A 113,735-nucleotide genomic window follows, 5' to 3' on the forward strand; every position below is an offset into this window, starting at 1 on the left:
GGCCGCGACCGCCACCAGCAGGGCGAAGAACAGCACGCGCACTTCGCTGGCGCGAATGTCGCGCAGCAACTGGCGCAGGGCCAGGCCGCACAGGCGGGACAGCGGCATGTGGTTCATCAGGCCTCCACCGGGGCCACCAGGCGGCCCGCATCCAGGCGGATCTGGCGGCGGCAGCGCCGGGCCAGGCGTTCGTCATGGGTAACCAGCACCAGGGTGGTGCCGCGTTCCTTGTTCAGTTCGAACAGCAGGTCGCTGATGCGCTCGCCGGTGTGGCTGTCGAGGTTGCCGGTGGGTTCGTCGGCGAACAGCACTGCCGGTTGCGCGGCGAAGGCACGGGCAATGGCCACCCGTTGCTGTTCGCCGCCCGAAAGCTGGCGCGGGGTGTGGCTCAGGCGCTTGCCCAGGCCGACCCGTTCGAGCAGAGTGCGCGCGTGTTCGCGGGCATCGCGGCGGCCGTCCAGCTCCAGCGGCAGCATGACGTTTTCCAGGGCGTTGAGGCTGTCGAGCAGCTGGAACGACTGGAACACGAAGCCCACATGTTCGGCGCGCACCCGCGCGCGCTGGTCTTCATCCAGCGGCCCCAGGTCGTGGCCAGCGAGGATGACCTTGCCGGCGCTGGGCTGGTCGAGGCCGGCGAGCAGGCCGAGCAGGGTCGACTTGCCCGAGCCCGAGGCGCCGACGATGGCCAGGCTGTCGCCCTGGGCCAGGTCGAGGGACAGCGCGTGCAGGATGGTCAGGTCACCTTCCGCGCTGGGGACCACTTTGCTAAGGTTCTGCGCAACGAGAATGCTGGGGCCCATGGAGAATCCGATGCGAGTGTGGTGGTTGAGTGCCGGTCTGGCCCTGTATTGCCTGGCCCAGAGCGCGGCGGCGGGAACACTGCTGGTTGTCGGCGATAGTATCAGCGCCGGTTTTGGCCTGGATACCCGCCAGGGCTGGGTCTCCCTGTTGCAGACCCGCCTGCGGGACGAAGGTTTCGACGACAAAGTGGTCAATGCATCGATCAGCGGCGACACCAGTGCAGGTGGCCAGGCGCGGCTGCCGGCGCTGCTTGCAGCGCACAAGCCGAGCCTGGTGGTGCTGGAGCTGGGCGGCAACGATGGCCTGCGCGGGCAGTCGCCAGCGCAATTGCAACAAAATCTTGCCTCGATGATCGAAAGTTCGCGCAAGGCCGGTGCCAAGGTGGTGCTGCTGGGCATGCGCCTGCCACCCAATTATGGCGTGCGCTACACCACCGCGTTCGCCCAGGTGTATGAACAGCTGGCGGCAGAAAAACAGGTGCCGCTGGTGCCGTTTTTCCTCGAGGGGGTAGGGGGCGTGCCTGAGTTGATGCAGGCGGATGGCATTCACCCGGCCCAGGCTGCCCAGCAGCGCCTGCTGGAAAATGCCTGGCCGGCGATAAAACCCTTGCTGTGACGCTTTAAACGGCGCCGGCTTTCGGCTAATGTTGCGCCCCCCGTTTCGAGTGCCACCGATGCCGCGCCCTGCCTGGTCCCTGTATGCCTACCAACTGATCGAGCCTGATGAGCAGCTCGACCTGTTCGCCTGCCAGGAAATCCGCGTTCACCTCGTGGCCCGCCAGCTCGAGCTGGGCGTACCGGCCGACCGCACTCTGTGCGGTGGCCTGCTGCCGGCGCAACCGCGCTGGTCGGGGGTGGCGCGCTCGATCTACCGCGACGGCCGCCTGTGCGACCTGTGCCGCGCCATCCTCGATGCCCAGCGGCGCGGCATGCGCCCGGTGTGGCCGGAGCTGCAGGGCGCCTGAACACCGCACCTTTCATCATCTGGAACGCTTGCATGGCGCCAATGCCTCCCGCTTGCATCGGCGCAGGTGTACAATCGATTCTCTTGACCCACCTTTCGAAGGATTTACCGGATGTTGCCGCGCTTTCCTGCCGTCACCCGTAGCCTGTCCCTGGCCGCCCTGCTGGTAGCAGGCCCCGCTGCTGCGCTGGAGCTGCCACTGCCACCACCCGGTGAAGACATCATCGGCCAGGTGCATGTGATCAAGGCAAAGTACGAGGACACGTTCGCCGATATCGGCACTGCCAACGACCTCGGCTACCTGGAAATGATCGCCGCCAACCCGGGCGTGGACCCATGGCTGCCAGGTGCCGGCACCGAGATCATCCTGCCGACCCGCTACATCCTGCCGCCGGGCCCGCGCGAGGGCATCGTCATCAACCTGGCCGAATACCGCATGTACTACTTCCCGAAAGGGCAGAACGTGGTGCATACCTTCCCGCTGGGCATTGGCCGTGAAGGCTGGGGCTCGCCGATCGCCAATACCAAGATCACCGCCAAGACGCCGAACCCGACCTGGACCCCGCCAGCGTCGATCCGTGCCGAACACGCGGCTGACGGCGACATCCTGCCGAGCGTGGTGCCGGCCGGCCCGGACAACCCGCTGGGGCCGTTCAAGTTCACCCTCGGCGTGCCGGGCTACCTGATCCATGGTTCGAACAAGAAGTTCGGCATTGGCATGCGTACCAGCCACGGTTGCTTCCGCATGCTCAACAACAACGTGCTGGAACTGTCGAAGATGGTGCCGGTGGGTACGCCGGTGCGCATCATCAACGAGCCCTACAAGTTTGGTATCAGTGGCGGCAAGGTTTACCTGGAGGCGCACACGCCGCTGGACGACCAGGGTAATCCGTCGGTGGTCGATAAACACACTGCTGTTATCAACGCCTTGCTCAAGCGTGAAGACCTGGCCAATAACCTACGCATGAACTGGGACATGGTCCGTGACGTGGTGGCCGCGGAAGATGGCATGCCGGTGGAAATTGCCGTGCCGACCGAAAACCAGGGTGGCGCACCGATGGTTTCGAGCATTCCGCCCGAACTGCAGTAAGGTAATTGCGACACACCCGGGCCTGCCTTAGTGCAGGCCTTTTCGTTTCTGCCTGGCGCGTTTGCCTTGTGCGCAGGCAATAAAAAAGCCGACCCACAAGTGGGTCGGCTCCATAACAATCCGTGAGGATTATTACTTGCGGCTGGCTTTGTCCAGCATACGCAGAGCGCGCTCGTTGGCTTCGTCAGCGGTCTGCTGAGCCTTCTGAGCGGCTGCCAGTGCGTCGTCAGCCTTACGGTAGGCTTCGTCGGCACGAGCTTGAGCGCGAGCTGCTGCGTCTTCAGTCGCAGTCAGACGAGCTTCGGTTTCTTTGGATACGCTGCTGCAACCGGTAGCCAGAACTGCGGCCAGAGCCAGAGCAGAGAATTTCAGAACGTTGTTCATCGTGTTCCCCTTCAAGGACTTTCTATTAAATAGCCATCTCTCGGAAAAGAGAAACTGGCCGGCGTACATAGTACCCATTACTTGTAGTAAGTAAACTGACTAAGCGCAAGAACTGCAAAAAAAATGTTGCTTGACGCCTTTCCGACAAGATTTGCGACACGCCTGTGAAAAAAACGTACAGGGTTCGCAAGCGACTGTAGTACAGGAACTTTTTTGTTGAACTAAGGGTGACTTTAACTGTCCTTCGGCGTCTTAAGCCCTAGTACATCCGGTGGCTGCCTGGCGCGTTGCCAAGAATGGCATCTGGCTGCATTTTCGCCATTTTTAACCGCCACCACCTTGAGCAATCCCGCCTGCGGCGCCTACTATCTTGTGAGTGCCAGAGGATCCGAACGATTGCAATCGTCCAGTGGTCGAAGGGGGCAACAGGTGGCGTAGAGGATTCTGTGCCGGATAAACCACCATCGGTTAAGGTATGGGTCTGCCGAGAAGACCTGCGAGGAGTAGTGATGAGCGAAGCGCTGACCATCCACCATGACCAGGCCGGTCATCAGTTCGAGACCAACGTGGACGGTCATCGTGCCTATCTGACGTACATGGACCTGGGCAAGCAGACGCTGGACATCTATCGCACCTTCGTACCCAACGCCCTGCGTGGCCGCGGGATTGCTGCCGCCCTGACCGAACGGGCCCTGGAGTACGCTGAACAGATGGGCTACACGGTGATTCCGTCCTGCTCGTACGTGGAGCGCTACATGGAGCGCCAGCAGCGGCATTCGAGCAAGGTCTGATTCTGTAAAAAAAAGCGGGGCCGCTTCGCAGCCCATCGCGACACAAGGCCGCTCCTACAGGAAATCGCATAACCCTGTAGGAGCGGCCTTGTGTCGCGATGGGGCGCGAAGCGGCCCCGCTCTTTATCGCATCAGCCGCGCTTGCGCTGCGGCAGCACATCCTTCAGCTTGGTACGCATGCTGCGCAGGGTCTTCTCGGTAGCCGACCAGTCGATGCAGGCATCGGTGATCGACACGCCGTATTGCAGCTCGTCCAGGTTCTTCGGAATCGACTGGCAGCCCCAGTTCAGGTGGCTCTCGACCATCAGGCCGATGATCGACTGGTTGCCTTCGAGGATCTGGTTGGCGACGTTCTCCATCACCAGCGGTTGCAGGGCCGGGTCCTTGTTGGAGTTGGCGTGGCTGCAATCGACCATGATGTTGGCCTTGATCTTGGCCTTGGCCAGGTCCTGCTCGCAGAGGGCGACGCTGACCGAGTCATAGTTCGGCTTGCCGTTGCCGCCGCGCAGTACCACGTGGCCGTACGGGTTGCCCTTGGTGGTGACGATCGACACGCCGCCTTCCTGGTTGATGCCGAGGAAGCGGTGCGGCTTGGACACCGACTGCAGGGCGTTGATGGCAACGGTCAGGCCGCCGTCGGTGCCGTTCTTGAAGCCGACTGCCGAGGACAGGCCCGAAGCCATCTCGCGGTGGGTCTGCGATTCGGTGGTGCGGGCGCCGATGGCCGACCAGCTGATCAGGTCCTGCAGGTACTGCGGGGAAATCGGGTCGAGCGCTTCGGTGGCGGTCGGCAGGCCCATTTCGGCCAGGTCCAGCAGCAGCTTGCGGCCGATGTGCAGGCCATCCTGGATCTTGAACGAGTCATCCAGGTACGGGTCGTTGATCAGGCCTTTCCAGCCGACGGTGGTGCGCGGTTTTTCGAAATACACGCGCATGACCAGGTACAGCGTGTCGGACACTTCCTCGGCCAGCACTTTCAGGCGCTCGGCGTACTCGTGGGCGGCCTTGATGTCGTGGATCGAGCAAGGGCCGACCACGACGAACAGGCGATGGTCCTTGCCGTCGAGAATATTGCGCACCACTTCACGGCCGGCAGTCACGGTCTGCAGGGCCTTGGCGCTGAGGGGGATTTCCTTCTTGAGCTGATCGGGGGTGATCAGGGTCTCGTTGGAGGCAACGTTCAAGTCATCGATCGGTAAATCAGCCATCGTGTTACTCGTCAGGTCACGGGTGCCGGCCGCCAACTATCCCCGTGCGGCCCAGCAGCAAGAATAATCGCAGCGGGGAGCCGAACCTTAGCGCGTTACAGGTGGCGCGACAATGGGCTGGGCCCAGTCCGTGTGGGGTTTTTCCGAGATGGCAGGTGTTTGCCGTGCATGGGCTGCCCAGCGCTGCGCAACCTGTGTAAAAAGAGGGCTGACTTTTACCTGGAGATCGGCATGCATCCGCACACACCACGTATCGGCATCATCGGCAGTGGCGCCATCGGCGGCTTCTATGGGTTGATGCTGGCCCGGGCCGGCTTCGATGTGCATTTTCTGTTGCGCAGCGAGTACGAGGTTGTCCGCGAGCAGGGGTTGACCCTGGACAGTGCCGTGCATGGCAACTTGCAGATGAAGGTGCAGGCCTATGCCAGTGCCGCCGACATGCCGCCCTGCGACTGGCTGCTGGTGGGGGCCAAGGCCACCAGCAATGACCAGTTGGCGCCGCTGATCGTGCAGGCGGCCGCACCGGGCGCCAAGGTGGTGCTGCTGCAGAACGGCCTGGGCGTGGAGGAGCAGTTGCGCCCGGCCTTGCGCAGCGACATGCACCTGCTCGGCGGCCTGTGTTTCATCTGCGTCAACCGCCAGGCGCCCGGCGTGATCCGCCACCAGGCCTTGGGCGCGGTCAACCTCGGCTACCACAGCGGACCGGCCAACGATGGCGGTGCCGCGCTGGTCAATGAGGGCTCGGGGCTGTTCCGGGCTGCGGGCATCGACTCGCAGGCCATGCCCGACCTGGCCCAGGCACGCTGGCAGAAGCTGGTGTGGAACGTGCCCTACAACGGCCTGTCGGTGCTGCTCGGCGCCAGCACCACGCCGCTGATGGCCGACAGTCATGGTCGCGCCCTGATCCAGGCCTTGATGGCCGAGGTGGTGCAGGGCGCGGCGGCGTGTGGCCATGTGTTGCCCGAGGGGTATGCCGAGCACCTGTTCCAGGTGACCGAGCGCATGCCCGACTACTGGCCCAGCATGTACCACGACCATGTCAACAAGCGCCCGCTGGAGCTGCAGGCCATCTATGCCGAGCCGTTGGCACAGGCGCATGCGGCAGGCTGCCACTTGCCGCGCATGGAGATGCTGTACCAGGCGCTGGCTTTCATCGACCGGGGCGAACAGCCCCGCTGAGGGTGGCTCTGGCCCCGCCGGGGCCCTCCAGCCCGCATCAGCAGCGCGCCGGACGGCAAAGCGTGCGTCCGGCGCGCTGCTAAGCTGAAGCTTGCTCTGCCGCAGCGGCAGTCGAGGAGGTCGAATGATCCACTCCATGCTGTACGCCACCGACCTCGGTGTCTACGCCCCTTTTGTCATGCAACACGCGCTGGCGCTGGCGCGCACGTTCGGCGCCGAGTTGTATGTGATCCATGCGGTAGAGCCCATGGGCCAGTTCGCTGAATCTCTTCTGCAAAGCTACCTCGATGAGCAGACGCTCGACCAGCTGCACAGCCAGGGGGTGAACACGGTGATGGCCAATATCGAGCAGCGAGTGCTGGAAAACTTTCGCGACGAACTGGGCGAGGAGGCCGACCTGGCGGTGATCAAGGCGGTGCGGGTACGCCAGGGCGACCCGGCGCAGGTGATCCTCGACCAGGCACAGCGGCTGAGCGTCGACCTGCTGATTTTCGGTAGCCACAGTGCTGGCGCCGGCGTGGATGTGCCATTGGGGCGCACGGCGGTACGGCTGCTGCAGCTGTCGCCGGTACCGGTGTACATGGTGCCGCTGGCGCAGCATTTGGGGCGTAGGAAAGCATGAAGATGGCCGTAGGCCATTTCCGGGGGTATGTAACAAAATAGTTCTAGATTTATTTCCAGAACCACTAATATAGTTATATATCGTCGCTGCCTGCTGCCGCGGACTCATCGCTGAACCGAGGGGAACCTATGAAGCTTCAACAACTGCGCTACATCTGGGAAGTGGCGCACCATGACCTCAACGTCTCCGCGACGGCGCAGAGCCTGTATACCTCCCAGCCAGGTATCAGCAAGCAGATCCGCCTGCTCGAGGATGAGCTGGGTGTTGAAGTCTTTGCCCGCAGCGGCAAGCACCTGACCCGCGTTACCCCGGCGGGTGAGCGCATCATCAATACCGCCGGCGAAATCCTGCGCAAGGTCGAAAGCATCAAGCAGATTGCCCAGGAATTCTCCAACGAGAAGAAGGGCACGCTGTCCATCGCCACCACCCACACCCAGGCGCGTTATGCCTTGCCGCCGGTGATCAGCAACTTCATCAAGCAGTACCCGGAAGTGTCCTTGCACATGCACCAGGGTTCGCCCATGCAGATTGCCGAGATGGCCGCGGACGGTACGGTCGACTTCGCCATCGCCACCGAGGCGCTGGAGCTGTTCGGCGACCTGATCATGATGCCGTGCTACAAGTGGAACCGCTGCGTGGTGGTGCCGCAGGGCCATCCGTTGACCAAGCTGCCGAAGCTGACCCTGGAAGCGGTCGCCGAATACCCGATCGTTACCTACGTGTTCGGTTTCACCGGCCGTTCGAAGCTGGACGAAGCGTTCAACCACCGCGGCCTTACGCCGAAAGTGGTGTTTACCGCCGCTGACGCCGACGTGATCAAGACCTATGTGCGCCTGGGGCTGGGCGTGGGGATCGTCGCCAAGATGGCGGTGGACACCAAGCTCGACAGCGACCTGGTGGCCTTGGATGCCAGCGAACTGTTCGAAGCCAGCATCACCAAGATCGGCTTCCGCCGCGGCACCTTCCTGCGTGGTTTCATGTGCGACTTCATCGAGAAGTTCGCCCCGCACCTGACCCGTGAAGTGATGGCCAAGGCCATCCAGTGCCACAACAAGCAGGAGCTGGAAGACCTGTTCGAAGGCGTCGAGCTGCCGGTGCACTGATCCGGAATTGCAGGGGGCCGCTTTGCGGCCCATCGCGACACAAGGCCGCTCCTACAGGAGATCACATTCCCCTGTAGGAGCGGCCTTGTGTCGCGATGGGCTGTGAAACAGCCCCGGCTATTTCAAGCCTTGCTGATCAGGTTGCCCGCGTGCAACCCGCATTCCTTCTGCGTCGACTCTTCCCACCACCAACGTCCTTCGCGCTCATGCTGGTTTGGCAGCACCGGGCGGGTGCAGGGCTCGCAGCCGATGCTGATGAAGCCGCGCTCGTGCAGGCTGTTGTACGGCAGCTCCAGCATGCGGATATAACCCCACACTTCCTCGCTGGTCATCTGTGCCAGTGGGTTGAACTTGTACAGGGTGCGCTCGGGGGTGGAGAAGGCGCTGTCGATTTCCACTGCCGCCACCTGGCTGCGGGTACCCGGGCTCTGGTCGCGGCGCTGGCCGGTGGCCCAGGCGCTCACGGTGGCCAGCTTGCGACGCAGCGGCTCGATCTTGCGGATACCGCAGCACTCGCCGTGGCCGTCCTTGTAGAAGCTGAACAGGCCCTTTTCCTTGACGAACGGGTCGAGCTTGGCGCGGTCGGGGCTGAGGATCTCGATCGGCAGGTTGTACTGCTCGCGGACCTGGTCGATGAACCGGTAGGTCTCCGGGTGCAGGCGGCCGGTGTCGAGGCTGAACACCTTGACCTGCTTGTTCAGCTTCCAGGCCATGTCCACCAGCACCACATCCTCGGCGCCGCTGAAGGAGATCCACAGGTCATCACCGAAGTGCTCGAAGGCAAGCTTGAGGATGTCCTGCGGGGACTTGTTGGCATAGGTCGCGGCCAGTGCGGCGACGTCGAAGGGTTGGCTCATCAGGCGGTTTCCATCGTGGCTGTGGCGCTGTGCGCTCGTAGTGAGGTGATGGTAACAAAAAATGGCGGTGTAGGCGGGCTTGGAGTCGGTGGCGCCTGCTTCGCGGGCACGCCCGCTCCCACAGGTACAGCGCACATCTGCCAGTTGTGGGAGCGGGCGAGCCCGCGAAGCAGGCGCCGCCGATCACAAGCCCTGCAAGGTCTCCATCAACACCCGCACCTTGGCAATCGACTCTTCATATTCGGCCTGCCACTCGGAGTCGGCCACCACCGCGCCGCCGCCCCAGCAGCTGACCTGTCCACCCTTGACCAGCAGGCTGCGAATGGCAATCGAGCTGTCCATCTCGCCGCGCACATCCACGTAGAGCAGTGAGCCGCAGTACAGCGCCCGGCGTGCCGGCTCCAGTTCGTCGATGATCTGCATGGCGCGGATCTTCGGCGCGCCGGTGATCGAGCCGCCCGGGAAGCTGTCGCCGATCAGGTCCAGGGCGTCCTTGTCGCTGGCCAGCTGGCCGGTGATGCTGCTGACCAGGTGGTGCACATTGGGGTAGCTCTCCAGGCTGAACAGCTCGGGCACCTTCACCGAGCCGATCTCGCAGGTACGCCCCAGGTCGTTGCGCAGCAGGTCGACGATCATCAGGTTTTCCGAGCGATCCTTGGGGCTGTGCAGCAGCTCCTCGGCATTGCGCATGTCTTCTGCCGGGTTGCTGGCGCGCGGGCGGGTGCCCTTGATCGGCCGGGTTTCCACCTGGCGCTGGCTGACGCGGATGAAGCGCTCGGGCGAAAAGCTCAGCAGGGCGCTGCCGTCGGCCAGTTGCTGGTAGCCGGAGAAGGGGGTGGGGCAGGCTTTGCGCAGGGCCTGGTAAGCGTGCCACGGATCGCCCTGGCAGGGCGCGCGGAAGCGCTGGGTAAGGTTGATCTGGTAGCAGTCGCCGGCCTGGATGTAGTGCTGCACCTGGTCGAAGGCGGCCTTGTACTGCTCGGGCTGCAGGTCGCCGGCCATCGGCGCGAGTAGCTGGAAGCTGCCGCTTTCCGCGTTGTCGACACCTTCGAACAGGGCGATCAGCCGTTCCCGTTCGCTGCCGGGCAGGCTCGGGTGGAACACCAGTTGGCTGGTCGCGCACTGGTGGTCGGTCACCAGCGCCCAGGCATACAGCCCCAGTTGCGCGTCCGGCAGGCCAAGGTCGTCCACGGCCAGGCTGGGCAGGTGTTCCAGGCGGCGGCCGAAGTCATAGCTCAGGTAGCCGATCAGGCCGCCAGCGAACGGCAGCTCGCTGCCTGCGGGCAACTGCGCATGGCCCAGTCGTGCCAGACCGGCGCGCAGGCGCTGGAGGAAGGTGCGGCCATCTTCGTCGGGCTGCGCCTGCAGGTGTTGCAGCGGCCAGGCGCTGAGCAGGTCGAAGCGCCCGCGTTCGGCGCCGGGGCGGGCGCTGTCCAGCAGGATCGCACCGGGGGCCTGGCGCAGGCGGGCGAAATAGGCGGCAGGGTCGGGCTGGTAGGGCAGGGGGTGGAGCGTACAGGTCGGCATCAGTGTGGACGGCGATGTAAAAGCGAGGAGGGCGATTGTAGACCTGTGCAGGAAATGCGCCTAGCTTTGTGGCGACATTCAAGCACTGGGTTTCGCCCTTGCGGCCCATTCGCAGCACAAGGCTGCTCCTACAGGATCACGCGATATCCTGTAGGAGCAGCCTTGTGCTGCGAATGGGCCGCAAGGCGGCCCTTGGCGATTTCAGCGCGGGTGCACGTGCCCGAACAAGCCTTGCGATACCCGCACGCGCTGTTCGGCATCTTCGCTGATGCCATCCTTGGCCAGCGCTTCCAGGTGCGCCTCGATGGCGTGGGTGCGCTGGGTCAGGCCGCAGTCGTTGGCGATCTGGATGTTCAGGCCGGGGCGGGCGTTGAGCTCGAGAATCAGCGGCCCCTTGTCCTGGTCCAGCACCATGTCGACACCGATGTAGCCCAGGCCACACAGCTCGTAGCAGCCGGCGGCCAGCTTCATGAAGCCGTCCCAGTTCGGCAGTTGCACGCCATCCACCGCGTTGGTGGTGTCCGGGTGCTTGCTGATGATGTTGTTCAGCCAGGTGCCGCGCAAGGTCACGCCGGTAGCCAGGTCGACACCCACGCCGATGGCGCCCTGGTGCAGGTTGGCCTTGCCGCCGGACTGGCGGGTCGGCAGGCGCAGCATGGCCATCACCGGGTAGCCCATCAGCACGATGATGCGGATGTCCGGCACACCTTCGTAGCTGATGCTCTTGAAGATCTGGTCGGGGGTGACCCGGTACTCGATCAGCGCACGGTCGCGGTGCCCGCCCAGCGAGTACAGGCCGGTGAGGATGCTCGAGATCTGGTGCTCGATTTCCTCGTGGCTGATGATCTTGCCCGACACCGTGCGGTAGCGGTCCTCGAAGCGGTCGGCGATCACCAGGATGCCGTCACCACCGGCGCCCTGCGCCGGCTTGATGACGAAATCGCTGCGCCCACCAATGATCTGGTGGAGCTTCTCGATCTCTTTTTCGGTCTCGATGATGCCGTACATTTCCGGCACATGGATGCCGGCCGCCAGGGCGCGCTCCTTGGTGATGATCTTGTCGTCGACGATCGGGTACAGGTGGCGCTTGTTGTACTTCAACACGTAGTCCGCGTTGCGCCGGTTGATACCCATGATGCCCCGGGCCTCCAGGGCTTTCCACGTCTTGATCAGGCCAAACATCAGGCGTCAGCCTTCTTCAGGAATGCCTTGAAGCGCACGAGCTCGGTCAGGCGGTAGCCGCGGTAGCGACCCATCGCCAGCATGAAGCCCACCAGGATCAGCAGCACGGCCGGGAAGGTGAACACGAAGTACACCAGCTCCGGCACCATCATCAACAGGTGCGCCAGGGAAGCGGCGAACAGGGTGCCGATGGCCACTTTCATGGCATGGCCGCCGCCACGCTCTTCCCAGGTGATGGACAGGCGCTCGATGGTCATGGTCAGGATCACCATCGGGAACAGCGCTACCGACAGCCCGCGCTCCAGGCCCAGCTTGTGGCTGAACAGGCTGATGGCGGCAATCAGTACCACGACGAAGGTCAGTACCACCGACAGGCGTGGCAGCATCTGCAACTTCAGGTGTTCCAGGTACGAGCGCAGCGACAGGCCCAGGGCGGTGATTACCGTGAACAGCACGATACCGAAGCCAAGCTGGGTCTCGCGGAAGGCCAGGGCGATCAGTACCGGGGTGAAGGTACCCAGGGTCTGCAGGCCGACCAGGTTGCGCAGCACCAGGATCACCAGCACACCGATCGGGATCATCACCATGATCATGAAGGTTTGCTGGGTCTGCAGCGGCAGGCCGTACAGCGAGTATTCGAGGAAGTCGGCGTCGGTATTCTCGTCGGTCAGCTTGGCCAGGCGGATGGCGTTCATCTCGCTGTTGTTCATGCTGAAGGTAACGTTGGCCTTCTTGCCGCCATCGACAGTGATCAGGTTGTCGTCACCGGTCCACCACAGCAGGCGATCGCTTGGCAGGCCCTGCTCGCCGGTGTCCGGGTTGAAGTACAGCCAGTCGGTGCCGTTGAAGCTGCGCAGCCACAGTTCCGGGGTTTGCGGGGTGTCGGCCACCAGGCGGATGGTGTGCACCTTCTCCATTGGTACGTGGGCGATCGACAGCAGCAGGTCGATGACCTGGGCCTTCTTCATGGCCGTGGTGTCGCCGGCCAGCAGCAGCTTGACGTTATCGTCGTTGAGGTTGTTGACCCGCTTGATGGTCTCGCTGACGAAGGTCTCGACGTCGGCCGAGTGCTGGCGGATCGGCGCCATCAGGGCCTCGGCGGCGATCTTCTCGGGGCCTTCCACTGCCAGGCTGTCACGGAAGGTCGGGCCTTTGACCGTGGTCTTCTCGTTGCTGTAGCGCTTGGTCAGCACCAGGCGGTAGTAGAGGGTCTGGTTGCCGCTGGCGCGGCGGGCCGACCAGGTGACCTTGCGGTTGCCGTCGGCACGGTTGACGCTCACCCCGTAGTTGTTGGAGATGAAGCTCTCGTTGAGGCTGACGTAGTCGCGGTTCAGCGGTGGCACGAACATCTGCACCTTGACCGGGTCCTTGGTGCTGGCCACGAACTCGACCTTGGCGTCGATGTTCCACAGGTCGTCGGTTTCATCCTCGGTTACCGGGATGCCGAGTACGAAGATCTGATAAGCCGTGACCGCCACGCCCAACAGCACCAGCACGGTGATCAGGACTTTCAGATGGAGGGTAAGAGAGCGCATCGGGATTACTCTGCTTTGGGAGCGTCGGTGGCACAGGCAGGTTTGCCGGCCGCGTATTTAAGGCTTGGGTCGACCAGCGCGTCGAAGTGCTTGAGCGCCTCGGAGCCGATCAGCAGCGGGAACTGGAAGGCGCTGCGGTCGGTGAGGTTGACTTCGATGGTGCGCATGGCCTGGCCCATGCAGATTTCAAGTTCGATGACCGGGCGCGCGGTGTAGGCCTTGCCCGATTCAGCATCATAGTCGCCGGCCCGGCGCTTGATCTTGCTTACGCGTGCCAGCGGGCGTTCGATGGGGTGCGAATGGGCGGCGTCGATGGCTAGGTAGAAGCGCACCCAGCTTTCGCCGTTGCGCTTGAAACGCTTGATGTCGCGGGCGCTGAGCGACGCGGTCTTGGCGCCGGTGTCGAGCTTGGCGGCCACTTCCAGGTCCAGGTCGCCCAGGCGTGCATATTCGTTGAGACCGTACACGGTCTTGCCTGCGGCCTGGCCAAGGGCCGGCAGCAGGGTGAGGCAGAGCAGCAATAATGCGGGTGTAAGTCTCATATTCCTGGCGCGGTGCAGTGCAAGGTTCGGGGCTGTTTTCAAAGCCATTTTCAGAGCCGTGTTCAGGGCAAGGCGACTGGCAGCGACTGCGCAAGCTTCCTCGTTCATCTGTCAACAGCATGAATGGATGACAGACAGGCTATCCATACTCCATCGGAGGCGCGGCATTCTATCACGCCGGCGCCTTGACGCCAGCGGTGCGCGTTCTGACAGCACCGGGCTGGCATTAGTTCGTTCTTAGACGATTGTCGACAATATTCATTTTGTCTTTGACTGCCGCGATCGAATTAGCTAATTTCCGGCAAAGAGATTTACAAGGTGTCGACAATATGCAGGACCTATCCACCCCCAGCCCGGTGCTGGCAGACGAAACGGAAACCTTGTCCGAAAACGTCTTCCGGCGCATCCAGGCGGCCATCGTCAAGGGCGATATCGCCCCCGGCAGCAAGATTTCCGAGCCGGAGCTGGCGCGTACCTACGGCATCAGCCGCGGGCCGCTGCGCGAGGCCATCCACCGCCTCGAAGGCCAGCGCCTGCTGGTGCGCGTGCCGCATGTGGGGGCGCGGGTGGTGTCGCTCAACCACGCCGAACTGATCGAGCTGTACGAAATTCGCGAATCGCTGGAAGGCATGGCCTGCCGCCTGGCCGCCGAACGCATGAGCCAGGCCGACATCGACGAACTGCGCCGGGTGCTCGACACCCACGAGCGCGATGCCGCCTTCCAGGCCGGCCTGGGCTATTACCAGCAGGAAGGCGACTACGACTTCCATTACCGGATCATCCAGGGCAGCGGTAACCAGACCCTGGTCAAGATGCTCTGCGGCGAGCTGTACCAGCTGGTGCGCATGTACCGCATCCAGTTTTCCGCCACGCCCAACCGGCCACGCCAGGCCTTTGCCGAACACCACCGCATTCTCGATGCCATCGCCGACCGTGACGGCGAGCTGGCCGAACTCCTGATGCGCCGCCACATCGGCGCGTCCAAGCGCAATATCGAGCGTCACTACCTGGACGCCCACAACAACAGCCCACGAGGTGAGAAATGACTGTGAAGAGCACCCCCGGTCAGCGTTTCCGCGACGCCGTTGCCGCTGAACATCCGCTGCAGGTGGTTGGCGCCATCAACGCCAACCATGCCCTGCTGGCCAAGCGCGCCGGCTTCAGGGCCATCTACCTGTCCGGTGGCGGCGTCGCCGCCGGTTCGCTGGGCCTGCCGGACCTGGGCATCAGCGGCCTGGACGATGTACTCACCGACGTGCGCCGCATCACCGACGTGTGCGACCTGCCGCTGCTGGTGGATGTCGACACCGGCTTCGGCGCCTCTGCCTTCAACGTTGCCCGTACCGTGCGCTCGATGAGCAAGTTCGGCGCTGCCGCCATCCATATCGAGGACCAGGTCGGCGCCAAGCGCTGCGGCCACCGCCCGAACAAGGAAATCGTCAGCCAGCAGGAAATGGTCGACCGCATCAAGGCCGCAGTCGATGCCCGTACCGATGACAGCTTCGTGATCATGGCGCGTACCGATGCCCTGGCCGTCGAGGGCCTGAACGCCGCTCTGGACCGCGCCGCCGCCTGCGTCGAGGCCGGTGCCGACATGATCTTCCCGGAAGCCATCACCGAACTGCAGATGTACAAGACCTTCGCCGACCGGGTGAAGGCACCGATCCTGGCCAACATCACCGAATTCGGCGCCACGCCGCTGTACACCACCGAAGAGCTGGCCTCGGTCGACGTGTCGCTGGTGCTGTACCCGCTGTCGGCGTTCCGCGCCATGAACAAGGCGGCCGAGAACGTGTACACCGCGCTGCGCCGCGACGGCACGCAGAAGAACGTGATCGACACCATGCAGACCCGCATGGAGCTCTACGATGCCATTGGTTACCACGCCTTCGAGCAGAGCCTCGATGCGCTGTTTGCCCAGAAGAAGGGCTGAAGGCTTTTATTGGAGCGGCAGGCCTCTTCGCGGGCGCGCCCGCTCCCACAGGGACCCCACAGGCCTGGAGTGCCACGCAGTCCCTGTAGGAGCGGGCGTGCCCGCGAAGAGGCCGGCACAGGCAAAACTGATTAGCCAGCTAGATTTCCATAACAAGTTCAAGAAAGGAGAAACACCATGGCCGAAGCAAAAGTACTCAGTGGCGCAGGCCTGCGCGGCCAGGTGGCCGGCCAGACCGCGCTGTCGACCGTGGGCCAGGCCGGTGCCGGGCTGACCTACCGTGGTTACGACGTGCGTGACCTGGCCGCGGGTGCCGAGTTCGAAGAAGTCGCCTACCTGCTGCTGTACGGCGAGCTGCCGAGCAAAGCCGAACTGGCCGACTACAAGCGCAAGCTCAAGGGCCTGCGCGACCTGCCGCAAGCCCTGAAGGAAGTGCTCGAGCGCATCCCGCGTGATGCCCACCCGATGGACGTGATGCGCACAGGTTGCTCGGTGCTGGGTACCCTGGAGCCCGAACTGACCTTCGAGGCCCAGCGTGACAAGACCGACCGCCTGCTGGCGCTGTTCCCGGCGGTGATGTGCTACTGGTACCGCTTCACCCACGACGGTGTGCGTATCGACTGCACCAGCGACGAAGACACCCTCGGTGGCCACTTCCTGCACCTGCTACACGGCAAGAAGCCGAGCGAGCTGCACGTCAAGGTCATGAACGTGTCGCTGATCCTCTACGCCGAGCACGAGTTCAACGCCTCGACCTTCACCGCCCGCGTCTGTGCCTCGACCCTGTCCGACCTGTACTCCTGCGTAACCGCTGCCATCGGTTCGCTGCGCGGCCCGCTGCATGGCGGTGCCAACGAGGCGGCGATGGAGCTGATCGAGCGCTTCCAGAGCCCGCAGGAAGCCACTGCCGAGCTGCTGCGCATGCTCGAGCGCAAGGACAAGATCATGGGCTTTGGCCATGCCATCTACAAAGAGTCCGACCCGCGCAACGAGGTGATCAAGGGCTGGTCGAAACAGCTCGCCGACGAAGTGGGTGACAAGGTGCTGTACCCGGTTTCCGAAGCCATCGACAAGACCATGTGGGAGCAGAAGCGCCTGTTCCCCAACGCCGACTTCTACCATGCCTCGGCGTACCACTTCATGGGCATCCCGACCAAGCTGTTCACCCCGATCTTCGTCTGCTCGCGCCTGACCGGCTGGGCGGCGCACGTCTTCGAACAGCGCGCCAACAACCGCATCATCCGCCCGAGCGCCGAGTACGTCGGCGTCGAGCAGCGCCAGTTCGTGCCGATCGAGCAGCGCTGAGTCATAGATCGCTGGGGCTGCTGCGCAGCCCTTTCGCGACACAAGGCCGCTCCCACAGGGACGGCGCAGTACCTGTGGGAGCGGCCTTGCGTCGCGAAAGGGGCGCGTAGCGCCCCCAAGGCCTGAGCCGCACCTGCCCCCGAATACCGTGACCGAGCCTGATAACGATATGAACACTGCATTCCGCAAGCACCTGCCAGGCACCGACCTGGACTACTTCGATGCCCGCGCGGCGGTCGAGGCCATCAAGCCCGGCGCCTACGATGGCCTGCCTTACACCTCTCGCGTACTCGCCGAAAACCTGGTGCGCCGCTGCGACCCGGCTACCCTCGACGCCTCGCTGGGCCAGCTGATCGAGCGCAAGCGCGACCTCGACTTCCCGTGGTTCCCGGCCCGCGTGGTGTGCCACGACATTCTCGGCCAGACCGCACTGGTCGACCTCGCCGGCCTGCGTGACGCCATTGCCGACAAAGGCGGCGACCCGGCCCAGGTCAACCCTGTGGTGCCGGTGCAACTGATCGTCGACCACTCCCTGGCCGTCGAGTGCGGCGGTTTCGACCCGCAGGCCTTCGAAAAGAACCGCGCCATCGAAGACCGCCGCAACGAAGACCGCTTCCACTTCATCAACTGGACCAAGAAGGCGTTCAAGAACGTCGACGTGATCCAGCCGGGCAACGGCATCATGCACCAGATCAACCTGGAGAAGATGTCGCCGGTGATCCACAACGACCGTGGCGTGGCCTACCCGGACACCTGCGTCGGCACCGACAGCCACACCCCGCATGTCGACGCCCTGGGCGTGATCGCCATCGGCGTGGGTGGCCTGGAAGCCGAGAACGTGATGCTGGGCCGTGCCTCGTGGATGCGCCTGCCGGAAATCGTCGGCGTCGAGCTGACCGGCAAGCTGGCGCCGAACATCACCGCCACCGACCTGGTGCTGGCCCTGACCGAATTCCTGCGCAAGCAGAAAGTCGTCGGCGCCTACCTGGAGTTCCACGGCGAGGGTGCCCGTGCCCTGACCCTGGGCGACCGCGCCACCATCTCCAACATGGCCCCGGAATATGGCGCCACTGCGGCGATGTTCGCCATCGACCAGCAGACCATCGACTACCTGCGCCTGACTGGCCGCGAAGAGCAGCAGGTCAAGCTGGTGGAAACCTATGCCAAGGCCACCGGCCTGTGGGCCGACAGCCTGAGCGGCGCAGTCTACGAGCGCACCCTGAGCTTCGACCTGTCGAGCGTGGTGCGCAACATGGCCGGCCCGTCCAACCCGCATGCCCGCGTCGCCACCAGCGACCTGGCGGCCAAAGGCATCGCCGGCAGCTGGGAAGAAGTGCCAGGGCAGATGCCTGATGGCGCGGTGATCATTGCCGCCATCACCAGCTGCACCAACACCAGCAACCCGCGCAACGTGATTGCCGCAGGCCTGCTGGCGCGCAATGCCAACAAGCTGGGCCTGGCCCGCAAGCCGTGGGTCAAGTCGTCGCTGGCGCCTGGCTCCAAGGCCGTGCAGCTGTACCTGGAGGAGGCCGGGCTGGAGAAGGAGCTGGAACAGCTCGGCTTTGGCATCGTCGCCTTCGCCTGCACCACCTGCAACGGCATGTCCGGCGCCCTGGACCCGGTGATCCAGCAAGAAATCATCGACCGTGACCTGTACGCCACTGCCGTGCTGTCGGGCAACCGCAACTTCGACGGGCGTATCCACCCGTATGCCAAGCAGGCCTTCCTCGCTTCGCCGCCACTGGTAGTGGCCTACGCCATCGCCGGTACCATCCGCTTCGACATCGAGAAGGATGTGCTGGGCGTGGTCGACGGCAAGGAAATCCGCCTCAAGGACATCTGGCCCAGCGATGAAGAAATCGACGCCGTGGTGCGTGCCGCGGTCAAGCCGGAGCAGTTCCGCAAGGTGTACATCCCGATGTTCGCCATCGAGGAAGACCGTGGGCCGAAGGTGGCGCCGCTGTACGACTGGCGCCCGATGAGCACCTACATCCGCCGCCCGCCGTACTGGGAAGGTGCCTTGGCCGGTGAACGTACCCTGCGCGGCATGCGCCCGCTGGCAGTGCTGCCGGACAACATCACAACCGACCACCTGTCGCCGTCCAACGCCATCATGCTCGACAGCGCTGCCGGCGAGTACCTGGCGAAGATGGGCCTGCCGGAGGAGGACTTCAACTCCTACGCTACCCACCGTGGCGACCACCTGACTGCCCAGCGCGCTACCTTTGCCAACCCCAAGCTGTTCAACGAAATGGTGCGCAAGGAAGATGGCAGCGTGAAGCAGGGCTCGCTGGCGCGTATCGAGCCGGAAGGCAAGGTCACCCGCATGTGGGAGGCGATCGAGACCTACATGGATCGCAAGCAGCCGCTGATCATCATCGCCGGTGCCGACTACGGCCAGGGTTCGTCCCGTGACTGGGCGGCCAAGGGTGTGCGCCTGGCCGGTGTCGAGGCGATCGTCGCCGAAGGTTTCGAGCGTATTCACCGTACCAACCTGGTGGGCATGGGCGTGCTGCCGCTGGAGTTCAAGCCGGGCACCGACCGCAAGACCCTCGGCCTGGATGGCAGCGAGACCTATGACGTACTGGGCGCGCGTACGCCGCGGGCGACGCTGACCCTGGTGGTTACCCGCGCCAACGGCGAGCGCCTGGAGGTACCGGTGACCTGCCGCCTGGACACCGCCGAGGAGGTGTCGATCTACGAGGCTGGCGGGGTGCTGCAACGCTTCGCCCAGGACTTCCTCGAAGCGACCGCCTAATTGTAGGGGGGCCGCTTTGCGGCCCATCGCGACACAAGGCCGCTCCTACAAGCGTTACCAGATCCCTGTAGGAGCGGCCTTGTGTCGCGATGGGCTGCAAAGCAGCCCCAGAGGCCATATGCATCTCAGACAGGACAGCACATCCATGGCTCACGTACCGCAAGTAAAAATCCCCGCCACCTACATCCGTGGCGGCACCAGCAAAGGCGTGTTCTTCCGCCTGCAAGACCTGCCCGAGCAAGCGCAGATCCCCGGCCCGGCCCGCGACGCACTGCTGCTGCGGGTGATCGGCAGCCCCGACCCCTACGGCAAGCAGATCGACGGCATGGGCGGTGCCACTTCGAGCACCAGCAAGACCGTGATCCTGTCGCAAAGCATCAAGCCTGAACACGATGTCGACTACCTGTTCGGCCAGGTCAGCATCGACAAGGCCTTTGTCGACTGGAGCGGCAATTGCGGCAACCTTTCCGCCGCGGTCGGTTCGTTCGCCATCAGCAGCGGCCTGGTCGACCCCGCGCGCATTCCGCGCAACGGCATCGCCACCGTGCGCATCTGGCAGGCCAACATCGGCAAGACCATCATCGCCCATGTGCCGATCACCGAAGGTGAAGTGCAGGAAACCGGCGACTTCGAGCTGGACGGGGTGACCTTCTCGGCCGCCGAGGTGCAGCTGGAGTTCCTCGACCCGGCGGCCGACGAAGATGGCGACGGCGGGGCGATGTTCCCCACCGGCAACCTGGTCGATGACCTCGAGGTGCCGGGCGTCGGTACGTTCAAGGCGACCCTGATCAATGCCGGCATCCCGACGATCTTCGTCAATGCGGCGGATATCGGCTACACCGGCACCGAACTGCAGGACGCCATCAACGGCGACCCGCAGGCGCTGCTGCGCTTCGAGACGATTCGCGCCTATGGCGCCGTGCGCATGGGTCTGATCGACAACGTCGACCAGGCTGCCGGGCGTCAGCACACGCCGAAAGTGGCTTTCGTCGCGCCGCCGAGCACCTACACTGCGTCCAGTGGCAAAGCGGTGCAGGCGGGTGATATCGACCTGCTGGTACGGGCCTTGTCGATGGGCAAGCTGCACCATGCAATGATGGGAACGGCCGCGGTGGCCATCGGCACCGCGGCGGCCATTCCGGGCACGCTGGTCAACCTCGCCGCAGGCGGGGGCGAGCGCAGCGCCGTGCGTTTCGGCCACCCCTCGGGCACCCTGCGGGTGGGGGCCGAGGCGCGCCAGGTGAATGGTGAATGGACAGTGACCAAGGCAATCATGAGCCGCAGTGCTCGCGTGCTGATGGAGGGCTGGGTTCGCGTGCCTGGCGATAGCTTCTAACGCACCACTGGCGCTCGGCTTTAGTTCGTTGGGGCCGCTTTGCGCCCCTTCGCGGGCAAGCCCGCTCCTACACGGTTTGCGCGGTACCTGTAGGAGCGGCCTTGTGTCGCGAAGGGCTGCAAAGCAGCCCCGGCAATTCTGAAGGGAGCTGGATATGAGCGCCAACGTAGACCTCAACGCCCGCCCGGACTACGACCGGGTGCTGCAAACCCTCGCCGATTACGCCCTCACGTACCGGGTCGAATCCGCCGAAGCCCTGGACACCGCGCGCAACTGCCTGATGGATACCCTCGGCTGCGGCCTGCTGGCCCTGCGCTTCCCCGAATGCACCAAGCTGCTAGGCCCCCAGGTGGAAGGTACGGTGGTGCCCAATGGTGCCCGCGTGCCCGGCACCGCCTACCGCCTCGACCCGGTCAAGGCCGCCTGGGACATCGGCTGCACGGTACGTTGGCTGGACTACAACGATACCTGGCTGGCCGCCGAATGGGCCCACCCCTCGGACAACCTCGGCGGCATCCTGGCGGTTGCCGATCATCTGTCGCAGAAGCGCGTGGCCGCAGGTGAAACGCCACTGTTGATGCGCGATGTGCTCGAAGCCATGGTCATGGCTCACGAGATCCAGGGCGTGCTGGCGCTGGAAAATGCCTTCAACCGCGTTGGCCTCGACCACGTGATACTGGTCAAGGTGGCCTCCACCGCCGTGTGCGCCAGGCTGATGGGGGCCAACCGTGAGCAGATGCTGAGCGCCTTGTCCCACGCCTTCGTCGACGGCCAGGCGCTGCGTACCTACCGCCATGCGCCCAACGCCGGTTCGCGCAAGTCGTGGGCCGCCGGTGATGCTTCCAGCCGTGGCGTGCGCCTGGCCGATATTGCCCTGCGTGGCGAGATGGGCGTGCCGGGCGTGCTCACCGCGCCGCAGTGGGGCTTCTATGATGTGCTGTTCAGCCACACCAACAAGGACCTCGCGCTCAAGCCGTCCGAGCAGCAAGAGCTGCGCGTGCCGCAGGCCCTGGGTAGCTACGTGATGGAAAACGTGCTGTTCAAGGTCAGTTTCCCGGCCGAGTTCCACGCCCAGACCGCCTGCGAGGCAGCGGTAACCCTGCATCCACTGGTGCGTAACCGCCTGCACGAAATCGACCGTATCGTCATTACCACCCAGGAGTCGGCGATCCGCATCATTTCCAAGAGCGGCCCGCTGGCCAATGCCGCCGACCGCGATCACTGCCTGCAGTACATGGTGGCGGTGCCGCTGATTTTCGGTCATCTGGTGGCCGAGCATTACGAAGACACCTTCCGTGCCAACCACCCCAGTATCGACCGCCTGCGCGAGAAGATGGAGGTGGTGGAAGACCCACGCTTCAGCCGTGAATATCTGGAGCCGGACAAGCGCTCGATCGCCAACGCGCTGCAGGTGTTCTTCAAGGATGGCAGCAGTACCGAGCAGGTGGTGGTGGAATACCCGATCGGGCATCGCCGGCGGCGAGGGGAGGGCATACCGTTGCTGGAGGCCAAGTTCAGGGACAACCTGACCACGCGCTTTGCGCGGCAGCAGTGTGGGGAGATTCTTGAGGTGTGCAAGGACCAGCAAAAGCTGGAACAGATGGCGGTGCACAGGTTTGTCGACCTGTTCGTGATCTGAGTTGCCTGTGCTGGCCTCTTCGCGGCTAAAGCCGCTCCCACAAGGTCCTGCGCAGCCCTCGACAACTGTGGGGTCCCTGTGGGAGCGGCTTTAGCCGCGAAGAGGCCGGTACAGGTTGAAACAAGAAAGCCCCGGCATTTCTGCCGGGGCTTTCCTTTACATCTTACAACTCAGCTTACGCCTGAACCACCGGGATCTTGGCGTTGGCTGCCGCTTCGCGGAACTCGGCGATCTGGTCGAAGCTCAGGTAGCGGTAAACGTCGGCAGCCATGCTGTCGATGTCCTTCGCGTACTGCATGTACTCTTCAACGGTCGGCAGCTTGCCGATGATCGAAGCGACAGCAGCCAGCTCGGCCGATGCCAGGTACACGTTGGTGGCGTCGCCCAGACGGTTCGGGAAGTTACGGGTCGAGGTGGAGACCACGGTCGAACCGGTCTGCACACGTGCCTGGTTACCCATGCACAGCGAGCAGCCTGGCATTTCCATGCGCGCGCCAGCCTTGCCGTAGATGCCGTAGTAGCCTTCTTCGGTCAGCTGGTGAGCGTCCATCTTGGTTGGCGGAGCCAGCCACAGACGGGTCGGGATACCGCCCTTGACCTTGTCCAGCAGCTTGCCGGCAGCGCGGAAGTGGCCGATGTTGGTCATGCACGAACCGATGAACACTTCGTCGATCTTCTCGCCCTGTACCGAAGACAGCAGGCGGGCATCGTCCGGGTCGTTCGGCGCGCAGAGCACAGGCTCTTTCACGTCGGCCAGGTCGATTTCGATGATTTCGGCGTATTCGGCATCGGCGTCGGCCGACAGCAGCTCAGGCTTGGCCAGCCAGGCTTCCATGGCCTGGGCGCGGCGCTCCAGGGTGCGGGCATCGCCGTAGCCTTCGCCGATCATCCAGCGCAGCAGGGTGATGTTGGACTGCAGGTACTCGGCGATGGCCTTTTCTGGCAGCTTGATGGTGCAACCGGCAGCGGAACGCTCGGCCGAGGCGTCGGACAGCTCGAAGGCTTGCTCGACGGTCAGATCGTTCAGGCCTTCGATCTCGAGGATGCGGCCGGAGAAGGCGTTTTTCTTGCCTTTCTTCTCGACGGTCAGCAGGCCCTTCTGGATGGCGTAGTAAGGGATGGCATGAACCAGGTCACGCAGGGTGATGCCTGGCTGCAGTTTGCCCTTGAAGCGCACCAGGATCGACTCTGGCATGTCCAGCGGCATGACGCCGGTGGCGGCGGCGAAGGCCACCAGGCCGGAACCTGCCGGGAACGAGATGCCGATCGGGAAGCGGGTGTGCGAGTCGCCACCGGTACCCACGGTGTCAGGCATCAGCATGCGGTTCAGCCAGCTGTGGATGATGCCGTCGCCCGGGCGCAGCGACACGCCGCCACGGGTGCGGATGAAGTCTGGCAGGGTGTGGTGGGTGGTGACGTCGATCGGCTTCGGATAGGCCGCGGTGTGGCAGAACGACTGCATCACCAGGTCAGCGGAGAAGCCCAGGCACGCCAGGTCTTTCAGCTCGTCGCGGGTCATCGGGCCAGTGGTGTCCTGGGAACCGACGGTGGTCATCTTCGGCTCGCAGTAGGCACCTGGGCGCACGCCCTGGCCTTCTGGCAGGCCGCAGGCACGGCCGACCATTTTCTGTGCCAGGGTGAAGCCCTTGCCCGAATCGGCAGGCTGCTCCGGCTTCTTGAACAGGTCGGAAGCACCCAGGCCCAGTTCGGCACGGGCTTTTTCGGTCAGGCCACGGCCGACGATCAGCGGGATACGGCCGCCAGCGCGGACTTCATCCAGCAGCACTTCGGTTTTCAGCTCGAAGTTGGTGACCAGTTCGTCGCTGCCGTGACGGCGCACTTCGCCCTTGAACGGGTAAACGTCGATGACGTCGCCCATGGCCAGGTTGGTGCAGTCGAATTCGATCGGCAGGGCGCCGGCGTCTTCCATGGTGTTGTAGAAGATCGGGGCGATCTTGGTGCCGAAGCAGAAGCCACCGGCGCGCTTGTTCGGCACGTACGGGATGTCGTCGCCGAAGAACCACAGCACCGAGTTGGTGGCGGATTTACGCGAGGAACCGGTACCGACCACGTCACCGACGTAGGCAACCGGGAAGCCCTTGGCCTTGACGGCTTCGATCTGGGCCAGCGGGCCGACCGAACCAGGCTGCTGCGGCTCGATGCCGTCGCGGGCCATTTTCAGCATGGCCAGGGCGTGCAGCGGGATGTCAGGGCGCGACCAGGCGTCCGGGGCAGGGGACAGGTCGTCGGTGTTGGTTTCGCCAGGCACCTTGAACACGGTCAGGGTGTACTTGTCGGCGATGGCCGGGCGCGAGGTGAACCACTCGCCGGCAGCCCAGGATTCCAGCACGGCCTTGGCGTGAACGTTGCCGGCCTTGGCTTTTTCGGCCACGTCGTGGAAGGCATCGAACATCAGCAGGGTGTGCTTGAGCTGTTCGGCCGCGACGGCGCCCAGTTCGGCGTCATCCAGCAGTGCGACCAGCGTTTCGATGTTGTAGCCGCCCTGCATGGTGCCCAGCAGTTCGGTGGCGTGCTTGCGGTCGATCAGAGGCGACTTGGCTTCGCCCTTGGCGACGGCGGAGAGGAAAGCGGCCTTGACGTAGGCAGCTTCGTCGACCCCTGGCGGTACGCGGTTGGTGATCAGGTCTACGAGGAAGGCTTCTTCGCCGGCCGGCGGGTTTTTCAGCAGCTCGACCAGGCCTGCAGTTTGTTCGGCGTTCAGCGGCTGGGGCACGATACCCAGGGCGGCACGCTCTTCGATGTGTTTGCGGTAGGCTTCAAGCACAGTTATTTCCCTCATCAGTGGTCCCTAAAGGGGGTCCGGGACGCTCATCCAGCATTCAATGCACCCATGCGCTGCCACGGCTTTGTGGGCCGCCCAGCCAGAGTCGCAAAGAATCCTTACAGAAGCTGCTTTCAAAGTTTTACGCCTGCAGAACGGGGAGCTGATGAGGGCTGGCACGGGCATGCGAGGGATGCATGGCCCGGGCCAACGCCGTTCTACCGGATGAACTGTGCTCGTGACGCTTTGAAAACAGCTTCCAACGGACATTGTTGCCTTTGAAAAGGCGGGATGATTCTACGGCAAAAAAAGCTCGAAGGTAAGGCGGCGAAGATGACTTTAACGAGTGACCCTGGTTAGACAAAGGGCTAACATGAGCCCGTGTTCCACCGCCAAGCTGTTGTTTTTCATGTCCAACAAGTCCATCAAGACCCCTTGCGTCGGCCTGTGCTCCACGGTTTACGGAGACACGGTTTGCCGTGGCTGCAAGCGGTTCCACCACGAAGTGATCAACTGGAACGGCTACGACGATGCGCAGAAGCGCGCCGTGTGGCTGCGCCTGGAGCAGCTGCTGGTGCAGGTGATGATGGCCAAGCTGGAGGTGTTCGACAAAGGCCTGCTGCGCCAGCAACTGGAGCAGCGTTCCATCCGCTTTGTCGAGCAGCAGTCGGAATATTGCTGGGCGTACCAGCTGATTGCCCGCGGGGCGCGGATGATCCGTGATCTGGAGGCCTATGGCATGGTGCTGTTGCCGGAATTCCGCGACTGGGAGCTGCCGCAGTTGCGCGACGCCATCGACCGCGAGTTCTTCCTGCTGTCCGAGGCGCATTACCAGCGCTACATCGCCCCGGCGTTCCTGCAACAGGCTTTGGAGTAGGCTGTTTCCCGCTGATTTCGGGCGGCATCGCTCGCGTAGTGTCCGGCGTTTTCCATGCACAGGAAGCGCCCATGAGCGAATATGTCTACCACCCGGAATTTTCCTTTTTGGCTCGCTGCTGGTGGCAGCTGGGCGATGAGCTCCTGCATCCCGATCAGTGGGACGCTTCGACCGCCAGGCTTGCCCCCATGTGGCTGCATTATGGCGGGGCCGGGTTTCACAACGACCACTGGTACCGGTATCTGCGGGCCGAGCCCGAAGGCACCGGGCCATTGCGACTGGAGTCATGGAGCTACACCTTGCCCAGTCATGTGTATGGCGAGCTGTTCTGGTTCGGAGCCTATGTCAGCGGTACGGAACGGACCGGGGCGACGCTGCGCTATGAAATGCGGCCTTATGACCGGAACTGGAAACCGCTGAACCGGATTGTCTACAGTAAGCCGGGGGTGCTGTCAGGCTTTGCAGGCTATGCGGGCGTGAAGGACCAGACCGAGGCGGCGGCCGGGCGTCAGCATCTGACCGATCCGCAGCACCTGTGGAACCTTTCGGGTATCAACCACAACGATATCAAGCGCGGGGCGCGGTTATGCAATGTCGTTCTGGTCGACGCCGCCGGGCAACGGGCCAGGCGCATCGCCAACCGGGAGGCGTGGCTGATAAACACGCTGACTGGCGAGCCAGGACTGATGGCCCTAGAAGTGCTGGACTACGCCCATGAAGCGCGCGATGTCGCCTGGGGCACGGGCCTGCAGCGGGCGGGCAGCAGTCATGTGTTCAAGGCAGAGCACAGTTTCATCGCCAGTTTGTGCTGGCGGCCCGACGAGGCGCCAGCCGGCCCTGCCGGCTCCGCGGACGGCGTGCAAGGCTTGGTGGCAGCTCGCTTTGACGAAGGCTGGGAGTGGAACCCACGGGCAAGGTTGAGTGTGGAGCAGACCGATTCGTTGGGCACGCGCTGGCGCGACGATGAAACCCGACCGGCATGCGAGCGTTTCTGGTTTGCCGCTTACCTCGATAACGGGGTGTATGCGTATGAGATCTGGCCGCTTGACGAGCGTGGTCGGCGCCTGAACTTCACCTTGCGCAAACAGACAGGCTGGACCATGAGCCTGGCGCAGCGCTGGCAATCGGTTCGTGCGGAGGCGGATTTTCTCTGGCATCTGGACGGGTTGGACCCGGCTACCTTGCAGGTGGGGGCAACTGTGGCCAACGTGAAACTCAGGCACAGCAGTGGCCGAGTCGTGAAGCTGGCTGATCGCAGCGAACGCAGGCTGGGTACGCAGGCGCTGGGTGAGGAAGGATCCCTGACTGTGCAGGTGCTGGAAACCTCGGCCAGGTTCTAGGGGGCGCAAGGGCGCTGCTACAGCGCCCTTGCCGGGGTTCAGTCGCCGCTGTACTCGCAGCCGCTGGTGCAGGTCTCGTGGATGCGGACCTTCGACAGTTCCGGCAGCAGCGGCTTGACCTGGTCCCAGATCCACTTGGCGATCACTTCGCTGGTGGGGTTTTCCAGGCCCGGGATGTCGTTCAGGTAGTTATGGTCCAGTTGCTCGTAGATCGGCTTGAAGATCGCCTTGATCTCGGCGAAATCGCGGATCCAGCCGGTGTGCGGGTCGAGCGGGCCGGTCAGGTGCAGGCCGACCTTGAACGAGTGGCCGTGCAGGCGACCGCATTTGTGCCCGGCAGGGACGTGCGGCAGGCGGTGGGCCGATTCGAATGTGAATTCCTTGAAGATTTCCACGCTGTCATAACTCTATGTGAATCAAGAATGCGCGCAGTCTACCAGCATGGCCGCTACAAGGCTTGCAGGCGTTCATGCAACCGCCCGGTGGCAATCAGCTCCAGCAGCTCGTCGCCCAGCCGCTGGCTCTCGGCAATGGCCTTGTACCAGTAGCGCTTGCGGCCAGGCGCATCGCCCATGAAACGCTTGAAGTCGTTGCGGTCGGGCAGCTTGCCGTAGGGCAGAGCCGCCAGGTACTGCGGCGAGGGTGTCATCAGCAGCACGTTCTGCAGGCGGGTGGCATCGCCCTTGCGCCAGGGCAGGGCCTTGTCGAACCAGCCGGGTACGACCTTGTCGGTGAAGTGCGGGTACAGCACCAGGTCGTCGCCGCGGTAGGGCAGGTCGAGGTGGTAGTCGAGCAGGCCGCCGTCGCGGTAGGTGCCTGCACCTGCGCCTGGGATGTCTTTCACACCTTCCATGACCATGGGGATGGACCCTGAGGCGAGCAAGGCATGGCGCAGGTTGGCCAGGTCCAGCGGCAGGCAGCGCGAGGGGAAGTCGGTCAGTGCGTCGAGCGGCGGCGTGGCGCGGCCGTCGTGCAGGATGATGCGCTCGAAGTGCCGGGCCAGGCGCGAACGGCCGAGCAGGTTGCTGGCGATCACCGAACCCAGGCCGAGGCCCAGGCGGCCGCGATGGTCGTGGGCGAGCTGGCCATTGCTCTTCACTACCAGGATGTTCAGGCGATAGTGCGGGTTGGCCAGCAGTTGGCCGTCGCGGCCTTGCAGCAGGTTGTCGAGCATGTGTTGGCAGCTGCGGCTGATTTCGGCCGGGGTGACGCCCTTGGCGAAATCCTGCTCGGTGTACAGTTCGCCCAGGCGACGGATGCCTGCGACCGGGTCGTCGAGGCAGGCACTGGCGAAGCGCCAGGCGCCGATCGAGGCGCCGATCAGCGCACGTTGGCGTGGTGCCGACGGCAGCCACTCACCGAACAGCGCCAGGTCCAGACCCTGGATGCCCAGCGGCTTCGGCCCGCCAGCCGCACCCGGCAGCACACCGACATCGGCCGCCTGCAGGCCGCGCTCGCGGACCTGCCGCAGGGCACATTGGCCGGCCTTGAAGGTGAGGGCGGGGTATTTGATGTGAATGGCGCTCATGGCGGATCTCTTGGGCTGCAGGCGAGTCATTGTAAAGGGTTCAAGGCATGCACAGGGCCTGTAGGAGCAGCCTTGTGCTGCGAAGAGGCCATTGTTGGCGAAGAAAATCTGTTGCCCTAGTGGCCCATTCGCAGCACAAGGCTGCTCCTACAGGTATTTGCCCCATGCCGCGGCCTGTGATGAACCGGTGAGAGCTGCGCTATCATGGCGCCAGTTGTTTTCAGGTTGAATTAAGGACCGGTGGTTAATCTTAACCCCGTAGACAACTTGCACAGTTCTCAGGAGAGAAGAACGATGAAACACATGACTGCCCTGTTCACCGTAGCCGCCGCCCTTGCCCTGGGCGCCCATTCCGCCATCGCCAAGGATGTGCAGCCCGACGAAGTGGTCAAACTGGTCAATGCCAAGACCGTCAAGTCGCTGGACGAACTCAAAGCCGCCGCCGTGGCCAAGCACCCAGGTGCCACCGTCACCGACTCGGAGCTTGAAGACGAGTACGGCCGCTACATCTACAAGGTCGAGCTGCGCGACACGCAGAATGTCGAATGGGACGTGGCGCTGGACGCCAAGACCGGTGAAGTGCTGAAGGACGAGCGGGACAACTGATGACCCACCTACTGCGGCCGGCGCGCTACCTCGCGCTGGCCCTGCTGGCCGTGTGTTCCCTGGCCGTTGCCCGCGACCTGGACCAGGACGAAGCCCTGGAACTGCGCCAGAAGGGCATCATCCTGCCGCTCGAGCATCTGCTGGAAACCGCCCTGGGGCGTCACCCCGGGGCGCGCCTGCTGGAGGCCGAGCTGGAAGAAGACGACAATCGCTACGAATACGAAGTCGAGTTGCTGACGGCTGAAGGCGTGGTGCGCGAGATCAAGCTCGACGCCAGCAGCGGTGCCCTGCTCAAAGACGAGGAAGACGACTGAATGCGCCTGTTGCTTGTCGAGGACAATGTACCGCTGGCCGATGAACTGACTGCCGGCCTGCAGCGCCAGGGCTACGCCGTGGACTGGCTGGCCGATGGCCGCGACGCGGTGTACCAGGGCCAGAGCGAACCCTACGATTTGATCATCCTGGACCTTGGCCTGCCGGGCCTGCCGGGCCTGGAAGTGCTGGCCCAGTGGCGTGCCGCCGGCCTGGCCACGCCGGTGTTGATCCTTACTGCCCGTGGCTCGTGGGCCGAGCGTATCGAAGGGCTGAAGGCCGGGGCCGATGACTACCTGAGCAAACCCTTCCACCCCGAAGAACTGCAGCTACGCATCCAGGCGCTGTTGCGCCGTGCCCGTGGCCTGGCCAACCAGCCGACGCTGGAAGCGGCCGGCCTGCACCTGGACGAAAGCCGGCAGTGCGTGAACCGTGACGGCGTGGATATCCAGCTGACCGCCGCCGAGTTCCGCCTGCTGCGCTACTTCATGCTGCATCCGCAGCAGATCCTGTCCAAGAGCCACCTGGCCGAGCACCTCTACGACGGTGAAACCGAGCGCGACTCCAACGTGCTGGAAGTGCACGTCAACCACTTGCGGCGCAAGCTGGGCCGCAGCGTCATCGAGACCCGCCGCGGGCAGGGCTACATCTACGCCGGGAGCGCCGCGTGAAGTCGATCCAGGCGCGCCTGAGCCTGGGCCTGGTGGCGGTGCTGGTGGTGGTCGGCCTGGTGCTGGCGCAGCTGACCCTGTGGCTGTTCGAGGTCGGCCTGCAGCGCTACCTGGAGAACGGCCTGCGCAAGGAAAGCGAAAACCTGCTGGTGGCCCTGGTGCGCGGGCCTTCGGGCCTGCAGCTGGATGAGCGGCGTATCTCGGCCGCCTACCAGCGGCCGTTTTCCGGCTATTACTTCCGCATCGATTTCGATAAAGGCACCTGGCGCTCCCGTTCGCTGTGGGATCTGGACATGCCCAAGCCCGCCGCGCCGGGCCTTTCCGACAGCCACGAACTCGGCCCGGAAGGCCAGCAACTGCTTGCCCTGCGTGCCGACTACCGGCGCCTGGGCCAGGACATCTCGATCAGCGTGGCACAGGATTATTCACCGGTACGCGAAGGTTTCCGGCGCCTGCAACAGATCGGCCTGGGCATGGGCCTGGTGGCGCTGATCCTGGTGCTGGTGTTGCAGCGCATCACCGTGACCCGCTCGCTGCGGCCACTGGAGCGGGCCCGCCAGCAGATCGCCCAGTTGCAGCAGGGCCAGCGCTCGCAGCTGGATGCCGAGGTGCCCAGCGAACTGGCGCCGCTGGTGGGGCAGATCAACCACCTGCTGAGCCATACCGAAGACAGCCTGCGCCGCTCGCGCAATGCCCTGGGCAACCTGGGCCATGCGCTGAAGACGCCACTGGCGGTGCTGCTGAGCCTGGCCTCCAGCGAGCGCCTGAAGGACCTGCCGGATGTTCGCGCGCAGATGCGTGAGCAGCTGGAGCAGATTCAGCAGCGCCTGGCGCGTGAGCTGAACCGTGCGCGCCTGGCCGGGGATGCGCTGCCTGGCGCGCAGTTCGACTGCGACGTCGAGCTGCCGGGGTTGCTGGGGACGCTGGGCATGATCCATGGCGAGGGCCTGCTGCTGGCCAGGGATGTGCCGCCCGGGCTGCTGCTGCCTTGGGACCGCGAGGACTTCCTGGAGCTGCTCGGCAACCTGCTGGACAACGCCTGCAAGTGGGCCGACAGCGAGGTGCGGCTGGGTATCGCGCCGAGTGCCGAGGGCTACCAGGTGTGGGTCGATGATGATGGCCCCGGTATCCCCGAGGGCCAGCGGCAGCAGGTACTGGAGCGCGGTTCGCGGCTGGACGAGCAGGTAGACGGGCACGGGCTGGGGTTGGGCATCGTGCGCGATATCGTCGAGGCCTGGGGCGGGCGCCTGGCGCTGCTGGATAGCCCGTTGGGCGGCTTGCGGGTAAGCATCGACTTGCCGCGCAAGGCTCGGTAATGCCGGGGCCCTGTGGGAGCGGGTTTACCCGCGAACACCGGCGAAGCCGGTGCCATGCACCGTGTCGCATTCTTCGCGGGTGAACCCGCTCCCACAAGTTGCGCGGCGCGCTTGAGGAATTTGCTGGCCATATCACCACTGCAAAAAAATTGCAGTACAGCCGCATTTTTTTGAATTAGCCCAATCTCACCCCACCCGGCAAAATTCCCCCACGAAACCCTGCGGTTTCCATCTCTCCACGGACGGAGCCCCTTGTGCTATTGCAACCGCAATACGAGGCCCAGGCCACCTCGGCTGGGCTTTCTTTTTAACCAGAAAAACTACAGATTCCGATTACCTACATGTCTGCCTCGCGTTCCGAAAGTCGTCTGCAGCGGCTGTTGCCAGCGCCCCTGAATATTCCCCCCAAAGAATGGTTGCGTGCCGGTATCGGCGCGTTGCTCGGCCTGTTCCTCGCCGGCTGGCTGACCAGCATGGCCTATGGCCCCAGCATTGCCTTGCACCTGCTCGGCCCGCTGGCGGCTTCGGCCGTGCTGGTGTTCGCCGTGCACTCGGGCCCGTTGGCCCAGCCCTGGCCGGTGTTGGGCAGCTACGCCCTGGCCGGCGCGGTCGGCCTGGCCATGCGCCAGGGCTTCGGCCCGGAGCTGTGGGTGGCCGCTGCCGCCCTGGGTATCTCGATCCTGGTGATGTGCCTGCTGCGCTGCCTGCACCCGCCAGGTGGTGGGGTGGCGGTGAGCGCGGTGCTGGCCGACCCGGGGCTGACCGCCATGGGCGACCACCTGCTGGAGCCGGTGCTGCTCAACGCGTTGATCCTGGTAGCGGTGGCGATCCTCTACAACCGCCTTACCGGCGTGCGCTACCCGAAAGGCGCGGTGCCGCGCAAGGACCTGCACCACACCCATGACCCGCTGCCCAGCGAGCGGGTCGGCATCCGTGGAGAGGATCTGGACCAGGCCCTGGAAGAACTGGGCGAGTTCGTCGACGTCACCCGTGACGAACTGGAACGCATCATCCTGGCCACCGAGCAACACGCCCTGCAGCGCAGCCTTGGCGGTATCACCGCGGCCTCGGTGATGTCCCGCGACGTGCAGTTCGCCACGCCCGACACCACTCTGGAGCAGGCCTGGAAAATGCTGGCCAGCCACCACCTGAAAACCCTGCCGGTGCTGCAGCAGGGCAAGCTGGTGGGAATCGTCAGCCTCAGCGACCTGGTCGGCCCGGCCATGCAGCGTGGCCGCTTCAGTTGGCGCGGGTTGTTCGGCCGCAAGGCGGTGCGCATGGAGCAGGTGATGAGCCGCCGGGTAATCAGCGTCAGCAGCCAGCACCCGCTGGAGCGCTTGCTGCCATTGCTGTGCGAACAGGGCCTGCATTGCCTGCCGGTGCTCGATGCCGACCAGTTGGTGGGGGTGATCACCCAGACCGACCTGATCGCCGGCCTCAAGCGCCAGCTGCTCAGCAAGGCCGAGGCTTCAGATAACCGGGTCCCAGCGTTGTGACCAGTCGCTGGCGCCGGCGGCTACCAGCCGGCGCAGGATGGCGAAGGCCTGTTGCAGGGCTTCGCTGTCGCGCTTGCGCGGGTACACCAGGAAGGTCGGGTAGGTGAATTCCGGCGCCTGCGGTACCCGCTCGAACACCCCGCTGTCCAGGTAGGCCTGCACCACCCGCGTGCGGAAGTAGCCACTGCCGCCCTGGTCGAGTATGAACTGCAAGGCCAGCGGGCCCAGGTTGAAGCTCAGCGCCGGGCGCGCGCAGTCGGGCAGGGCGGCATCGTGCTGGCGACGGAAGGCTTCGCCCCAGTCGATATAGATGTACGGGTCCGGTTGGGCGACCCGGCGCACACGGATCAGCTTTTCCTCCATCAGCTGCTCCACCTGCAGGCCCGGGCCGTAGGTCGGCTGGTAGACCAGCGCGGCATCCAGCAGGCCCATCTCGACCTTGCGCAGCAGCGATTCGCCGTCGCTCACCTCGCTGCGGATGGCATGGCTGGGCAGCTCGCGGTGCAGGGCACTGACCCAGTCGAGCAGCATCGGGTTGCCCAGGCTCACCTCTCCGCCCACGTGCAGCACTTGCTGGCAGCCTTCGGGCAGCGGCAGGTCGCGGCGCGCCGCTTCCCAGGTTTGCACCATCTGGTTGGCATAACTGACGAATGCCTCGCCGTCGCTGGTCAGGCTGGCGCCGTTGCGGCTGCGCACGAACAGCTGGCAGCCCAGTTGCTGCTCCAGGCGCTGCACCCGCGCGGTGATCGCCGTCTGTGACACGAACAGGCGTTCGGCGGCGGCGACCAGGCTGCCGCAACGCACGATTTCCAGAAAGGTACGGGCCTGATCGATGTCCATGAGCTGCTCGGTGGCTGAAGGGTGGCCTATTCTAGAGGCTTTGCACCGTTATGGGGCGTTTTTGCGTTGTCTGCAAATTTGCAGGTCGGTTGTGACTTTAGTCCCATGGCGGCGCGGGTGTAGCGGTCCATACTCAAGTTTCGCCCTTCAATAACAACAAGTACCGGGTTTCTTTCGATATGAGCTACCAGCACAGCTACGCCCATTCCATTTCCGACCCTGCCGCTTTCTGGGCGGAACAGGCCGCGCACCTGGCCTGGCACCGCAAGCCTGCCCTCACGCTGCAAGACAATGCCGACGGTACCCACCGCTGGTTTGCCGATGGCCGCCTGAACAGCTGCTACCTGGCCCTCGATCACCAGATCGAGCAGGGCCGTGGCGAGCAGCTGGCGCTGATCTACGACTCGCCGGTGACCGGCGTGCAGCAGGCCTACACCTACCACCAATTGCGCGACGAGGTGGCGAGCCTGGCCGGGTTGTTGCGCCAGCTGGGGGTGAACAAGGGCGATGGCGTGATCATCTACATGCCCATGGTGCCGCAGGCGGCCATGGCCATGCTGGCCTGCGCGCGGATTGGCGCAGTGCACTCGGTGGTGTTCGGTGGCTTTGCCGCCAACGAGCTGGCCTTGCGCATCGACGATGCCCGGCCGACGCTACTGCTGACGGCCTCCTGCGGGCTGGAGTTCGACCGGGTAATCGAATACAAGCCGCTGGTCGATCGCGCCCTGCAACTGGCCCGCCACCAGCCGCGCAACGTGCTGGTGCTGCAGCGCCCGCAGGCGCGTGCCCAGCTGCAGCCGGGCCGCGACCTGGACTGGCAGGCGGCATTGGCCAAAGCCGAGCCGGTGGCACCGGTGGAGCTGGATGCCGGCGACCCGCTTTACATCATGTATACCTCTGGCACCACCGGCAAACCCAAGGGCATCGTGCGGGAAAACGGCGGCAATGCCGTGGCGCTGTGCTACGCCATGCGCCATATCTACGGCATGCAGGCCGGCGATGTGTGGTGGGGCATATCCGACGTGGGCTGGGTGGTCGGCCATTCGCTGATCGTCTATGGGCCGCTGATGAGCGGCTGCACCACGGTGTTCTACGAAGGCAAGCCAATCCGTACCCCGGACGCCTCGGCCTACTGGCGGGTGGTGGAGCAATACAAGGTCAATGCATTGTTCTGCGCGCCCACGGCCATGCGCGCCATCCGCAAGGAAGACCCCGAGGGGGAGCTGATCAGCAGGCACGACCTGAGCTCGCTGCGCCAGTTGTTCCTGGCTGGCGAGAAACTGGATTCCAGCACCCACGAATGGCTGGAGCGGGTCAGTGGCAAGCCGGTGCACGACCATTGGTGGCAGACCGAGACCGGCTGGCCGGTCACCGCGCCCTGCGTAGGGCTGGAAGGCAGCGCGGCGAAGCCGGGGTCGAGCAACCGGGCGGTGCCGGGCTATCACGTGCGCGTGCTGGATGACGAGGGCCACCTGCTGGGGCCCAACCACCAGGGCTCGATCGTCATCGCCCTGCCATTGCCGCCCGGGTGCAGCCAGACGCTGTGGGGCGACCATGAGCGTTACCTGCAGGCCTACCTGCGGACCTACCCGGGGTATTACCACACCGGCGATGGTGGCTACCTGGACGATGACGGCTTCGTCTACATCATGGGGCGCACCGATGACGTGATCAACGTGTCCGGGCACCGGCTGTCCACCGGCGAGATGGAAGACCTGGTGGCACGCCACCCGGCAGTGGCCGAGTGTGCGGTGATTGGCGTGCATGACGAGATCAAGGGGCAGGTGCCGTTGGCCCTGGTGGTGCTCAAGGACGGCGAGGGCATTGCCGAGGCGCAGTTGCTGGTGGACCTGGTGGGCAGCGTGCGCGAGGAGATTGGCGCGTTGGCGTGTTTCAACCGGGTGCGGTTGGTGAAGCGGCTGCCCAAGACCCGCTCCGGGAAGATTCTGCGGGCGGTGCTGCGCAAGATTGCCGACGGGCAGGACTATGTGCCGCCTTCGACCCTGGATGACCCGGCGGTGCTGGGGGAGATCGAGGCGGTGCTGGCGGATTTGCCCAGGGCGGGTTGATGTTTGGACTTTGCTGGCCTCTTCGCGGGCATGCCCGCTCCCACAGGTATTGCACAGTTCTCAAGGCCTGTGACATCCCTGTGGGAGCGGGCGTGCCCGCGAAGAGGCCGGCCCAGGCAATGCAGTTCTAGGGCCCTACCTGATGCAGCTGCCCCAACCGGCTGCGCGTACGCATCAGGTCGGCAAGCGGCCCGCCCAGGCTTTCTTCCAGCGGCCGTTTGCCGATCACCAGCACCTGCCGGTCCTGGTCATACAGCACATCCACCAGGTTGACGAAGCGCTGCTGCGCTGCCAGTGAACATTCAGACAGATCATCCAGCCCATCGATGATCCACTCATCGTACTGCCCGGCCAGCACCAGGTAGTCGATCACTGCCGTGGCCTTTTCGCACAGGTCGTCAAAGCCAAGCACCACCCGCCGGCCATCGACGGCCAGCGCGCGCAGGGGGCGCTTGTTCACTTCCAGCATCACCGGCTGCGGCTCGGGCACCTTCAGCGCCTGGCGCTGCGCTGCATTGCCCGGCCAGACATAGTGGCCCCGGGTAAAGCGCTGATGTTCGCGGTTGGCCGGCAGGCTGCGGAAATCGGTATCGCCCCCCACTTCCAGCACTTCCATCGCGCTGTTGATCAGGCGGATCACCGGCAGGAAACGTTCGTGGTACAGCGGGTTGGGCAGCAGCCCTTCGGGTGCATAGTTGGACGTCACCAGCAGGAACACGCCGCGGCTGAACAACGCATTGAACAGCCGGGTGAGCAGCATGGCATCGCCAATGTCGTGCACATGGAATTCGTCGAAGCACAGCACCTGGCAATCGCCTACCAGCTCGTCGAGGGTCGCGCCCAATGCATCGTCCAGCGCCCGGTGGCGGTGCATGCCCTGGTGCAGGCGGGCGAAGAAGTCATGGAAGTGCAGGCGCAGCTTGGCCTGCACCGGCACCGCCTGGAAAAAACCATCGAGCAGCCAGCTCTTGCCCCGGCCTACCGAACCGTACAGGTACAGGCTGCGCGGCTGGCCTTGTTCGAGCTGCGCCAGTTGTTCGGCCATGCAGTGGATCACCCGGCGTTGGCCGTCGCTGAGCTGGTAACCGCGGCTGTGCGCCTTGTCCTCGAACCAGCCGAGCAGTTCGCTCTGGTTGGCGGCGGCGCCGCGCAGGCGTTGGCCAAGCTGGCGTAGCGGGGTAGGGATCCAGGCAGGCAAAAGCAAAGCTCCTTGGGCGATGGCGGGGCAGCGTGCAGCTTGCCCGAGGGCGGCCATTTTGACCAATACAGAAAGTGCGCGGCAATCATCGCCTGATGAGATAGGTTTGCCATGGCAGGCGTACAGTAGAGGCTGGAGCCGATGCGAGGAGGGGCGAGCATGCACGCCGACCATGATCTGCAGCGTTTCGTCGAGGCGCAGAACCCTGTGTATGACCAGGTGATGCAGGAGCTGCAGGCCGGGCGCAAGCGCAGCCACTGGATGTGGTACGTGTTCCCGCAGCTCGATGGCCTGGGCCACAGCGCCATGGCCGAACGCTATGCGCTGGCCGGTATCGACGAGGCCCGTGCCTACCTGGCTCATCCGCTGCTTGGCCCACGCCTGGAGGCCTGCGTGACTGCACTGTTGCAGCACAGCGACAAGAGCGCCCGTGAAATGCTCGGCAGCCCCGACCACCTCAAGCTGCGCTCGTGCCTGACCCTGTTCACCCGGGCGGCGCCCGACAACCCGCTGTTCCAGCTGGCGCTGGTGCAATTTTACGGCGGTGATCAGGACGCCCTGACCCTGGCCATGTTGCAGGGTTAGCTCAGGCCTTGTGCTCCAGTTGGCGCTCGATCATGTACTTCACTGCCAGCCGACGTTCTTTCAGGCGGCGCAGGTCTTCATCCTCGAAGTTGCCCGCCGAGATCGACTCGGCGGCCAGCACCTGGTTGTCGATGTCCATGTACTCGTCCAGCAGCCGGTCCAGTGCCTTGTCCTGCTGACGGCGTTGCTGGACGATTTCGCGCGGGTAGTGCAAGTCCTGGTAAAGGTCGTGGGAGACAGGCATGGGGTCCTCCTTGGTCAATGCAGATGGCTCATCTGATTGGAAGGGAGGAAAGCGATTGTGTTGAAGCCAAGCGGGCGGAAAACGACGGATGGTCGCCGCGCCAACCCCGAAAATGACTAACTCGCTGTTTTTTGGTAATTTTTTTTCATCAGGGGGTTCACAGACCGAAAGTTTGTTGTTAAAGTGCCGCGCATTCCAAGACAACAACCCAGTTGTCACTCAGTTGGAATTGTCAGAGCAGCAAACGCTGCATCCGATACAGGGGCGTCGCCAAGCGGTAAGGCAGCAGGTTTTGATCCTGCCATGCGTTGGTTCGAATCCAGCCGCCCCTGCCATTTTCTTGCTTCAAACGTATCTCGGTCCGGTGCTTGGAAAGACAAGCGCTGGGCTTTGTCGTTTCCGCAGGTTTTGTCGCGGGTTGTTCGGTCACCTGGCAGTTCCAAGCATCTCGTTCAGCAAGCGGGCCAGTTCATCGGCCTGTACCGGCTTCTGGATCACCAGGCTGCCCGGCAACTCCAGCCCCTGCAATTCTGCATAACCGGTAAGCAGTACCACCGGCAGTTGCGGGTACCGCTCGCGTGCCGCCAGTGCCAGTTGCGCACCGTTGAACTCGGGCATGGCGAAATCGCTCAGTAGCAGGTCGATCTGCTCATCCAGCAAGGCCAAGGCCTGTTCGCCACTGTGCGCCTGGCGCACCTGGTAGCCGTACTGGCGCAACACATCACCGAGCATGTCGCGTACCAGATGGTCGTCATCCACCAGCAGCACGGTGCGATTGCGGCCGCTTTCGCTTATCGAGTGGCTGAACAGCGACGGCACCGGTTCGTTGACGGCTTCACCCTTGACTGCCGGCAGATACACGGCCACCTGCGTACCACGCCCAGGTGTGGTGTCGATGCGCACGCCACCCCCGGACTGTTTGGCGAAGCCGAATACCTGGGCCAGGCCCAGGCCAGAGCCCTTGCCGATATCCTTGGTGGTGAAGAACGGCTCGAACACCTTGGCCAGCACCTCTTCACTCATGCCGCAGCCGGTATCGCGGATGCTCAGCATCACGTACTCGCCAGGGTCCGGGTCTTCCGGGCGCTGCGGGCGGGCGTCGATCCGGGTGTTGCGGGTCGACAGCGTCAGTTGGCCGCCGTCGGGCATGGCATCGCGGGCATTGATCGCCAGGTTGAGAATGATCATTTCGGTCTGGGTCGGGTCGGTCAGCGCCTGCCACAGGGTTGGTTCCAGGTCCAGGCGCACCGAGACATTGCCGCCCAACGTGCGGCGCAGCAACTCTTCCAGGCCGGCCAGGGTGCGGTTGAGGTTCAGCGCCACCGGTTCCAGGCGCTGGCGGCGGGAGAAAGCCAGCAACTGCGAGGTCAGCTTGGCACCGCGCTCGCCGGCTTCGCGGATGTGCGTGAGCCGCGCACGGGCTTTTTCAACGTCGGCTTTGGCCAGGTCGCGCTCGAGGAAGCTGGCACCGGTGAGGATTACCGTCAGCAGGTTGTTGAAGTCGTGAGCCACACCGGCGGTCAGCTGGCCGACCGCTTCAAGCCGCTGCATCTGCTGCAGCGCGGCCTCGATACGTTCGCGTTCGGCGATCTGCTCGCGCAGGCGGGCGTTGGCTTCGGCCAGGCCCAGGGCGGCTTCGCGCTCGCTGGTGATGTCGCGCGCCACCACGTACAGCAGGGTGTCTTCCGGCACCACCACCCACGACAACCAGCGTTGCTGGCCACCGGCATCCAGGATACGCCCGACAAAACGGGCGCTGGTGCGGCCATGGGCGAGGGCGGCCAGTTCGGTGAGCAGCAGCTCCTGGTCGGGCTCGGGCAACAGGTGCAGCAAGGACGACTGGCTCAGGCGTTCGCGGGACAAGCCCAGGCTGGCTTCCCAGGCGGGGTTCAGCGCGACTGGGGTCAGGTCCTTGTTGAGCACGGCCAGCAAGTCCTGCGACAGCTCCCAGGCACGGTCGCGTTCGCGGGTGCGGCGCTCGACCCTTTCACCCAGCATCTCGTTGAGCTGGCGCAGTGCCTGGTTGGCCAGGCGCTGGGCATGGATGTCCTGCAGCACCCCGGAAAAACGCATGCACTTTCCGTCGACGAACTGGCTCTGGCCACTGCTGAGCAGCCAGCGCGGTTCCAGGCCAGCGGGTTGGGCGATGCGGAATTCGACCCGATACAGGCCGCCACTTTCCGGGCACATGGCGTGCTCCACCGCCTCGCGCACCTGCGGCAGGTCGTCGGGGTAGATGCCGGCGTAAAACACTTCGAGGCTCATTTCGGTATCGGCGGGCAGGCCGAACAGGGTCTTGCAGCGGTCATCCCACAACAACAGGCCTTCTTGCGGGCGCATGTCCCAGGTGCCCATGCCGGCAGCGTCGATGGCAATGCGTGCACGTGCCTCGACGTCGGCCAGGGCTTCTTCGGCGCGGCGCCGGCGCTGGCGCTCCTGCACTTCGGTCAGGGCCCGGCGTACGGCCTTGGGCAGCAGCGGCAGGTTCTTCTTGAGTACATAGTCGGTGGCGCCCAGGCGGATCATTTCCACCGCATGTTCTTCGCCATAGATGCCAGACAGGAAGATGAACGGAATGTCCGGTGCCAGGCGCTGGGCGATGGCCAGCACTTCGGTGCCGGACGAGCCCGGCAGCACGCAGTCGCACAGGATCAGGTCGTAGCGGGCCTCGCTCAGGGCTTGCTCGACACCGGCATGGTCGAACACCAGTTGCGCCTGCACCTGCAGCCCGCTGCGCTCCAGGCGCATCAGGGTCAGTTCGGCGTCCATCGAGTTGTCTTCGACTATCAGCAGTTTCAGCGGCGTTGGCTGCATCGTCGCGGGCACCTCAGATGCTGCCACGCCGGTTCAGGCGCAGCGAGCCGGGTGGCGGTTCGTTGAGTACCGCCCAGAACACCCCCAGGTCGGAAATGGCGGCGACGAATTCCTTGAACTCCACCGGCTTGACCACGTACGCGTTCACCCCCAGCTCGTAGGCGCGCAGCAGGTCGGGCTCCTCGCGCGAGGACGTCAGCATCACCGTCGGGATGCTGCGCAGTTCGGCGGTGGCGCGTACTTCCTTCAGCACCTCCAGGCCGTCGACCTTTGGCAGTTTCAGGTCCAGCAGTAACACGGCGGGGTTGCCATCGTCACGTTGGGCATAGGCATTGCGCCGTAGCAGGTAGTCGAGTGCTTCGGCACCGTCACGCAGCACGATGACCTCGTTGGCCAACTGGCTGCGCTCCAGCGCCAGGAGCGTCAGCTCCAGGTCCCGTGGGTTGTCTTCGACCAGCAGGATGGGTTTGAGCATGATGGTAGCGGTGCCTCAGGTAGTCGCGGGGTAGCGCGGGAGGGTGAAGTGGAAGGTTGCACCCTGGCCAACCTTGCCATGGGCCCAGACCCGGCCGTCGTGGCGTTCGATGATGCGACGCACGCTGGCCAGGCCGATCCCGGTGCCTTCGAAGTCTTCCATGCGGTGCAGGCGCTGGAACACGCCGAACAGTTTGTTGGCGTAGGCCATGTCGAAGCCCACGCCGTTGTCGCGAATGCAGATCTCGGTTTCGCCCGGGTGTTGCACGGCACTGATGCCGATGCGCGCCGGGGTGCGCCCACGTGTGTATTTGATGGCGTTGGCCAGCAGGTTGTGCAAGGCCATGTTGATGAACGCCGGGTCACCGACCACCTTGGGCAACTGGGCAATGTCCCAGACAATTTCGCGGTTTTGGTAGTCGGGCGCCAGTTCGCTGCGAATGGCCTCGACCAGGGCGTTGAGGTCGACCTCGGACAGGCGCAGGGCAGAGCGGCCCATTTGCGAGAAGTTGAGCAGGTTGTCGACCAGGCTTCCGGCAAAATGCGCGGCTTCCTCGATGTGTTGCAGAAAGCGCCTGCCGCGCTCGCTGAGGCCCTGGCCCTCGATTTCGCCGAGCAGTTCGGAGTAGCCGGCAATATGGCGCAGGGGCGCGCGCAGGTCATGGGACACGCTGTAGGAAAACGCTTCGAGCTCCTTGTTCGATCGGCGCAGCTCCCCAGCCAGCTGCGCCAGTTCCTCGGCCTTGCGCAGGACAATGCCGAGCACTGCCGTGCGCAGCTCCTGCACGCCTTCGATGACCAGTGGGTGCCAGGGTTCGCAGTAGCCGCGCAGTTTTTCCTGCCAGCTTTCGAAACTGTGCCGCGGGTCGAGGTTGCCCTGCGGCCCGACCTGTTTGTTCGGCTGCCCGGCCCAGTTCACCGTGCGCACCTGCTCGGGGCGGAACCACAGCAGGTAGTGCGAGTGGATCTGCGAAATGGCCACTGCCAGCACACCGCCTGCATGGGCCGCGAGCTCGGGCAGTTCATCGATGTCGCGGCGCAGGTTGTCGCTGTGGAACACGCTCTCTTCGCCACGCTGGGAGAGCCAGTGCACCAGGGCGTTTACCTGCGCGGCCGGAGGGGTCTTGCCGATCAGGTCGCAACGTTCGGCGGATATGACCGCGGCACCTTGGGCGCCGGCGAAGGTCAGCAGTACTTCCGGCAAGTCGCGCAGGCCGTCGCCGACACTGTCATGGTCGGCCATGGACGAGATCATGCGCACGATGTGTTGGCGCAGCTCCAGCAACTGGCGAGTGTTGGCGTGGGACTCGCGCGACTCGATCTGCAGCGACAGCACACTGGCCAGCAGTTCGCAGGCGGTACGGGTGCGCAGGTCCACCGGGCGCGGCTGTTCGTGATGACAGGACACCAGCCCCCAGAGTTGCCCGTCGACCACGATCGATAGCGACATCGATGCCAGGGTACCCATGTTGCGCATGTACTGCAGGTGCACTGGCGACACGCTGCGCAGCGCGGCAAAGCTCAGGTCCAGCGGCTTGCCGGTGCGCGGGTTGGCAGCGGGCAGCAACGGCGAGGCCTGGTAGTTGGCGTCCTCGATCACGCGGATGCGGTTGATTCGGTACAGCTCGCGCGCCTGGCGCGGTATGTCCGAAGCGGGGAAACACAGGCCCAGGTAGCTCGGGTACCCCGGGTCGGCAACCTCGGCCAGCACCTGGCCGTTGCCTTCGGCATCGAAGCGATAGGCCTTGACCCTGCCAAAGCCGGTGATGCGCTTGAGCTGCAGCACGGTTTGCTGCAGCAGTTCCTCGAGGCTGCCGGCCTGGTGCAGGCGGCCTACGAAGCTGCGCACCAGCGGGTAGTAGTCGCCTTGCCCGGCAAGGTCCGCCGGCAGACGAGGGGGTTCGAATTCGGCGATCAGCACCTGGTCGTGACGATGGACCAGCAGGTGCAGGTTGCCGCGGCAAGGCGCGTCCTGGCGCAGGTGCACATCGCTGATGTGGAACGGAAAGACCTCGTCCTGCGGCAGGCGCGCCAGGTGCAGGCGCAGGTCGAAGGCACCGCTGACCAGTTCGGCGAACTCGCGACCTATCAGTTCACTGGCCGGTATGCCCAGCCAGTGTTCGACATTTTCACTGGCCTGGAGTACCCGCATGTCGGTTTCGTCCAGCACCAGCAGGAAACCGTGGGGCTGGATGCTGCCAGGCAGCTGGATCGGCTCCTGGGCGCAGCGCTCGAGGGCTTGGGTGAGCGTGCTGTCTGCAATCATCTATGAAAACGCTCCTGTCGTGTCCTTCCATGCATGCCGCATGAGTCTAGGCAGGATGAAGGGGATACACCCTAACAGAATATCGGCCCAGATAACGGCCTTTGGCCATTTGAGGAGAATGTCGGCGATGCGTTCTGTGTCGTGCGGCTTTTTTTTCAGGTGGTAGCGCTTTTTGGCTAATACAAAAAAATGGCTCGATGCCAGCAGCGTGATGCCACTCCGCTGCTACGCTCAGGTCAGCAGACATCGACAAGGATAATTAGGTGACGGAGCGCTACCTGGCCGCCCTGTTGGGCCTTATGTTGAGCAGCAGCGCCATGGCGGCGGACTTCCTGGTGGAGGTGCGGGTGCTGGTGCAGCGCGGCTGCATGCTGGTCAACCAGCCCCGCGATGCCGGGGCTCAGGCGCTGGGGCGCATCGACCTGGGCGCTGCTGCACGGCTGGATGGCCCTGGCGCGCCGCTCACCGGCGCGCTGTTGAGCCAGCGCCCGCCACGCCTGGAATGCAATCCCCACACCCCCTATCAGGTCCGCGTCGACGGTGGTCAGCATGGCGGCGTCGGCGATTTGCGCTTCCTGGCCAGTGACGATGCCACGGCCCGGCCCATCCCGTATCGCCTTTACCGCGACGCTGCCTGGCGCGAACCGCTGGCGGTGAATGTGGCGCTTTCGGCGCGGGTGCCGGACAGCGGTTCGGTCGAGCTGCCGTTGTTTGCTCGGATCGACAAGCTGGCCTGGGTACCGCCTGCAGGCTTGTACGCCGACCTGCTCAAAGTCACCGTCAGCTGGTAGGGATGCCGCCATGCACAAGGACGCGATGCCATGAACCGTACCTCGATCCTGCTGCTTTCCCTGGGCCCGCTGCTGGTGCCCGGTGGTGCCGCGCATGGCACCAGCACCGGTTTCATCCAGGCGCGGCTGGTGATCAGCACCGCTTGCCAGATCAGCAGCAACGAGACGCAACCGGCAACGGTGGGTAACCCCGGCCTGATGGACTTCGGCGAGCGCGGACCGAACTGGGACCAGCCGCTGCGCAGCCGGGTTGATGATGTGAGCGGCGAAGGCAGCCTGCAGATCAGTTGCACGCCCGAGGTGCGGGCGTTCAACGTGCGCATCAACGGCGGCCTGAATGGCAGCGACGGCATACGGCGCCTGAGCAACGGCCGCGAGCTGATCCCCTATCAACTGGCGATCGACCCAGGCGGTAACAGCCGCTACGGCATCGGCCAGGCGCGTGCCTTCACCATCAGCAGTACCCGGCAGATACCGATCCCCATCTACGGTGTGGTAGTGGCGCAACCGCGCGCGCTGCCGGCCGGGCTTTACCGTGACACCCTGAGGGTGACCCTGGACTGGTAACGACACAAGGAGACTTCGATGCGAACGAACCTTTCACGCTGCATCCTTGCCGGCCTGGGGCTGATGCTGGCTTCCCAGGCGCAGGCCGCCACGACCGGGACCATCGACTCGAAGCTGACCTTGACCGCGGCGTGCCAGGTCAATGGCAGCTCGGGCACTTCGGGGGTGAACTTCGGTGCCCTGGACTTCGGTACTCGCGATGCCCTGTTCACCAGCGCAGACGCCCAGGTGATCGGCGGCGGAGGAGGGGCGATCAGCATTCTCTGTTCGGCCGGCACGGTACCCGTGATCCGCGTGGGTGCAGGTTCCCACGATGGCCAGTCGACCGGGGGCAGCCGTGCGCTGGCGGATGGCGCCGGCAACTTCGTGCCGTACGACTTCTACACCGATTCCGGCCGCACGCAGGTGTTGGCCATCAACGGCACCATCACCTTGCCGATCAGCAGCGGTACGGCCCAGACCGTCAACCTGTATGGCCAGGCACTCGGCAAGGCCGGCCTGCCGGCGGGGGTGTACACCGACACAGTGTCCGTCGAGCTGTCGTTCTGAACCATGCGCAGCTGGCTGGCTGGCGGCCTGAGCGGCCTCGGCGTGCTGCTGGCCGCGCCTCTGGATGCGGCGACCACCAGCAGCTTCCAGGTGACGGCGCAGATCGTTGCCGGGTGCCTGGTGGTGGGCGGTGTGAGCAGCTTCGGGACGCTCGACTACGGTTCGCAATCGGCGCTGGCCAGCGGAGTCATCGGCACCTCGTTGGGCGGCAGCACGGTGACCTTCCAGTGCACCCCGGGGGTGGCCTTGAGCATGAGCGTGGATGGCGGGCAGAACAGTGCCAGTGGCACACGCAACCTCAAGCGTACGGGCGGCACGCAGGTACTGGCCTACCAGTTGTACCGGGACGCGGCCTACAGCCAGAGCCTGGGGATCGGCCAGAGCGTGGCCGTGAGCTACACCGACCCGACGGCGATCAAGCTGCCGGTGTACGGGCGGGTTCAGCTGACCGGCACGCAGCCGGCGGGGACCTACACCGATGTGGTGCAAGTGACGGTGACCTGGTGAGTTCACCGGCACCAACGACCGGTATTCAAGGAGAGCTTCATGGGGGCAGGCGCGAAGTGGGCGCGTGGATTGATCGGAGCATTGTGGCTGGCGAGCCTGCCGGCCGGGGCGGCCACCTCGGTGCTGATCTGGCCGATCGACCCGGTGCTGGAGGCTGACCAGAAGGCCGGCGCACTGTGGCTGGAAAACCGCGGCACGGCACCGGCCAACCTGCAGGTGCGGGTGTTCGCCTGGCGCCAGGGTGACTACCAGGAACAGTACCAGGCGCAGCGCGAGATCATTGGCAGCCCGCCGGTGGCCAACATCGCCCCCGGGCAGAAGCAACTGATCCGCCTGACCCGCACCGGCCCCTCGCCAGTCGGCCAGGAGCAGGCCTACCGCATCATCATCGACGAAATTCCGCCCGCCATCCCCGTCGACAAGGCCGAGCCCGGCACCACCGCGGCGATCCGCCTGCAGATGCGCTACTCGGTACCCCTGTTCGTCTACGGCGAAGGCCTGTGGGGCAAGGCCGATCCCGCTGGCAAGCGCAATGCCGAGGGCGTCGGCAAGCCGCAACTCAGCTGGCGTGCGGTGACCGTGCAGGGCAAGCCGTACGTGGAGCTGCGCAACACCGGCGCGGTGCATGCGCGGCTGACCGATGTGGTGGTGCAGCAGGGCAGCCAGAGCATGCCACTGGCCGATGGCCTGCTGGGTTATGTGCTGCCGGGGGCCAGCATGCGCTGGCCGGCACCGCTGGCACCAAGTGCCGGCAGTGTGCTGAAGGGGAGGGTAAACGGCCAGAGCAGCGCGGACGCCATCCGCCAAAGCCAATGAACCTGCGCCTGAATGCCGCGCAGGGGCCAGGGAGGACCCGGCAATGGTTGGAAACCGTGTGTGAGGTGGCTGACAGCGAGGACGCACCGCTGGTGCCTGGGGCTGGCCCTGGTCGGCCCTGGCCTGGTGCTGGCCGACGACCTGCCGCCACCACCCACGGAGCTGTCCGCGATCGCCGATGCCACGTTGTACCTCGAGCTGCTGGTGAACCAGATGCCCAGGGCTGAACTGGTGCCGGTGCAGCAGCGCGCCGGGCAGTTGTACCTGGACAGCGAGGTGTTGCGGGCGGCCGGCGTCTCCCTGCCAGGCAACCCGCAGGGCGAGGTGGCCCTGGAGGCCATCGCCGGGCTGCACGCCGACTACGACAGCCAGAACCAGCGCCTGCTGCTGCAAGTGCCGCCGGCCTGGCTGCCCGACCAGCAGCTGGGCGACCGCAACCTGTACCCGGCCAGCGATGCGCGCAGCAGTTTCGGCGCCTTGTTCAACTACGACCTGTACCTGAACGACACCGATGACGGCGGCAGCTACCTGGCGGCCTGGAACGAACTGCGTCTGTTCGACAGCTGGGGTACGTTCTCCAGCACCGGGCAATGGCGCCAGTCGTTCAATGGTGCGCCGACCGACGACACGCGCCAGGGCTTCTTGCGCTACGACACCACCTGGCGCTTCACCGACGAGCAGCGCCTGCTGACCTACGAAGCCGGTGACCTGATAACCGGGGCCTTGCCCTGGACCAGCTCGGTGCGGGTCGGTGGCCTGCAGTTGTCGCGCGATTTCGCTGCGCGCCCCGACCTGGTCACCTATCCGCTGCCGGCGTTCTCCGGTGAAGCGGTGGTACCGACCTCGCTGGACCTGTTCATCAATGGCTACAAGTCCAGCACCAGCGAATTGCAGCCGGGCCCCTACACGTTGACCAACGTGCCGTTCATCAACGGCGCCGGGGAGGCGGTAGTGGTTACCACCGATGCCCTTGGCCGGCAGGTGTCGACCACCTTGCCGTTCTACGTCACCAGCAGCCTGCTGCAGCAGGGCCTGAGCGACTATTCGGTGGCAGCCGGCAGCCTGCGCCGTGACTACGGGGTGCGCGATTTTGCCTACGGGCCCGGGGTTGCTTCGGCCAGCCTGCGCTACGGGGTCAGCGACATCTTCACCCTGGAGACCCATGCCGAAAGCGCCGAATCGCTGATGCTGGGGGGCCTGGGCAGCAACATGCGGCTGGGCAACCTCGGCGTGCTCAACGCGGCCCTGGCGCAGAGCCGGTTCGACGGCGACAAGGGCCACCAGGTCGCCCTCGGTTACCAGTACAACAGCCAGCGCATCGGCTTCAGCTACCAGCGCCTGCAACGCCATGGCGACTATGCCGACCTGACCCGGGTCGACAGCCGGGACATACAGCTGAGCCAGCGCAGCGAACAGGTCACGTTGAGCCTGAACCTGAACGAATACGGCAACATCGGCGCCGGCTATTTCGATGTGCGCGCTGGCGACGGCACACGTACCCGGTTGATCAACCTGAGCTACAGCAGGCCGCTGTGGGGCAACAGCAGCGTGTATCTGTCGGCCAACCGTGAAGTGGGGGACAGCCAGTGGGCGGTGCAGGCGCAACTGGTGATCCCGTTCGACCTGCGTGGCACCCTGGCCCTGGGCATGGAGCGCAGCCAGCAAGGCGAAAGCCTGCAGCGGGTCAACTACAGCCGCGCGACGCCGGTGGGTGGTGGTGTCGGTTACAACCTGGGCTACGCCGCCGGTAGCGAGCGCGATGCCTACCGCCAGGCCGATGTCACCTGGCGCCTGCAGTCGGTGCAGTTGCAGGCCGGTGTGTATGGCAGCAGTGGCGAGATGACCCGCTGGGCCGACGCCAGTGGCTCGCTCGTGTGGATGGATGCCGGGCTGTTCGCTGCCAACCGCATCGACGATGCCTTCGTGGTGGTCAGCACCGGTGGTTACGCCGATGTGCCGGTGCGCTATGAAAACCAGGAAGTCGGCCGCACCGATGCCGATGGCCACCTGCTGGTGCCGTACAGCAGCGGTTACTACCGCGGCAAGTACGAGATCGACCCCATGGACTTGCCACCAGACATCCTCGCGCCGGAAGTGGAGCAGCGGGTGGCGGTGCGCCGGGGCAGTGGCTACCTGCTGGAGTTCCCGCTCAGGCGCGTGCTGGCGGCCAGTGTCGAACTGGTGGACGCCGACCAGCAGGTGCTCAAGCTGGGCAGCCGTGTCACCCATGCAGAAAGTGGCAGCCAGGCGGTGGTCGGTTGGGACGGCCTGGTGTATCTGGAGAACCTGGCGCCGCATAACCGCCTGCAGGTGGAGCTGGAAGGGGGCGGGCAGTGCCAGGTGGCGTTCGACCTGCCTGAAGCACAAGGCTCGATCCCCTTGATCGGCCCGTTGGTGTGCAAGTGAAGGCCTGCTGGCGTGGTGTGTGGGCATGCGCCTTGTTGTTGTGGGCGGGCTCGGCCTGGGCCAAGTGCACGTCAGTGCTGACTGCGCCGGCGGCGTTTGGTTCGCTCAACTCGACCCAGGTACGTGGCGCGGTACAGACAGCTTCCAGCACCAACTCGGGCCTGCAATGCAACGGTTCGGTGATCAGCGTGCTCAGTAGCACCGACTCCTTCAAGATCAAGGTCACCTCTACCACCAGCGGGCTGGTAGGGCCTACCGGGGATGTAATCCCCTACACGCTGTATGCCGACGCCACGACCACCTATCCGATTACCCGTGGCACCGCCTTCGAATTCAGGACCACCGGCATCCTCGACTTGCTCGGGTTGCTCAACGGTACACCGAAGAACGTGCCCATCTACATGCGCACGCAGGTAGGCAGCAACGTATCGGCCGGGTTGTATCAGGAAACCCTCACTGTCGAGTGGACCTGGGACTATTGCGACGGGATTGGTGTTGGCGGGCTTTGCATAGGGCGAGACCAGGGCACTGGTACCAAGACCCTGCTGGTGAGCATGACGGTGACCAACGACTGCCAGATCACCACACCCAGCATCAATTTCGCCAGCGCGCCGGTGGTGGCGGGGTTCGGCACGGTGAGCCAGAGCCTGAGTGTGTCGTGCACCAAGGGCAGCAACTACACCGTGGGCCTGGATGACGGGCAGAACGTGGCCAATGGGCGGCGGCGGATGAAGTCGGCGGCCAACAACTACCTGGCCTATGACATTTTCAAGGGCGCCGGTGCGGTGCGCTGGGGTTCGACAGGGGCTGCGCGACGGGCCAGTACCGATGCCGATGTGAACCCCGGCACGGGGACCGGCACCGGTAGCCAGGTGTTCAACTACAACGCCAAGGTTTACACCGACCAGGCTACACCCCCGGCTGCGACCTATACCGACAGCGTGCTTCTGGATGTGCAGTTCTGACATGGCTCCCGGCTGACGCGATCGTTGTAGGAGCGGCCTTGTGTCGCGAAAGGGGCGCGCAGCGGCCCCACATTTTCAGCTTCGCCGCAGATATCGCCGGGGCCGCTTTGCGGCCCTTTCGCGACACAAGGCCGCTCCTACAGGGGGCGCGTCGGCCAGGGGCCTCAGCGCAAATCGCCAACTATCTTCGCCAATGTCTCCAGCACCGCCCCGGCCAAATCCTTCGAGCGCGCCCCCGACCACCCGGTGACGGCATTCGGCGCGTCGTCATGGTCCTTGAACGGCATTTCCAGGGTCAGCGACAGGCAGTCATGCGCCATCCCCACCGCATTGCAGGCCAGCGTCGTGTTGGCTTGCCCCGGTTCGTCGCGGGTGTAGCCATGCACGGTCTGGAAGTCGCGGGTCAGGCTGCACAGGGTGCTGCGGAACTGCTCTTCCAGCTTGGCCAGACGCGGCGTGTAGCCGGGGTTGCCCTCGCAGGCTGCGGTGAACACATGGGGAATCTCCTCGTCGCCATGCACGTCGATGAACGCATCCACGCCGTATTGCTTCATCTGCGCCTGGGCGAAGAACACCTCGGGGCTGAGCTCGACGCTGGCGTCCTGCCAGGCACGGTTGAGGTCCTTGCCCTTGAAGTTGGTGCGCAGGTGGCCGAGGAAGGCGCCGTCGGGGTTCATGTTGGGGATCAGGTACAGGTCGGCCTTGGCCAGCAACTGCCGGATCACCGCGTCGTTGGCCTGCAGGCGGTCGATCACGCCCTCCATGAACCATTCGGCCATGTGTTCGCCCGGGTGTTGCTGGGCAATCAGCCACAGCTTGCGCTTGCCTGCGGCGCCATCACCGGCGCGCAGCAGGGGAATGTCGCGGCCCTGTACGCTGCGGCCACTGGCGAGCAATTCGACCCCCGGCAGTTGCCGTGCGCGTTCGATCAGTTGGTTGTGGCGCGCGCGCGGGTAGGGCTCGAAGTAGGCGAACCAGATGTGTGGCTGTTCGGCCTTTACCTCGAACGACAGCGCCGTGCCGTCGAACTGGCTGGGGACGCGAAACCAGGTTTGCTGGTCGTAGGAGGCCACGGCGTTGTAGCCGCTCCAGGCGTTCTTGTAGGAGGAACCGGAGGCGTTGTCGAGGCTGAAGCGATGGATCTGGCCCGGCGTCAACCCGCTGACCTTGAAGTGGAACCACTGGTAGTGGCCGCTGTGGGTGTCCGGGCGGATGGCCAGGTGCACCTGGGCCGGGTTGCTGGCATCCAGCACCTGGATGTTGCCGGAGTCGAAATCGCAGTCGATCTGCAGGGGGGACAGCGTCACGGTCATGTACCGGGCTCCTTCTGGGGCTTTGTTGTGAGGGTACTGTACACGGCTTGACAGGGTTGCTGTGCGAGATCAGCAACGCGTGGGCGATATCATACGTTTCCTACAGGCTATTTGAAGAACTGACTCGGCGTGATACCGAACTGGCGCTTGAACATGCTGGCGAAGGCACTTGGGCTGTCATACCCCAGCGTCCCCGCCACATCGATGATCCGCTCGCCCAGGGCGATCCGCTCCAGTGCCTGCATCAGCCGCGCCTGCTGGCGCCACTGGCCGAAGGTCATGCCGGTTTCCTTGCGGAACAGGCGCTGGATGGTCTTTTCGTCCACCCCCAGCTGCTGGCCCCAGTCGGCCACGGTGGCGTTGTCGTCAGGCCGCTCGTGCAGCGCGGCGCAGATTGCCTGCAGGCGCTTGTCGCCGGGCTGCGACAGCTTCAGCGGCAAGGTCGGCAGCACGCAGATCTCGTCGAGGATCAGGCGCATCACCCGGGCTTCACGCGAGTCTTCGGCAAACGGCGCGGTAAAGCCGACGGAGGCCTTGATCAGTTCGCTGAGCAACGGCGAGATGCTGATAGCCTTGCTCTGCAAGGGCAACTGCACTGCCGCGTCGGTGCGCACGAACACACTGCGCATCTTCACATCGCCCACGCAGCGGATCGCGTGCACCTGGCCGCAGGGCATCCATACGCCGCGGCTGGGTGGCACGGTCCAGCGTTCGTTACCGGACTCGACGATCATCAGGCCTTTGATGGCATAGATCAGTTGGTGCTTGGCATGGCTGTGGGGCTCGATGAACCAGTCGGTCGGGTAGTCCGTCGCACGGCTGCCCACCTCCCAGCTCCACTCATCCACCTCCACCAGCAATTCGTGCTGCGGCTTCAGCATTTCGACCTCTTGTACGGGCAGTCTGGCGCGCCCACTTTAACAGCAGCGGCTGGGGCGGGCTTGCGAGCGGGTTGCCGGCAGCAGCGCGGTGGCCAACCCCAGCAGCGGCAGGAACGAGATGACCTGGTACACCCACTCGATGCCATGCCGGTCGGCCAGTTCGCCGAGCCCGGCGGCGCCGATGCCGCTGATACCGAACATCAACCCGAACATCACCCCCGACACCATGCCGACCCGGCCCGGCACGGCCTCCTGGGCGTACACCACAAGGGCGGCGAAGGCCGAGGACATCACCAGGCCGATGGCCACCGCCAGTACCGCCGTCCAGGCCAGGTTGGCGTAGGGCAGGGCGAGGGCGAAGGGCGCCACGCCGAGGAACGAGACCCAGATCACCGCCTTGCGCCCGATACGGTCACCCACCGGGCCACCGGCGAAGGTACCCAGGGCCACAGCCGCGAGGAACACGAACAGGTACAGCTGGCTGTGCTGCACGCTCAGGCCGAAATGCTCGATCAGGTAGAAAGTGAAGTAGTTGGTGAACGAGGCGATGTAGACGAACTTGGCGAACATCAGCACGGCGATAACCGCCACCGCACGCCACATGGCACCACGCGACAGGCCGGGGGCCTGCTGGCCGGCGAAGGACTTGAGCCGGGTCTGGCCGTGGCGCACGGTCCAGCCGGTCACCCGCAGCAGCACGAATACCGCCAGCGCGGCCGCCAGCATGAACCAGGCAATGGCCGGCTGGCCGTGCGGAATGACGATGGCAGCGGTCAGCAACGGGCCGAGGGCCGAGCCGGTGTTGCCACCGACCTGGAAGGTCGATTGCGCGGTGCCGAAGCGCCCACCGGAGGCCATCCTGGCCACTCGCGAGGCTTCGGGGTGGAAGGTCGCCGAACCCACGCCGACCACCGCGGCGGCCACCAGCAGCATTTCATAGCTGCTGGCGAAGGCGAGCAGGGCGATGCCCACCAGCGTCACCAGCATGCCAGCCGGCAGCAGGTAGGGTTGCGGGTGCTTGTCGGTGTACAGGCCGACCCAGGGTTGCAGCAGGGACGCGGTCACCTGGTAGATCAGGGCGATCCAGCCGATCTGGGCAAAGCTCAGCGCGAAATCGCTCTTGAGCATCGGGTAGATGGATGGCAGCACGGCCTGGATCAGGTCGTTGAGCAGGTGGGCGAATGCGGCAGCGCCGACGATGCGGACCAGAAAGCCCTGGGGTTGGTCGGCAGGCGTGGTGGCGGCCATGGAGGCGGTGGAGGTCGTCATGGGCGATCTTCTTCTGGCGAAAGGGAACAAGGCATTTGCCGAAGAAGGGTAGCCAGTGCCCGGTTTGCCTGTCTCACGCCGAACAGGCAGCCACTGTCGCGTTTCGGACATCCGTCAGAGGAACATGCACGATCCCTTGTAGGAGCGGCCTTGTGTCGCGAAAGGGCTGCGAAGCAGCCCCAGAGTTTCAGCGCAGATGCACAAATTGCTGGGGCTGCTTCGCAGCCCTTTCGCGACACAAGGCCGCTCCTACAAGGGCCCGCGCTGGGTGCAAGAAGCCGGTCCCTTTCAAAACGATTGACCCTGCCGCGCCACCCAGCGCAGCAATGCTGCAATCGGTACGCTGCGGTGAGCCTCGTGCCGGTAGGGCTTGCCTTCGGCGGTAAAGCGTTCGCGATAGCGGCTCAGCACCAGGCTCCGGCCATCGGCAGAAACCCGGGCCTCCAGTTCATGCAGCAACAGCGGTTGCCGGGCAGCGCCTTCCAGGCGCCTGAACAGCAGCATGGCGGCTTGGGCATCATTCTTCACGGGCACCCCCTGCACAATCCACTGGCCACGCCCCCGGCTCGCCGGCCTTGCCTTCTGCCACCCGGTTGCTGCGCCGCTGCGCGGTGTAGTCACGCAGCGCAAGGTAGTAGTCAGGCCAGGTGCGCAGCAGGTCGGTCAATGGCAGTGCTTCGGCCCGTGCATCGACGATGCCGCCGGCCGTGGCTACGTTGCTCATGGTTTCTACGGTATCGCTGTTGCCGCCAAACGGGTCCAGTGCCAGGCCCAGCACCGTGCCGCTGGCATCGCGCAGGTTGTGGGTGCCCAGCAGCGGCAGCTCGACGATGGGGCCAGCGGCGATGTTCCACACCCCGAAGGTCTGGCCAAAGTCCGAGCGATGCTGGCTCAGCCCCATCTTGCCAGACACGTCGACCAGCCCCGCCACACCCAGGGTGGTGTTGAAGATGAAGCGGCTGAGGCTGGTCATCGCCCGTTCGCCATTGCCCTGCAGCAGGTCGTTGACGAACACCTTGGGCTCACCGAAGTTGCTGGCAAAGTTGTGCATGCCCTGTTGGGCAAAACCGGGCAGCGCGGTGTAGCCCCGGGCGACGGGGGCCAGCAGATAGTCATCGACCGTGCGGTTGAAGGCGAAAACGGCGCGGTTGGCGGGCTCGGCCGGGTCACTGACCTGATAGGCGACATTGCCGCAGGCAGCCGTGGCCGGTGCACGTTGGCTGCAGCCTCCCGCCGCAAGCAGCGACAAGGCCAGCGCGGCTGAGCGCGCTGAGCGGGAGGCGGATGATGAACGGGACATAGATACATTCCTGGCAAGAACTGGCGGCGATGCTGCGCAGTTTTCTTTGCCCGGGGATGTCCGGATTGTCTCGGCGTCGACACTTTGTTTCCGGGTTGAAATATATGACGGCTGCGTGGGGATGGCCTTAAAGTACGGCTTGGTAACCTTGTTTTGCGGTGCTTTTTTGTGAGCCATTTGCTGATAGTCGACGATGATGTCGAGGTGCTCGACCTGCTGCAGAAGTTTCTCTGCCAGCATGGCTACGAGGTTGATGTGGCCAGGGATGGCAAGGCGCTGTGGCAGGCCGTTGAGCGGCGGGTGCCGGACCTGGTCATTCTGGATGTGATGCTGCCTGGCGACAGTGGCCTGGTGTTGTGCCAGCGCTTGCTGGCCGAGCACAAGGTGGCAGTGATCATGCTCACCGCCATGGGCGAGCTGAGTGACCGGGTGGTTGGCCTGGAGCTGGGGGCAGACGACTACCTGACCAAACCGTTCGCCGCCCGTGAACTGCTGGCCCGGGTGAGGGCAGTGCTGCGCCGTGCCGGTGAAGCGGCCGGTGGCACGGCGGGCCATGCCTGCGCGGCCCTGGAGTTTGCCGGCTGGCGGCTGGATGTGGTGCGGCGCGAGCTGCGTTCGCCGGACAACGTCATGATCCCCTTGTCCAACGGTGAGTTCGAGTTGCTGCTGGTGTTCGCCGAGCATCCGCGGCGGGTGCTCAGCCGCCAGCAGTTGCTGGACATGGCCCGTGGCGATGCCTACGACGCCTATGACCGCAGCATCGACGTCCAGGTGAGCCGGCTGCGCCGCAAGCTTGAAACCGACAACGGCAACGAGCCCTTGATCCGTACCCTGCGCAACGCCGGTTACCTGTTCACGCCCACGGTCGCGAAGCGATGAAGCTGCTGGCCAGGGTTCGCCAGGCCCTGCCACGGCCCAGGATCACCATTGCCCGCTGGATCGCACTGACCACCCTGACGGCGATGCTGTTCCTGCTGCTGCTCAAGGGGCTGTTCAGCCTGTTGCTGAGCGTCTGGGCGCAGCCACCGCTGCTGGAGAGCGGGGTGATCGAGAAGGTTGCAGCGGTCACCCGCATCCTCGATGCCGCGCCCATGGCGCAGCGTGCCAACATCGCCAGTGCGGCGGGCGACGGCTCATATTCCGTGCGCTGGCTGCGCCGCCATGACGAAGCGGGCGTGCCAGTGCTGGTCGATGCCGAGTTCAGCGAGGGCACGCCTATCCTGCGCGCACTGCTAAAGCGCCCGGATGCCAGGGTGGAGGCTTTCGAACCGTCCGACATGCCGGAGTACGCACCTGAACGTGGCTATGCGCTGATGATCGAGCTGAGCGACAAGTCCTGGGTGCTGTTCCGTGCCACCAGCCGTAGCTGGGGCCTGGATGAACTGCCGCGCAACCTGATCATCCTCGGCCTGATGCTGGTTTCCAGCCTTGCCGTCGCGCTGCTGGCCACGCGTTACCTGGCCAAGCCGCTGGAACGCTTTGCCGAAGGTGCGCGGCGTTTTGGCAAGGACTTCAACGCCCCGCCCATTCCGGTGGTCGGCCCGCACGACCTGCGCCAGGCCATTCTCGCGTTCAATGCCACCCAGGCGCAGCTCAAGCATTTTCTCAACGACCGCACCCAGATGCTCGCGGCCATTTCCCATGACTTGCGTGCACCGCTGACGCGCATGCGCTTGCGCGCCGAGTTCGTCGACGATGCCCAGCTGCAGGCCAAGTTGTTCAAGGACGTCGACGAGATGCAGGCGATGGTCGATGCGGCGTTGGAGTTCTTCCGTGATGATGCACGGCTGGAACAGACGACCGTATTCGACCTGGGCGAGTTGCTGCTGACCGTGGTGGACGACTTCAAGGACGCGGGGGTCGAGGTCGGCCTCAGCGGGCCGCGCCGCTGCGTGTACACGGGGCGGCCAGTGGGTATCAGGCGTGTGCTGGTCAACTTGATCGACAATGCAGCGAAGTACGGCTGTGAGCCAACGGTGGTGCTGGCGGTGAGCGCCAGGCAGATCGAGATTACCGTGCTGGATCGCGGGCCGGGCATCGCGCCGGAGCTGCATGAGCAGGTATTCGCGCCGTTCTACCGTATCGAAGGTTCACGCAACCGCAATACCGGTGGCGTGGGGTTGGGCCTGCCCGCAGCACGGGCCATCGTGCTGGAGCAGGGGGGCAGCGTGACCCTGGGCAACCGCCCGGGTGGCGGGCTGGAAGTCAGGGTCATGCTGCCGCTGGGCTGATCAGAGCCCCAGTTCGCTGAGCCCGGGGTGATCATCCGGGCGCCGGCCCAACGGCCAGCGGAACTTGCGCTCGGCTTCGCTGATAGGGTGCTCGTTGATGCTCGAATGACGGTTCTGCATCAGCCCGTCCTCGGCAAACTCCCAGTTCTCGTTGCCATATGCGCGGTACCACTGGCCGCTGTCGTCGTGGTACTCGTAGGCATAGCGCACGGCAATGCGGTTGCCGGTGAAGGCCCACAGCTCCTTGATCAGGCGGTACTCCAGTTCATGGTTCCATTTACGCGTCAGGAACGCCTGGACCTCGGCACGGCCACGCGGGAACTCGGCGCGGTTACGCCAGACGGTGTCGATGGTATAGGCAAGCGCGACCTTGGCCGGGTCGCGGCTGTTCCAGCCATCCTCGGCCAGGCGGACCTTTTCGATGGCGCTTTCGCGGGTGAAGGGCGGCAGGGGTGGGCGGGACATCGGGGTACTCCTCAGTTCGATTGGCTGGTAGGAGAGTAGTAGCCGCTGGCCGAACAGAGAATGGGTGTGCCTGGCACATCATAATTGCAGTGCGTGGAACAATTGAGACCGCTCGAGATGGGGCAACTGTCTTGCTCAAATCTGAAAGCTTGCGCAATCCCTGTGGGAGCGGCCTTGTGTCGCGAAAGGGCCGCAACGCGGCCCCGGGATTTCAGCTGTGATGCATAGGTTGCCGGGGCTGCGATGCAGCCCTTTCGCGACACAAGGCCGCTCCCACAGGAGGGGGCTCTGTCAGGCTGCGTCGGCTGCGGTTTTCCCGGCAGCCTTGCTACGCCCGCCCAGCCACACCAGCAGCAGCCCGGCAGCCGCCAGCACGCCACCTGCCATCGGCACTGCCGCATAGCCCAGGTCCAGGCTGATCACCGCACCACCCAGCGCCGCGCCCACGGCATTGCCCAGGTTGAACGCGCCGACGTTGATCGACGAGGCCAGCCCCGGTGCTTCGATGGCGGCGATCATCACCCGCATCTGCAGCGGTGGTACCACGGCGAAGGTGAACATGCCCCACACCAGCAAGGCGATGGCGGCGCCGATGTGGCTGCCCAGCACCAGCGGCATCAGCAGCATGATCACTGCCAGTGCCGCGAGGAAGATCCGCGCCGCCCCATCCAGCGACCAGTCGGCCAGGCGGCCACCCAGGCTGTTGCCCAGGGTGAAGCCCACACCGATCAGCACCAGGCCGAGGGTGACGAAGCTGTCCGAGGCGCCGGTCAGTTCGGCCAGTACCGGTGCCACGTAGGTGTACAAGGTGAACATGGCGCCGGCACCGAGCACGGTGGTGGCCATTGCCAGCAGCACGCTGGGGCGGGCGATGACCGCCAGCTCCTTGCGCACGTGCGGCACGCTGCCGCGTTCACCCTTGGGCAGGGCATACCACAGCGCGGCCATGGCCAGCAGGCCGAGCACGGCGGTACCGGCAAAGGCCATGCGCCAGCCGACCTGCTGGCCGATCCAGGTGGCGGCCGGCACGCCGCCGATGTTGGCGATGGTCAGGCCCATGAACATGGTGGCCACGGCACTGGCCTGTTTCTCCTTGGGCACCACGCTGGCGGCCACTACCGCGCCAAGGCCGAAGAACGCGCCGTGGTTGAGGCTGGTGACCAGGCGCGAGGCGAGCAGGGTGTAGTAGTCCGGCGACAGCGACGACAGCAGGTTGCCGAGGGTGAAGATGGCCATCAGCGCCATCAGCGCGGCACGCTTGCCGAAACGGCTGAACAGCAGGGTCATGATCGGCGCACCGACCATCACCCCGATGGCATAGGCGGTAATCAGCATGCCAGCGCTGGGGATGCTGACATCGACACCTTGGGCGATCACCGGCAGCAGGCCCATCGGGGTGAACTCGGTGGTGCCGATGCCGAAGGCGCCGATGGCCAGGGCAAACAGGACGCGCCCGGCTTTCATTGCGCGTGTTCCTGTCATGGGGTGGCCTCCGTCAGTTGGGCTTTTGTCTCATGGAATTGTGGCAATACGTATTCGGCGATTTCGCGCAGGGTTTCGTCCAGCGGCCGCACGTTGCGCCGCAGGTGCAGGCCGATATGGTCGACGCCCGCCGCGCGCAGGGCGCCGAGTTCGGCCGCCAGCGCCTTGCGGCCGCCGCGGAAACCGAAGCGCCAGCGTTGCAGCGGTTCGTCGGGGTTGTCCGCCAGGTCCAGGTGGATGAAGCTGCTGTAGGGCTTGTTGCCCGCCACCGTGCGCCAGGCGGCGACCCGCTGCCGGTGGTCGTCCGCTGTGCCGGGGTAGGCCAGGCAGCCGTCCAGGTTGCTGCCGATCCATGCCGGGCTCTGCTGGGCCAGGCCGGCTACCAGCAACGGCAGCGGCGAAGCGGTGCTGGGTAGCACGGCCAGCCCTTCGGGCAGGTGGCCGTTGGCACCATCACGCAGCAGCGCGACCTGTTCGCGGAAGGTGTTGCCACGCCCCTCGAAATCCCGACCGAACAGTGGGTACTCCACCGGCCGGTCACCACTGGCCACGCCCAGCAGCAGGCGGTTGCCACTGAGGCGCTGCACGCTGTTGGCCGATTTCAGGGTCAGCAGCGGTTCGCGAATCGGCAGCACCACGGCAGCCGTGCCAAGCAGGATGTCGCGGGTTACCCCGGCCAGGTAGCCGAGGTAGGCAAACACCTCGAACACCTGGGCGGCGTCGCCGAACGACGGGTCGTACAGCGGCACATCGCGGACCCACAGGGCGCGGTAGCCCAGGCGGTCGGCCAGTTGTGCCAGTTCTGCGTGGCGGGCCAGGTCCGGCTCGCCGAACTGGCGGCCATCGCGGCGCCGCGCCTGGTCGCCGGCGGGCGTCCAGTCATGGTCCAGCGGTGCTTCCAGGCCGATGCTGAAGCCGCCAGCGGTCAGGCGTTCGAGGGGCGTGGTCATGGTATCAATCCCAGATTGGCGCCAGGCCGTCAGGGCTGACTTCGCGGCCATTGCGTTCGAGCTTGGCGATGCGTGCCATGTCGTCGGCGTCCAGCTTCAGGTCACGGGCGAGCAGGTTGCTGGCCAGGTTTTCGCGCTTGGTCGACGACGGGATCACCGCGTAGCCCAGCTGCAGGGCCCAGGCCAGGGCAACCTGGGCGACGGTGGCCTTGTGCTTGGCGGCGATGTCAGCCAGAACCGGGTCCTTCAGGACTTTGCCGTAGGCCAGGGTCATGTACGAGGTGACGGTGACGCCTTGTTCCTTGAGGAACGCGGTCAGCTTGCTGTTCTGCAGGTACGGGCTGAGTTCGATCTGGTTGGTGGCGATTTCGCCTTTGCCGACCACTTCGATGGCCTGGCGGGTCAGTTCGATGTTGAAGTTGGATACACCGATCTGGCGGGTCAGGCCCAGCTTCTTGGCTTCGGCCAGGGCGGTCATGTACTCGCGCAGCTCAACGCCGTTGCCTGGGGCAGGCCAGTGGATCAGCAGCAGGTCGACGTAGTCGGTGCGCAGTTTCTGCAGGCTGTCGCGCAGGCTGGGGATCAACTTGTCGGCGGCGTAGTTTTCGACCCAGATCTTGGTGGTGATGAACAGCTCTTCGCGCTTGACGCCGCTTTCGGCGATGGCCTGGCCGACGTCGGCTTCGTTCTGGTAGATCTGCGCGGTGTCGATGACCCGGTAGCCCAGTTCCAGGGCCGACTTGACCGAATCGATGACGGCTTGGCCGGTGAGGCGGAAGGTGCCGAGGCCGAAGGATGGAATGCTCATGGATCTGCTCCTGGTGAGTGAGGGGTGAGCCGAATCGAGCCTGGTCGCTCGGGTTCGATCGCTCTTCGTGTGGGGAGCAGTGTGCGGCTTTGAGGGGGATTGATTAAGGTGGGGCGGGGCCAAGGTCATTTGATTCACAGTCAAGAATCAGCGGCAAAGTCGTGACTGTGTTGCTGGAATAACAGATTCTTCCTGTACCGGCCTCTTCGCGGGCTTGCCCGCTCCCACAGGAGTGCCACAGTCCTTGAAGCCTGTGGTGTAACTGTGGGAGCGGGCAAGCCCGCGAAGAGGCCGGTACAGGAAAACGAAACGGCCCGCCATATAGGCGGGCCGTCAGGCATTGCAAGGTGACGATCAGCGGCGGCGGAACAGCGGCAGCGGCTCGTCGGTGGCTGCCTGGTAGGTCACCGAGAAGTCCTTCAGGCTTTGCAGCGCGTCTTCCGGGTCCTTGTCGGCACGGATGGCGAACGCGTCAAAACCGCAACGGGCCATGAAGAACAGCTGGTCGCGCAGCACATCGCCAATGGCGCGCAGCTCGCCCTTGAACTTGTAGCGGTCACGCAGCAGGCGCGCATTGGAGTAGTTGCGCCCGTCGGTGAACGCCGGGAAGTTCAGTGCGATGACCTGGAAGTGCTGCACGTCTTCGCCGATTTCTTCGGCTTCTTCGTCACTGTCCAGCCATATGCCCAGCCCGCCGTCACGGGCTTTGAGCGCATGGGCATGGTCCCGCCACATCTGCAGCGGGACGATGTAGTCGTCGCAGTTGGTCAGCTCGTCAAAGGACGTTTCCTTGGGCAGCAGATGCCAGGTTTCGTCGACGATCTGGTTGTTCTTAATGATTCGCTGCATAGACGCGTTCCTTGAAGGGGTCGATGCCGATACGCTGGTAGGTGTCGATGAAACGCTCTTCCTCGGTACGTTGCTCGACGTACACGGCGATCAGCTTCTCGATCACATCGGCCATGTCATCCTGTGCGAAGGACGGGCCGAGGATCTTGCCCAGGCTCGCGCCACGCGCGGCATTGCCGCCCAGCGACACCTGGTAGAACTCCTCGCCCTTCTTGTCCACGCCGAGGATGCCGATGTGGCCCACGTGGTGGTGGCCGCAGGCGTTCATGCAGCCGGAGATGTTCAGGTCGATCTCGCCGATGTCGAACAGGTAATCCAGGTCGTCGAAGCGGCGCTGGATGGATTCGGCGATCGGGATCGACTTGGCGTTGGCCAGCGAGCAGTAGTCACCACCCGGGCAGCAGATGATGTCGGTCAGCAGGCCGATGTTCGGGGTGGCGAAGCCGCTTTCGCGCAGTTCCAGCCACAGGGCGTGCAGCTGGCGCTGCTCGACGTCGGCGAGGATGATGTTCTGCTCGTGCGAGGTGCGCAGGAAGCCGAAGCTGTAGCGCTCGGCCAGGTCGGCCACGGCGTCCAGCTGCTTGTCGGTCAGGTCGCCCGGGGCAACGCCGGTGGGCTTCAGCGACAGGGTCACGGCCACGTAGCCAGGGCGCTTGTGGGCGCGGGTGTTGCGCGAGCGCCAGCGGGCGAAGCCTGGGTATTCGGCGTCCAGGGCGGCGTAGTCGAAGTTGTCCAGGGCCAGGTAGGCCGGGTCGACGAAGTGACGCGATACACGCTGCACTTCGGCTTCGGTCAGCGTGGTGCTGCCGCCACGCAGGTGGACCATTTCGGCCTCGACCTTCTCGGCGAACACTTCCGGGGTAAGGGCCTTGACCAGGATCTTGATCCGCGCCTTGTACTTGTTGTCACGACGACCGTAACGGTTGTACACGCGCAGGATGGCGTCGAGGTAGCTGATCAGGTCTTGCCACGGCAGGAACTCGTTGATGAACGAGCCCACCACCGGGGTACGGCCCAGGCCGCCACCGACCAGCACACGGAAGCCCAGCTCGCCAGCGGCATTGCGCACCGGCTCCAGGCCGATGTCGTGCACTTCGATGGCGGCGCGGTCTTCCTGCGAGCCGTTGATGGCAATCTTGAACTTGCGCGGCAGGTAGGCGAATTCCGGGTGGAAGGTGGTCCACTGGCGGACGATTTCGCACCACGGGCGCGGGTCGACGATTTCGTCTGCGGCCACACCGGCGAACTGGTCGGTGGTGGTGTTGCGCAGGCAGTTGCCGCTGGTCTGGATCGCGTGCATCTGCACGGTGGCCAGTTCGGCGAGGATGTCCGGGATGTCTTCCAGTGCCGGCCAGTTGTACTGCACGTTCTGGCGGGTGGAGATGTGGGCGTAGCCCTTGTCGTAGTCGCGGGCGATCCTGGCCAGGGTGCGGACCTGGGTGGCGTTCAGCTGGCCGTACGGCACGGCGACGCGCAGCATCGGTGCGAAACGTTGGATGTAAAGGCCGTTCTGCAGGCGCAGAGGGCGGAATTCTTCTTCGCTCAGCTCACCGGCCAGATAGCGGCGGGTCTGATCACGGAACTGCTTGACGCGGTCCTCGATGATCCGCTGATCGTACTCGTCGTATACGTACATAAAAGTCCTGTCTCAGGCATGCAGCTATTCGCGCGCACGGCCGCGCACTCCGCTTCGGAGCCGGGGAACGATAGCAGGTTGCGTTTATGCGCTAAAGTGATGTTTTTGCATATGAAAAGAACCAAATGGACTATGTGAGACTGACTGCCATTTGTGCGCTGGATGTGGCCTGGCGTTTATAATCCGATGTTTGCATCGCAGGGATGTCACCCATGCTCAAGGCGTTGTGCCAAAGCTTGTGTCTTGCCTTGCCGCTGGCGGCAAGCGCGCAGCCGGCTTCGGTGGTTTTCCTCAACCCGGGGCTGTCCACCGAGACGTTCTGGACCAGTTATACGCGCTTCATGCAGGCCGCCGCGGACGAGCTGGGCATGACCCTGCGCGTGGAGTACAGCGAACGCCGCGCCGACCTGGCGCTGACCCAGGCCAGGGCGATCCTGGGCGGGCCGCAGCCCCCGGATTACCTGGTACTGGTCAACGAGCAGTACGTGGCGCCGGAGATCATCCGCCTGTCGCGCGGCAGCGGGGTCAAGCTGTTCCTGGTCAACAACGGCCTGACTGCCAGCCAGGCCCGCAGCATCGAGGCCCAGCCCGACAAGTATGCCGAGCTGCTGGGCACCTTGACGGCCAACGACGAGCAGGCGGGCTTCCAGATGTTGCACCAGATGGTCGCGCAATTGCCCCGTGACAGCGGGCCGGTGGACCTGCTGGCGTTTGCCGGGGTCAAGACCACCCCGGCCTCGCAACTGCGCGAGGAAGGCATGCGCCGGGCTCTGGCCGACTTCCCCCAGGTGCGCCTGCGCCAGGTGGTATATGGCGGCTGGAGCCGCCAGCGCGCTTATGAGCAGGCGCAGCAACTGCTGGAGCGCTACCCGGCCACCCGCCTGGTGTGGTCGGCCAACGACGAAATGGCCTTTGGTGCCATGCAGGCGTTCGAGGAGGCGGGGCGCAAGCCAGGGCGCGATGTGCTGTTCAGCGCCATCAACAGCTCGCCAGAGGCCCTGCACGCACGTATCGACGGGCGCCTGAGCGTGCTGATGGGCGGGCATTTCACCCTCGGCGGCTGGGCCATGGTGATGCTGCACGATGATGCCCAGGGGCTGGCGGTGAACCGTGATGGCCTGCGCGAGCATCGCGTGCCGGTGTTGCAGCCGATCGACCAGGCCAAGGCAGCCCGATGGCTGAAACTGCTGGAGCAGCCGGACTACGGCATCGATTTCCAGCATTACAGTGCCGAAGGGCGGCCGCCCGACTACCAGTACCCGTTTCTGACATCACCGATCAATTATTGAAAGACCCTGCTTGAGGGAAGGGCATTGCTCGTCTTAACTGCTGGTGGTGAAGTGCATTCCCATAACCACTACAAGAGGCAATGCAATGGGAAACTCAACCAAGGTCCGCAAAGCTGACAGCAGCGTCGATGCCTGGGCGATCCTCTGCCTGATCGTTCTGGTGGTGGTCACTGCCGTGTATTGGGTCAGTCACCAGTAGACTTGTATTCAAGACCGTGATGCAGCCAGAGCGCCTGCGGGAGGGAGTCCCGCAGGCGTTTTTGCTAGCGCGCAAGGTGCAGGGCCAATTGCACCAGGCCGATCAGTACGGCAATGAACACCAGGGTGAACAGCGTCCCCAGCGCAATGAAATGGCTGGCCTTGCCGTGTGTGAAGTCGCGGGCGCGGTTCTTGCCGCTTTGCACGCCGAAGGCGGCAGCGAGGATGCTGTGCAGCATCTGCCAGAAGGTAGGGGGCTTGCCCTGGCTGGAATCGTCCATGGTGGCTCCTGAGGAAATCAGAGGCAATCAGGGACAGTGTAGGTGGCTATTGGGGCTGCTGTGCAGCCCATCGCGACACAAGGCCGCTCCTACAAAGGATTGCATTCTCCTGTAGGAGCGGCCTTGTGTCGCGATGGGCCGCAAAGCGGCCCCAAGGGTCTTAGCTGTCGTAACCCAGGTTAGGCGCCAACCAGCGCTCGCTGACGCTCACATCCTGGCCCTTGCGCGCGCTGTAGCGCTCGATCTGGTCCTTGTCGACCTTGCCCACGGCAAAGTACTGCGCCTGTGGGTGGGCAAAGTACCAGCCGCTGACTGCCGCCGCCGGGAACATCGCGAAGTGGTCGGTGAGGAACACGCCGCTCGGCCCGGTCTCGCCGATGGCAGTGCCGTCAAGCAGGCGGAACAGGGTTTCCTTCTCGGTGTGGTCCGGGCAGGCCGGGTAGCCGGGGGCCGGGCGAATGCCGCGGTACTGCTCCTTGATCAGCGCCTCGTTGTCCAGGTGTTCGTCGCGGGCATAACCCCAGTGTTCTTTACGCACTTGCTCGTGCAGCCATTCGGCACAGGCCTCGGCCAGGCGGTCGGCCAGGGCCTTGACCATGATCGAGCTGTAGTCGTCGCCCTTGTCCTGGTAGGCCTTGGCCACTTCCTCGGCACCGATGCCGGCGGTGGTGATGAAACCGCCCACGTAGTCAGTAACGCCACTGGCCTTCGGCGCGACGAAGTCGGCCAGCGACCAGTTGGGCTTGCCGTCCGGCTTGATGGTCTGCTGGCGCAGGTGGTGCAGGGTAGCCAGGGCCTGGCCGTCCTCGCCGTACACCTCGATATCGTCATCGGCCACCTGGTTGGCCGGCCAGAAGCCGAACACCGCGCGGGCGCTGATGAGCTTCTCGTCGATCAGCTTGTCGAGCATCTCGCGGGCGTCCTTGTACAGCGCCGTGGCCGCCTCGCCGACCACTTCGTCGGTAAGGATGCGCGGGAACTTGCCGGCCAGGTCCCAGGAAATGAAGAACGGGGTCCAGTCGATGTACTCGGCCAGGGTGCGCAGGTCGATGTCTTCCAGCACCTTGACGCCGGTGAAGGAGGGCACCGCTGGCTGGTAGCCAGCCCAGTCGTACTGCGGCTTGGCGCCGATAGCCTGGGCGTAGCTCAGGCGCTCGGTGCGGGCACTGCGGTTGGCGGTGCGCTCGCGTACTTCCTCGTATTCCTGGCGGGTCTTCTCGACGAAGCCGGCTTTCAGCTCCTTGGACAGCAACTGGGTGGCAACGCCCACCGCACGCGAGGCGTCGGTGACGTAGACCACGGCGTCGTTGCTGTACTTGGGCTCGATCTTGACCGCGGTATGCGCCTTGGAGGTGGTGGCGCCGCCGATCATCAGCGGCAACTGGAAGCCCTGGCGCTGCATTTCGCGGGCAACGTGGACCATTTCGTCCAGCGACGGCGTGATCAGGCCGGACAGGCCGATGATGTCGCACTTCTCGTCGCGGGCGGTTTGCAGGATCTTCTCGGCCGGCACCATCACGCCGAGGTCGACGATGTCGTAGCCGTTGCAGCCCAGCACCACGCCAACGATGTTCTTGCCGATGTCGTGCACGTCGCCTTTTACCGTGGCCATCAGGATCTTGCCCTTGGCTTCCGGCTTGTCGCCTTTCTCGGCTTCGATGAACGGGATCAGGTGGGCTACCGCCTGTTTCATCACGCGGGCCGACTTGACCACCTGGGGCAGGAACATCTTGCCCGCGCCGAACAGGTCGCCGACCACGTTCATGCCATTCATCAGCGGGCCTTCGATCACTTCGATCGGGCGGGCGCACTGCTGTCGGCATTCTTCGGTGTCTTCGACGATGAACGCGGTGATGCCCTTGACCAGCGCGTGCTCCAGGCGTTTTTCCACCGGCAGCGAGCGCCACTCTTCGTTTTCCACTTCCTTGGTTGCGCCGCCGCCCTTGTAGTCGTCGGCGATGGCCAGCAGTGCGTCGGTGCCATGCGGGGTACGGTTGAGCACCACGTCCTCGACCTTTTCACGCAGGGCAGCCGGGATCTCGTCATAGATCTCCAGCTGGCCGGCGTTGACGATACCCATGGTCAGGCCGTTCTGGATCGCGTGGTACAGGAACACCGAGTGGATGGCTTCACGCACCGGGTTGTTGCCACGGAACGAGAACGACACGTTGGACACACCGCCCGAACTCAGGGCGTGCGGCAGGTGGTCGCGGATGTAGGCACAGGCCTCGATGAAATCGACGGCGTAGTTGTTGTGCTCTTCGATGCCGGTGGCGACGGCGAAGATGTTCGGGTCGAAGATGATGTCTTCCGGCGGGAAGCCCACTTCATTGACCAGGATGTCGTAGCTGCGCTGGCAGATTTCCTTCTTGCGCGCGGCAGTGTCGGCCTGGCCGACTTCGTCGAAGGCCATCACCACCACGGCAGCGCCATAGCGCTTGCACAGGCGGGCGTGGTGCTTGAACTGCTCGACGCCTTCCTTCATGGAAATGGAGTTGACGATGCCCTTGCCCTGGATGCACTTGAGGCCCGCTTCGATCACTTCCCACTTGGACGAGTCGATCATGATCGGCACGCGCGAGATGTCCGGCTCGCCGGCGATCAGGTTGAGGAAGCGGACCATGGCGGCCTGGGAGTCGAGCATCCCTTCGTCCATGTTGATGTCGATCACCTGGGCGCCGGCCTCGACCTGCTGCAGGGCGACTTCCAGGGCTTCGGTGTAGTTCTCTTCACGGATCAGCCGGGCGAACTTGGCGGAGCCGGTGATGTTGGTGCGCTCGCCGACGTTGACGAACAGCGACTGGCGGTCGATGGTGAACGGCTCCAGGCCCGACAGGCGGCAGGCCTTGGCGATTTCCGGAATCTCGCGCGGCTTGTACTTGGCCACGGCCTCGGCGATGGCCTGGATGTGGCCCGGGGTGGTGCCGCAGCAGCCGCCGATGATATTGAGGAAGCCGCTGGCGGCGAATTCCTCGACCACCACGGCCATTTCCGCCGGGGTTTCGTCGTATTCACCAAAGGCGTTCGGCAGGCCGGCGTTGGGGTGGGCCGAGACATGGGTGTCGGCCTTGGTCGCCAGCTCTTCCAGGTACGGGCGCAGGTCCTTGGCGCCGAGGGCGCAATTCAGGCCCACGGAAATCGGCTTGGCGTGGCGTACCGAGTTCCAGAACGCTTCGGTGGTCTGGCCCGACAGGGTGCGGCCCGAGGCGTCGGTGATGGTGCCGGAGATCATGATCGGCAGTTCGATGCCGTCTTCCTCGAACACCTGCTGCACGGCGAAGATCGCCGCCTTGGCGTTGAGGGTGTCGAAGATGGTCTCGATCAGCAGCAGGTCGGCGCCGCCCTCGATCAGGCCGCGGGTGGCCTCGATGTAGTTCGTTACCAGCTCGTCGAAGGTGACGTTGCGGTAGCCGGGGTCGTTGACGTCCGGGGAAATCGAGCAGGTGCGGCTGGTAGGGCCGAGCACGCCGGCGACGAAGCGCGGCTTGTGCGGGGTTTCCAGGGTCTTGGCATCGGCCACCTGGCGGGCGATGCGCGCGCCCTCGACGTTCAGCTCGTAGACCAGCGACTCCATGCCGTAGTCGGCCTGGGAAATCTGCGTGGCGTTGAAGGTGTTGGTTTCGAGGATATCGGCGCCGGCATCCAGGTAGGCCTTTTCGATGGCGGCGATCACATCCGGGCGGCTGAGCAGCAACAGGTCGTTGTTACCCTTGACATCGCTTGGCCAATCGGCGAAACGCGTGCCACGATAGTCGTGTTCCTCGAGCCGGTAGCTTTGGATCATAGTACCCATGCCGCCGTCGAGGATCAGGATGCGCTCTTTGAGTGCGTTCTGGAGTGCTTGGAGACGAGCGCTGCGGTCGGACATAGGAACTACCTGGTCGGGCAAATTTCAGAAGGTGCAGAATCATAACAAAGCTGCGCGGTTTTTAGGCACATCGCCCATTTGCATGAAAATGGCTCATGTTGGGCGGGCGTCGGCGAAGCAGGGCACCCAAGGACGACCAGGCAACAAATCGTGATGGCTTTCAATACCCAGGACTTTCCGCACATGGTGCATCGTATTCTTGCCGGCGTTTTCGCCCTGCTCATCAGCAGTGTGACGTTCGGGCAAGCCCCCCAGTCGAGCCCGGCTATTTCCTACACCCGGGACATTCAACCGATCTTCACCGAGAAATGCGTGGCCTGCCACGCCTGCAACGACGCCGCCTGCCAGCTGAAGCTGGAAAGCCCCGAAGGCGCGGTGCGCGGCGCCACCAAGGTTCCGGTGTACCAGGGCGAGCGCAGCAAGGCAGTGCCCACCACGCGGCTGTTCTACGACGCCCACAGCGAGGGCGAGTGGCGCAAGAAGGGCTTCTACTCGGTGCTCGACAATCAGGGCAGCCAGGCTGCGCTGATGGCGCGCATGCTCGAGCTGGGGCACAAGACCCCGCTCACGCCCAACGCCAAGCTGCCCGAGGAAATCGTCCTGGGCCTGAACCGCAACAACATGTGCCCGTTGCCGCATGAGTTCGATGCCTATGCCGGCGCCCACCCCAAGGAAGGCATGCCACTGGCGGTGACCGGCCTGACCGACAAGGAATACGACACCATGCGCCGCTGGCTGGCCGCCGGTGCGCCGGTCGAGTACCAGCCGATCAAGCCAAGCGCGGCCGAAGCCAAGCAGATTGCCGACTGGGAAGAGCTGCTCAACCGCCCGGGGTCCACCGAGGCGCTGGTCGGCCGCTGGCTGTACGAGCACCTGTTCCTGGCGCACATCTATTTCGTTGGTGGCGAGCAGGGCCACTTCTTCCAGTGGGTACGTTCGCGTACACCGAGCGGCCAGCCGGTCGACCTGATCGCCACGCGCCGCCCCAACGACCCGCCGGGCACCGACTTCTACTACCGGTTGATCCCGGTGCAGGGCGTGATCGTGCACAAGACGCACATCACCTACCCGATGGGGCCGCAGAAGCTCAAGCGGGTCAAGCAACTGTTCTACGCCGGCGACTGGCATGCCACCGCGCTGCCAGGCTACGGCCCGCGCCACCGGGCCAACCCGTTCGAAACCTTCGAAGCGATCCCGGCCGTGGCGCGCTACCAGTTCATGCTGGATAACGCCGAGTACTTCGTGCGCACCTTCATCCGTGGCCCGGTATGCCGTGGGCAGATTGCCACCGACGTGATCCGCGACAACTTCTGGGCGTTGTTCCAGGAGCCGGCCCACGACCGCTACATCACCGATGCCAAGTACCGTGGCGAGGCCACGCCGCTGCTGGCCATGCCTGGGCAGATCGATGACGTGGGCAGCGTGCTGAGCCTGTGGCACGCCTACCGTGACAAGCGCAACGAGTACGAGAAACTGCGCCGCGAAGCCTATGCCGACATGCCGGCGCCGGGCTGGGCGACGCTGTGGGCCGGTAACGACAACGCGTTGCTGAGCATTTTCCGCCACTTCGACAGCGCCTCGGTGACCAAGGGCCTGATCGGTGACGTGCCGCTGACTGTGTGGCTGTTCGACTATCCGTTGTTCGAGCGCACCTATTACCAGCTGGCGGTCAACTTCGATGTGTTCGGCAACGTCTCGCACCAGTTGCAGACGCGCCTGTACTTCGACCTGATTCGCAACGGCGCCGAGGTCAACTTCCTGCGCCTGATGCCGGCCGACCAGCGCAAGGCGATCCTCGGCGACTGGTACCAGAACAGCGGCAAGGTGAAGATGTGGATGGATTATGAAGACATCGACACCGACACCCCGAGCGGCATCCAGCTCGACCCGCGCAACCCCAAGCGCGACTTCGGCCTGAAGCTGTTGCAGCGTACCGGCAGCCTGAATGCCGCGCCTGACCCGATCAACCGCTGCCAGGGCGCGTTCTGCTCGCGGCCGCAGGTGAGCGAAGAATTCCGCAATGCCGAGCAGTCGCTCAGCCGCCTGGTGTCGCGCCCGGCTGCCGGCTTGAAGGTGATCAGCCAGCTGCCCGAAGCGACCATGCTGCGCATCGAAGGGCAGGGTGGCCAGCGCCAGGTGTACAGCCTGCTGCGCAACCGCGCGCACAGCAACGTGGCGTTCCTGCTGGGTGAGGCGTACCGCTACCAGCCGGGGCTGGATACCCTGACGCTGTACCCGGGCGTGCTCAGCAGCTACCCCAACTTCATCTTCAACATCCCGACCAAGGATGTGCCGGAGTTTGTCGAGGACATGGAGTATGCGAAAGATGACCCGGCCAGGTTCGAGCGCATCGTCATGCGTTGGGGTGTGCGCCGCAGTCACCCAGAGTTCTGGCGCTACTTCCATGACCTGAACAGCTTCATCAAGGAGACCGAGCCGGTCGAGGCGGGCGTGCTGGACATGAACCGCTACGAGAACCTCTGATCGGTTGGGCTGACCTTTCCGATTACCCTGCGGTCGGACTTGCTGGGTGGTCCTGATCGATTGCAAGGGGGCTGCTTTGCAGCCCTTCGCGGGTAAACCCGCTCCCACAGGTATGGCACCGCTCTCGAGGTCAGCGTTAACCCTGTGGGAGCGGGTTTACCCGCGAACGAGCGCGTAGCGCTCGCCCCTGCATTCGAGCCTGGGCCTCAATGCACCGGCAATTGCAGGGTTCTCCATGCTGTATTCGCTTCAAGCACTGCGGGCGTTCGCCGCCTGGGTGGTGGTCTGCCACCATTTCATGCAGATTTTCTTCGACTTCCAAGCCTCCGGCCCCATCGGCCAACTGCTCACCGACCGCGGCGCCGCAGGCGTCGACATCTTCTTCGTCATCAGCGGGCTGGTCATCTACCTGTCGACTTGCGACAAGGCCATCGAGCCCCGCCAGTTCCTGCTCAACCGGGCGCTGCGTATTGTCCCGGCCTACTGGTTCTACACGGCGCTGATGGCAACCCTGCTGCTGGCCTTCAGTCAATGGATGCCGCACCAGGCATTCACCTGGCACCACCTGCTGCTGTCGCTGCTGTTCATTCCGGCGGAAAACCCCGGTGGCTACGGCTTGTACCCGACCCTGAACGTGGGCTGGACGCTGAACTTCGAGATGTTCTTCTACCTGCTGTTCGGCCTGGCCTTCCTGGTGCGCCAGCGTCATCACCAGTTGCTGGTCACCGCCGCGCTGCTGCTGGCCAGCGAGATACTGGGCCGGCTGGGCGTGCTCAGCCGCTTCTACAACAACGACATCATCTACGAATTCCTGCTCGGCATCGGCCTGGGCGTGTTGCACCGTCGCGGGCTGATCCACCAGGGCCGCTGGCTGCCGTTGGCGTTGCTGGCGGTTGCAAGCCTTGCCATCTACCACCTGGACGCTTCCCGGCGCTTGCTGCACTGGGGCGTGCCGAGCGCAATGATCGTGCTGGCCTTCGTCGCCCTGGAACCGGTGTTCCGCGGCAACCGGCTGCTCAAGGCGCTGGGCGACTGTTCGTATTCGGTGTACCTGGTCCATGTGCTGGTGCTGTACGCAGGCTGGTTCGCCAGCCAGCGCCTGCAGTTGAACCCGTACTTGGTGTTCGCCCTGTGCGTGCCGTCCATTGGACTAATGTCGTGGTTCAGCTACCAGTGGCTGGAGCGCGGCCTGTACCGGCGCATGCAGGCCTGGCTGGCGGCGCCACGGGGGCAGGCCCCTGAATATGCGCTTTCCCGAGTCAAATACTAGGACTTTGTTCGAAGGCCGGGTTGGCGTACACTTGGCCGCAAGTCTGTGAGGAACCTACATGAGCGCTATAACCATTACCGACGCCGCCCATGACTACCTGGCCGATCTGCTCTCCAAGCAGAACACGCCTGGCATCGGCATTCGCATTTTCATCACCCAGCCGGGCACCCAGTACGCCGAAACCTGCATCGCCTACTGCAAGCCGGGCGAAGAGAAGCCTGACGACACCGCCGTGGGCCTGAAGAGCTTCACCGCTTACCTGGACGCGGTCAGCGTGCCGTTCCTGGAAGACGCACTGGTCGACTATGCCACCGACCGCATGGGTGGCCAGCTGACCATCAAGGCGCCGAATGCCAAGGTGCCGATGGTCAACGAAGACAGCCCGATCAACGAGCGCATCAACTACTACCTGCAGACCGAGATCAACCCCGGCCTGGCCAGCCACGGCGGCCAGGTGAGCCTGGTGGATGTGGTCGACGACGGCATTGCCGTGCTGCAGTTCGGTGGTGGTTGCCAGGGTTGTGGCCAGGCCGACGTGACCCTGAAGGAAGGCATCGAGCGCACCCTGCTCGAGCGTATTCCCGAGCTGAAGGGCGTGCGTGACGTGACTGACCACAGTCAGAAAGAGAACGCCTACTACTGATGTAGAGGCAGGCGCGGTCTGTTGCGTGTGGGAGCGGCCTTGCGTCGCGAAAGGGCCGCGAAGCGGCCCCAGCAATATCAGCTTCGCCGCCAATATCCCGGGGGCTGCTGCGCAGCCCTTTCGCGACGCAAGGCCGCTCCCACAACGACCGCACAATCTGGTCAGGCCTTAGCAACAAAGTGTTACCGTTTCAACCCCTGCGACAACAGGCCGCAGCCCGTATTCAAAGGGCTGCAGCCAATCCTTGCCTTCGTCGGGTAGAACCCCTCGGGGTGTCGTGCCAGAATGCCCCGGTTTTTCGACCGGCCCGTCCCGAGGGCCGGCACCTTCCCTGTAAAGGATGGTTTCATGAATGATCTATATACCCGGCGCGCAGTTGTCGCCGGGATGGGCGTTCTCGGGCTTGGCCTGCTCGCAGGCTGCAGCCCGGCCCGGGGGCTCGAGTTCAAGTACGGCAAGAACATGAGCAACGAAATCCTTGGGCGCAAGTTCAGCCTCAAGGACACCCAAGGCAATGTGCGCACCCTGTCGAGCTTCTACGGCAGCATGCCGATGATCTTCTTCGGCTTCACCCAGTGCCCGGCCGTGTGCCCGACCACCCTGGCGCGCGCTGCGCAAATCCGCAAGCTGCTGCGCGGCCGCGATCGCGACCTGTTCCAGGTGGTGTTGATTACCCTGGACCCGGAGCGCGACACCCCCGAGGTGCTCGATGCCTACGTGAAGGCGTTCGACCCGTCGTTCACCGCGCTGACCGGCACCCCCGAGGAAATCGCTGCGGTGGCCAAAGAGTTCAAGGTGTTCTACGAGAAAGTCCCGGCCGGTGATACCTATACCGTCTCTCACTCGTCCACCAGCTACGTCTACGATACGCGTGGCACCCTGCGCCTGAGCCTGGGCCATTCCCTGACCGCCCAGGAATGCGCCGAAGACCTGGTCACCCTGATGGAGATCTGCTGAATGTCGATGCAACCGATCAAGCAGGGCCTGGCTGCCCTGGTCCTGATGGGCCTGGCGCTGCCGGCCCTGGCCCAGACCACCGTGAGCGACGCCTGGGTGCGGGCGACCGTGCCGCACCAGCAGTCCACCGGTGCCTTCATGACCCTGACCGCCAGCAGCGACAGCAAGCTGGTGGGCGTGGCTTCGCCTGTGGCCAAGACCGTGCAGGTGCACGAGATGACCATGAACGGTGATGTGATGGGCATGCGTGAAGTCAAGGCGGTCGAGTTGCCGGCCGGCAAGGCCGTAACTCTCGACCCGAACAGCCTGCATGTGATGCTGATGGGCCTGAACAATCAGGTGAAGGAAGGCGAGAAAGTGCCGCTGACCCTGACCATCGAAGATGCCAAGGGGGCCAAGGAAACCCTGGACGTACAGGCCGAAGTGCGTGCGCTCAACGCGGAGGCGGGCGGTGGGCATGATCACATGCACATGAAGCACTGATCAGGCTGAACCCTTTGGGGGCGCTTTGCGCCCCATCGCGACACAAGGCCGCTCCCACAGGAGAACGCGTATCCCCTGTGGGAACGGCCTTGTGTCGCGATGGGCTGCCAGGCAGCCCCCGGTTCAATCAGCTGCGAAACTTGGGCAGCGGCCTGTCGAGGGTCAGCGAGGTCAAGGTCTTGCGGACCTGGGCCTCATCGGCCTCCAGGGCCTTGAGACTTGCGCGGATCTTGCCGGCGGCGGGCACGTCGCCCTGCCGGTCGATCTAGTCGGCTATCTCCTTGCAGGCACTGCTCAGGCAGGCCTGGCGCTGGTTCATCAGCGACAGGAGGGTGGTGAGCTCTCTTTCGGACATGGCAGGATCCTCCATTCAGCCTTGTCAGTGTAGCAGTGGCTGGCCGGCCCGCCTGAGGCCGGCTGTCGCAGCTCAGCCCTGCAGGCAGGCGCTGCGATAAGCCCCTGGCGTTACCCCATAGGCCTGCTTGAACTGCCGGCTCAAATGGCTCTGATCGGCAAAGCCCAGGTCGAACGCCACCTCCGAGGCAGCCCAGCCACGCTTGAGCATTTCCCGCGCACGGGCCAGGCGCCGCTGCTTCAACCAGGCATGTGGCGGCAGGCCGGTGGCCTGGCGGAACACCCGGGCGAAGTGGAACGGCGACAGGTTGACCGCCGCCGCCAGGGCTTCGAGCGAGGGCGGGTCGGCCAGTTGGCTTTCCAGCAGCTCACGGGCGCGGGCCACTGCCAGCGGTTCGTGGCCGGGGGCGGCAGGTTCGGCGCATTGCCCGTGCCGTTGCACCAGGGCCAGCACCGCCTGGCGCCAGGCGGTCTGCTGCTGCAGGGCGCTGGCACCGGCTTCGGACAGCTGGTGCAACTGGCTGAAGGCAAGCGCCAGGGCCGGGTCGTGGATCACGCTGTCCTTGAAGCTGGGCATGCCGTGGCGGCCCAGTTCCAGTTCGTCGAGCACCCCGGTTACCCGTTCATGTTCCGGGTAGAACCCTCGGTAGCGCCAGCCCGCTTCGTGGGCGGTGGCCCCGGTGTGCAGTTCGTCGGGGTTGATCAGCACCATGCTGCCGACCGGCGCCAGGTGCTCGCTGCCGCGATGCCAGAAGCGCTGGGCGCCCGACTCGATCACGGTGAACACATAGCCTTCATGCACATGCGGGGCGAAACGCTGCTGGAAATAGCGCGCGTGCAGCATCTCGACGTCGCCCAGTGCCGGCGCCTGCCAGAGGTGTGTCTGCTCGCGCAGGGGCGTGCTCATGCCAGCCAGCTGCGCAGGAGGAAGAAGATCAACATGCTCACCAGCATGCTCAGCAGCACGCTGCGGGTCAACAGCACCAGGGCGATGGCCACCAGCGAACCCAGCAGATAGGGGTTGAGCAGGCTCAGGTTCAATTGGTGCTCGGGCATGAAGATGATCGGGCCGCAGATTGCGGTGAGCATGCCTGGCACGGCAAAACCGAGGAACTGCCGGGCGTTGGAGCTCAGGCGCAAGGGCAGGCGCGGCTCCAGGAACGCATAGCGGTTGAGGAACACGATGGCGCCCATGGCAAGAATCAGGACCCAGGTCATGCGCGGGCTCCGGCGAATTTCTGGCAGACGAAACCGGCGCTCATGCCCAGCAGGCCTGCGGCCACCAGGGCGGTTTCCCAGTGCCAGTAGCTGAACAGCACCGAACAGAACAGCGACACCGCCACGCACACCAGCGTGGCCAGGTTGCGCACCAGTGGCGCGATCAGGGCGACGAAGGTGGCGACAATGGAAAAGTCCAGGCCGAGCTGGTCCAGGTGCGGAATGTTCTGCCCCAGCAGGATGCCGGCCAGGGTGAACAGGTTCCAGGCGACGTAGAAGGTCAGGCCCACGCCCAGGGCGTACCAGCGGTTGAACTGCTGCTGGTCGTACTGGCTGGTCAGGGCGAAGAACTCGTCGGTGAGCAGGAAGCCCAGGCCCAGGCGCCAGCGCAGCGGCTGGCTGGACAGCACCGGGCGCATCGTCAGGCCATACAGCAGGTGCTGCGAGGTCAGCAGCAGGGTGGTCAGCAGGATCGACGCCAGGTTGGCGCCGCCCTTGAGCATGCCGATCGCCACCAGTTGCGCGGCACCGGCGAAGACGATGGCCGAAAGCCCTTGCCCCTCCCAGGCGCTGAGATTGGCCTCGATGGCCATGGAGCCGGCCAGCAGGCCCCAGGGGGCGACGGCCAGGGACAACGGGAGAATGGCGATGGCGCCGTGGAGAAAGGCTTGGCGGGCGATGTGGGGCATGGTGGCTGCAGTGCGTGTACGTTGGCAGGCCAGCATGCCAGACGGGGCGGGGGATGGCTTGAACGATCTTGCTATGCCTGGCACGGTCCCTTGTAGGAGCGGCCTTGTGTCGCGATGGGGCGCGCAGCGGCCCCGGCAATATCTGCGGCGAAGCTGAAATCCTGGGGCCGCTGCGCGCCCCATCGCGACACAAGGCCGCTCCTACACGGGAGCCGTGTACGTGTTACGGACGGCTGGTCAGGTGCTGCTGCGCTGTCACGCAGCCGTTGGTGTCCACGGCCTTCTGCAGCAGGCTCTGGCGGTGCTGCGGGTCGAGGTCGCCGAGCAGGCGGTATACCTCGGCCTGGTAGTCACGCTGGCGCCCCCACTGCATTTCCAGGCCTTGTGGCCGGTTGCGGTTGCAGGCCAGGCGCGTGGCCGGTTGCGGGTAATAGGGCGCATACACGGTAGCCATGTTGGGGATGGCCTCCAGCGCAGTACGGTACTCGCTGCTGACGTTATAAGGCGGGCACCAGGTGGCGATGGCCGGCGCCGGTGCGGCAAAGCCCTGTCTGAGGCTGGCTTCGAGCAGCGGGCAGGCGGCATCCGGGATTTGCGCGGCGGGCAGGTAGGTCATGTAGTACAGCGCCAGGCGGTACTGTGCGACCGGGTGGCCCAGCTCCACGGACTTTTTCAGCAAGGCGACGGCTGTCGGCAGGGTGTGGGCCATGGCCTGGCCCTGGCGGCTGAGCTCCGGGTCGCCGCCGATGGCCGTGCGCAGCGTGCTGGCGCCGTCGTCCTGGCTGTCGGCCTGCTCCAGCAGGGGCAAGGCCTGGCGGTAGAGCAGGTCGGCATGAGGGTCGATGCGCACTTCCAGCGCGTGCGCGGCCAGCGGCATCAGGGCGATCAGCAGTGGGGGCAAGCGAAGCATGCGGCTCACAGGCAAGCCCCATGGGGTGCCAGGTACTGATGGATGGCTTCGATGTTCATGGCGGTCAAGCGTGCGCCTCGGGCAGATCGGAACGACGGCCTATTCTAGCCACCCAAGGGGCCTGGCCGGAAGACCACCTGGCAACTGTCAGACGAGCTTGATCGGCGTGACCTTGCGCTGGGCATGTTTTTCCTGGGCCAGGCCGAGCTTGGCGGTAATGACCTTGGCCAGGGCATTGTTGCCCAGGTCGTTCAGGTGCAGGCGGTCGATGAACAGGTCGGCGCCGAACACCGGAGAGCTGCTGAGCATGCAGTTCATGTCATAGCAGGGCACCGGGTCGGCCTGGCTCTTGATGCGACGGAAGAAGGCCGAGTGCAACTGGCTGTCGAACGCGCCGTCCAGCAGCCGGTCGAAATTCGCCGGTCGCCGCTGCAGCGCGTCCAGCATGGCCTGCTCGCCAGCGGGCAGGCTATCCCGGCACCAGGGCAGCAATGGCTGCAGAATGAAGGTGAGGGTGGAATGGCTGTCTGCCAGCAGCCGGTCCCATTGGCGCAAGGTCCGGCCAATGCTGTCGGCGGCACGGGCCAGGCGCTTTTCCGGGGGTGACAGTGGCCAGGTGGCAGGTGTTGCGACCGAGGGCGTGGCCAACGCCTGGCCGATGCGCCGCCACAGCGATTGCCGGCGGGGCGCCGCCGTGGGCTGCATGCCTTCGCTGAAACTGTTGAGAAAATCCTGGTAGGCCTTGGCGTGCCGCGGGTCGCTCAGGCTGGCGAGGACTTCGCAGAGGGCTTCGTGGGCCAGGGTGTTGAGGCCGCTGAGCACCACCACATGGCCGAGCTGGCCAAGGCGGTGTTGGTGGGTCAGGAACATCAGCAGCTCCTGGCTGGCATTGAGCCCGCAGCCAGCCAGGCTCAGCCAGACTTCGCCAGTCAGCATCGACAGGTGCGAGGCCACCGTGTGTTCGTCGGAGCTGGCACCGATGCCCAGGGCGGTGGAGCCGCCGACCAGCAGGTTGATGCGTGACGCACCACCGCGCTCGGCTGCCGAAAAGCGCTTGCCGGCGCAATGGCTGTAGCGCAGGCCCAAGGCATCGGTATTGATGGTGCCGGAGCGGTAGCCGGTTTCGTGCACATGCACGGTGTGCGGGGCGCGCCGGCTGCCCAGCAGCAGAAAGCGCTGGTAGTCCTGTTGCAACGGCGAAGGCGACGGGGTCGTGTCAGTCGCGGTCATGGGTTCTCCTTCTGTTGCAGCGGGCACCTTGCGTCACGTTCAGGCCGCCAGCTCCTTGACGTTGTACAGCAGGCCGCCGGCGGCGATCAGCAGCAGGGCGACCCCCGAGGCCAGGCTGATCATGCGGTTGCTGCGCTGCGAGGCGATCTTTCCGATGGCGAAGATGTACAGGCTGAGCACGGCAAAATCGATGGCTACCCACAGCATCGACAGCACCACCATGCTCTTGCCGAACGATTCGGTGATCTGAATGAACTGCGGGAAGAAGGCGATGAAGAAAATGATGTCCTTCGGGTTGGAAATGCCCACCATGAAACCTTGCAGCAGCCCGCCGCGGCCAGGTTTGGCGAGCTCGCCCGGTGCCTCGGCTGCCGGCGCCTGCAGGGCGTCCCGCAGCGTGCCGACGGCAATGTAGCCGATGAACAGGCAACCCAGCAGGCTCATGGCGCTGAGCCAGGCCTTGTCGATGGCGGCGCTGGTGAGGATGATCCAGGCCGCCGCGCCGATCAGCACCAGTGATGCCCAGTTGGTGCCGACAGCCGTGAACATGGCCTTGCGTGAGCCGGAGGCGGCCGCGGTGTTGACGATCAGTGCCACCACCGGGCCGGGGGTGGCGATCAGTAGCAGGACAGTAAGGGCGTAGGTAGCGGTGAGTGCGGTATTCACGGTCAGGTCTCGATCAGTATGTCGGGTGTTGCCGGCTGTACGGCATGGGCGTGGAACGGGCAGCGGGACGGGTTGAGCGACCCTGCCTCCTGCAGTTGGTACTGCTTCCACTCGTAGTTGTCGGCATCGCCGAAGAAGCCAAGGGTGTCGGGCATGACGCCGTCGTTGTAGTGGTGCACGCGCTCGCGGATGCGTTCGCGGATACGATGGCCGCTTTCGGTGTTGACGTTGGCCACTTCGTCGAAGTTCGCCCGCGGGTTGATGACGAAGGTGATGTGCGGCCCCAGGTTGCGGCTTTTCATCTGCTGGTGGCCGGGGAAATTCATGTTGATGAACAGCGGCATGCCGGCAAAGCAGAACGACCAGGCGTTGTCATCGGGGTCGGTCGGGATGCCCTGCGGCCAGGGATGCGGGTCGCGCGCGTGCACGCCACGCAACACCTTCCAGGCCAGCGCCTGTTGCTCGGCCAGGGTGTAGTCGGCGGCGGTTTCGAGAAACACCACCAGTGGGCTGCCGATACGCTGCTTGGGTGGGATAGGTGTGACGGTGCGCACGTAGTCGGCCAGGCCCATGGCGATGTCATCGGCCAGCTGCCCGGCGCGGGCGAAGAGGATGTGGCAGGTTGCGCCGTTTACCGCCTTGCGGCCGAACAGGCAGGGAAACTCGGGGTTGGCGAGGACACTGCGAAAATGTTCTACGGCTTTGTAGGTCCAATGTTGCGTGTTGCGCACATGTTCAGCGGCCAGCTCCAGCGCATCCAGGCGATAGCAAGTTCCATAACCCGTCGACATGATTTCCCCAGGCGTAAATTTTATGAACGTTCAAGTCACATGCAGGCAGGATCTTGGTTATGTTTATTATTTACCTGCATTTTCCGAGACGTCCTTGGCGTTGTAAAACGCGTGGAACTATGACCTACTATTAGTCTTACTCATGCTCGGGGCGTCGCCATGTCGGAACGGATTCAGGCTTTGCACGCGCTGCGTGCCTTCGAGGTGGCCTCTCGCTATGGCTCATTTACCCGTGCCGCGGAAGAGCTGGCCCTGACCCAGGGCGCCGTCAGCCACCACATCAAGACCCTCGAAGCCATGTTCGGCTGCGACCTGTTCGAACGCCGCGGGCCGAAGCTGGCCCTGACCGAGCACGGGCGCCTGCTGGCGCAGGAGCTGAAGGTTGGCTTCAAGATCATCGAAAATGCCTGCGCCCTGCTGCGCCAGGACCGCTACGGCCTGCGTCTGAAGGCGCCGTCCACGCTCACCGTGCGCTGGCTGCTGCGGGCGCTGGATGCGTTCAAGAAGGTCGAGGACAACTGCAGCGTGCAGCTGTCCAGCGTGTGGATGGACATCGACAGCGTGGACTTCTACTCCGAGCCCTACGACTGTGCGATCCTCCTGGCCAACGGGCGTTTTCCCGCCGATATCGAGAGTTTCAAGCTGTTCGATGAATGGCTGATCCCGGTGTGCCACCCGGATTACATGGCCCAGGCACAACCGGACCTTGCCGACCTGGCCCAGTGCGAATTCCTGCACCCGTCCCCTGACCGACGAGACTGGCGGCGCTGGCTGGCTCGCATGGACGCGCTGGACATCAGCATCGACCACGGGCAAGTGTTCGATACCCTCGACCAGGGCATCTCGGCCGCACAGCAAGGCCTGGGTATTTCGGTGGTCGACCTGGTGCTGGCCAGCGCCGACCTGTTGGCCGGGCGCCTGGTCACGCCGTTCAAGCACGCGGTGGCCACTGGCGACGGCTATTACATGACCTGGCTCAAGGCCAGCCCCAAGGCGCGGCAGATGCACAAGCTGCGCGAGTTCCTGCTGGGCCAGGTGCCACCGCTGGCCTGCAAGGACATCAATTACCTGTACGGTTGAATACGCGTTCGAGCATGCGGCCGGCCGCCGGCAAGCGCCCGGCGGTGGAGCGGTTTGTGGCGGGGGTGTTTGTCTTGAGGGATTCAGCGCCTGTGGGATCGAGCGCCGCCCGCGCGGCGCTTCGCAGCACAAGGCTGCTCCTACATCTGTTTCGGGCCAGTTATTCCTGTGGCAAAGGCGCGCGGCCACTTGGTGTCCACCTCGATATCATGCCGGGCAAACAAGGCGGTCGCGTGCATTGGGGCAGGCGTAATTGGCCCGAAACAGATGTAGGAGCAGCCTTGTGCTGCGAAGCGCCGCGCGGGCGGCGCTCGATCCCGCAGACGCTGAAAATATTGCGACAAACACCTGCTGCCCCCAACAAAATGCGCTGCGACGGTGCGTCAGCGGTAGAATCGCCGCAATCAGCACAACAAACGATTCAGAGGTCGACGCGGTGGAGTTGCAGCAGGGCTTTGTCCTGACCCGACATTGGCATGACACACCCGAAGGCACCTGCGTGGAATTCTGGCTGGCCACCGACCAGGGGCCACGGCAGCTGCGTCTGGCGCCGCAGGTATCGGTGGCATTCATCCCCCAGGCGCAGGAAGCACACGCGCGGGTGCTGCTGGCCAACGAAGCCGGTGTCGAGTTGCGGCCGCTGCAGCTGAAGGACTTTGACCAGCGCCCGGTGCTGGGCCTGTACTGCCGCCAGCACCGGCAACTGATGCAGCTGGAGCAACGCCTGCGCACGGCCGGTATCGAGGTGTTCGAAGCCGATATTCGCCCGCCCGAGCGCTACCTGATGGAGCGCTTCATCACCGCCCCGGTGCAGTTCACCGGCCAACCGGATGCTCACGGCGTGCTCTGCGATGCCCAGCTCAAGCCCCTGCCGGGTTATCGCCCGCCGCTGCGCCTGGTGTCGCTGGACATCGAGACCAGCGAGCGGGGCGAGTTGTACAGCATTGCCCTGGAAGGCTGTGGCCAGCGCCAGGTGTACATGCTCGGGCCGGCCAACGGCACGGCTGATGGCCTGGACTTCGACCTGCACTACTGCGCCGACCGCGCCGACATCCTGGCCTGCCTCAACCAGTGGATGGCCGAGCACGACCCGGATGCAATCATCGGCTGGAACCTGATCCAGTTCGACCTGCGCCTGCTGCACGAGCACGCCAAGCTACTGCAAGTACCGCTGGCACTGGGGCGCAATGGCGCGCCGATGACCTTGCGCAGCCATGCCGGTGGTGGCCACGTGTTCGCCGATGCCCCGGGGCGGCTGCTGATCGACGGCATCGAGGCGCTGCGCTCGGCGACCTGGAGCTTCCCGTCGTTCAGCCTCGAAAGTGTCGCCCAGACCTTGCTCGGTGAAGGCAAGGCCATCGACACGCCGTACCAGCGCATGGATGAAATCAACCGCCGCTTCGCCGAGGACAAGCCGGCTTTGGCGCGCTACAACCTCAAGGATTGCGAGCTGGTGACGCGCATTTTCGCTCACACCCGCCTGCTCGAATTCCTGCTGGAGCGGTCTTCGGTCACCGGCCTTGCGGTGGACCGCAGCGGTGGTTCGGTGGCCGCGTTCTGCCACTTGTACATCCCGCAGATGCACCGCCTGGGCTTCGTCGCCCCCAACCTCGGCAGCCGCCCCGACGAGGCCAGCCCCGGTGGCTTCGTCATGGATTCGCGCCCGGGCCTGTACGACTCGGTGTTGGTGCTGGACTACAAGAGCCTGTACCCGTCGATCATTCGTACCTTCCTGATCGACCCGGTTGGGCTGGTCGAAGGCTTGCGCCTGCCCGACGATGAACACTCGGTGGAAGGCTTCCGCGGGGGGCGTTTTTCCCGTAGCGAGCATTGCCTGCCGGCTATCGTCGAGCGGGTATGGCAGGGCCGGGAAGCAGCCAAGCGCGAGGGCAACGCGCCGCTGTCGCAGGCGCTGAAGATCATCATGAATGCCTTCTACGGGGTGCTGGGTTCGAGCGGCTGCCGCTTCTTCGACCCGCGCCTGGCTTCGTCGATCACCATGCGCGGGCACCAGATCATGCGCCAGACCCGCGCGCTGATCGAAGCCAGGGGCTACGAGGTGATCTACGGCGATACCGACTCCACCTTCGTCTGGCTAAAGGGCGCCCACGGCGAGGAGGCTGCAGCACGTATTGGCCGCGAGCTGGTAGCACAGGTCAACCAGTGGTGGCGCGAACACCTGCGCGAGCAGATGAACCTGGAAAGCGCGCTGGAGCTGCAGTTCGAGGTGCATTACCGGCGCTTCCTGATGCCCACCATCCGCGGTACGGACGAAGGCAGCAAGAAGCGCTACGCCGGGCTGGCGCAGCGGGCCGATGGCAGCGAGCAGATGGTCTACAAGGGGCTGGAGTCGGTGCGTACCGACTGGTCGCCGCTGGCCCGGGAGTTCCAGCAGGAGCTTTATGGCCGGATATTCCGCGGGGAGCCTTACCAGGCGTATGTGCGCGATTATGTACGGCGCACCCTGGCGGGCGAGCTCAATGAGCTGATGGTGTACCGCAAGCGTTTGCGCCGGCCGCTAGCCGATTACCAGCGCAATGTGCCGCCGCACGTGCGTGCGGCCCGGCTGGCCGATGACTACAACCGCCGCCTTGGCCGCCCGTTGCAATACCAGCGCGGCGGCTGGATCAGCTATCTGATCACCCTGGCGGGCCCAGAACCCCTGGAAAACCTGCAAGCGCCGGTGGACTACGAGCATTACCTGACGCGGCAGCTGCAGCCGGTGGCCGATGCCATCCTGCCTTTCGTTGGCGACAGTTTCGAAGGGTTGACCGGCCAGCAACTGGCGCTGTTCTGAAGAGGTGGTAGCTATCTAGCTAATCGCTTGGCAAGCCTGCGTCTAGTGTCGGGCCTTTTGATCAGCCCGAGGCGCAACATCGTGACTACACCCAGCAAGGAACAACCGCCAACCGCCGATACGCTGGCCATGGAGCAGGCCTATCAGGACAACCTCATCGTCAAGCGACTGCCCAGATGGATTCGCCGGCTGCGTATCGTATCGCCGACCGAGCAGAACATCCCGGCCAACGGTCTATATGAATCGCAGCATGCTGCATTGCGCGAGGCGTTGAAAGACAGCCTGGACTGTCGACAGTGGCTGGAAAAGGAGCTTGCGCGCATCCAGGGCATCGACCGTTTCGTCAAGCCGCTGCTGCAAAACGCCATGCAGGAAGAATTCGGCACCAGGGAAAATGTCGATGGCCTGTATTTCAGGCGCTGGTACACCTACACCGCTCCCAGCCAGGGCACCGTGTGGGGGCGCTATCCGGTTTTGGAAAAGGACTATTTCGACGTACCGCTGATCGAGGCGGCACTGGACAACTTCACGCCCGGCGAGGGGCGGAACGAGCAGCACAAGGACAACTGCATCGTCGACAGCCTGTCGCGACGGCTCGCCTCACCAACCGCACCAGCCTTCGCACGCTTGTGCCGCCAGCTGGATCTGGGCAAGCGCTATCAACAGCACCTGGACAGCGTGCTCAAAGCGCCGAGCAGCCAGGCAAGCGGCTGGCGCAGCATGGCTTCGACACTTGCCCAGCTTTACAGCTCGGTCATGCTGATCGATGCCTGCAAGGCTAAAGGTGATGGAGTCCTGAGTGCTGCCGAACTGGACCTGGTGCTAGAGCTATGCAAGCACGGCAGACCTGGCACGTTGTACGAGTCGAAAGTGGTGGCCCGGCAACTCAAGGCGTTCGGCTGCGATTTGCAACAGATCGTGATACTCGATCTATTTCATGACAAAGTCAGCCGCAAGATCCTTGTCTACATTCCCGATGACCCCCACGGTCCCTGGACCGCAAGCCGCGACCTGGAAAGCTTCACCCGTAAGGTCTTGGGCAAGCGTCTGCGAGACAAGCGCTATCAGGATTTCTTCAAACGCTTCGTACGCCGGCGCGACAGCCAGCAGTTCTTCTCCAGGGTTGCCAAGGACCTGGTGAGCGTCGCCGATTGGGCAACCCGGGAAATGGACCAGCACATACGGGACTACCCGCTACCCTTGTTCGCCCACCTTGCCGCCGAGCGCATTGCCCATATCAAGGACGATGCTGCGCTGATTGCCACGCCGGTGTCAGAACTGGATCGCAAGGCCCAGGAAGCCCATCAACAAAGGTTGGTTGCCGAGGGTTGGACACTGGCCACCGTGGCGGGCGTGTTCATCCCCGCACTCAATGCACTGCTGCTGGCGGTAATGGTCTGGGACCTGCTGGGCGAGTTGTTCCAGGCCGTGGAAGACTGGCGCGAGGGCGATACCAGCGCCGCAATGGACCATGTACTCAACGTGACCAAAGACCTGGCCGTGATCGGAGTAACCGCTGTGGTATGGCGGGAAGCGAGCCGGGCCTGGGCCGCATTGGACCAGTGGGTGCCAGCGCGCCTGGAAGACGGCAGCGAGAAGCTCTGGAATGGAGACCTGGTGCCGTTTCGCAGCGCTGCACCTCCCGCTGGGGAAGTGGCCGATGAAATGGGCATCTACCGTGCCCAGGACAGAAGCTGGATGACCATGGACGGCCACAACTATGAAATCGTCCAGCGCGCAGATGAAGAGTGGCAACTGGCACCACGAGATGGTCATGGGCCTTTGTTGCGTCACAATGACGCCGGTGCCTGGCGGCTATGGACCGAGCAACCGGCCAGCTGGACAGACAAGCACCGGATGTTCCGTCGCCTTGGTGAGCGTTTCGCTCGCCTGGATGATGAACAGATTGACCAGGCCATGGCCGTCCATGCCCTGGATGCAGACCATCTTCGGGCGCTGCATGTGTACGGCCGGCCACCTGAGGCCGAGCTGGTCGATACCGTAGAGCGCCTGCTGATCGACCGCCGGCTGCAAACCCTGCTGGACGATCTGAAGCTTGGGCGGGTGCCGGAGGACGCGCCGTTGCTGGCGAAGGCCCGCGCCTTGCCTGGCGTCACCGAGCAGGGCGGGCCAGCATTGGCGGCGCAGGTCTCGGCAAAGCGGCGCCAGCTGTTTCAACAGGTGTATGACGGGCAGCAGGAGCCAGACGATGCGGCGGTGGCAACCTTGCGCAAGGCATTCCCGAGGCTGCATCGCCGAGCGGCGCGCGAGCTTGTGGGTGAGCTTTCGGCAGAAGGTGCGGAGTTTCAGGCACTGGTCAGCGGCACGGTGCCGTTTCGGCTGGTCGAAAGGGCCAGGCTGAGCGTACTGCGCATACGTGTTGCGCGTGCCTGCGAGGCGCTGTTCATCGAGACGCCCCAGACCCTGGACCAGGCCAAGGTCGCGCTGACGCTGCTGGAGACTCTGGATGTCAGGGAGGCCAGGCCGCGCTGGCGGCTGTACGATGGTGATAGCCCGCAGCCGATAATGACTACTGCTGGCGACGGGCAGAACTACAGGCTTTTGCATGACGACGGGCAGTTCGAGCTTGAAGATGCGCTAGGCATCGAGCTGCGCGGCCCCGGCGAGCTGTTCGAGACCTTGGCGGCTGCGTTTGCCCCGGCCGATCATGCTGCACTCGGTATCACTGAACCCTACGCCCCGGGTTTGAGAGCAGTGTTGGCCCGGCAAATGCCCGGGCACAGCAGGGTACTCGCTCAGGTGTTGGGCAAAAACCCTCGACAGCCATGGATGCTGGCGCCGCTGCGCCTGGAGGATGGCAGGGTCGGCTACCCGCTGGGCGGCAGCCAGGGACGCTTTGCCCGGCCTGCGTCCCGACCCCGGGCGTTCGAGGCGCGTCTGCGCGACCTTTACCCAGCGTACAGTGACGAGCAGATCGAAGCCTGGCTGACCAACTTGCATGTTTTGGGACATGATACCGACACCCAGCTCGGTGTGCTCGAAGAGCAGGCCCGCCGTTTGAGCGAGCACCTGAAAAGCTGGGAGCGGCGAGGGTTGCTGGTCGGCGAACGAACCGAGCGCAAGCGGTTTCGCAAAGCACTCATGCAATGCTGGCGGGAACGGGTACCCGGTCTAGTTGCACCTGAAGATGAACGTCCGGCTTTGGTGTGGCATTACGAACCGCGCGACCTGTGCTCATTGCCTGAATTGGGCCCACTCTTCAGCTTCCCGCATATTACCGAACTTTCCCTGCGTAGCCTGTTGCTGAAAGAAGTGCCAGAGCAATTCCTGCTTTCATTCCCCAATCTGACCTCGCTGGAACTGAGTTACAACCAATTGCGACGTCTACCAGAGAGCCTGTCGTTGCTCAATGACCTGCGCATACTCGACTTGTCCAGCAATCGCATCTCACTGGACGAACCCCAGGCTCGAGCGCTTGGGCTCTGCAGCCGGTTACGTTACCTGAACCTTTCGGACAACCGCTTGAACATGACCTTTTCTGTGGCGGGGATGAGCCAGTTGGCCGAACTGCGTCTGCGCAATGCCGGGTTGGTATTGCTGCCAGAGGGCATCACGGATTGTCAGACGTTGTACATGCTCGATGCTTCCCACAATTCCATCTCTCTGTTGCCCCCTAACTTCATCCTGTCCACGTTGTGGCGACACGGTTACGTGGCGCTGTCAGGCAATTCTGTGCTTCTGCAACAGGCTGAAGATGCGCAGGCGGCCTGGAAAATTCCGGAGGATAGTTCAGTTCCTCAAAAGTTTATGTGGATGGACCGCCTGCACCCCCTGGACCCCCTGAACCGCCTGCAAGACGATAGGCGCGAAATTCTGGGTATCCTGTGGAGCAGTATCGAGCAAATGGATGGAGTGACAAACTTCATGCGACTGCTGAAACAGCTCACGCGCTCGCGAGACTTCACCCATCCTCGATATGGGGAATTGCTGGCCTCACGCGTTCTGACCATGATGGAAAAGGTGGACAACTCTCCAGCACTGGCCAATGAAATTTTCCCCTTTGCACTGGTTGAGAACTGCCCCGACAATGCCACGGTTGTCTTCCAGCAGCTTGAAATTCGATACTATGTGTGGGAAGCCGAGCAGGCTGCCCCTTCTGGCAACAAGGAACAAGTCCTGGTGAAACTGGCGCGGCAGTTGTGGAGGCAAAGGGAACTTGACTTCATCGCTTTGCGCGAGGCTGAGGCTGCTGGTTGGGCGAGCGAGTCCATCGAGTGGGTGCTTGCCTACTCGATCCGCTTGCGCGAGAGGCTGGACCTGCTTGACAACGCGCGAAGCATGCTCCATTCCGCGATCCCGCACCTGGATGAAGCTTCAGTCACACGCGCCGCTGAGCAGGTAAGACTTAACGAGCCTGGATCGCTGCCGGTGTGGATGGCCCAGCAACCGTTCTGGAAAAATTATCTCGAGCGACGTTATGTACGCGAACTGGAAGTGCCGCAGCGTTTTTACGACCAGTTGGCGGAAGATGCTGATGCAAAGTCCTCCGAAAGGTTGCAGGCGCAGGTCAATGAGTGGACGGAACAAACCGAACTCCAACTGACCAACGAGGCTCTGCGACGGTGGGTATGACAAGGGCGCATTGGACTATGCTCAATTTACGCGTGATAGACGTATTTTGGGGGCTCGGGACAGGGAATGAGCGCACTTGGTAACCGCCGGTTACTGTTCATTCAAACATGGAGGCCTCGTGCTGGTTTACGCTCGCCCGTCGGATCTTTCGCCCTGATCTGTAGTCTTCTGGTTTATCGAGAGAATAAGGAGATACGCATGCTCGTCCGGTCACTGACCCTCGCCACCTTGCTCGCGCTCGTCGGCCCTGTGTTTGCTGCCGACAGTGACGCGCCGCTGGCCAAGGAACTGGGCAAGGCCAGGCCCTTGGTCGTCATTGCGCCCAGCAGCGCCGACCCGACCTTGCGTGGGTTGAACGAGGCCCTCAAGGACCCGGCCACCCAGGCCGCCTTCAAAGAGCGCAACCTGGTGGTGTACAGCGTTGCCAACATGATGGGCAAGCGTGAGGACAAGAACCTCGAGCAGCAGACCACCATGGCCCTGATCCGCGAGTTGAAGCTGGGTGCCAGCAAAGGCACCAAGGTGATCCTGGTGGGCAAGGACGGTGAGCGGCACATGCTCAAGGACGACGAAGAGGGAGGGGCTATCGACCCGCAGGTGATCCTCAAGGCGGTCGATGATCTGCCCGCCAGCGAAAAAGCCGTGTCGGCGCCGGAGCCTGTGGCAGCGGCGGCACCGGAACCCAAGGCCAAGGACAGCAAGCCGGCAAAGCCCGCCAAGCCGGCCGCGCCACCCAAGCCGCTGGAAGACTGACCCTGCACGACGGCCCCGAGTCACCTTGGGGCCGTTGTGTGTCCCACTGTATCTGCCCACGCCGCAGACCCATTCCCATACAAAACCGCACCCCGCGCGATACATCCACGACATACCGCAACGGCCTAATGGCTCCACATTCCAACCACAGTGGAGCTACACCATGACTCAAGTACGAAACACCCTCGGCCTGCTCGGCGCTGCCCTGATCGGCAGCATGGCATTGAGCAGCAGCGCCTTTGCCGTCGAGCCGTTGGCCCAGGGTTACCAGCTGGCTTCGGCCAAGGTGGCCGGCGAGGGCAAGTGTGGTGAAGGCAAATGTGGTGGCAGCGCCAAGGCCACCCAGGGCGAAGGCAAATGCGGTGAGGGCAAGTGCGGCGCCAGCGCCAAGGCCGGTGCCGAAGGCAAGTGTGGCGAGGGCAAGTGTGGTGATGCCTCGTTCGCCAAGACCGACAGCAACCACGACGGCAAGGTCTCGCGCGACGAGTTCCTGGCGGTGGCCAAGGACCGTGCCGGCGACTTCGACAAGATCGACAGCAACCATGATGGCTTCATCTCCGAACAGGAGGCGGCGGATCACCTCAAGGCGATCTACCAGGCTAATGGCAAGGCCATGCCCGAAGGCTTGTTCAGCCACCTGACCGGCAAGTCCTGACCTTCTGCCCCATGAACCGCGCAACGCCCCTCCTGCTGGTCAGGCGGGGCGTTGTGCCTGTTGCGGAGACCTGTTCATGCACCTCACATCTTTGTCCCCTGTACCTTTACAGACCGGGCTAGGCCTGCGCCGCGGCCTGCTGCCGGAACTGCTGGCCATGGAGGCTGGCGCCGTGGACTTCCTGGAATGCGCACCGGAAAACTGGGTTGCCGTGGGCGGTGCCTACGGCAAGGGCCTGGCGCAGTTGGCCGAGCGTTTTGCCATTACCTGCCACGGGCTGTCGTTGTCGCTGGGTGGCAGCGAGCCGCTGGACCGCCATTTCCTTGGCCAGACCCGCCAGTTTCTCGACCGCCACCAGGTGCGCCTGTACAGCGAGCACCTGAGCTACTGCAGTGATGACGGGCACCTGTATGACCTGATGCCCATTCCATTCACCGACGAAGCGGTGCGCCATGTGGCCGCGCGGATTCGCCAGGCCCAGGAATACCTGGAGCGGCGTATTGCCGTGGAAAACATCAGCTACTACGCCGCACCGTACCAGGCGATGAGTGAACTCGACTTCATCCGCGCGGTACTCGATGAGGCCGACTGCGACCTGCTGCTGGACGTCAACAACGTCTTCGTCAATGCCTGCAATCACGGCTATGACGCCCGCGAATTCCTGGCGGGCTTGCCCCAGGCGCGGGTCACCGGCATGCACGTGGCTGGCCATTACGATGAAGCGCCGGACCTCAAGGTAGATACCCATGGGGCTGCGGTGAAGGAAGATGTGTGGGCGCTGTACGCGGTCGCCTGTGTGCGTTTCGGTGTGCAACCGACCGTGCTCGAGCGTGATTTCAACTACCCGCCGCTGGCCGAACTGCTCGCCGAGGCGGCGCGCATCCGCACTGTGCAGCGTGCTGCGGGAGGGCATGCAAATGAATGAGACCTTGCGTGAGCAGCAGTACACCTTGGCCCGGCACCTGCGTGACCCGCAGCGCCATGCGCCGCCGCCGGGCGTGGAGGCCCGGCGCCTGAAGGTTTACCGCGAGCTGTTCTATGGCGCTATCGAAGGTTTGCTGGCCGGCAGTTTTCCGGTGATGCGCCAGGCGTTGGGCGAGCCGCGCTGGCATGCCCGAGTGCGAGATTTCTATGCCAACTATCGCAGCCAGACACCGTTGTTCACCGAGATTGCTCAAGCGTTCGTCGATTACCTGCAAGGCATCGAGCTGGATGCGCCCTGGCAGCTGGAGCTGGCGCACTATGAGTGGGTCGAGGCGCAGTTGTATCTGAGCGATGCCGAGGACCCGGCCCATGACCCGGCAGGCGACCTGCTGGAAGGGGAGCCACTGTTGTCGTGTGTGGCACGGGTGTTGGCCTATCGCTGGCCGGTGGAGCGGATCGGGGCGGATTACCAGCCAGCGGTCGCGCCAGAGGCGCCGACCTTGTTGCTGGTTTATCGCGATGCGGGGTTGAAGGTGCGCTTCGCGCGCCTGGCGCCGCTGGCGTACCGGTTGCTGGCGCTGGAACAGGGCAGTGGGCGGGCTCGGTTGGAGGCGTTGGGCGGTGCTGTGGAGGAGGGGTTGGCGTTGCTGGAGGGATTGCGCGAGCAGGGGGTCATCATCGGTACAGGTTGAGTGCGGGTACGGGGGGCGCCTTGCGCCCCTATCGCGACACAAGGCCGCTCCTACAGAGGTACACGATCCCCTGTAGGAGCGGCCTTGTGTCGCGATGGGCTGCAACGCAGCCCCGGCGATATCACCTGCAGAACCGCCCTCTGAGCCAATGATCCAGGCTCAACCGCCCAGCCCCTTTCAGCAGCAGTGGCAGCAACGCCACCAGGTAGATCAGCGGCAACTTGAAGTTGCCAAAGCCCTGGTCGGTAATCGCATACCCTTGGGCCAGCTCGGCCAGGCTCGACCAGTGCGCCGGCCAATGTACCGCGGCAATCGCCACCACGGTCACCACCATCAGCCCCAACGAGGCCAGCCGGGTACCCAGCCCCAGCAACAGCAGTAACGGCAGGATCAGCTCTGCCCACATCGATAGCTGCCAGTTCAGCTCTGCAGGCAGCAGGTTGAAGGGGAACGGGAAGTTCGCTTGCAGGTCGGCGAACCAGTTGCTGCCATTGAATTTCTCCCAGCCGGATTCGAAAAATTCCCAGGCCAGGAACAGCCGCAACGGCAGGTCGGCGCTCCAGGTACCGAAACGGTCGAAGGTGGTCAGGGTGCGGGTCAAGGTGGTCATGCTGGTTTCTCTCTTCAGGAAAGGGCACGGGCGTTACGGCGTTGCTGGCGGGCCAGCTTGGCGGTGAGCTTGACGGCGATGGCGCTGAACATCAGGGCGAACGCCAGCGGGTACCAGCCGCCCATTGGGATGCGTTTGTAGAACGACAGGCAGAACACCGCGGCCAGTACCCACATGCCGGTGCTGTGCAGGGCCTGCCAGGCACGGCCACCCAACAGGCGCATCGGGGCCTTGAACGAGGTGATGGTGAGCAGCAGCAGGAACAGGTAGCCGAGGGTGCCGGGCAGGCTGGAAGTGAGCGTGCGGCCGGCCCAGAACAGCTCGGGGAATTGCTGGGCATAGCGGTAGATCAGTACGCCGTGCACGGTGTGGGAAAAGGCGAATGCCAACCCCAGATAGCGCCGTTCCTGGAGGATGCGGCGGCTGCTGGTGCCAGGCAGCAAGGTCACCAGCGACGAGGCCAGGAAGGCCAGCAGGAATAGCGCGAAGGAGCTGCGCGCAGTGGCACGGATCGCGCTGCGCAGGCCGTCCGGATCAGGTTGGCTGGCCAGGACCACGGCAGTCATCGCCAGGGTCAGGCCGGCGAGCGTGGCGAACAGCTTCCAGCCGGAGGGAAGGGTGAGGGGTTTCATCTGGAGGCTCCCGGGGTGTGGTTGTGTGACCGGGAGTGTGTCGGGGTGGGGTATCTGCAGTGTGTCGGCGGTGGTGGGGTTGTGTATCGGAGTGTACTGATACTTCAAGCGCCACCTGCTTTTTGTGGGAGCGGCCTTGCGTCGCGAAAGGGCCGCAAAGCGGCCCCGGCAATTCATGCGACGAAGCTGAAAACCTGGGGCTGCTGCGCAGCCCTATCGCGACGCAAGGCCGCTCCCACAAACTGTCATTTGAGCTCGATCTGCGCGCACAGCCCGCCGCCTGCGCGGTTGCTCAGGGTCAGTCGGCCGCCCATGGCCTGGATCAGCTGATGGGCAATCGCCAACCCCAGCCCGGTGCCGCCGGTGCTGCGGTTGCGTGAACCTTCCACGCGATAGAACGGCTTGAGCACTTCATCCAGTTCGCCACCGGGTATGCCTGGCCCGTTGTCGAGCACGCGGATCAGGGTCCTTTCGCCCTCGCGGCACACCTCCAGCTCGGCAGCACCGGCAAACTTGAGGGCGTTGTCCACCAGGTTCACCAGCACTCGGCGCAGGGCATGCGGGCGGGTTTCCAGCAGACTGCCGCTGCTGCCATGGCGCTCGACCTGGGCGCCACTGTCCTGGTAATCGAACACCAGGCTGTCGAGAAAGGCATCGAGGTTGACCCGGCACGGGGCCTCGGTGCTGGTGTCCATGCTGCGGGCATAGGCCACGCCTTCGCGCACCAGGTGTTCCATTTCACCCAGGTCGCTCCACAGCTTGTCCTTTTCCACCCCTTCGTCCATCACTTCGACACGCAGCTTCATGCGCGTGATCGGTGTTTGCAGGTCGTGGGAAATGGCCGCCAGCAACTGCATGCGTTCCTTGAGGTAGGCAGCGATGCGCGCCTGCAGGGCGTTGAAGGCCACGGCGGCGTAGCGCACCTCGCGCGGGCCGCTTTCATCCAGCTGCGCGCCAGGCTTGTCCGGGTCGAGGTTGTCCACCGCACGGGCCAGGCGGGTCAGCGGGCCGATCGCCAGGCGTACCGCCAGCCAGGTGCACAGCAACAGCACGGCCAGCTGGATCAGCAACACCACGGGCAGCCAACGTGCCACCGGGACCGGCGATGGGGTTACGTCGATGGTCAGCGGTGCGCCATCGGCCAGGGTCAGGTGTGCCTGGAAGTGCGCATTCGGGCCGGGGATTTCCTGGAAGGAAAGGCGATAGTCGGCGCCAATGGCCTTGACGATCGAGTCGGCGGCCATGGGCGGGTCGCTGGTCGGCATGGCTTCGCCCGCCAGGCCCTGGTCCAGCCGGTAGCGGTAGGTACGCCGCTCCAGGCGCGGCAGCCAGGCGGCGCGCTCGGCCGCGGGCAGGCGGTCGAGGATGGCCACCGAGGTGGCCACGTCCTGCTCCAGGGTGCTGAGCATCATCGAGCGGCTGCTGATGTAGCGCTCGTAGGCCTGCAGGCCGAACGACAGGCCGTAGGCCAGCACCAGGCCGGTGAAGAAGATCAGTGCCAGGCGCGAGGCCAGGGTACGTGGCCATTTCATGATGGCGACTCGAGCAGTTGCACCGGCAGCGAGAACACGTAGCCTTCGCTGCGCACGGTCTTGATGCAGCTGGGTTCGCGGGCGTCGTCACCCAGGCGCTGGCGCAGGCGGCTGACCAGCAGGTCGATGGAGCGGTCGAAGATGTCGGCTTCGCGGCCCTGGGTCAGGTTGAGCAACTGCTCACGGCTGAGCACCCGCTGCGGGTGGTCGAGAAACACCCGCAGCAGGCGGTATTCGGCACCGCTCAGGGCGACCAGGGTGCCTTCGCTGTCGAGCAGGTGGCGCGCGGTGGTGTCCAGCCGCCACTGGCCGAAGCCGAGCAGGCGGCTGCTTTCGCTGATGGTCAGGTTGGGCGGCAGCATGCGCGTGCGGCGCAGCACGGCATTGATACGGGCCAGAAGTTCGCGGGCCGAGAACGGCTTGGTCAGGTAATCGTCGGCGCCCATTTCCAGGCCGATGATGCGGTCGGTTTCGTCGTTGCGGGCGGTCAGCATCAGCACCGGGGTGTTGCGGTGCTTGCCGGCGCGCAGCTCGCGGCACAACAGCAGGCCGTCGTCGCCGGGCATCATGATGTCCAGGACGATCAGGTCGACGCTGTTGGCTTCGAGAAAGGCGCGCATCTGCCGGCCGTCGGCGACGATGCTGGTGCGCAGGCCGTTCTTCTTCAGGTAGTTGCCGACCAGTTCGCGGATTTCGCGGTCGTCGTCGACGATCAGGATGTGATCGACGTGTTCCATGCGCTGCGTTCCTGTGCAAGAAGGGATGGGCGCAGTGTACCGAGCGCAATCGCGCTTGCCTGCGGGGGTTTGTATTGCAGTGTATCTGGCATGTGTACAGACACAGGAGGAAGCACATCACAGCTTCGGGCGACACATACGGGATACCTGGCCGGCGTGAAATGGCTCTCGACCGGGGAGCACAACTCCCCACCCTCAAGCGTTACACAGGAGAGATGCCATGAACTTCAATACCTTCGCCCGTGCCAGCCTGTTCGCCGTGCTCAGCTTCGGCGCCATTGCCGCCCAGGCCTCCACGATGCCGATGGACGACAGCGGGGTCATGCAGTACCGCTACGGTGACCACCTGGATGTGAAGAAAGTGCTGTCGATACAGGACGACCAGAGCGACGCCTGCGGCCTGGTGAACACCCGCATGGACTACCTCGACTCCAACGGCCAGCAGCAGAGCGTGCAGTACCGCACCTACGCCACCGGCGGTTGCCATGAGAATTGATCGCCGCTTGTTGTTGAAGGTTGGCGGTATTGCCCTGGCGCTGGCCGGCCTGGGCCTGGCCGGGCACCTGATGGCCCGCGACAGCTACGGTGCCATGCCGTCGCTGTCCGGCGCCAGCCAGTGGCTGAACTCGGCGCCGCTGGATGGCCCTGGGCTCAAGGGCAAGGTGGTGCTGGTGGACTTCTGGACCTGGGACTGCATCAACTGCCGGCGCAGCCTGCCGCATGTGAACGAATGGGCGCGGCGCTATGCCGACCAGGGCCTGGTGGTGGTCGGCGTGCACACCCCGGAGTACGACTACGAGCACGATGTAGGCACCTTGCGTGACAAGGTAGCCAGCCTGGGGATTGGTTACCCGGTGGCGGTGGATAACGACTACAAGGTGTGGAATGCCTGGGGCAACCAGTTCTGGCCGGCGCATTACTTTGTCGACCGCAAGGGGCAGGTGCGCCATGTGCACTTTGGCGAGGGGGATTATGGTGGGCAGGAGCAGGTGATACAGGCGTTGCTGGATGAGAAAGGGTGAGTTGTCTGTGCCGGCCTCTTCGCGGGCTTGCCCACTCCCACAGGGATTTGCGTAATCAGTGAAATCTGCGCAGTACCTGTGGGAGCGGGCAAGCCCGCGAAGAAACCAACCCCTGTCTATCAGGTGAAACTGGCAAAGTGCGCCTGCATCCGCGCCGCATCCGCCTGGCGCCCGCTGAACAGCTCGAACGCCTTCACCGCCTGGAACACGGCCATGTTGCTGCCATCCAGGGTGCGGCAGCCCAGCGCCCGGGCGGCGCGCAGCAGTTCGGTCTCCAGCGGGAAGTAGATGATCTCCGCCACCCACAGGCGCGCATGCAGCAGCTCCACCGGCAGCGGTGTGCCCGGCAGCTTGGCCATGCCCACCGGCGTGGTGTTGACCAGCCCGTCCGCCTCGGCCAGGGCCGTGGCCAGGTCGTTGCCGACCACGGCGCGCCCGGCACCGAAATGGGCATTCAGGTTGTCCACCAGGGCCTGCGCACGGGCCGCGTCCACTTCGAACAGCACCAGCCGCTCGACCCCTTCACCCAGCAGGGCATGGGCCACGGCCGAACCGGCACCACCGGCACCCATCTGCACCACCTGGCGCCGTGCCACATCAGGCAGGCCACGGCGCAAGCCTTCGGCAAAGCCCAGGCAGTCGGTGTTGTGGCCGACCCGCTTGCCGTCCTTGAGCACTACGGTGTTCACCGCGCCGATGCCGCGGGCTTCGTCCGACAGTTCGTCGAGCAACGGCAGGATCGCCTGCTTGAACGGATAGGTGATGTTGAGCCCGGTGAAACCGGTGTGCTGGGCGGCGTCGAGCAGGCCGGGCAGGGCGCTGTCGTCCAGTTGCAGCTGGTCGGCATCGATCAGCCGATACAGGTAGCGCAGCGCCTGGGCATCACCTTCGTGTTCGTGCAGGGCAGGGGTGCGCGACAGCTGGATGCCGCGGCCGATCAGGCCGGCGAGGATGGCTTGCTGGCTCATGCGTTGTGCTCCTGCAACATTTCGGCGAAGTGGCTGATGGCCATGCGGTAGCCATGGCTGCCCAGGCCGCAGATGACCCCGACGGCGATGGATGATACGAACGACAGGTGACGGAACGGTTCGCGCTTGTGCACGTTGGACAGGTGCACTTCGATTACCGGCACTTCGCTGGCCACCAGGGCATCGCGGATGGCCACCGAGGTATGGGTCCAGGCACCGGGGTTGATCACGATGCCGGCGCAGCGGCCACGGGCAGCATGGATCCAGTCGATCAGTTCGCCTTCGTGGTTGGTTTGGCGGAATTCGATTTCCAGGCCGCGGGCATGGGCGGTATCGGCACAGCCCTGGGCCAGGTCGGCGAGGGTTTCGTGGCCATATTGGGCAGGCTCGCGGGTGCCCAGCATGTTCAGGTTGGGGCCGTTGAGCACGAGAATGAGGGGCTTCATGACGGGCATCGCTTTGTTGTTGTTGGATGCGTCTAGTTTTGTACCGACTGGTTAGTTTAGTCAATTGGACTAAACCGCTGTACCGGGAAAGTGGGCGATTATCGAACTCTCAGTATGTACACACCCTCTGTAGGAGCAGCCTTGTGCTGCGAAGAGGCCGGCAGTGCCATTACATCTGCTGTGGCAGTACCGGCCTCTTCGCAGCACAAGGCTGCTCCTACAAAGAGAAACGCAGCTGGATTACAAAATTGTAATTTCCCCGCCACCGCCCCGATAAGCGCGGCTTTCTACAGTCCCTCGCCAAAGCTCGCCGACGAGGATCTGTTTCGTGCCCATCCCCCGCAAGACCGCCTTGCTCTGCCTGTTGCTGGCTGTTGCCGCCAGCGCCCAGGCCAGCCAGAGCCTGAGCCTGCCCCAGGCGCTTGACGCCGCCTTTGCCCAGAACCCGGAGCTGGCCGCGGCCGGCCGGGAAATCGGCATTGCCGATGGCGAGCGGCGCCAAGCAGGGCTGATCCCCAACCCGGAGCTGTCCTGGGAGGTCGAGGACACCCGCCGTGACACCAGCACCACCACTGTCACCCTCAGCCAACCGCTGGAGCTGGGCGGCAAGCGCGGTGCTCGCATCGCCGTGGCCGGTGCCGGCCAGGCCATTGCCCAGCTGGACCTGGAGCGCCAGCGCAACGGCCTGCGCGCCGATGTGGTGCAGGCGTTCCACGCGGCCCTGCGCGCGCAGACCGCGCTGGAGCTGGCGCAACAATCGCAGGCGTTGACCGAGCGTGGGCTGCGAGTGGTGCAGGGGCGGGTGACCGCTGGCCAGTCATCGCCCGTGGAGGCCACCCGGGCCCGGGTGCAGTTGGCCCAGGCCCAGGCTGAAGTGCGCCGTGCGCAAACCCAGCGCAGTGTGGCTTACCAGGCCCTGGCACGGTTGACCGGCAGCCCGCTGGCAAGCTTCGACCAGTTGCAGGCCGCCAATCTGTCCCCCGGTGATGCGCCCAGCGCCGACGCCCTGCTCGACCAGGTCGAGCAAACGGCTGAATGGCGTCTTGCCGCCGCCCAGGTCGAGCGCGGCGAAGCGTCCCTGGGTTCGGAAAAGGCCCTGCGCATTCCCAACCTCACCGTCAGCCTTGGCAGCCAGTACAGCCGCGAAGACCGCGAGCGGGTCAATGTGGTGGGCCTGTCGATGCCCTTGCCGCTGTTCGACCGCAACCAGGGCAACGTGCTGGCCGCGGCCCGCCGGGCCGACCAGGCGCGTGACCTGCGCAACGCCGTGGAGCTGCGCTTGCGCAGTGAAACCCGCAGCGCCGTCAGCCAGTGGGCCACGGCCATGCAGGAAGTGCAGGCCTATGACCGCACCATCCTGCCTTCTGCCCAGCAGGCCGTGGACACCGCCACACGCGGTTTCGAAATGGGCAAGTTCGCCTTCCTCGATGTGCTCGACGCCCAGCGCACGCTGATCGAGGCGCGCGGGCTGTACCTCGAGGCTCTGGCCTCGGCGACCGACGCGCGGGCGCAGGTCGAGCGGATCTATGGCGACCTCGATGGCCTGCGCAACAAATTGAACAGCAGGAGCAACAATGACTAATCCACGCAAGATAGCCCTTCTGGCTGCCGCCATTGCCGCGCTTGGCCTCGGTGGCCTGGCCTGGACCGGCAACCTCGGCAACGCGTCAGGCACTGAAGCCCGGCACGACGACCACGGCGAAGACAGCCACGGCCACGGCGAGGAACAGGCCGGCGAGGGCCACGAAGAAGAGGAGGGCAAGCTGCACCTGTCCATCGCCCAGATCGAAGCTGCCGGTGTGCAACTGGCCAATGCCGGCCCTCGTGAACTGGGCACCGCCATCAGCTTCCCGGGTGAAATCCGCTTCGACGAGGACCGCACCGCCCACGTCGTGCCACGCGTGCCCGGTGTGGTCGAGTCGGTGCAAGCCGAGCTGGGCCAGGCGGTCAAGCGTGGTCAGGTGCTGGCGGTAATCGCCAGCCAGCAGATTTCCGACCTGCGCAGCGAACAACAGGCTGCCCAGCGCCGCCTGGAACTGGCGCGCCTGACCTTCCAGCGCGAACAGCAGCTGTGGCAGGAACGCATCAGTGCCGAGCAGGATTACCTGCAGGCCCGTCAGGCGTTGCAGGAAGCCGAGATTGCCTTGGCCAACGCCCGGCAGAAAGTCGCCGCCGTGGGCCCGGCCGGCGCCGGCAACCGCTATGAACTGCGCGCGCCGTTCGATGCAGTGGTGGTGGAAAAGCACCTGACCGTGGGCGAGGTGGTCGATGAGACCAGCAATGCCTTCACCCTGTCTGACCTGAGCCGGGTCTGGGCCACCTTCGCCGTCGCCCCGCGCGACCTGGACAAGGTGACCACCGGCCGTAATGTCACGGTCAGCGCGCCGGACCTGGGCGCCCAGGTCGAGGGCAAGGTCAACTACGTCGGCAGCCTGCTCGGCGAGCAGAACCGTGCCGCCACTGTCCGCGCCACGCTGGCCAACCCCAACGGCGCCTGGCGCCCCGGGCTGTTCGTCAATGTCGCGGTCAGCGTCGAACGCTTCAACGCCGCCGTGGTGGTACCGCAAAGCGCCCTGCAAACCTGGGAGGAGCAGACCGTGGTGTTTGCCCGTACCGAGGAAGGCTTCGAGGTCCGCCCGGTGAAGACCGGCCGCCGCGACGCCGGCCAGGTGGAAATCACCACCGGGCTTGCCGCCGGAACCCAGGTGGCCGCTGCCGGCAGCTTTGTCCTCAAGTCCGAGCTGGGCAAAGGCTCGGCCGAGCACAGCCATTGATCACGGGGACGCCTGCATGTTCGAACGCCTGATTCAATTCGCCATCGAGCAGCGCCTGGTGGTGATGCTGGCCGTGGTCCTGATGGCCGCGGTGGGTATCCACAGCTACCAGAAACTGCCGATCGACGCTGTACCGGACATCACCAACGTCCAGGTGCAGATCAATACCGCCGCCCCCGGCTATTCGCCGCTGGAGACCGAGCAGCGCATCACCTTCGCCATCGAGACCGCCATGGCCGGCCTGCCCGGGCTCAAGCAGACCCGCTCGCTGTCGCGTTCGGGCCTGTCGCAGGTCACGGTCATTTTCGACGACGGCACCGACCTGTTCTTCGCCCGCCAACTGGTCAACGAGCGCCTGCAAGTGGCGCGTGAGCAGTTGCCCGACGGCATCGAAGCGGGCATGGGGCCGATTTCCACCGGGCTGGGTGAAATCTTCCTGTGGACGGTGGAAGCCGAGCAGGGCGCGCTGAAGGAAGACGGCACACCCTACACCCCGACCGACTTGCGGGTGATCCAGGACTGGATCATCAAGCCGCAGCTGCGCAACGTGCCCGGGGTGGCCGAGGTCAACAGCATCGGTGGCCATGCCAAGCAGTACCTGATTGCGCCGGAGCCCAAGCGCCTGGCGGCCTACAAACTCACCCTCAACGACCTGATCGCGGCGCTGGAGCGCAACAACGCCAACGTCGGCGCCGGCTACATCAAGCGCAATGGCGAGCAGTTGCTGATTCGCGCGCCAGGCCAGGTGGCGTCGGCCGAGGACATCGCCAACATCGTCATCTCCAGTGTGGATGGCACGCCAATCCGCGTCAGCCATGTTGCCCAGGTCGGCCTGGGCGAAGAACTGCGCTCGGGCGCGGCCACCGAAAACGGCCGGGAAGTGGTGCTGGGCACGGTGTTCATGCTGATTGGCGAGAACAGCCGCACGGTGTCACAGGCGGTCGCCGCCAAGCTGGTCGAGATCAACCGCAACCTGCCCAAGGGCGTGGTCGCGGTGACGGTGTACGACCGCACCAATCTGGTGGAAAAGGCCATCGCCACGGTGAAGAAGAACCTGATCGAAGGGGCCATCCTGGTCATCGCCGTGTTGTTCCTGTTCCTGGGCAACATCCGCGCTGCGCTGATCACCGCCATGGTCATTCCCTTGTCGATGCTGTTCACCTTCACCGGCATGTTCAGCAACAAGGTCAGCGCCAACCTGATGAGCCTGGGCGCACTGGACTTCGGCATCATCGTCGACGGCGCGGTGGTGATCGTGGAGAACGCCATCCGCCGCCTGGCCCACGCCCAGCAACGCCATGGCCGCATGCTGACCCGCACCGAGCGCTTCCATGAAGTGTTCGCTGCCGCCCGTGAGGCGCGTCGGCCGCTGATCTATGGCCAGCTGATCATCATGGTGGTGTACCTGCCGATCTTTGCCTTGACCGGGGTGGAGGGCAAGATGTTCCACCCTATGGCCTTTACCGTGGTCATCGCCCTGCTTGGTGCCATGATCCTCTCGGTTACCTTCGTGCCGGCGGCCATTGCCCTGTTCGTCACCGGCAAGGTCAAGGAAGAGGAAGGCCTGGTAATGCGCACGGCGCGTCAGCGCTATGCCCCGGTGCTGGCCTGGGTGCTGGGCCGGCGCAAGCTGGCGTTCGCTGGCGCCGCCACCCTGGTGTTGTTGTCCGGGGTTATGGCCAGCCGCATGGGCAGCGAATTCATCCCCAGCCTCAGCGAAGGCGACTTCGCCCTGCAGGCCCTGCGCGTGCCAGGCACCAGCCTGTCGCAGTCGGTCGACATGCAGCAGCGCCTGGAACAGGCGATCATCGCCCAGGTACCGGAAGTGGAGCGGGTGTTCGCCCGCACCGGCACCGCCGAGATCGCCTCCGACCCGATGCCGCCGAACATTTCCGACGCCTATGTGATGCTGCGTCCGCGTGAGCAATGGGGCGACCCGGGCAAGCCGCGTGATGAGCTGATCGCCGAGGTACAACGCGCCGCCGCCAGCGTGCCGGGCAGCAACCACGAGCTGTCGCAGCCGATCCAGCTGCGCTTCAACGAGCTGATTTCCGGGGTGCGCAGCGATGTGGCGGTGAAGCTGTTCGGTGATGACATGGACGTGCTCAACCGCACAGCCGCGCAGATCGCCAGCAGCCTGCAAGGCGTGCCGGGCGCGTCCGAGGTAAAGGTCGAGCAGACTACCGGACTGCCGGTGCTGACCATCGATATCGACCGCGACAAGGCGGCCCGCCATGGCCTTAATGTGGGTGATGTGCAGGACGCCATTGCCATTGCCGTGGGTGGCCGCACGGCCGGCACGCTGTACGAAGGTGACCGCCGTTTCGACATGGTGGTGCGCCTGTCGGAACCCCTGCGCACCGATGTCGACGGGCTGGGCAGCCTGCTGATTCCGGTGCCGGCCAGCGCTGCTGCGGGTGCCGGGCAAATCGGCTTCATCCCGCTGTCGCAGGTAGCCACGCTGAACCTGCAGCTGGGGCCGAACCAGGTCAGCCGCGAGGATGGCAAGCGGGTGGTGGTGGTCAGTGCCAACGTGCGCGGGCGCGACCTGGGTTCGTTCGTCGAGGAGGCCGAGCAGACGCTGATCGAGCAGGTGCAGATACCGCCGGGTTACTGGACCCGCTGGGGTGGCCAGTTCGAGCAACTGCAGTCGGCGGCCGAGCGCCTGCAGGTGGTGGTGCCGGTGGCCTTGCTGCTGGTCATGGCGCTGTTGCTGATGATGTTCAACAACCTCAGGGATGGCCTGCTGGTGTTCACCGGCATCCCGTTCGCCCTTACCGGCGGGGTGCTGGCGCTGTGGTTGCGGGACATTCCGCTGTCCATTTCCGCTGGCGTGGGGTTCATTGCCTTGTCGGGGGTGGCGGTGCTCAACGGGCTGGTGATGATCGCCTTTATCCGTGGCCTGCGGGAGGAAGGGCGCACGCTGCGGGCAGCGGTCGAGGAGGGTGCGCTGACGCGCTTGCGGCCGGTGCTGATGACGGCACTGGTGGCGTCGCTGGGGTTCATCCCGATGGCCTTGGCGACCGGGACCGGGGCCGAGGTGCAAAGGCCGCTGGCGACCGTGGTGATTGGCGGGATTCTGTCGTCCACCGCACTGACCTTGCTGGTGTTGCCGGCGTTGTATCAGTGGGCGTATCGGCGCGAAGAGGTGCAGGAGGGTTGAGAATCCTGGGGCTGCTTTGCAGCCCATCGCGACACAAGGCCGCTCCTACAGGGGACCGCATCAGCTGCAAATTGACGCGATCCCTTGTAGGAGCGGCCTTGTGTCGCGATGGGCCGCAAAGCGGCCCCAAATTCTCAAACGGTACTACGGGCTCCGGGCCGCGCGCTCTCCGTTCCCGCCTCATCATGCAACGAAATCCGCGAAGTCTCCGGCAACGCCAACCCACCCACCAACGCCACCAGTGCAATCACCACCAGGTAGAACGCCGGTGCCAGGCTGCTGCCGGTCTGCCCGATCAGCCAGGTCGCCACCAGCGGTGCGGTACCGCCAAACAGCGTATAGGCCACGTTGTAGGTAATTGCCGAAGCGGTATAGCGGGTGCGGGTAGGGAAGCTTTCCGACAGCAATGCCGCCGTGACCACGCCACTGCACAGCGCCCCCACCGCCAGCAGGATCACCCCCAGCAGCGCACCGGACATCGAGCCGGAACTGGCCAGCCAGTACGCCGGGAACACGCACAGCATCACCCACAGGCAGGTAAAGCCGATGGTCTTGCGCCGCCCGACGCGGTCCGAGAACGCCCCGGCCAGCGGGCAGCCGACCGCGGCGAACAGCAGGGCCACGGTAGTTACCAGCAGCGATTGCGCGCGGGTCAGGTTGCCGACCAGTTGCAGGTAGGTGGCGAAGTAGGTGGTGAACATGTAGAACGACAGCGCGGTCAGCGAGATGAAGGCCCCCAGGTTGCGGATCGCCCGGCCATGGTTGCGCAGGGTTTCCTTGAGCGGCGAATGTTCATGCTCCTTGCCCTGGGCGATGGCTTCGCGGAACGCCGGGGTTTCTTCCATGCGCCAGCGCAGGTACAGGCCGACCAGCCCCAGCGGCGCGGCGATCAAGAACGGGATGCGCCAGCCCCAGGCATTCATCGCCTCGGCCGACAGGCTGGCTTCCAGGCCATAGGCAATCACTGCCGCGCAGGCAAAGGCGGAAAAGGTCGACACCGGCACGAAGCTGCCATAGAAGGCGCGCTTGTCGTTGGGCGCATGCTCCATCAGGTAGGCGCAGGCCCCGGCATACTCGCCACCGGCGGAAAAGCCCTGCAGGCAGCGCGCCAGGGTCAGCAGCGCGGGGGCTGCCAGGCCGATGCTGGCGTAGGTCGGCAGCAGGCCGATGAGGGTCGTGGAGCCGGCCATCAGCAGGATGGTCAGCGACAGGATGCGCTTGCGCCCCAGGCGGTCACCCAGCGCGCCGAACACGATGCCGCCCAGCGGGCGCAGGGCGAACGCCACGGCGAATACCGCAAAGGTCTTGAGCAAGGCCACGCTGGCGTCTTCGCTAGCGAAGAACTGGCTGGCGATCAGGGTAGCGAGAAAGCCGTAGACGGCGAAGTCGAACCATTCGACGAAATTGCCGATGGCCGAGGCGGCGATCACCCGGCGCAGGGTGGCGGGGGATACCTCGTGAGGTGCGGGCATGCGAGTGCTCTCCGGTTCCATTGGCAGGCATGATGAAAGTGGCGCGGTCGGGCCGCGCCATCATTGTTGTGCTTGCCAGTAGATAGCCGGGCGCTGGAGGACGCTTTGTCGAGGGCGACCTCGGGATGCCTGATTCAACCGCGAGTTGTTCGCTTGGCGCGGTCCACTGTGGGAGCGGCCTTGTGTCGCGAAAGGGCTGCGCAGCAGCCCCTCGATTGCAGCTTCGCCACTGACATCGCCGGGGCCGCTCAGCGGCCCTTTCGCGACGCAAGGCCGCTCCCACAAGAGCCAATGCAGGCCGGGATGTTCATGCAAGACAGGCCATGGGGTCAGAAACGCATGTCCAGCGCCAGCTCGAAGGTACGCGGCGGCCCCATGTAGTACTGGCTGTTGTAGGCCTGCTTGGCATACACCTCGTCGGTCAGGTTGCGTACCCGCCCGGTGAGCGTGGTGTGTTCATCCAGCCGGTAGCGGGCGAACGCGCCGAACAGGGTGTACGCCGGGGCCTTGAGGCTGTTGGCGTTGTCGGCATACACCGAGCCCACGTAGCGCCCGTCTGCCCCCACCGACCACGCCGGGGTCAGGCTGTAGGTCAGCCACAGGTTGGCGACGCTGGCCGGTACGTTCACCGGTGCGTTGCCCTTGCGCGATACCGACACGCCGTTGACCGCCTCGTTGAACGCGTCGTACTGCGCATCGACATAGGCATAGTTGGCCTCGGCCAGCAGCTTCGGCGTCACCTGCAGGCGCCCGGACAGCTCGACACCGCGTGAGGTCTGCTGCCCGGCCTGGACCGTGAGGTTGGCGTCGTTGGAGTCGCGCACGGCAAAGTCCTTGCGCACGATCTGGTACAGCGCCAGCGTGGCCGCGCCGCGCCCGTCGAGAAAGTCGAACTTGCTGCCCACTTCCCACTGCTCGCCCTTGGACAGGTCGAACAGCCCGACGTTGGAATAGGTCGCTGCCGCCAGCGAGCCGGCCGGCAAGTCGGCAGAGGTACTGTACTGCGCATAGACGCTGGCGGACGGGGTCAGCGCGTAGGTCAGGCCGATACGCCCGGAAAGGGGTTCCCAGCGCCGTTCGAAGAACGCCGGCGAGGTTGGCGTTACCGCGCCGTAGTTGGTCACCTGCATGTCGAGGTAGTCGTAGCGCAGGGCGGTCAGCAGGGCCAGGCGTTCGGTGAGTTGCAGGCGGTTTTCGGCAAACACCGCGCGGTTGGTCACCTCGTGGCGGCGTTGCTTGGTCAGGCCGGCATTCACCCCGGGGATGTCGTCGAAGCTGCCGGGGTCGAAGTGCTCGGCATCGACCACGTCGCTCCAGCTGCTCGAGGTGGGGTAGAGGGTCTGGCGCATGCGCGAGTACTCCAGCCCCAGCGACCACTGGCTGGCCAGGCCGAACAGCTGGTTGTCGTGGCGCAGCTCGATGCGGTCGCCCAACAGGTTCTGGTCGTGGCGCTGCAGGTAAGGGCTGCTGCGCCGTACCTTGCCATCGCTGGTGTAGCTGTAGCGTTCGAGGTTGCGGTAATCGCGCTGAGCGTTGTAGTGGTACAGCGTGTTCTGCACGCTGGTGCTGTCGCTGAGCTGGTAGTCGAGGATCGAGCGTAGCCAGCGTACCCGCTGCTCGTAGCGCCCGTCGCCGACGTTGTAGTTTTCGAAGCGGCGGCTGTTGTCGATCTTCATCGTGCTGCGCCCGGGCAGGATCGGCGAGCCCCAGTAAGGGCTGTCTTCGCGGTCTTCCTGGTACTCCAGGGCCAGGGTGTGGGTGAGGTTGGGCGTGAGGTCGCTCAGCAACGAGAAGGCCACGCTGTCGGTGTGCCGTTCGTTGCGGTCGATGTAGCCGTTGCCCTGCCCGCGGCTGAAGTCCAGGCGCATGAAGTGGCGGGCATCGGCGGGGTTGCTGGCCAGTGCCTGGTTGATGCCGAACGCCACTTCGCTGTCGTCGAAGCTGCCATGGCGGATACGGCCGTCGATGGTCTGCTGATCGCGGCTGGCCAGCTTGGTGATGTAGTTGATCGAGCCGCCCACCGCGCCCGCGCCATGCAAGAACGACGATGGCCCGCCGATCAGTTCGACGCGGTCGAGCACCCAGGCATCCACTGGCCGGGTGGCGCTGCTGTAGCCCAGGTTGATGCCGTTGTACAACTGGGTAACCTGGTTCTGGGTGAAGCCGCGGTAGGCGACGAAGCCGCCAAAGCCGGGGTTGGCCGAGGCATTGACGCCTGTCATGGCGTTGATCACATCTTGGCTGTCCTTGGCGCCGCGCTCCTCGATCAGGCGGCGGTCCGAGACACTGACCGAGGCCGGCGTTTCCCGCGCGGTGAGGCCCAGGCGCGAACCGGTGCGGATCGGCTCGTCCAGTTGCACGCCGCTGGCGGCGTCGCGTTCACCGTCGATGGTGGTGGCGCTCAGTTCCACCGGGGCAGCATCCGCCCAGGCAAGGTTGCAGGTGCCCATGAGGAGCACCAGGGAGGTTTTGCGAAGCATGTTGGTGTGTCTTCCACGCAAAGGTCATGGCTGACCGCGAGCGCGCGCAGTCAGGCGCGCCCGGTCGAGGTCAGGCGAAATGAAGTACGGCTGCGGGGAAAGCGACGGGGGAGGCGCGGGGGTTGAGGGCGGGGCGTTGATAGCGCGGCGGCGGTTGCGCCCAGCTGCGCACCACGATGGGCGAGGTGGCCACGGCTTGCGTAGGGGTGAACGACCAGCCTCCGCTGCTGAGCGGCACGGCCAGGCCGAACGAGGAGCACACCGGGCAGTCGAGCTGGGCCATGTGCTGGTCGCCGCCGGCGCCATCCAGGTCGATGGCAACGCCGTGTTCGCTGTTGATCGAGCAGAAACCACCTTCCAGGCCGGCCAGGCGCAGGCCACCCATCTGGCCATGGTGCAGGCCGCACAGAACCAGGCTGAACAGGACACTGGCGTAGAGCGTCCAGGCGGTCAGCGTGCGGGTATGCCGGGTGGTTTTCATGGCGGCGAATCTACCATCCGGATGAACGGTCGGGTAGTGCTTCGGGCTTGATATTTTGGGGCTGCAATTTGACGCGATGCCTTGTAGGAGCGGCCTTGTGTCGCGAAAGGGGCGCAAAGCGCCCCCAGGGTTCTGTCAGGCCGCACGCTCCAGTACATCCAGCAAATCAACAAACTCCAGCGCCAGTTTATGCCGCGGTGCCAGGTGCACCAGCGGCACCGAGGCCTGGTGCGATTCACGCATCTTGATCGAACTGCTCAGGTACACCGGCAGCACCGGCATGCCTTCACCGCGCAATTGCTCGACCAGGGTCTGGTGCAGCGCGGTGCGCCCGGCGAACTGGTTGACCACCACACCTTCCACCTGCAACGCCGGGTTGTGGTCCTGGCGCAGTTCTTCGACCTCGGCCATGACGCAGTGCAGGGCCTGGCGCGAAAAGCTGTCGCAGTCGAACGGGATCAACAGCCGCTCGGCCGCCACCAGCGCGCTGAAGGTATAGAAGTTGAGCGCCGGCGGGGTGTCGATGTAGATCCGCTCGTAGTCCTCGCCCAGTTCCACCAGCAGCTTGCGCAGCTTGTTGATCTTGAACTTGCTCTCCAGCTTGCCTTGCAGGTCGCTGAGGTCGGGGCTGGCGGTCACCAGGTGCAGGTTTCTGTAGCGGGTTTCGGTGATCGCCACCCGGTGCTTCTTGCCGGCAGCGGTGACTGGCGACAAGGTCTGGCGGAAGAAATCGGCGATGCCGGAAGGAATGGCGTCATTGACCAGGCCGGTCAGGTAGTAGGTGGCATTGGCCTGCGGGTCGAGGTCGACCAGCAAGGTCCGGTAGCCTTCGGCGGCACTGGCGGCGGCAAGGTTGCAGGCGATGCTGGACTTTCCGACGCCACCTTTCTGATTGAAAACCACACGACGCATTAGACGCTCATCCATGAAGTGAAAATGTCAGGTTGGGGTCAATCCTATGACTGGAACAAGACAGTTTTATGACAAGGAATGTTACAGCCTGCCAAGTTCATTCCGTCATGTGGCAATCGGTTTGCCTTGAGCTGTGTAGTGTCTGTTCCGGCCCTTTCGCGGGTGAACCCGCTCCCACAGGTTATGCACCGCCCTTGAGGGCTGCGGGGTACCTGTGGGAGCGGGTTTACCCGCGAAGAGGCCGGAACAGGCAAGCAAGGGCGTTCAGGCAACAACCACCCGATTGCGCCCCTCCTGCTTGGCCCGGTACAGCGCCCGGTCAGCCTCGCTCAACGCATCCCCCGGTTCGCTCTCGGTCTGGCCATCCCAATGCGCCACCCCCAGCGACACCGTCACCGCCCCCACCGGCTCCACTGGCGTATCCTGCACCGTCACCCGCAGCCGCTCGGCCACCACTGCCGCAACGTCCAGGCTAGCCCCCGGCAGCAGCATCAGGAACTCCTCGCCGCCGGTGCGGCACAGCAGGTCACCCTCGCGGCAGCAGCGGCGCATCAGCTCCGCCAACCGGCGCAACACCTGATCACCCACCTCGTGCCCGTGGCAGTCGTTTACCCGCTTGAAATGGTCGACATCCAGCACGATGGCCGCAAACGCCCGGCCTTCGGCTTCCAGCAACGACAGGTTGAACTCCAGGCTGCGGCGGTTGCCCAGGCCGGTCAGCGGGTCGGTCTGGGCGTCGCGGTTGAGTCGGCCGATGCGTTCATGCAGCAGGTTCAGCCCGAACAGCAGCGCGCGCTTCAACTCGGCCGCCTCGAAATACCAGGCCGGTACCCGATGCAGGCGTTCGGCAGTGCCGGCCCAGTCCATCGAGCGGGCGCCGGCGGCCAGCTGCCACAGCGGCCGGGCGATGGTCATGGCCAGCCACCACAGCAGCACGCTGCCCACCAGCGCCAACGGTGCGGAGGTGCCGACCACGTTGAGGATCAGGTGGCTAAGCGGCGTCACTGTCTGGGTCAGCGGCTGCTGCGCCACCACGCCCCAACCGGCGCTGGGCACGGTGGCGTATCCGGCGAGCATTTCCACGCCGAGGCTGTTGGTCAGTTGCCGGGTACCATTGCCCAGGCTCGCCAGCTGATCGATCAATTCATTGCCTTCAACCACCGTCCCCACGCGCTGGCTGTCGGGGTGGTACAGCAGCCGGCGGTTGCGGTCGACCACGTACAGGTAGGAACCATCCTTGTAGAAATGCTCGCCCAGCAGGCTGTTGAGGATGTTGCGTTCACGCAGGTACAGGCTGCCGCCGACATACCCCAGGTAGCGGCCATTGCTGTCGAAAATGGGTTGCGACAGCGCCACCACCAGGTTGTTGGCCGCCGATATGTAGGGCGTCGACACCAATGGGCGGCGCGCCTGCAGCGCCTCCTGGACACCGGGCGAATGCATGTGGCTGCCGACCAGGTGCCGCAAGGGGGCGGGGGAAATCGCCAGCAGCACCCCGTTGGCATCGATTACGAAGGTGGAATTGAAGGCCATGCTCTGGCTCAGGACACGCTCGGTCTCCGCCTGCAGGGCGACGGCGTCACCCAGCTGGCGGCCTTGCACGCCAGCACTGAACGACAGCTGCTGCAAGGCGTTGTCGATAAAGGTCTCGGTGATGCTTGCCAGCTTCATCGCATACACCCGGTTGGCTTCCAGGGCATGGTCGATCAGCAGTTGGCGTTGCACCCGGTAGCTGGCGAAGTAGCTGGCGCACAGCATGACCACGGCGGTAAGGGCGCAAAGCACCAGAATGAGTGTGCGTAGATCCGGGCGCAGTCCGTGCTTGGCGTGTGGCAATCCTGACCTCGGGTGATCGAAAACAGCTACGAAATGGGAACAAACTTACGCCTTATGAGCGCAGTGGGGAACCGCGTTCAGGAGCCTGCCTTTTCCAGCGCGTCCAGCTCGTCTTCAACCTGCTGCATGCGCTGCTCGGCCAGGGCCTGCACTTTCGCGTCGCGGGCCGATTCGCGCATCAGGGCGGTGAGCTTTTCGCTCAGGCGCTTGCCGGCCTCGGTGTCTTCCAGGGCGCGGGCCTTGGCCGGGTCCTGAGTGGCCTCGACGATGGTGGCGAACTCGGCATCGCTGAAGTTCTTTTCGCTGTACAGGCGGAACAGGTCCTGGCGCTGGTCCTCGACGGTCAGGTGCTTGCGCAGCACGCCCTGGATGGTCGCTTGCGGCAGCTGCGGGTGCGTGCGGCCGAGCAGCGCGGCCATGCGTTCGATGTTGTGCGTGTAGGCATCCTGCAGCGGCAGCTGGGCCAGGATCTGTTCTTCACGGGAGGGTTTCTGGTCGCAGGCGGTGAGGGCTGCGGTCAGCAGCAGGGGCAGCAGCAACTTCTGGAGGCGAGGCATGGCGTGGCCTGGTTGGGCAGTGAGTGCTGCCGATTATACGGCAGTTGTGGTTGCCTGATGGATTTTGGGGGCCGCACAGCGGCCCCAGAATTTTTCAGGTCACGCGAAACATCAGAACCCACCCCCCAACGGCCATTCCACCGCCAACCGTATCTGGTCCCCATCCAGCTCCGCCTGCGCCGTATTGCCCCGATGCACGTTATGCCGCAGCGAAAACGCGGTGCCCTTGGCCTTGCCGCTCTGCACCACATACCGTGCCTCCAGGTCGCGCTCCCAATGCTTGCCCCCCTTGCCATACCCCAGGTACGCATACCCGCCCGCAGGGTCGACATGGCTGCCGTCGATATCGAACCCGCGCACGTACAACGCCGTCAGGTTCAACCCCGGCACGCCGTAGGCGCCCATGTTCAGGTCATAGCGCGCCTGCCACGACTTCTCGTTCGGTGCGTTGAAGTCCGACATCTGCACCGCGTTGGCAATGAAGATCGCCCCTCGCGTCACGTAGTCGAATGGCGTGTTGCCGTCCACCTGCTGCCAGCCCAGGCTGAAACCGTGCGGCCCGTGGTCGTAACGCGAGACCAGGCTCCAGGTGGTGTTGTCGATGTGCCCGGACAGCGCTTTGCCGGTATCGGTGGTGCGGTACAGGTTGAGGTCGAGGGTGAGGCTGCGTCGCTCGTCCAGGGCATGGCTGAGGGTGCTTCCCAGGTAATGCTGGTTCCAGCTGTCCTGGTAGCGTGAGGTGTACAGGCTGCCGCTGAAGGCGGCGCCGGGGTTCCACACCACGCCGGCCAAATCGAAGCTGTTGCCCTGGCGGCCATTGGAGTAGTTCACCACGAAGCCCTGGTCGTGGCTGGAAGCATTGCGGTCGGCGTTTTCGTTGAAGTGCCCGGCCACCAGCCTGAGGTGCTCGAACTCGGTGCTCTCAAGGAAGAACCCGGTCGCGGTCTCGGGTAGCAGGCGGCTGTCGGAGGAACTGAACACCGGGGTCTTGACCCGTTGCTCACCGTAGGACAGCACCGTATCGGACATGCGCAGTTTCAGTGCCGCGCCGGCACGGCTGTATTCGTTCTTCGGGTGCCCCTCGTTATCCACCCCGAGCAAGCGTGCCTTGCCCACACGCCCCCCGCCGCTGTCGAGTTGCACGCCCAGGTAGGCGTGGGCGTCGACCCCGACACCAATCAGCCCCTGGGTGAAACCGGACCGGAAGGTGCCCATCAGGCCATAGGCCCATTCCTCGGCCTTGCCGCTACGTTCATCGCGCCGCTTGTAGGCGTTGCGCCCGGCACTGTTGCGCCCGCCATGCTTGTAGTCGCGCTGGTCGAATACGCTG

100 protein-coding genes, 1 tRNA gene and 1 pseudogene (2 of these 102 running past the window's edge) are annotated in these 113,735 nt (G+C 64.5%); 50 read left to right on the forward strand and 52 right to left on the reverse strand.

What is annotated here, in order from left to right; all coding sequences use genetic code 11:
- Together ABIB24_RS11930 and ABIB24_RS11935 are read right to left on the reverse strand one after the other, a co-directional pair.
- Positions 1 to 117 carry the 5' end (the start) of an ABC transporter permease gene (locus ABIB24_RS11930; RefSeq protein WP_354316479.1) on the reverse strand. 2,391 nt of this gene lie to the left of the window's left edge, so the window shows 117 of its 2,508 coding nt (coding positions 1-117); its start codon is at positions 115 to 117; the stop codon falls past the left edge of the window.
- Positions 117 to 800, reverse strand: a complete 684-nt coding sequence (locus ABIB24_RS11935) for an ABC transporter ATP-binding protein (RefSeq protein WP_016714756.1) — start codon at positions 798 to 800, stop codon at positions 117 to 119. Before ABIB24_RS11935 ends, ABIB24_RS11930 begins: the two co-directional genes overlap by 1 nt.
- 10 nt (positions 801 to 810) lie before the next feature.
- Here ABIB24_RS11935 and ABIB24_RS11940 point away from each other — a divergent pair, with 10 nt between their 5' ends.
- From ABIB24_RS11940 to ABIB24_RS11950, 3 genes are all read left to right on the forward strand, one after another.
- Entirely contained in the window at positions 811 to 1,416 is a 606-nt protein-coding gene (locus tag ABIB24_RS11940; protein WP_025338430.1) for an arylesterase, read from the forward strand.
- A gap of 58 nt (positions 1,417 to 1,474) precedes the next feature.
- Complete coding sequence (locus tag ABIB24_RS11945) at positions 1,475 to 1,765, forward strand: hypothetical protein (protein ID WP_025338431.1); 291 nt, start codon at positions 1,475 to 1,477, stop codon at positions 1,763 to 1,765.
- Between the two features lie 111 nt (positions 1,766 to 1,876).
- A complete protein-coding gene (locus ABIB24_RS11950) occupies positions 1,877 to 2,854 on the forward strand; it encodes a L,D-transpeptidase family protein (RefSeq protein WP_003259779.1) in 978 nt (325 codons plus the stop codon).
- Positions 2,855 to 2,986: 132 nt separating this feature from the next.
- Here the strand turns inward: ABIB24_RS11950 and oprI are convergent, their stop codons facing one another.
- Positions 2,987 to 3,238, reverse strand: coding sequence for an outer membrane lipoprotei OprI (oprI, locus tag ABIB24_RS11955; RefSeq protein WP_003259780.1), 252 nt, complete (start codon positions 3,236 to 3,238; stop codon positions 2,987 to 2,989).
- Between the two features lie 509 nt (positions 3,239 to 3,747).
- Between oprI and ABIB24_RS11960 the strand changes: the two genes are divergently transcribed.
- Positions 3,748 to 4,029 carry a GNAT family N-acetyltransferase gene (locus tag ABIB24_RS11960; RefSeq protein ID WP_025338432.1) on the forward strand — a complete coding sequence of 94 codons (282 nt, stop codon included), beginning with the start codon at positions 3,748 to 3,750 and terminating at the stop codon, positions 4,027 to 4,029.
- Positions 4,030 to 4,160: 131 nt separating this feature from the next.
- Here the strand turns inward: ABIB24_RS11960 and ABIB24_RS11965 are convergent, their stop codons facing one another.
- Positions 4,161 to 5,237 carry a 3-deoxy-7-phosphoheptulonate synthase gene (locus ABIB24_RS11965; protein WP_025338433.1) on the reverse strand — a complete coding sequence of 359 codons (1,077 nt, stop codon included), beginning with the start codon at positions 5,235 to 5,237 and terminating at the stop codon, positions 4,161 to 4,163.
- 231 nt (positions 5,238 to 5,468) lie between these two features.
- Here ABIB24_RS11965 and ABIB24_RS11970 point away from each other — a divergent pair, with 231 nt between their 5' ends.
- From ABIB24_RS11970 to cysB, 3 genes are all read left to right on the forward strand, one after another.
- Positions 5,469 to 6,416, forward strand: a complete 948-nt coding sequence (locus tag ABIB24_RS11970) for a putative 2-dehydropantoate 2-reductase (protein WP_289515206.1) — start codon at positions 5,469 to 5,471, stop codon at positions 6,414 to 6,416.
- A gap of 124 nt (positions 6,417 to 6,540) precedes the next feature.
- Positions 6,541 to 7,038, forward strand: coding sequence for a universal stress protein (locus ABIB24_RS11975; protein ID WP_015269711.1), 498 nt, complete (start codon positions 6,541 to 6,543; stop codon positions 7,036 to 7,038).
- A 128-nt stretch (positions 7,039 to 7,166) separates the two neighbouring features.
- The gene (gene cysB, locus ABIB24_RS11980; RefSeq protein ID WP_013971904.1) at positions 7,167 to 8,141 is read left to right on the forward strand and encodes an HTH-type transcriptional regulator CysB; all 975 of its coding nucleotides are present in this window, start codon (positions 7,167 to 7,169) and stop codon (positions 8,139 to 8,141) included.
- 122 nt (positions 8,142 to 8,263) lie between these two features.
- Here cysB and ABIB24_RS11985 read toward each other — a convergent pair whose 3' ends face one another.
- The 5 genes from ABIB24_RS11985 to rloA form a co-directional block, all read right to left on the reverse strand.
- Positions 8,264 to 8,998, reverse strand: a complete 735-nt coding sequence (locus ABIB24_RS11985) for a phosphoadenylyl-sulfate reductase (RefSeq protein ID WP_015269712.1) — start codon at positions 8,996 to 8,998, stop codon at positions 8,264 to 8,266.
- A 183-nt stretch (positions 8,999 to 9,181) separates the two neighbouring features.
- Positions 9,182 to 10,525 (reverse strand): aminodeoxychorismate synthase component I, encoded by a 1,344-nt coding sequence (pabB, locus tag ABIB24_RS11990; protein WP_238067518.1) that lies wholly within the window; start codon positions 10,523 to 10,525, stop codon positions 9,182 to 9,184.
- Between the two features lie 201 nt (positions 10,526 to 10,726).
- Positions 10,727 to 11,707 (reverse strand): alpha-L-glutamate ligase-like protein, encoded by a 981-nt coding sequence (locus ABIB24_RS11995; protein WP_025338436.1) that lies wholly within the window; start codon positions 11,705 to 11,707, stop codon positions 10,727 to 10,729.
- On the reverse strand, positions 11,707 to 13,242 hold the full coding sequence (gene rloB / locus ABIB24_RS12000; protein ID WP_025338437.1) for an osmotic stress tolerance membrane protein RloB: 1,536 nt from the start codon (positions 13,240 to 13,242) through the stop codon (positions 11,707 to 11,709). Before rloB ends, ABIB24_RS11995 begins: the two co-directional genes overlap by 1 nt.
- A 5-nt stretch (positions 13,243 to 13,247) precedes the next feature.
- On the reverse strand, positions 13,248 to 13,784 hold the full coding sequence (gene rloA, locus ABIB24_RS12005) for a retropepsin-like aspartic peptidase RloA (RefSeq protein WP_025338438.1): 537 nt from the start codon (positions 13,782 to 13,784) through the stop codon (positions 13,248 to 13,250).
- A 329-nt stretch (positions 13,785 to 14,113) separates the two neighbouring features.
- Here rloA and ABIB24_RS12010 point away from each other — a divergent pair, with 329 nt between their 5' ends.
- From ABIB24_RS12010 to prpD, 6 genes are all read left to right on the forward strand, one after another.
- The gene (locus ABIB24_RS12010; RefSeq protein WP_025338439.1) at positions 14,114 to 14,830 is read left to right on the forward strand and encodes a GntR family transcriptional regulator; all 717 of its coding nucleotides are present in this window, start codon (positions 14,114 to 14,116) and stop codon (positions 14,828 to 14,830) included.
- Positions 14,827 to 15,717, forward strand: a complete 891-nt coding sequence (prpB, locus tag ABIB24_RS12015) for a methylisocitrate lyase (RefSeq protein ID WP_137163469.1) — start codon at positions 14,827 to 14,829, stop codon at positions 15,715 to 15,717. The genes ABIB24_RS12010 and prpB overlap by 4 nt, the downstream gene beginning before the upstream one ends.
- A 177-nt stretch (positions 15,718 to 15,894) precedes the next feature.
- A complete protein-coding gene (prpC, locus tag ABIB24_RS12020) occupies positions 15,895 to 17,022 on the forward strand; it encodes a bifunctional 2-methylcitrate synthase/citrate synthase (protein ID WP_013971911.1) in 1,128 nt (375 codons plus the stop codon).
- Positions 17,023 to 17,191: 169 nt separating this feature from the next.
- Positions 17,192 to 19,780 (forward strand): Fe/S-dependent 2-methylisocitrate dehydratase AcnD, encoded by a 2,589-nt coding sequence (gene acnD / locus ABIB24_RS12025; RefSeq protein WP_274078737.1) that lies wholly within the window; start codon positions 17,192 to 17,194, stop codon positions 19,778 to 19,780.
- Between the two features lie 145 nt (positions 19,781 to 19,925).
- Positions 19,926 to 21,116, forward strand: coding sequence for a 2-methylaconitate cis-trans isomerase PrpF (gene prpF / locus ABIB24_RS12030; protein ID WP_137163472.1), 1,191 nt, complete (start codon positions 19,926 to 19,928; stop codon positions 21,114 to 21,116).
- Between the two features lie 154 nt (positions 21,117 to 21,270).
- Complete coding sequence (gene prpD / locus ABIB24_RS12035; RefSeq protein WP_354316482.1) at positions 21,271 to 22,755, forward strand: 2-methylcitrate dehydratase; 1,485 nt, start codon at positions 21,271 to 21,273, stop codon at positions 22,753 to 22,755.
- Positions 22,756 to 22,930: 175 nt separating this feature from the next.
- On the opposite strand, the gene acnB is transcribed toward prpD, so the two are convergent.
- The gene (acnB, locus tag ABIB24_RS12040; RefSeq protein WP_075044547.1) at positions 22,931 to 25,540 is read right to left on the reverse strand and encodes a bifunctional aconitate hydratase 2/2-methylisocitrate dehydratase; all 2,610 of its coding nucleotides are present in this window, start codon (positions 25,538 to 25,540) and stop codon (positions 22,931 to 22,933) included.
- 406 nt (positions 25,541 to 25,946) lie between these two features.
- Between acnB and ABIB24_RS12045 the strand changes: the two genes are divergently transcribed.
- Together ABIB24_RS12045 and ABIB24_RS12050 are read left to right on the forward strand one after the other, a co-directional pair.
- On the forward strand, positions 25,947 to 26,414 hold the full coding sequence (locus ABIB24_RS12045; RefSeq protein ID WP_161795747.1) for a DUF1289 domain-containing protein: 468 nt from the start codon (positions 25,947 to 25,949) through the stop codon (positions 26,412 to 26,414).
- 71 nt (positions 26,415 to 26,485) lie between these two features.
- Positions 26,486 to 27,754, forward strand: a complete 1,269-nt coding sequence (locus ABIB24_RS12050) for a hypothetical protein (protein ID WP_354316483.1) — start codon at positions 26,486 to 26,488, stop codon at positions 27,752 to 27,754.
- A 38-nt stretch (positions 27,755 to 27,792) separates the two neighbouring features.
- On the opposite strand, the gene queD is transcribed toward ABIB24_RS12050, so the two are convergent.
- Positions 27,793 to 28,149 carry a 6-carboxytetrahydropterin synthase QueD gene (queD, locus tag ABIB24_RS12055; RefSeq protein WP_025338446.1) on the reverse strand — a complete coding sequence of 119 codons (357 nt, stop codon included), beginning with the start codon at positions 28,147 to 28,149 and terminating at the stop codon, positions 27,793 to 27,795.
- Between the two features lie 53 nt (positions 28,150 to 28,202).
- Positions 28,203 to 29,282, reverse strand: a complete 1,080-nt coding sequence (locus ABIB24_RS12060; protein ID WP_354316484.1) for a patatin-like phospholipase domain-containing protein — start codon at positions 29,280 to 29,282, stop codon at positions 28,203 to 28,205.
- 294 nt (positions 29,283 to 29,576) lie between these two features.
- Between ABIB24_RS12060 and ABIB24_RS12065 the strand changes: the two genes are divergently transcribed.
- From ABIB24_RS12065 to ABIB24_RS12085, 5 genes are all read left to right on the forward strand, one after another.
- Positions 29,577 to 29,888: a PepSY domain-containing protein gene (locus ABIB24_RS12065; RefSeq protein ID WP_025338449.1), complete on the forward strand. Its 312-nt coding sequence runs from the start codon at positions 29,577 to 29,579 to the stop codon at positions 29,886 to 29,888.
- The gene (locus ABIB24_RS12070; protein WP_025338450.1) at positions 29,888 to 30,202 is read left to right on the forward strand and encodes a PepSY domain-containing protein; all 315 of its coding nucleotides are present in this window, start codon (positions 29,888 to 29,890) and stop codon (positions 30,200 to 30,202) included. Before ABIB24_RS12065 ends, ABIB24_RS12070 begins: the two co-directional genes overlap by 1 nt.
- Positions 30,203 to 30,871, forward strand: a complete 669-nt coding sequence (locus ABIB24_RS12075; protein WP_013971919.1) for a response regulator transcription factor — start codon at positions 30,203 to 30,205, stop codon at positions 30,869 to 30,871.
- Entirely contained in the window at positions 30,868 to 32,187 is a 1,320-nt protein-coding gene (locus tag ABIB24_RS12080) for an ATP-binding protein (protein ID WP_137163477.1), read from the forward strand. Before ABIB24_RS12075 ends, ABIB24_RS12080 begins: the two co-directional genes overlap by 4 nt.
- 341 nt (positions 32,188 to 32,528) lie before the next feature.
- Positions 32,529 to 33,683, forward strand: coding sequence for an HPP family protein (locus tag ABIB24_RS12085; protein ID WP_085663157.1), 1,155 nt, complete (start codon positions 32,529 to 32,531; stop codon positions 33,681 to 33,683).
- Here ABIB24_RS12085 and ABIB24_RS12090 read toward each other — a convergent pair.
- Positions 33,657 to 34,523, reverse strand: coding sequence for a LysR family transcriptional regulator (locus ABIB24_RS12090; protein ID WP_025338453.1), 867 nt, complete (start codon positions 34,521 to 34,523; stop codon positions 33,657 to 33,659). The genes ABIB24_RS12085 and ABIB24_RS12090 overlap by 27 nt on opposite strands.
- A gap of 179 nt (positions 34,524 to 34,702) precedes the next feature.
- Between ABIB24_RS12090 and ABIB24_RS12095 the strand changes: the two genes are divergently transcribed.
- Complete coding sequence (locus ABIB24_RS12095) at positions 34,703 to 36,592, forward strand: propionyl-CoA synthetase (protein WP_137163478.1); 1,890 nt, start codon at positions 34,703 to 34,705, stop codon at positions 36,590 to 36,592.
- 127 nt (positions 36,593 to 36,719) lie between these two features.
- Here the strand turns inward: ABIB24_RS12095 and zapE are convergent, their stop codons facing one another.
- Positions 36,720 to 37,790 carry a cell division protein ZapE gene (zapE, locus tag ABIB24_RS12100; RefSeq protein ID WP_084785133.1) on the reverse strand — a complete coding sequence of 357 codons (1,071 nt, stop codon included), beginning with the start codon at positions 37,788 to 37,790 and terminating at the stop codon, positions 36,720 to 36,722.
- Positions 37,791 to 37,949: 159 nt separating this feature from the next.
- Between zapE and ABIB24_RS12105 the strand changes: the two genes are divergently transcribed.
- Positions 37,950 to 38,375, forward strand: a complete 426-nt coding sequence (locus ABIB24_RS12105; RefSeq protein WP_137163479.1) for a DUF1810 domain-containing protein — start codon at positions 37,950 to 37,952, stop codon at positions 38,373 to 38,375.
- Between the two features lies 1 nt (position 38,376).
- Here ABIB24_RS12105 and ABIB24_RS12110 read toward each other — a convergent pair whose 3' ends face one another.
- Positions 38,377 to 38,619: a DUF465 domain-containing protein gene (locus tag ABIB24_RS12110; RefSeq protein ID WP_025338457.1), complete on the reverse strand. Its 243-nt coding sequence runs from the start codon at positions 38,617 to 38,619 to the stop codon at positions 38,377 to 38,379.
- 260 nt (positions 38,620 to 38,879) lie between these two features.
- Here ABIB24_RS12110 and ABIB24_RS12115 point away from each other — a divergent pair.
- Positions 38,880 to 38,954 (forward strand) — tRNA-Gln (locus ABIB24_RS12115).
- A 91-nt stretch (positions 38,955 to 39,045) separates the two neighbouring features.
- Here ABIB24_RS12115 and ABIB24_RS12120 read toward each other — a convergent pair.
- Genes ABIB24_RS12120 through ABIB24_RS12130 form a run of 3 tightly spaced genes read right to left on the reverse strand, consistent with a single transcriptional unit; the run spans position 39,046 to position 44,173 of the window.
- Complete coding sequence (locus tag ABIB24_RS12120) at positions 39,046 to 41,433, reverse strand: response regulator (protein ID WP_137163480.1); 2,388 nt, start codon at positions 41,431 to 41,433, stop codon at positions 39,046 to 39,048.
- A 13-nt stretch (positions 41,434 to 41,446) separates the two neighbouring features.
- The gene (locus ABIB24_RS12125) at positions 41,447 to 41,908 is read right to left on the reverse strand and encodes a response regulator (RefSeq protein WP_075044618.1); all 462 of its coding nucleotides are present in this window, start codon (positions 41,906 to 41,908) and stop codon (positions 41,447 to 41,449) included.
- Between the two features lie 15 nt (positions 41,909 to 41,923).
- Positions 41,924 to 44,173, reverse strand: a complete 2,250-nt coding sequence (locus tag ABIB24_RS12130) for an ATP-binding protein (protein ID WP_075044619.1) — start codon at positions 44,171 to 44,173, stop codon at positions 41,924 to 41,926.
- A 263-nt stretch (positions 44,174 to 44,436) separates the two neighbouring features.
- On the opposite strand from ABIB24_RS12130, the gene ABIB24_RS12135 reads away from it, so the two are divergent.
- The 7 genes from ABIB24_RS12135 to ABIB24_RS12165 all read left to right on the forward strand — a co-directional run bounded on the left by ABIB24_RS12135 (position 44,437) and on the right by ABIB24_RS12165 (position 50,774).
- Positions 44,437 to 44,964 (forward strand): Csu type fimbrial protein, encoded by a 528-nt coding sequence (locus tag ABIB24_RS12135; RefSeq protein ID WP_075044620.1) that lies wholly within the window; start codon positions 44,437 to 44,439, stop codon positions 44,962 to 44,964.
- 30 nt (positions 44,965 to 44,994) lie between these two features.
- A complete protein-coding gene (locus tag ABIB24_RS12140) occupies positions 44,995 to 45,531 on the forward strand; it encodes a Csu type fimbrial protein (RefSeq protein WP_075044621.1) in 537 nt (178 codons plus the stop codon).
- A gap of 18 nt (positions 45,532 to 45,549) precedes the next feature.
- Positions 45,550 to 46,080, forward strand: a complete 531-nt coding sequence (locus tag ABIB24_RS12145; protein ID WP_274120894.1) for a Csu type fimbrial protein — start codon at positions 45,550 to 45,552, stop codon at positions 46,078 to 46,080.
- 3 nt (positions 46,081 to 46,083) lie between these two features.
- Positions 46,084 to 46,587 (forward strand): Csu type fimbrial protein, encoded by a 504-nt coding sequence (locus ABIB24_RS12150; RefSeq protein WP_075044623.1) that lies wholly within the window; start codon positions 46,084 to 46,086, stop codon positions 46,585 to 46,587.
- Positions 46,588 to 46,626: 39 nt separating this feature from the next.
- Positions 46,627 to 47,403, forward strand: a complete 777-nt coding sequence (locus ABIB24_RS12155) for a fimbrial biogenesis chaperone (protein WP_354316486.1) — start codon at positions 46,627 to 46,629, stop codon at positions 47,401 to 47,403.
- A gap of 108 nt (positions 47,404 to 47,511) precedes the next feature.
- Positions 47,512 to 49,809 (forward strand): fimbria/pilus outer membrane usher protein, encoded by a 2,298-nt coding sequence (locus ABIB24_RS12160; protein ID WP_354316561.1) that lies wholly within the window; start codon positions 47,512 to 47,514, stop codon positions 49,807 to 49,809.
- Entirely contained in the window at positions 49,806 to 50,774 is a 969-nt protein-coding gene (locus tag ABIB24_RS12165; RefSeq protein WP_354316487.1) for a Csu type fimbrial protein, read from the forward strand. Before ABIB24_RS12160 ends, ABIB24_RS12165 begins: the two co-directional genes overlap by 4 nt.
- A 164-nt stretch (positions 50,775 to 50,938) precedes the next feature.
- Here ABIB24_RS12165 and ABIB24_RS12170 read toward each other — a convergent pair whose 3' ends face one another.
- The 5 genes from ABIB24_RS12170 to ABIB24_RS12190 form a co-directional block, all read right to left on the reverse strand.
- The gene (locus ABIB24_RS12170; RefSeq protein ID WP_274120895.1) at positions 50,939 to 52,087 is read right to left on the reverse strand and encodes a M14 family metallopeptidase; all 1,149 of its coding nucleotides are present in this window, start codon (positions 52,085 to 52,087) and stop codon (positions 50,939 to 50,941) included.
- A 107-nt stretch (positions 52,088 to 52,194) separates the two neighbouring features.
- Positions 52,195 to 52,968 carry an AraC family transcriptional regulator gene (locus ABIB24_RS12175; protein ID WP_137163485.1) on the reverse strand — a complete coding sequence of 258 codons (774 nt, stop codon included), beginning with the start codon at positions 52,966 to 52,968 and terminating at the stop codon, positions 52,195 to 52,197.
- Positions 52,969 to 53,004: 36 nt separating this feature from the next.
- The gene (locus tag ABIB24_RS12180; RefSeq protein ID WP_085617563.1) at positions 53,005 to 54,237 is read right to left on the reverse strand and encodes an MFS transporter; all 1,233 of its coding nucleotides are present in this window, start codon (positions 54,235 to 54,237) and stop codon (positions 53,005 to 53,007) included.
- 288 nt (positions 54,238 to 54,525) lie between these two features.
- Entirely contained in the window at positions 54,526 to 54,741 is a 216-nt protein-coding gene (locus ABIB24_RS12185; protein ID WP_337994679.1) for a hypothetical protein, read from the reverse strand.
- A 13-nt stretch (positions 54,742 to 54,754) separates the two neighbouring features.
- Positions 54,755 to 55,537 (reverse strand): MlaA family lipoprotein, encoded by a 783-nt coding sequence (locus ABIB24_RS12190; RefSeq protein ID WP_137163486.1) that lies wholly within the window; start codon positions 55,535 to 55,537, stop codon positions 54,755 to 54,757.
- Positions 55,538 to 55,705: 168 nt separating this feature from the next.
- Here ABIB24_RS12190 and ABIB24_RS12195 point away from each other — a divergent pair, with 168 nt between their 5' ends.
- Positions 55,706 to 56,416 (forward strand): response regulator, encoded by a 711-nt coding sequence (locus tag ABIB24_RS12195; protein WP_137163487.1) that lies wholly within the window; start codon positions 55,706 to 55,708, stop codon positions 56,414 to 56,416.
- Positions 56,413 to 57,768: an ATP-binding protein gene (locus ABIB24_RS12200; protein WP_274120896.1), complete on the forward strand. Its 1,356-nt coding sequence runs from the start codon at positions 56,413 to 56,415 to the stop codon at positions 57,766 to 57,768. Before ABIB24_RS12195 ends, ABIB24_RS12200 begins: the two co-directional genes overlap by 4 nt.
- On the opposite strand, the gene ABIB24_RS12205 is transcribed toward ABIB24_RS12200, so the two are convergent.
- From ABIB24_RS12205 to ABIB24_RS12230, 6 genes are all read right to left on the reverse strand, one after another.
- Positions 57,769 to 58,233: a nuclear transport factor 2 family protein gene (locus tag ABIB24_RS12205; RefSeq protein WP_274120897.1), complete on the reverse strand. Its 465-nt coding sequence runs from the start codon at positions 58,231 to 58,233 to the stop codon at positions 57,769 to 57,771.
- 291 nt (positions 58,234 to 58,524) lie between these two features.
- Positions 58,525 to 59,697, reverse strand: a complete 1,173-nt coding sequence (locus ABIB24_RS12210; RefSeq protein WP_025338476.1) for an MFS transporter — start codon at positions 59,695 to 59,697, stop codon at positions 58,525 to 58,527.
- Positions 59,698 to 59,711: 14 nt separating this feature from the next.
- Positions 59,712 to 60,665, reverse strand: coding sequence for a TIGR03571 family LLM class oxidoreductase (locus tag ABIB24_RS12215; RefSeq protein WP_274120898.1), 954 nt, complete (start codon positions 60,663 to 60,665; stop codon positions 59,712 to 59,714).
- Positions 60,666 to 60,669: 4 nt separating this feature from the next.
- Positions 60,670 to 61,473, reverse strand: coding sequence for a 2,5-didehydrogluconate reductase DkgB (dkgB, locus tag ABIB24_RS12220; RefSeq protein ID WP_137163491.1), 804 nt, complete (start codon positions 61,471 to 61,473; stop codon positions 60,670 to 60,672).
- A gap of 354 nt (positions 61,474 to 61,827) precedes the next feature.
- Positions 61,828 to 62,322, reverse strand: coding sequence for a DUF934 domain-containing protein (locus tag ABIB24_RS12225; RefSeq protein WP_013971943.1), 495 nt, complete (start codon positions 62,320 to 62,322; stop codon positions 61,828 to 61,830).
- A complete protein-coding gene (locus ABIB24_RS12230; protein WP_137163492.1) occupies positions 62,306 to 63,958 on the reverse strand; it encodes a nitrite/sulfite reductase in 1,653 nt (550 codons plus the stop codon). Before ABIB24_RS12230 ends, ABIB24_RS12225 begins: the two co-directional genes overlap by 17 nt.
- Before the next feature lie 212 nt (positions 63,959 to 64,170).
- Here ABIB24_RS12230 and ABIB24_RS12235 point away from each other — a divergent pair, with 212 nt between their 5' ends.
- Positions 64,171 to 65,247: an ABC transporter substrate-binding protein gene (locus ABIB24_RS12235; protein ID WP_354316489.1), complete on the forward strand. Its 1,077-nt coding sequence runs from the start codon at positions 64,171 to 64,173 to the stop codon at positions 65,245 to 65,247.
- 263 nt (positions 65,248 to 65,510) lie between these two features.
- Here the strand turns inward: ABIB24_RS12235 and ABIB24_RS12240 are convergent, their stop codons facing one another.
- Positions 65,511 to 65,726, reverse strand: coding sequence for a DUF2970 domain-containing protein (locus tag ABIB24_RS12240; RefSeq protein WP_003256398.1), 216 nt, complete (start codon positions 65,724 to 65,726; stop codon positions 65,511 to 65,513).
- A gap of 160 nt (positions 65,727 to 65,886) precedes the next feature.
- Positions 65,887 to 69,594, reverse strand: coding sequence for a methionine synthase (gene metH, locus ABIB24_RS12245; RefSeq protein WP_025338483.1), 3,708 nt, complete (start codon positions 69,592 to 69,594; stop codon positions 65,887 to 65,889).
- A 183-nt stretch (positions 69,595 to 69,777) separates the two neighbouring features.
- Here metH and ABIB24_RS12250 point away from each other — a divergent pair, with 183 nt between their 5' ends.
- The 5 genes from ABIB24_RS12250 (at position 69,778) to ABIB24_RS12270 (ending at position 75,431) form a co-directional block, all read left to right on the forward strand.
- Positions 69,778 to 72,078 carry a fatty acid cis/trans isomerase gene (locus ABIB24_RS12250; RefSeq protein ID WP_354316562.1) on the forward strand — a complete coding sequence of 767 codons (2,301 nt, stop codon included), beginning with the start codon at positions 69,778 to 69,780 and terminating at the stop codon, positions 72,076 to 72,078.
- A 235-nt stretch (positions 72,079 to 72,313) separates the two neighbouring features.
- Positions 72,314 to 73,348 (forward strand): acyltransferase family protein, encoded by a 1,035-nt coding sequence (locus ABIB24_RS12255; protein WP_137163495.1) that lies wholly within the window; start codon positions 72,314 to 72,316, stop codon positions 73,346 to 73,348.
- A 58-nt stretch (positions 73,349 to 73,406) separates the two neighbouring features.
- Positions 73,407 to 73,991 carry a Fe-S biogenesis protein NfuA gene (gene nfuA, locus ABIB24_RS12260; RefSeq protein ID WP_003250416.1) on the forward strand — a complete coding sequence of 195 codons (585 nt, stop codon included), beginning with the start codon at positions 73,407 to 73,409 and terminating at the stop codon, positions 73,989 to 73,991.
- Positions 73,992 to 74,339: 348 nt separating this feature from the next.
- A complete protein-coding gene (locus ABIB24_RS12265; RefSeq protein ID WP_024086651.1) occupies positions 74,340 to 74,948 on the forward strand; it encodes an SCO family protein in 609 nt (202 codons plus the stop codon).
- Entirely contained in the window at positions 74,949 to 75,431 is a 483-nt protein-coding gene (locus ABIB24_RS12270) for a copper chaperone PCu(A)C (protein WP_085592211.1), read from the forward strand.
- Positions 75,432 to 75,558: 127 nt separating this feature from the next.
- Here the strand turns inward: ABIB24_RS12270 and ABIB24_RS12275 are convergent.
- The 8 genes and pseudogenes from ABIB24_RS12275 to ABIB24_RS12310 form a co-directional block, all read right to left on the reverse strand.
- Positions 75,559 to 75,786 (reverse strand): annotated as a pseudogene (locus ABIB24_RS12275) (hypothetical protein).
- Positions 75,787 to 75,858: 72 nt separating this feature from the next.
- A complete protein-coding gene (locus tag ABIB24_RS12280) occupies positions 75,859 to 76,692 on the reverse strand; it encodes an AraC family transcriptional regulator (RefSeq protein ID WP_025338486.1) in 834 nt (277 codons plus the stop codon).
- Positions 76,689 to 77,003, reverse strand: a complete 315-nt coding sequence (locus ABIB24_RS12285; protein ID WP_046615691.1) for an AzlD domain-containing protein — start codon at positions 77,001 to 77,003, stop codon at positions 76,689 to 76,691. The genes ABIB24_RS12280 and ABIB24_RS12285 overlap by 4 nt, the downstream gene beginning before the upstream one ends.
- Positions 77,000 to 77,692, reverse strand: a complete 693-nt coding sequence (locus tag ABIB24_RS12290; RefSeq protein ID WP_013971958.1) for an AzlC family ABC transporter permease — start codon at positions 77,690 to 77,692, stop codon at positions 77,000 to 77,002. Before ABIB24_RS12290 ends, ABIB24_RS12285 begins: the two co-directional genes overlap by 4 nt.
- Before the next feature lie 223 nt (positions 77,693 to 77,915).
- The gene (locus tag ABIB24_RS12295; protein ID WP_075044645.1) at positions 77,916 to 78,611 is read right to left on the reverse strand and encodes an SEL1-like repeat protein; all 696 of its coding nucleotides are present in this window, start codon (positions 78,609 to 78,611) and stop codon (positions 77,916 to 77,918) included.
- Between the two features lie 138 nt (positions 78,612 to 78,749).
- The gene (locus ABIB24_RS12300; RefSeq protein ID WP_085663179.1) at positions 78,750 to 79,832 is read right to left on the reverse strand and encodes a hypothetical protein; all 1,083 of its coding nucleotides are present in this window, start codon (positions 79,830 to 79,832) and stop codon (positions 78,750 to 78,752) included.
- Positions 79,833 to 79,871: 39 nt separating this feature from the next.
- Positions 79,872 to 80,498, reverse strand: a complete 627-nt coding sequence (locus ABIB24_RS12305; protein ID WP_025338491.1) for a LysE family translocator — start codon at positions 80,496 to 80,498, stop codon at positions 79,872 to 79,874.
- Between the two features lie 2 nt (positions 80,499 to 80,500).
- Positions 80,501 to 81,289: a YqcI/YcgG family protein gene (locus ABIB24_RS12310; RefSeq protein ID WP_137163499.1), complete on the reverse strand. Its 789-nt coding sequence runs from the start codon at positions 81,287 to 81,289 to the stop codon at positions 80,501 to 80,503.
- A gap of 159 nt (positions 81,290 to 81,448) precedes the next feature.
- Between ABIB24_RS12310 and ABIB24_RS12315 the strand changes: the two genes are divergently transcribed.
- From ABIB24_RS12315 to ABIB24_RS12345, 7 genes are all read left to right on the forward strand, one after another.
- Positions 81,449 to 82,369 carry a LysR substrate-binding domain-containing protein gene (locus ABIB24_RS12315; protein WP_075044647.1) on the forward strand — a complete coding sequence of 307 codons (921 nt, stop codon included), beginning with the start codon at positions 81,449 to 81,451 and terminating at the stop codon, positions 82,367 to 82,369.
- A gap of 436 nt (positions 82,370 to 82,805) precedes the next feature.
- Positions 82,806 to 85,166, forward strand: a complete 2,361-nt coding sequence (locus ABIB24_RS12320) for a DNA polymerase II (RefSeq protein ID WP_289515282.1) — start codon at positions 82,806 to 82,808, stop codon at positions 85,164 to 85,166.
- Positions 85,167 to 85,247: 81 nt separating this feature from the next.
- The gene (locus tag ABIB24_RS12325; protein WP_354316494.1) at positions 85,248 to 89,759 is read left to right on the forward strand and encodes an NEL-type E3 ubiquitin ligase domain-containing protein; all 4,512 of its coding nucleotides are present in this window, start codon (positions 85,248 to 85,250) and stop codon (positions 89,757 to 89,759) included.
- A 198-nt stretch (positions 89,760 to 89,957) separates the two neighbouring features.
- Complete coding sequence (locus ABIB24_RS12330) at positions 89,958 to 90,512, forward strand: DUF4174 domain-containing protein (protein ID WP_047932611.1); 555 nt, start codon at positions 89,958 to 89,960, stop codon at positions 90,510 to 90,512.
- A gap of 163 nt (positions 90,513 to 90,675) precedes the next feature.
- Positions 90,676 to 91,167, forward strand: coding sequence for an HvfA family oxazolone/thioamide-modified RiPP metallophore (locus ABIB24_RS12335; protein WP_013971966.1), 492 nt, complete (start codon positions 90,676 to 90,678; stop codon positions 91,165 to 91,167).
- Positions 91,168 to 91,243: 76 nt separating this feature from the next.
- Positions 91,244 to 92,092 (forward strand): HvfB family MNIO-type RiPP peptide maturase, encoded by an 849-nt coding sequence (locus ABIB24_RS12340; protein WP_137163503.1) that lies wholly within the window; start codon positions 91,244 to 91,246, stop codon positions 92,090 to 92,092.
- On the forward strand, positions 92,085 to 92,783 hold the full coding sequence (locus ABIB24_RS12345; protein WP_274079353.1) for an HvfC family RiPP maturation protein: 699 nt from the start codon (positions 92,085 to 92,087) through the stop codon (positions 92,781 to 92,783). The genes ABIB24_RS12340 and ABIB24_RS12345 overlap by 8 nt, the downstream gene beginning before the upstream one ends.
- Before the next feature lie 121 nt (positions 92,784 to 92,904).
- Here ABIB24_RS12345 and ABIB24_RS12350 read toward each other — a convergent pair whose 3' ends face one another.
- The 4 genes from ABIB24_RS12350 to ABIB24_RS12365 all read right to left on the reverse strand — a co-directional run bounded on the left by ABIB24_RS12350 (position 92,905) and on the right by ABIB24_RS12365 (position 96,294).
- Entirely contained in the window at positions 92,905 to 93,393 is a 489-nt protein-coding gene (locus ABIB24_RS12350; protein WP_046615678.1) for an HvfX family Cu-binding RiPP maturation protein, read from the reverse strand.
- A 14-nt stretch (positions 93,394 to 93,407) separates the two neighbouring features.
- On the reverse strand, positions 93,408 to 94,025 hold the full coding sequence (locus ABIB24_RS12355) for a ferric reductase-like transmembrane domain-containing protein (RefSeq protein ID WP_025338500.1): 618 nt from the start codon (positions 94,023 to 94,025) through the stop codon (positions 93,408 to 93,410).
- Positions 94,026 to 94,270: 245 nt separating this feature from the next.
- Positions 94,271 to 95,557: a sensor histidine kinase gene (locus tag ABIB24_RS12360; protein WP_354316499.1), complete on the reverse strand. Its 1,287-nt coding sequence runs from the start codon at positions 95,555 to 95,557 to the stop codon at positions 94,271 to 94,273.
- Positions 95,554 to 96,294, reverse strand: coding sequence for a response regulator (locus tag ABIB24_RS12365; protein WP_003250463.1), 741 nt, complete (start codon positions 96,292 to 96,294; stop codon positions 95,554 to 95,556). The genes ABIB24_RS12360 and ABIB24_RS12365 overlap by 4 nt, the downstream gene beginning before the upstream one ends.
- A gap of 220 nt (positions 96,295 to 96,514) precedes the next feature.
- On the opposite strand from ABIB24_RS12365, the gene ABIB24_RS12370 reads away from it, so the two are divergent.
- Together ABIB24_RS12370 and ABIB24_RS12375 are read left to right on the forward strand one after the other, a co-directional pair.
- Positions 96,515 to 96,790, forward strand: coding sequence for a DUF2790 domain-containing protein (locus ABIB24_RS12370; protein ID WP_274079355.1), 276 nt, complete (start codon positions 96,515 to 96,517; stop codon positions 96,788 to 96,790).
- Positions 96,780 to 97,316, forward strand: a complete 537-nt coding sequence (locus ABIB24_RS12375) for a thioredoxin family protein (protein WP_075044653.1) — start codon at positions 96,780 to 96,782, stop codon at positions 97,314 to 97,316. Before ABIB24_RS12370 ends, ABIB24_RS12375 begins: the two co-directional genes overlap by 11 nt.
- Before the next feature lie 119 nt (positions 97,317 to 97,435).
- Here the strand turns inward: ABIB24_RS12375 and ABIB24_RS12380 are convergent, their stop codons facing one another.
- Positions 97,436 to 98,284, reverse strand: coding sequence for a shikimate dehydrogenase (locus ABIB24_RS12380; RefSeq protein WP_025338504.1), 849 nt, complete (start codon positions 98,282 to 98,284; stop codon positions 97,436 to 97,438).
- A complete protein-coding gene (aroQ, locus tag ABIB24_RS12385) occupies positions 98,281 to 98,730 on the reverse strand; it encodes a type II 3-dehydroquinate dehydratase (protein WP_354316503.1) in 450 nt (149 codons plus the stop codon). Before aroQ ends, ABIB24_RS12380 begins: the two co-directional genes overlap by 4 nt.
- 328 nt (positions 98,731 to 99,058) lie before the next feature.
- Between aroQ and ABIB24_RS12390 the strand changes: the two genes are divergently transcribed.
- The 3 genes from ABIB24_RS12390 to ABIB24_RS12400 are packed head-to-tail and all read left to right on the forward strand — an operon-like array spanning position 99,059 to position 104,667.
- The gene (locus ABIB24_RS12390; protein WP_274120226.1) at positions 99,059 to 100,312 is read left to right on the forward strand and encodes a TolC family protein; all 1,254 of its coding nucleotides are present in this window, start codon (positions 99,059 to 99,061) and stop codon (positions 100,310 to 100,312) included.
- Complete coding sequence (locus tag ABIB24_RS12395; protein ID WP_274079356.1) at positions 100,305 to 101,504, forward strand: efflux RND transporter periplasmic adaptor subunit; 1,200 nt, start codon at positions 100,305 to 100,307, stop codon at positions 101,502 to 101,504. The genes ABIB24_RS12390 and ABIB24_RS12395 overlap by 8 nt, the downstream gene beginning before the upstream one ends.
- A 16-nt stretch (positions 101,505 to 101,520) precedes the next feature.
- A complete protein-coding gene (locus ABIB24_RS12400) occupies positions 101,521 to 104,667 on the forward strand; it encodes an efflux RND transporter permease subunit (protein ID WP_354316506.1) in 3,147 nt (1,048 codons plus the stop codon).
- 134 nt (positions 104,668 to 104,801) lie between these two features.
- On the opposite strand, the gene ABIB24_RS12405 is transcribed toward ABIB24_RS12400, so the two are convergent.
- The 7 genes from ABIB24_RS12405 to ABIB24_RS12435 all read right to left on the reverse strand — a co-directional run.
- On the reverse strand, positions 104,802 to 106,139 hold the full coding sequence (locus ABIB24_RS12405; RefSeq protein ID WP_137163513.1) for an MFS transporter: 1,338 nt from the start codon (positions 106,137 to 106,139) through the stop codon (positions 104,802 to 104,804).
- A gap of 329 nt (positions 106,140 to 106,468) precedes the next feature.
- Positions 106,469 to 108,619 carry a TonB-dependent receptor gene (locus ABIB24_RS12410; RefSeq protein ID WP_354316508.1) on the reverse strand — a complete coding sequence of 717 codons (2,151 nt, stop codon included), beginning with the start codon at positions 108,617 to 108,619 and terminating at the stop codon, positions 106,469 to 106,471.
- A gap of 70 nt (positions 108,620 to 108,689) precedes the next feature.
- Positions 108,690 to 109,100: a DUF2946 family protein gene (locus ABIB24_RS12415; protein ID WP_085705700.1), complete on the reverse strand. Its 411-nt coding sequence runs from the start codon at positions 109,098 to 109,100 to the stop codon at positions 108,690 to 108,692.
- A 135-nt stretch (positions 109,101 to 109,235) separates the two neighbouring features.
- Complete coding sequence (locus ABIB24_RS12420; protein WP_085692114.1) at positions 109,236 to 110,012, reverse strand: ParA family protein; 777 nt, start codon at positions 110,010 to 110,012, stop codon at positions 109,236 to 109,238.
- Positions 110,013 to 110,276: 264 nt separating this feature from the next.
- Entirely contained in the window at positions 110,277 to 111,848 is a 1,572-nt protein-coding gene (locus ABIB24_RS12425) for a sensor domain-containing diguanylate cyclase (RefSeq protein ID WP_354316511.1), read from the reverse strand.
- 77 nt (positions 111,849 to 111,925) lie between these two features.
- Positions 111,926 to 112,405 carry a hypothetical protein gene (locus ABIB24_RS12430; RefSeq protein ID WP_085663195.1) on the reverse strand — a complete coding sequence of 160 codons (480 nt, stop codon included), beginning with the start codon at positions 112,403 to 112,405 and terminating at the stop codon, positions 111,926 to 111,928.
- Positions 112,406 to 112,516: 111 nt separating this feature from the next.
- On the reverse strand, positions 112,517 to 113,735 hold the 3' portion of the coding sequence (locus tag ABIB24_RS12435; protein WP_354316514.1) for an OprD family porin. It continues 122 nt past the right edge of the window; only the last 1,219 of its 1,341 coding nucleotides appear in the window; the start codon falls outside the window, past its right edge; its stop codon occupies positions 112,517 to 112,519.

Origin of the sequence: Pseudomonas sp. UYEF17, assembly GCF_040546125.1 — a bacterium.
In the GTDB taxonomy this organism is placed as follows: domain Bacteria; phylum Pseudomonadota; class Gammaproteobacteria; order Pseudomonadales; family Pseudomonadaceae; genus Aquipseudomonas; species Aquipseudomonas putida_Z.

Bases quoted from the DNA above. Each gene is read 5' to 3' on its own strand.
- ABIB24_RS11935 (WP_016714756.1), bottom strand. From the start codon at position 800: ATGGGCCCCAGCATTCTCGTTGCGCAGAACCTTAGCAAAGTGGTCCCC.
- ABIB24_RS11940 (WP_025338430.1), top strand. From the start codon at position 811: ATGCGAGTGTGGTGGTTGAGTGCCGGTCTGGCCCTGTATTGCCTGGCC.
- ABIB24_RS11945 (WP_025338431.1), top strand. From the start codon at position 1,475: ATGCCGCGCCCTGCCTGGTCCCTGTATGCCTACCAACTGATCGAGCCT.
- ABIB24_RS11950 (WP_003259779.1), top strand. From the start codon at position 1,877: ATGTTGCCGCGCTTTCCTGCCGTCACCCGTAGCCTGTCCCTGGCCGCC.
- oprI (WP_003259780.1), bottom strand. From the start codon at position 3,238: ATGAACAACGTTCTGAAATTCTCTGCTCTGGCTCTGGCCGCAGTTCTG.
- ABIB24_RS11960 (WP_025338432.1), top strand. From the start codon at position 3,748: ATGAGCGAAGCGCTGACCATCCACCATGACCAGGCCGGTCATCAGTTC.
- ABIB24_RS11965 (WP_025338433.1), bottom strand. From the start codon at position 5,237: ATGGCTGATTTACCGATCGATGACTTGAACGTTGCCTCCAACGAGACC.
- ABIB24_RS11970 (WP_289515206.1), top strand. From the start codon at position 5,469: ATGCATCCGCACACACCACGTATCGGCATCATCGGCAGTGGCGCCATC.
- ABIB24_RS11975 (WP_015269711.1), top strand. From the start codon at position 6,541: ATGATCCACTCCATGCTGTACGCCACCGACCTCGGTGTCTACGCCCCT.
- cysB (WP_013971904.1), top strand. From the start codon at position 7,167: ATGAAGCTTCAACAACTGCGCTACATCTGGGAAGTGGCGCACCATGAC.
- ABIB24_RS11985 (WP_015269712.1), bottom strand. From the start codon at position 8,998: ATGAGCCAACCCTTCGACGTCGCCGCACTGGCCGCGACCTATGCCAAC.
- pabB (WP_238067518.1), bottom strand. From the start codon at position 10,525: ATGCCGACCTGTACGCTCCACCCCCTGCCCTACCAGCCCGACCCTGCC.
- ABIB24_RS11995 (WP_025338436.1), bottom strand. From the start codon at position 11,707: ATGTTTGGCCTGATCAAGACGTGGAAAGCCCTGGAGGCCCGGGGCATC.
- rloB (WP_025338437.1), bottom strand. From the start codon at position 13,242: ATGCGCTCTCTTACCCTCCATCTGAAAGTCCTGATCACCGTGCTGGTG.
- rloA (WP_025338438.1), bottom strand. From the start codon at position 13,784: ATGAGACTTACACCCGCATTATTGCTGCTCTGCCTCACCCTGCTGCCG.
- ABIB24_RS12010 (WP_025338439.1), top strand. From the start codon at position 14,114: ATGCAGGACCTATCCACCCCCAGCCCGGTGCTGGCAGACGAAACGGAA.
- prpB (WP_137163469.1), top strand. From the start codon at position 14,827: ATGACTGTGAAGAGCACCCCCGGTCAGCGTTTCCGCGACGCCGTTGCC.
- prpC (WP_013971911.1), top strand. From the start codon at position 15,895: ATGGCCGAAGCAAAAGTACTCAGTGGCGCAGGCCTGCGCGGCCAGGTG.
- acnD (WP_274078737.1), top strand. From the start codon at position 17,192: ATGAACACTGCATTCCGCAAGCACCTGCCAGGCACCGACCTGGACTAC.
- prpF (WP_137163472.1), top strand. From the start codon at position 19,926: ATGGCTCACGTACCGCAAGTAAAAATCCCCGCCACCTACATCCGTGGC.
- prpD (WP_354316482.1), top strand. From the start codon at position 21,271: ATGAGCGCCAACGTAGACCTCAACGCCCGCCCGGACTACGACCGGGTG.
- ABIB24_RS12045 (WP_161795747.1), top strand. From the start codon at position 25,947: ATGTCCAACAAGTCCATCAAGACCCCTTGCGTCGGCCTGTGCTCCACG.
- ABIB24_RS12050 (WP_354316483.1), top strand. From the start codon at position 26,486: ATGAGCGAATATGTCTACCACCCGGAATTTTCCTTTTTGGCTCGCTGC.
- ABIB24_RS12060 (WP_354316484.1), bottom strand. From the start codon at position 29,282: ATGAGCGCCATTCACATCAAATACCCCGCCCTCACCTTCAAGGCCGGC.
- ABIB24_RS12065 (WP_025338449.1), top strand. From the start codon at position 29,577: ATGAAACACATGACTGCCCTGTTCACCGTAGCCGCCGCCCTTGCCCTG.
- ABIB24_RS12070 (WP_025338450.1), top strand. From the start codon at position 29,888: ATGACCCACCTACTGCGGCCGGCGCGCTACCTCGCGCTGGCCCTGCTG.
- ABIB24_RS12075 (WP_013971919.1), top strand. From the start codon at position 30,203: ATGCGCCTGTTGCTTGTCGAGGACAATGTACCGCTGGCCGATGAACTG.
- ABIB24_RS12085 (WP_085663157.1), top strand. From the start codon at position 32,529: ATGTCTGCCTCGCGTTCCGAAAGTCGTCTGCAGCGGCTGTTGCCAGCG.
- ABIB24_RS12090 (WP_025338453.1), bottom strand. From the start codon at position 34,523: ATGGACATCGATCAGGCCCGTACCTTTCTGGAAATCGTGCGTTGCGGC.
- ABIB24_RS12095 (WP_137163478.1), top strand. From the start codon at position 34,703: ATGAGCTACCAGCACAGCTACGCCCATTCCATTTCCGACCCTGCCGCT.
- ABIB24_RS12105 (WP_137163479.1), top strand. From the start codon at position 37,950: ATGCACGCCGACCATGATCTGCAGCGTTTCGTCGAGGCGCAGAACCCT.
- ABIB24_RS12110 (WP_025338457.1), bottom strand. From the start codon at position 38,619: ATGCCTGTCTCCCACGACCTTTACCAGGACTTGCACTACCCGCGCGAA.
- ABIB24_RS12120 (WP_137163480.1), bottom strand. From the start codon at position 41,433: ATGCAGCCAACGCCGCTGAAACTGCTGATAGTCGAAGACAACTCGATG.
- ABIB24_RS12125 (WP_075044618.1), bottom strand. From the start codon at position 41,908: ATGCTCAAACCCATCCTGCTGGTCGAAGACAACCCACGGGACCTGGAG.
- ABIB24_RS12130 (WP_075044619.1), bottom strand. From the start codon at position 44,173: ATGATTGCAGACAGCACGCTCACCCAAGCCCTCGAGCGCTGCGCCCAG.
- ABIB24_RS12140 (WP_075044621.1), top strand. From the start codon at position 44,995: ATGAACCGTACCTCGATCCTGCTGCTTTCCCTGGGCCCGCTGCTGGTG.
- ABIB24_RS12145 (WP_274120894.1), top strand. From the start codon at position 45,550: ATGCGAACGAACCTTTCACGCTGCATCCTTGCCGGCCTGGGGCTGATG.
- ABIB24_RS12150 (WP_075044623.1), top strand. From the start codon at position 46,084: ATGCGCAGCTGGCTGGCTGGCGGCCTGAGCGGCCTCGGCGTGCTGCTG.
- ABIB24_RS12155 (WP_354316486.1), top strand. From the start codon at position 46,627: ATGGGGGCAGGCGCGAAGTGGGCGCGTGGATTGATCGGAGCATTGTGG.
- ABIB24_RS12170 (WP_274120895.1), bottom strand. From the start codon at position 52,087: ATGACCGTGACGCTGTCCCCCCTGCAGATCGACTGCGATTTCGACTCC.
- ABIB24_RS12175 (WP_137163485.1), bottom strand. From the start codon at position 52,968: ATGCTGAAGCCGCAGCACGAATTGCTGGTGGAGGTGGATGAGTGGAGC.
- ABIB24_RS12180 (WP_085617563.1), bottom strand. From the start codon at position 54,237: ATGACGACCTCCACCGCCTCCATGGCCGCCACCACGCCTGCCGACCAA.
- ABIB24_RS12185 (WP_337994679.1), bottom strand. From the start codon at position 54,741: ATGCTGCTGTTCAGGCGCCTGGAAGGCGCTGCCCGGCAACCGCTGTTG.
- ABIB24_RS12190 (WP_137163486.1), bottom strand. From the start codon at position 55,537: ATGTCCCGTTCATCATCCGCCTCCCGCTCAGCGCGCTCAGCCGCGCTG.
- ABIB24_RS12200 (WP_274120896.1), top strand. From the start codon at position 56,413: ATGAAGCTGCTGGCCAGGGTTCGCCAGGCCCTGCCACGGCCCAGGATC.
- ABIB24_RS12205 (WP_274120897.1), bottom strand. From the start codon at position 58,233: ATGTCCCGCCCACCCCTGCCGCCCTTCACCCGCGAAAGCGCCATCGAA.
- ABIB24_RS12210 (WP_025338476.1), bottom strand. From the start codon at position 59,697: ATGAAAGCCGGGCGCGTCCTGTTTGCCCTGGCCATCGGCGCCTTCGGC.
- ABIB24_RS12215 (WP_274120898.1), bottom strand. From the start codon at position 60,665: ATGACCACGCCCCTCGAACGCCTGACCGCTGGCGGCTTCAGCATCGGC.
- dkgB (WP_137163491.1), bottom strand. From the start codon at position 61,473: ATGAGCATTCCATCCTTCGGCCTCGGCACCTTCCGCCTCACCGGCCAA.
- ABIB24_RS12225 (WP_013971943.1), bottom strand. From the start codon at position 62,322: ATGCAGCGAATCATTAAGAACAACCAGATCGTCGACGAAACCTGGCAT.
- ABIB24_RS12230 (WP_137163492.1), bottom strand. From the start codon at position 63,958: ATGTACGTATACGACGAGTACGATCAGCGGATCATCGAGGACCGCGTC.
- ABIB24_RS12235 (WP_354316489.1), top strand. From the start codon at position 64,171: ATGCTCAAGGCGTTGTGCCAAAGCTTGTGTCTTGCCTTGCCGCTGGCG.
- ABIB24_RS12240 (WP_003256398.1), bottom strand. From the start codon at position 65,726: ATGGACGATTCCAGCCAGGGCAAGCCCCCTACCTTCTGGCAGATGCTG.
- metH (WP_025338483.1), bottom strand. From the start codon at position 69,594: ATGTCCGACCGCAGCGCTCGTCTCCAAGCACTCCAGAACGCACTCAAA.
- ABIB24_RS12250 (WP_354316562.1), top strand. From the start codon at position 69,778: ATGGTGCATCGTATTCTTGCCGGCGTTTTCGCCCTGCTCATCAGCAGT.
- ABIB24_RS12255 (WP_137163495.1), top strand. From the start codon at position 72,314: ATGCTGTATTCGCTTCAAGCACTGCGGGCGTTCGCCGCCTGGGTGGTG.
- nfuA (WP_003250416.1), top strand. From the start codon at position 73,407: ATGAGCGCTATAACCATTACCGACGCCGCCCATGACTACCTGGCCGAT.
- ABIB24_RS12265 (WP_024086651.1), top strand. From the start codon at position 74,340: ATGAATGATCTATATACCCGGCGCGCAGTTGTCGCCGGGATGGGCGTT.
- ABIB24_RS12270 (WP_085592211.1), top strand. From the start codon at position 74,949: ATGTCGATGCAACCGATCAAGCAGGGCCTGGCTGCCCTGGTCCTGATG.
- ABIB24_RS12280 (WP_025338486.1), bottom strand. From the start codon at position 76,692: ATGAGCACGCCCCTGCGCGAGCAGACACACCTCTGGCAGGCGCCGGCA.
- ABIB24_RS12285 (WP_046615691.1), bottom strand. From the start codon at position 77,003: ATGACCTGGGTCCTGATTCTTGCCATGGGCGCCATCGTGTTCCTCAAC.
- ABIB24_RS12290 (WP_013971958.1), bottom strand. From the start codon at position 77,692: ATGCCCCACATCGCCCGCCAAGCCTTTCTCCACGGCGCCATCGCCATT.
- ABIB24_RS12300 (WP_085663179.1), bottom strand. From the start codon at position 79,832: ATGACCGCGACTGACACGACCCCGTCGCCTTCGCCGTTGCAACAGGAC.
- ABIB24_RS12310 (WP_137163499.1), bottom strand. From the start codon at position 81,289: ATGTCGACGGGTTATGGAACTTGCTATCGCCTGGATGCGCTGGAGCTG.
- ABIB24_RS12315 (WP_075044647.1), top strand. From the start codon at position 81,449: ATGTCGGAACGGATTCAGGCTTTGCACGCGCTGCGTGCCTTCGAGGTG.
- ABIB24_RS12330 (WP_047932611.1), top strand. From the start codon at position 89,958: ATGCTCGTCCGGTCACTGACCCTCGCCACCTTGCTCGCGCTCGTCGGC.
- ABIB24_RS12335 (WP_013971966.1), top strand. From the start codon at position 90,676: ATGACTCAAGTACGAAACACCCTCGGCCTGCTCGGCGCTGCCCTGATC.
- ABIB24_RS12340 (WP_137163503.1), top strand. From the start codon at position 91,244: ATGCACCTCACATCTTTGTCCCCTGTACCTTTACAGACCGGGCTAGGC.
- ABIB24_RS12345 (WP_274079353.1), top strand. From the start codon at position 92,085: ATGAATGAGACCTTGCGTGAGCAGCAGTACACCTTGGCCCGGCACCTG.
- ABIB24_RS12350 (WP_046615678.1), bottom strand. From the start codon at position 93,393: ATGACCACCTTGACCCGCACCCTGACCACCTTCGACCGTTTCGGTACC.
- ABIB24_RS12355 (WP_025338500.1), bottom strand. From the start codon at position 94,025: ATGAAACCCCTCACCCTTCCCTCCGGCTGGAAGCTGTTCGCCACGCTC.
- ABIB24_RS12360 (WP_354316499.1), bottom strand. From the start codon at position 95,557: ATGAAATGGCCACGTACCCTGGCCTCGCGCCTGGCACTGATCTTCTTC.
- ABIB24_RS12365 (WP_003250463.1), bottom strand. From the start codon at position 96,294: ATGGAACACGTCGATCACATCCTGATCGTCGACGACGACCGCGAAATC.
- ABIB24_RS12370 (WP_274079355.1), top strand. From the start codon at position 96,515: ATGAACTTCAATACCTTCGCCCGTGCCAGCCTGTTCGCCGTGCTCAGC.
- ABIB24_RS12375 (WP_075044653.1), top strand. From the start codon at position 96,780: ATGAGAATTGATCGCCGCTTGTTGTTGAAGGTTGGCGGTATTGCCCTG.
- ABIB24_RS12380 (WP_025338504.1), bottom strand. From the start codon at position 98,284: ATGAGCCAGCAAGCCATCCTCGCCGGCCTGATCGGCCGCGGCATCCAG.
- aroQ (WP_354316503.1), bottom strand. From the start codon at position 98,730: ATGAAGCCCCTCATTCTCGTGCTCAACGGCCCCAACCTGAACATGCTG.
- ABIB24_RS12395 (WP_274079356.1), top strand. From the start codon at position 100,305: ATGACTAATCCACGCAAGATAGCCCTTCTGGCTGCCGCCATTGCCGCG.
- ABIB24_RS12400 (WP_354316506.1), top strand. From the start codon at position 101,521: ATGTTCGAACGCCTGATTCAATTCGCCATCGAGCAGCGCCTGGTGGTG.
- ABIB24_RS12405 (WP_137163513.1), bottom strand. From the start codon at position 106,139: ATGCCCGCACCTCACGAGGTATCCCCCGCCACCCTGCGCCGGGTGATC.
- ABIB24_RS12410 (WP_354316508.1), bottom strand. From the start codon at position 108,619: ATGCTTCGCAAAACCTCCCTGGTGCTCCTCATGGGCACCTGCAACCTT.
- ABIB24_RS12415 (WP_085705700.1), bottom strand. From the start codon at position 109,100: ATGAAAACCACCCGGCATACCCGCACGCTGACCGCCTGGACGCTCTAC.
- ABIB24_RS12420 (WP_085692114.1), bottom strand. From the start codon at position 110,012: ATGCGTCGTGTGGTTTTCAATCAGAAAGGTGGCGTCGGAAAGTCCAGC.
- ABIB24_RS12430 (WP_085663195.1), bottom strand. From the start codon at position 112,405: ATGCCTCGCCTCCAGAAGTTGCTGCTGCCCCTGCTGCTGACCGCAGCC.